This window comes from Asanoa hainanensis (assembly GCF_900188485.1).
GTDB lineage: Bacteria > Actinomycetota > Actinomycetes > Mycobacteriales > Micromonosporaceae > Asanoa > Asanoa hainanensis.
The window spans coordinates 55383-170168 of record NZ_FZPH01000001.1 but is presented as its reverse complement, the minus strand read 5'-3'; the positions used below and the strand labels follow the sequence as shown (position 1 = coordinate 170168).

The window sequence follows — 114786 nt, the reverse complement described above, 5'->3', positions numbered from 1 at the left end:
GCGGCCCGGTGCGCCGCCCCGCGCCGGCCGTCCCCTCGACCCGCTGGACCTGGCCGCCGCAGGCGCCGGACGGTCGCGGACCGTCGGCCCCGCTCGGCCAGCGGGAGTGAGGGAAGAGCGAACGACAGATCGCTTCCCGTTGTAGGACTCAACGACGGTACGCGGCGCACCGGGGTGCGTGTCAACCGTTGCGGGACACCGGATTCCGCGTTCCGGCGTGTCGCCGTCGGCGTGTTGGGTTTGCGGCTTGATCGGCGCCCGCGGATGCCCGATCAGGCCCCGCGCAGGTGCCGATCGAGGAGCGCCCGGGCGGCGTTCGGATGGTCCGCGGCGAGCAGCCCGGCGGCGGCCAGCACATAGGACCCGTCGACCACCGGGTGCGCGGCCCGCGGCACCGGCCACCCGCCGGCGTAGTCCGTCAGCACCGCGTCGAGCACCTCCTTGGCCTCGCCCGGCGCGGCGTGCCGCAGCACCCCACCGGACCCGACGAGGAGCCGCACGTCGCGCAGATCCCGGGCGATCCGGCCCGCGGGATCCCGGGCGTGTCGCCGGACCGCCACGGTGGCCGCCAGGGCCGCTATCCGACGGTCCAGAGCCCGCTCGGCGTCGCTGTCGGGCACGAACCCGGGCGCCCCGGCCCGCTTGGCGGCGGCGGCCTCGAGCCCGTCGTCGACGGGCAGGCGTTCGGCGGTGGCGGCGGCGATGACGTCCGGGGCCGTCCAGCGCATGCCGAGGTCGCCCTCGACCGTGCGGGAGCGCCACAGCGTGCCGGCGACGTCGTCGCTGCGGCCGTCGGGGGTCAGCACCGAGTAGACGTCCGTGGTCGCGCCGCCCACGTCCACCACCAGGAGGTCGCCGCCCAGGTGGTCGGCGAGGGTTTCCACACCGGTCAGCACCGCGTCCGGGGTGGCCGCGCGAACCAGGGACGGGAACCGGCGGCCCTTCGAGAGCCGCTTGCCGCCGATCACGTGCGACAGGAACACGTCACGGATCGCCGCCCGGGCCGGGGACGGCTCCAAGACGCCGATGCGGGGCAGAACGTTGCCGGTCGCGGTGACGGGTACCCCGGCGTCCGCCAACACCGCTGTCAGCTCGTCACGGGCGTCCGCGTTGCCGGCCAGCACCACCGGGATCCGCCACCGCGCCCGGGCCAGCCGCCGCGCGTTGTGCGTCAGGACGGCCGCGTCGCCGCCGTCGGTGCCGCCGACCAGCAGCACCACGTCCGGCCGGGCGGCGCGAAGCTCGGCCAGGGAATCCAGAGGCCCCGCCGACACGTGCACGACCCGGGCACCGGCGGACAGGCCGACCCGGTGGCCCGCCTGGGCCGTCACGAGGGCCTCGTAGCCGACCACGGCCAGGCGCAGGCCACCGCCGGCCGACGAGCACACGTACCAGCGATCAGCGGGAACGGTGACGCCGGTGGCGGCCGCCGCCGCGTCCAGACCGTGCAGCACGTCGGTGCCCGCGGTCGTCGGCCGGTCGGCCGCCGCGACCACCTCGCCGCCGGCCAGGTCGACCACGACGACCTTCGTGTACGTCGACCCGACGTCGGCGCACAGCGCCAGGCTCACGGCTTCGGCGGGACGACCACCGTGCCGATCGCGGTCGTCGCCACGATCGGCGGGTCGAGGACCTCGGCCGCCGACTCGCCGTGGTGCGGCTTGGCCCGGCAGACGACCCGGCACTCGAACTCGATCTGCCGGCTGCGGTTGCCGACCTCGACCACGCGCGCCTCGACGTCCAGGATGTCGCCGGCCCGCACCGGCGCCCGGAACTGGATGTCCTGGTAGGACGCGAACAGCCCCTCGTCGCCGTCCATCCGGATGCACACCTCGGTGGCGACGTCACCGAAGAGCCCGACGACGTACGCGCCGTCGACGAGGTTGCCGCCGTAGTGGGCGTGCGAGTACGGCACGTACCGCCGATGCGTCACCGTGATCATGACTGCACCAGCTCGTGCACCAGGTACGAGGCGACCTCGCCCGGTGTCGTACCCCGCCCGAAGATCCGGTCCACGCCCAACTCCCCCGCCATCGACTCGTCGAACCTCGGCCCGCCGACCACCAGCAACGGCCGCTTGTCGGCCGGCAGCGCCTCCCGGAACGCCGCCGACATCTCCCGGGTGTTGTGCAGGTGCGCGTCCCGCTGGGTGACGACCTGCGAGACCAGCACCGCGTCGGCCCGCTCCCGCTGCGCCGCCGCGACCAGCTCCGGCACGGTCACCTGGGCGCCCAGGTTCGTCACCTTCAACTCCCGGTAGTACTCCAGGCCCTTCTCGCCCGCGATGCCCTTGACGTTGAGGATCGCGTCGATGCCCACGGTGTGCGCGTCGGTCCCGATGCACGCCCCGACGACGGACAGCTTGCGCCGCAGCCGCCGCTTGACCAGGGCGTTGACCTCCTTGGCCGACAGCAGCGGGAAGTCCCGCTCGACGACCTCGACCTTGTCGGTGTCGACGAGATGGGTGACCCGCCCGTACACGACGAAGAAGGTGAACCCGTCACCCATCTGCTTGGCGTGCACCAGCATCGCCGGATCCATGCCCATCTTGGCCGCCAGCTGCAGCGCGGCGCCCTCGGCCCGCTTGTCGTGCGGGATCGGCAGCGTGAACGACAGCTGCACCATCCCGTCGCCGGTGGTGTCCCCGTAGGGGCGGACGATGCTCATGCCGCCTCCAACAGGTCCGTGGCCGGGTTGAAGTAGTCGTCGGCGTGCTTGGCCACCCCGGCCAGGCCCTTGCCGCGGTCCGGCGGGCGCTTCATGATCCCGAAGGTGCCGTCGGCGATCGCCTGCAGCAGCGTGTCGCCCTCGATCTTCTCGAGCAGGGTGATCGCCTCGCCGAGGACCTGGTTGGCGCGCTGCTGGATGAAGCCGCCCGGTGCCGGCACGAAGTCCTCGTGCAGCCCGCCGGCCGCGCCCAGCACGTAGCGGACGTTCTGCAGGGCGATGTCGCGGTCCGACAGCCACGGCGTCACGACCGCCTCGGTCATCATGCCGACCAGCAGGATGCCCTGGCCCGTCATCGTCCCCGCCAGGTTGAAGAACCCGTCGAGCAGGTTGCCGCGGAACACGTCGCCGGTCATGTGCTTCGTCGGCGGCATCCACTTCAGCGGCGCGTCCGGGAACAGCTCCCGGGCCAGCAGCGCGTGCGCGAGCTCCAGCCGGAACGACTCCGGCACCTCCGGGTTGATCTCGAACGCGTGCCCGAGCCCGAGCTGCCAGTCGGCCAGGCCGGCCTCGTGCGCGAAGAACTCGTTGAGCAGCTGCGACACCGTCACCGTGTGCGCCTCGTCGACCGCGTCCGCCGTCGTCAGGTAGTTGTCCTCACCGGTGTTGATGATGATCCCGGCGCGGGCGTGCACCTGCCGCGAGAATCGCTGGTCGACGAACGTGCGGATCGGGTTGATGTCGCGGAACAGGATCCCGTACATCGAGTCGTTGAGCATCATGTCCAGGCGCTCGAGGCCCGCCAGGGTCGCCATCTCCGGCATGCACAGCCCCGACGCGTAGTTCGTCAGCCGCACGTACCGCTTCAGCTCCCGCGACGACTCGTCCAGGGCCGCGCGCATCAGGCGGAAGTTGTCCTGCGTCGCGTACGTGCCGGCGAAGCCCTCCCGGGTCGGCCCCTCGGGCACGTAGTCCAGCAGCGACTGGCCCGTCGAGCGGATCACCGCGATCACGTCGGCGCCCGCCCGGGCCGCCGCCTGCGCCTGCGGGATGTCCTCGTAGATGTCGCCGGTCGCGACGATCAGGTAGATCCACGGCCGCTGCTTCGGGTCGCCGAACCGCTTGATCAGCCGGTCGCGTTCTGCTCTTTTGCGGTCAACGGCCCTGATGCCCACGGCGGTCGCCTTGGACGCGACCTTGCGCGCCGCGGTGGCGGCCTTTCCCGTGGGCACGCCGAACCGGACACTGCCGGCCGCCGCCTTCTGCGCGAGCAACGTCAGGTCAGTGGCCGGCAGTCCCTCTCGCGCGAGGGCGTCGAAGACCGGCAGGGCCACCCCGTGCTCCAGACCGATCTCGTCGACCACCGCGTCGACCAGCCGGTTCACCCACGGGATGCCGTCCGGGTCGGCACCGGTCACCCCGGCCAACCGCAGCACCGCCCGCTCCACCGACACCGTCGTGTGGCTGCGGGCCAGGTCCACCACCGGCTGACCGGCCCGGCGGGCCAGCTCCCGCGCCCGGGACACGAGCGCCGGGTCGAGATCCAGCTTCGCCATCCGTCTACCTCACTCCTCGAACACCGTCACACCGCGTACGACCGTGCGCAGCGCCCGGGGCAGCGGGGTCGGGTCGTCCGGACCGCGCTCCTCCGGGTTCGTGGACACCAGGTTCGGCAGGCCGCCCGTCACTCCCGCCGGGGTCTGCCACACCGCGAACGTCGCCGGCGCGCCCTTGGCGAGCACGCCCTCGCTGTCGCGGTGGATCGACCGCCACGCGCCCTTGGTGTGCGACGCGAACGCCGACCGCAGCGCCATCCGGTGCGCCGGGTTGAAATGCGACACCGCCGCCCGCACCGAACCCCACGGGTCCAGCGGCGTCACCGGCGAGTCCGAGCCGAACGCCAGCAGCACACCCACGCCGTGCATCGAGCCCATCGGGTTCGACTCCATCGAGCGGGTCACGCCCAGGCGCTGCGCGTACATCTGCCTCGGTCCGCCCCACAGCCGGTCGAAGGCCGGCTGCATGCTCGCCGTCAGGTTCAGCTCCACGAACGCCGCGATCATCGCCTTGTCGACGAGCTCCGCGTGCTCGACCCGGTGCCGGGCCTGCCGGACCGCGTCGAGGCCCAGCACCTTCGCCGCGCCCGCGAGGCCCTCGAGGACGTCGTGCAGGGCCGCGTCACCGATCGCGTGGAAACCGCCCTGGGTGCCGTGCGCGTGGCAGTCGAGGATGTGGTCGCGGGCCTGGTCCGCCGAAACGTAGGAGAAGCCACAACCGCCACCGCCCAGGAACGGCTCCCGCAGGTACGCCGTCCGCGAGCCGAGGGCGCCGTCGGCGTACAGGTCGCCGCCCGCGCCGACCGCGCCGAGCTCCTTGGCCTTCGCGGCGGCCATCAGCTCGCCCCACCAGCCGTACACCTCGGGCAGGCCGTGCTCGGGGCCCGCCAGGGCGAGCAGGCCGGTGAAGTCGGCCTCGTTCGACGTGCCGGGGCCGCCGCACTCGTGCAGGGCGCCGATGCCGAGCTGTGCGGCCCGCTTGAGCGCGGTGCGCTGCGCGTGCTCCCGCTGGGCCGTTCCGATCGAGCCGAGCGCGACCTCGCGTACCGCGTGATGGGCTTCCTCCCGGACCCAACCGGTGTCGGAGTAGCCCGGCTCGCTGGTGGCTCTTGGCGCGGCTTGGAGGAGGGCGGTCGAGGCCAGGGCGCTGTGCACCGACGCCTGCGTCAGGTAGACGCGGCGGCCTCCCGCCACCCGGTCCAGGTCGGCCGCGGTCGGGGGGACCTGCTGCGGCCACTTCGACTCGTCCCAGCCGTGACCCATGACGATCGCGTCCGCCGGCTGCGTCGTCGCGTAGAGCGCCACCGCGTCCAGCAGCTCACCCGCCGACGCCGCCGCGCTCAGGTCCAGCCCACCCAGCACCAGGCCCGTGTCGGTGGCGTGCACGTGCGCGTCGACGAACGCCGGCGTGACCAGGGCACCGCCCAGGTCCACCGTCACGTCCGCGCGCGGGGCGTCAGCGGCGGGACCCAGCCAGGCGATCCGGCCGTCCTGGACGAGCAGGGCGGTCGCCTGCGGCTCGGCCGGCGCGTAGAGGGCGCCACCCGTGTAGAGCGTCGATTCCATGGGCTCAGTCTGCCCGCAGCCGCGCGTCGAAGAGGCTCCGAACGCCCGGCTCGGAGCGCAGCAGGCTCAGGGCGAACTCGGCGTGGCCCGGCACGTACCCGTTGCCGACCAGCATCGTCACATCCGCCGCCAGGCCCTCGGCACCCAGCGCGGCGGCCGCGAAGCTCGTCGCCATCGAGAAGAAGATCACTGTGCCGCCCTCGTCGGTGGCCAGGATCGCCCCATGCTCGCAGCCGGGGACGTCGACACAGACGACCGTGACGTCGGCGGGCTTTCCCAGCGCGCGGGTGACGGCCTCGGCCAGCTTCACGGGGTCGCGGGCGTCGGCGATCGCGACGGTGTCGGCGAGCCCGGCTTTTTGGAGGCGGTGAGCCTCGTGGTCGGTCGGCACGATGCCGACCGTGCGACGCGCGCCGGCGCGCCGGGCGGCCGCGAGCGCGAGCGAACCGCTCTTGCCCGCACCGCCGAGCACCGCCACCGTGTCGCCGGCTGGATGCCGGGGGTCCTCAGCCGTCGCGAGGCTGCCGCCTCGCGACGCCTTCCGGTCGCTGACCACCCTGCTGGTCAGCGCCGGCGCGCCGCACACGTCGAGCACCGCGAGAGCGAGCTCGGCGGGCAGGTCGTCAGGAAGCTTCGCCACGATCGACCGGGCGAACAGGATCGCGTGGCCCTCGGCGGGCACCTGCTCGCTGTGGCCGTCCCAGCCCTTGAGGCCGTCCGTGATCTTCAGCGGGGTCAACGTCAGCGACACCAGCGTCGCGACACGGTCACCCGGGGTCACGTCGAGCGGGGATCGCGCGCCCTTCGCCTCGACGACCCCGATCAGCATCCCGCCCGAACCCGTTACCGGATTGTGCATTTTGCCCCGGCTGTCCACGATGCTCAGCACCTCGGCGCGCACCGCGTCACCGTCGCCACCGTGCTTCTCCCGCAACTGTCGGTAGCTGGCGGCGTCGAGATTGAGCCTTTCTACCCGAATCCGCACCTCGTTCGGCCCGATTTCGGGACGATTGTCCACACGCCACGCTGCCTGCGGCAGCACGCCCGCCGGCTCGACGACGCGGTGCAGACCGACGGGTGAGGTCACGGACGACTCCTTGATCAAATCGGTATGGCAGGAAAACTTACGGCAGAATAGTTTGTTGACAAAAGATTTTCCAGTAGCCTTCGCTCGCTGCGGTACACCCCACCGCCGGGAAAGAGGAGGAACCACGTGACCGTCGACCTCGGCTCGCGGACCCCCGAAGCGATACCCACCGAGGTGGGCGCCGGACAGCCTTACGAATACCGGAGGCGCCCGCTCGTCGAGCCCGACTGGACCCGCTTCCCCGGCTGGCGGCACGTCACCCGCGACCAGTGGGAGTCCGCGCAGTGGCAACGCGTCAACTGCGTCAAGAACGTCAAACAGCTCCAGGCCGTCCTCGGCGACCTGGTCGGCGAGACGTTCTACAAGGACCTGATCGAGGACCAGAAGGCCCTCGCCACCATGTCCATGCTCGTACCCCCGCAAATGATCAACACGATGATGCCCACCGGCCCGATGAGCACCGAGGCGTTCTACCTCGACCCGGTCCGGCGCTACATGATCCCGGTCGCCTCCGACCGGCGCACCGACTGGCCGTCGCACCCCTACGCGTCGCGGGACTCGCTCCACGAGCACGACATGTGGGTCGCCGAAGGCCTCACCCACCGCTACCCGACCAAGGTGCTCGCCGAGCTCCTGTCGACGTGCCCGCAGTACTGCGGCCACTGCACCCGGATGGACCTTGTCGGCAACTCCACGCCGGCGGTCGACAAGCTGAAGCTGACGCTGAAGCCGGTGGACCGCTACGAGGCCCACATTTCTTACCTCCGTGCGCATCCGGGGGTACGGGACGTCGTGGTCTCGGGCGGCGACGTCGCCAACGTGCCGTGGCGCAACCTCGAGTCGTACCTGATGAGCCTGCTCTCGATCGAGACCGTCCGGGACATCCGGCTGGCCACCAAGGCGCTCATGGGGTTGCCGCAACACTGGCTGCAGCCGGACGTCGTCGAGGGCCTGGAGCGGGTCGCCCGCACCGCCGCCCGCCGCGGCGTCAACCTGGCCATCCACACGCACGTCAACCACGCGCAGTCCTTGACGCCTTTGGTGGCGCGCGCGGCCCAGACCGCGTTGGAGGTCGGCGTCCGCGACGTGCGCAACCAGGGCGTGCTGATGCGGGGCGTCAACGCCACCACGTCCGACCTGCTCGACCTGTGCTTCGCGCTGCAGGGCGAAGCCGGAATTTTGCCCTATTACTTCTACATGTGCGACATGATCCCGAACGCCGAGCACTGGCGGGTGCCGGTGTGGCAGGCCCACCAGCTCCAGCACGACGTGATGGGCTACCTGCCCGGGTACGCGACCCCGCGGATCGTCTGCGACGTGCCGTTCGTGGGGAAGCGGTGGGTGCACATGCTCACGGAGTACGACCGCGAGCGCGGCATCTCGTACTGGACGAAGAACTACCGCACGTCCATCGAGGCTTCGGACGGTGAGGCGCTGACGAAGCGCTTCCCGTACTACGACCCGATCGACACGCTCCCCAAGTCCGGCCAGGACTGGTGGGCCGCGCAGGCATGAGAAAAGGGGGCCCCGTTGATCGGGGCCCCCTTTTTTGTTGCCTTCTTACTTGTCGAACGCGTTCTTGATGTCGCGCCCGGCGTCCTTGACGTGCTCGCCGGCCTGCTTGGCGTGCGCACCGGTCTGGTCGGCCCGCCCCTCGGCCTGAAGCCGCTCGTCGTCGGTAGCGTCGCCGTACTTCTCCTTGGCGCCGCCCTTCAGTTCCTCGACCTTGTTACGCACCTTGTCGGTGAAGCTCATCGTCACTCCAGTCGCCGAATTGTTTCCCTCGGGCAACTGTGAGAGTTCCCTGCCTGGTCGGCGGCGAAACCTCAGCGCTGGGCCCGCACAACCTCGGCCAGTCTCGGCAGGAAGAACTCCCACCCGTCACGATGACTGACGGCATCGTCCCGATCGATCCGGCTGGAGTGGTCGTACTCGCCGTGATTCAGCTGTAGGACCGCACCCGGCTGGACCTGGATGTCGACCTGGCGCCGGGGCAGCTCAGGCGCGTGATCCCAGGCCCAGGAAAACCCGAATCGCCCGGCATCGGGGTCGAGCTCGGTGATGACGCCACGCATGGTCTGGTCAAGGCGATCGAAATAGGCGACGTACTGCCCACCAACCTCTTCCTCGACAGTGAGCTGGGCACCACCCCACCAACGATTGACCGCAGCCGGATCGAGAAAGGCCCCAACCACCTCGGCCGGCGAGGCTCCCGGCACGTCCAAGGTGATCCGCAACCAGGAATCCGCATCACTCGGCATCGAAACCCGCACGACCGACCCTCTCCCCCGTCGTAGCCCGATCCGATTCTGTCAGCCGTCGCACACCCCGTAAGGCATCCTAGGATGGAAGATGGCGGTCTGAATGCGGCGCGGTGCCAGGTTCGCGGGATCCGGCCGTCACCGACCAGGCCCGTCCAGCCGACCGGCAAGGGCAGCGGCATGTCCCGGATCGACGTCACCAGGGTCGAGGCGCACGCCGGGCTCCGACCCCGGTGAAGGGACTCCGGGCAATCGACGAGCCCGCCCGGATCGTGCTCACACTGCGGGCCGCGCACGACCTGAGCCGTGCCACGCTCGGTCGCAACAACCGACGGGCCGGCCGCGGCCAGCCAGCGCGAGGCGGCCGCAGCGCCCGCGCCGACCTCGATGATCCGCCGACCGAGCGTCAACCTCCTCACCACTGCGGGTGCAGGGTCAAGAACGCCAGGGTGTTCTCGCAACACGTGCCGACAGTTTCCACCCCCGTCGCCGGCAGCGGAACCCAGCCGGCCCAACCGGGTTCTCGCATCACCCGGAACCGTCATGTGCGGCCGATCGAGCGGTTTCCGCCCGGCCGGAAGCTTGACCCATCCCTAAGGGGCTGACCGGGTCGGGTTCGGGCTGAGGCGCAGCGGCCATGGCTGGCTGTTCGCCTGACCGAACTCGCCGGGGGGACCTCCGGGCCGGGGCGGCTTGTTGCTGAGACGGCCGGCGGGGAACAAGGTGCTTCGGAGCCGAGGCTGAGTCATCAGCCGCAAGGCCACTCCGCACACCGTCCTAGGATGACGCCGTGGCCTTCTGGCCAAATGATTCTCGCGCTGCCGCAGGGCTTCACCCCCGGGGGCCAGAGCGCCCGTCCGCCGCTAGTGAAGGTCTTGGCAGCGGGGGGTTCTGGGCCTCTGTTCGTTCATGAGAGCGATAATCGTGAAATCGGTCACCCACGTCGGTTTGTCAGGGCTGTCATCGCAGAGGCGTTCCGCCACGATCGAGTCGCGTCGAATGGTTGTGCTCTCGCCGGTCTCCTTCACCAGAACCGTCAGATAGTCTTCCTCTCTTTGAACAACAAAAACGGTCTGCGGAGCCGCTCCGCGCAATTGCATTCTTTCAGCCGGCAGCCAGGGACTTGGAATTACGAGTAACATACCCAAAAAAATCACAGGGAAAAGTCGTACCATAGGCTGTTCCAGCGGAGCCGCCATGTCCGGTCGCAGCGCGTACGCCACGCGTCGGGTCTTACTCCAGCCACGCCGCTCAGCCTCGGCGATTCGCTCCTTCCACCTTCGCCGCTCCCGGTCGCGCACCTCATCGCTAACCGATGGTCCGCTGATTGGCTCGAGCAAGACCATCAAGAAGTTTCCGAAATAAAAGAACCCGACAATCAACACGAATGTCGCCAACAACAAAGGCGGGGAGATAAACACAGCCAGGATAATCATCGCGCCAGATACCAGGGGTGTAGCCCAGGGCGGCGCAGCCGCGCCGTCACGCCTTGCTTTCAGCCAGTAGACCCAGAGCCCAAAGCCGACCCCGAACAACAAGACCGGCGTGAGGCTGAGGTAGGTGCCGAAAAGGATCGCTGGAATGTTGGCCGTGGTCGCGAACAGTCGCAAGGTCGAACGGTCACCGTCGGCGACGACGTACAGCCGGATACCGGCGAGCACTACTGGTAGGGCAGCTACGAGGACCGCCAGATCCACTGGCGAGCCGCCCAGCGGACGGCGCTGGCTTTCCCGCTGGAGAGGTCGCGAGGCTGACGGTTGCCGGGCGCGGCCCAGTCTCGGGGTAGCGACCTGGCGAAGTCGACGAGGCATAAGCACGTCCCAACTGACAGCAAGCGTTCGAAGCTAACCGCTTATGTACCAATAAGCGCCGCCCTACGTTGGTGCGGGCAACTTCCAGGCAACGGCGCGACTACTCTGGTTCGACTTGACGTCGACGTCTGCGTTCGGCGGTCCACCAGACAAGTGCGGCCAGCACTCAACGCGTGCCGGCGACCGTACAGGGAATGGTTGATCGATTCAGCTCGACTCGCGGACGGCTGTGCCGGCAAGCCAGCTCGTTCACAATTGCTCCCGAGCGATTCCAGCATTGGCCGCAAAAGGCCCACGTGGCGTACCCCCAACGGGCTGGACCCAGGTCCCCGCCTCTACAGCGTCCTAGGAAGATGCGAGTAAGCGGCGGATCGGGGCCGCCTTGGCGGCTGCTTCCTCTACCTCCGCCACTGGGTCGCTGTCCCAGGTGATGCCTCCGCCGGCCCACAGGTGCAAGCGGTCCGCGTCCGCCGCCGCGGTGCGGATCGTCAGGCCCAGGTCCAGGTCGCCCGAGGCGTCGATCCAGCCTAGGGCTCCCATGCTCGGGCCGCGGCCGACCGGCTCCAGGGCCGCGATCTCCCCCAGCGCCGCCAGCTTCGGGGCGCCCGTGACCGAGCCGCCCGGGCATGTGGCTCGCAGTAGGTCCGCCAGGCCGATTCCGTCCGCCAGCGTGGCCGAGACCACCGACTCCGCCTGCCACAGGTCGACCCAGCGCCGCAGGGCGAAGAGCTCCTCGACCCGGACCGAGCCCGTGCGGGCCACTCGCGCCAGGTCGTTGCGCTCCAGGTCCACGATCATGATGTGCTCGGCCCGTTCCTTCGCCGACGAGAGCAGCTCGTGCCGTCCCAGCGCCGTCGCCGGGCGGGTGCCCTTGATCGGTCGGATCACCACCCGGCCGCCTGACACGGCGACTAGGGTCTCCGGCGACGCGCAGCCCACCGCCCAGCCCGCGCCCGTGAGCAGACCGCCGTAGCGGGCCCCCGGCAGGCCGCTCAGCCGCGCCAGCGACGGCAGCGGGTCGCCCACGTAGGGCGCCGAGGCGTGGCCCACGACGTTGACCTGGTAGACGTCTCCCCGGCCGATCGCCGAACGGACCGCGGACACCGCCGCCGCGTGCTCAGCGGCCGTCCAGCTCGGGGTCCACTCCCCCAGGTGCCAAGCCGTCTCACCTGGCGGACGCGAGCCAAAAGATTTCCGAGTTATCGGCGCCGAAGAGGGCAGGTGACCAGGTGTGGGGACACGATGTCTGTCCGTGTTCGCACCGGTCCCATCCGCGACCGCGTGCTCATATACCACGGCTACGACGTCCGGGACCGCCGGTGCGGGGGTGGCGCGGGCCACAGGGGCGCCCCGGAGCATGGCGGCTCCGCCCGCTGCGGAGATCAACACCGCGGCGCCGCAGAGGGTTCCGGGGTCGCTTTTCGCTACGGAGCGTGACAGGCTCGGGGTTGAGAGGGACCGCACGTCCAGTCCGTCAGCGACAAGGAAATCTTCGAGATGCTGAGCCGGATCGCCACCGTCCGTAGAGCGCCACTCCCATCTGGAGCGCTCTCTTATACGGAGCGTGCACGAATGCCCGCGACCAGCCAATCCAGCGGAGAGGGCTGGAAGCGTTCCCACTCCGACCGGCCCATGGTTACTCATACGAAGGGTGGATTCTTTCGTGTTTGGACCGGAACTTGCTCGTAGGTGCCCCCGTTGAGGGAGTAGCCTCCGTCACTGTCATGTGAACCATGACACAGCACCCCCATCGTCCGGAGAACCCGATGTGCCAGCACCAACCGCATTGCCCCACCGCTGAAGCGATGGACCGCGACGCCGCCAGGGCCGTGGCTGCCTTTCCCGAGCAGGGCTGGAGCCTGCTCTGCAACGGCGTCATCCTCTTCGAGGACACCGGCGAGCTTCTGCCCGACGGCAGCACCATCGCCCCCCACCGCGGGCCGGCCCGCCACGCCGTCCTCGCGGCCTAGATCGTAGGCCTCCGGCCTAAGAGAACCACGAGCACCGTCGCTCACCCGCACCCACGCTGTGCCGGCCCCGAAAACGCCAGGGCCGGGCACAGCGCGCCGCCAGTCAGTCTTCGAACGCCTCCGGCGACGGGCACGAGCAGACCAGGTTGCGGTCGCCGAACGCACCGTCGATCCGGCGGACCGGCGCCCAGTACTTCCCGACCCGCGACACACCGAACGGGTACGCCGCCACCGAGCGCGGGTACGCGTGCGACCACTCGTCCCCCGACACCATCGACGCTGTGTGCGGCGCGTTGACGAGCGGGTTGTCGTCGCGGGGCCACGTACCCGACGCCACGCTCTCGATCTCCTGCCGAATCGCGATCATCGCGTCGCAGAACCGGTCGAGCTCCGCCAGGTCCTCGCTCTCGGTCGGCTCCACCATCAGCGTCCCGGCGACGGGGAACGACATCGTCGGCGCGTGGAAGCCGTAGTCGATCAGCCGCTTGGCGACGTCGTCCACCGTGACGCCCGTGGCCTTGGTCAGCGGCCGCAGGTCGAGGATGCACTCGTGGGCCACCAGGCCCTTGTTGCCGCTGTAGAGCACCGGGTAGTGCTCCCGCAGCCGCGCCGCCACGTAGTTGGCCGCCAGCACCGCCGCGCCGGTCGCCCGGGTCAGGCCCTCGGCGCCCATCATCCGCAGGTACGCCCACGGGATCGGCAGGATGCCGGCCGAGCCGTGCCGGGCCGCGGACACCGCCGCACCGCCCGCCGTGCCGCCGGCGCGGGCTGAGTGCGAGGTGCGGGAGGAGGTCGCGCCCAGCGGGTCGCCGGGCAGGAATGGGGCCAGGTGACCGCGTACGCCGATCGGGCCCACACCCGGACCGCCGCCGCCGTGCGGGATGCAGAACGTCTTGTGCAGGTTCAGGTGCGACACGTCGGCGCCGAACCGGCCGGGCTTGGCGAAGCCGACCAGCGCGTTGAGGTTGGCGCCGTCGACGTAGACCTGGCCGCCCGCGTCGTGCACCTTCGCGCACAGGGACGCGATCCCGGTCTCGTAGACGCCGTGCGTCGACGGGTACGTCACCATGATCGCGGCCAGCCGGGAGGCGTGCGCGGCGATCTTCGCGTCGAGGTCGACCAGGTCGACGTTGCCGTCCTCGTCGCAGGCCACCACGACGACCCGCATGCCGGCCATCACCGCGGACGCGGCGTTGGTGCCGTGTGCCGACGACGGGATCAGGCAGACGTCGCGGTCGTGGCCGCCGCGCGAGCGGTGGTAACCACGGATCGCCAACAGACCGGCCAGCTCACCCTGCGACCCGGCGTTGGGCTGCACGGAGACGGCGTCGTACCCGGTCACCTCGGCCAGCCAGCTCTCCAGCGAGGTGATCAGCTCGCGATAACCAGAAGTCTGCGAAGCCGGCGCGTGCGGGTGGATGTTGGCGAACTCCGGCCAGGTGATCGACTCCATCTCGGTGGTCGCGTTGAGCTTCATCGTGCAGGAGCCCAACGGGATCATGCCCCGGTCCAGCGCGTAGTCGAGGTCGGAGAGCCGGCGCAGGTAGCGCAGCATCGCCGTCTCCGACCGGTGCGCGTGGAACACCGGGTGGGTCATGAACTCCGAGGTGCGCGCGAGCCCGGACGGCAGGGCCACATCGACATCACCCGTGTACGCGGGTACGCCGAACGCCTGCCAGACCAGGGCCAGGTGGGCGTCGGTGGTGGTCTCGTCGCACGCGATGCCGACCCGGTCGGCGTCGACCTGGCGCAGGTTGACCCCGTGCGCGGCGGCGGCCGCGACGACAGCGGCGGCCCGCCCCGGCACCGACACGGTCACGGTGTCGAAGAACGCGTCGGAGTCGATGGCCAGCCCACCGGCCCGCAGCCCGGCGGCGAGCTTGGCGGCCCGGGCGTGGGTGCGCCGCGCGATCTCCCGCAGCCCGTCGGGGCCGTGGTAGACGGCGTACATGCTGGCGATCACGGCGAGCAGCACCTGCGCGGTGCAGATGTTGCTGGTCGCCTTCTCGCGCCGGATGTGCTGCTCGCGGGTCTGCAGCGCGAGCCGGTAGGCCGGTGCGCCGTCGGCGTCCTTCGACACGCCGACGAGCCGGCCCGGCAGCGTCCGCTCGAGCCCCTTGCGCACGGCGAGGTAGCCGGCGTGCGGGCCACCGAAGCCCATCGGCACGCCGAACCGCTGCGTGGTGCCGGCGGCGATGTCGGCGCCGATCTCGCCGGGCGAGCGCAGCAGGGTCAGCGCCAGCAGGTCGGCCGCGACGGTGACCAGCGCGCCGACCTCGTGGGCGGCGGCGACCAGGTCGGCCTGGTCGCGGACGGCGCCGGAGGCACCCGGATATTGCAAATGGAGCCCGAAGAAGTCGGCCGGCAGCGCGGACGCGCCGGCGGACAGGTCGACGACCCGGACGATGATGCCGAGCGGCTCGGCCCGGCCCTCGATCACGGCGAGGGTCTGCGGCAGCGTGTCGGCGTCGACGACGTACACGGGTGAGGCGTTCTTGGACGACCGGCGGGCCAGCGTCATCGCCTCGGCGGCCGCGGTGCCCTCGTCGAGCATCGACGAGTTGGCCGTGGTCAGCCCGGTCAGGTCGGAGACCATCGTCTGGAAGTTGAGCAGCGCCTCGAGGCGGCCCTGGCTGATCTCCGGCTGGTACGGCGTGTAGGCCGTGTACCAGGACGGGCTCTCCAGCACGTTGCGACGGATCACGGCCGGCGTGTGCGTGCCGTAGTAGCCGAGACCGATCATCGAGACGTTGACGGTGTTGCGGTCGGCGAGGGCGCGCAACTCGGCGATCACCTCGGCCTCGGACGCGGCCGGCGGTAGGTCGAGCCCGCCGTGCCAGCGGATCACCTCGGGGATCGCGGCGTCCATCAGCTCGTCGACGGTGCCGTAGCCGACCTGGTCGAGCATCCGGCGCTCGCTGTCGCGGTCCGGCCCGATGTGGCGGTCGGCGAAGGAGGAAGCGGTCATCGGCGGGAACTCCTGGAGGGGCGAAGGACGAGGTCGACGAGCAACCTCCCCCTCTGTCGTACCCGAAACGGGTCCTCCAGAGTCGCCATGTCCGCGCGGTCCTTTTGCCTGAGAGGTTCCGGGGAGGATTTGCCCCTTCGGCGCCACCGGGCCGAGGCCCGGCGAGCTCTCCCACGCGGATGTGTTCGGCTCAAGTGAACGGTAGCAGTGTTGATGATCCAGAGGGGGATTCGCCTACGCTGACGCGCGTGACCTACCTCCCCTCCGGTGACCGTTACGACGCGATGACCTACCGCCGGGCCGGCCGCAGCGGGGTCCGGCTCCCCGCCGTCTCGCTGGGCCTCTGGCACAACTTCGGCCACGAGCGCCCCATCGAGCGCATGGCCGCCATCTGCCGCCGCGCGTTCGACCTCGGTGTGACCCACTTCGACCTGGCCAACAACTACGGCCCGCCACCCGGCTCGGCCGAGGAGAACTTCGGCCGGATCATGGCCCGCGACCTCAAGCCGTACCGCGACGAGATGATCGTCTCGACCAAGGCCGGCTACCTGATGTGGCCGGGGCCGTACGGCGAATGGGGCTCCCGCAAGTACCTGATCTCGTCGCTGGACCAGTCGCTCAAGCGGATGGGCCTCGACTACGTCGACGTGTTCTACCACCACCGGCCCGACCCGGACACGCCCCTCGAAGAGTCGATGCAGGCGCTCGACTACGCCGTCCGGTCGGGGCGCGCCCTCTACGTCGCGATCTCGAACTACTCCTCGGCACAGACCGCCGAGGCGGCCAAGATCCTGCATGACCTGGGTACGCCGTTGCTGCTACACCAGCCGTCGTACTCGATGATGAACCGGTGGATCGAGCGGGACAGCCTGCTCGACACGCTCGCCGGGGCCGGCGCCGGCTGCATCGCCTACAGCCCGCTGCAGCAGGGCCTGCTGACCGACCGCTACCTCGACGGCGTGCCCGCCGACTCGCGGGTGGCCACCGGCGGCTTCCTCAAGGAGAGCGCGCTCGACGAGCAGACCATGCGCGTCGTGCGCGAGCTGAACCTGATCGCCAAGGAGCGCGGCCAGACCCTCGCCCAGCTCGCCCTGGCCTGGGCGCTGCGGGACGAGCGGATGACCAGCCTGATCATCGGCGCCAGCAGCGTCGGGCAGCTCGAGGACAACATCGGGGCGCTGGCCAACCTGGCCCTCTCGGCCGCGGAGCTCGACGCCATCGACGGTGCGCTGACCAACCCGGCCTGAGCCGGCGCCGGGGGTGGCGGCGATGATCCACAATGAGGCGATGCCCACATCGGAGTCGCCGCCGCCCCGGAAACGGCGCCGCTGGCTGCGCGCGCTGCTGATCACTTTCGTCGTCACGGTGATCGCCGTGCCCGCCGCAGTGGTCGGCGCCGGCATGTGGCTGCGGTCGGGTGCGCGCGGCCACGTCTTTCCGCTCGCCTCGGTGCCGGCGGCCCCGGTCGTGATGGTGCTCGGCGCGCAGGTCTATCCCGACGGGACACCCTCGCCGTTCCTGGCCGCCCGGCTGGACCTGGCCCGGCAGCTCTACGACGCGGGCACCGTGCAGGCGGTGCTGGTCTCGGGCGACCATCGGGAGTTCCGCTACGACGAGCCGGGCGCGATGAGCCGGTGGCTGGTCGAGCGCGGCGTGCCGGAGCGCAAGGTCGTGCAGGACCATGCCGGGTTCGACACCTACGACTCGTGCGTACGCGCGAAGAAGATCTTCGGTGTCGACCGCATGATCGTGGTGACCCAGGGCTTCCACGTCGACCGGGCCGTGGCGCTGTGCCGCGACGCCGGGATCGACGCGGTCGGGGTCGGCGACGAGACGGTGAAGCGGTTCGAGCGGGCCTGGGACCGGGGCGCGTTCCGCGAGCAGCTCGCCGGCGTGAAGGCAGCGTGGGACGTGGCGACGGGCCGCGACCCGGTGTTCCTCGGGCCGCGCGAGACCGGCGTGCAGGACGCTCTCGCCAACTGATCTCCGCCCTGGCAGGATGCGCGGGTGCGCGCTCCCCTCCTCCCCGCCGTGGCGATCGTCGGTCTCGTGGCTCTGCTGGCCGGCTGTGGTGGTGACCCGGCTCCGTCCTTCGAACCGGCGCCCGGCTCGTCCGCCGCGAGCGCCTCCCCCGCCGGCGGCACCGACGCGCTCGGCCATGGACCCACCCCCACCGCGACGCCGACAAAGGCCGCGACCAAGAGCTGCAGCGGGGCGCTGCCGGCCGACAACGTCTGGCGGGCCGACGTGTCCAAGCTGCCCGTGCACGCCCGCTCGGCGGCCATGGTGGCGAGCATCGGCGCGTCGGCGGGGATGCATCCCGACTTCGGCTCGGGCAACTACGAGGGCGCGCCGATCGGGATTCCGGTCACCAGCGTGCCGGCCGGACAGAAGAAGATCCCGGTCGAGTTCGAGTACGCCGACGAGAGCGACCGCGGGCCGTATCCGATCCCGGCCAACGCGAAGATCGAGGGCGGGCCGCAATCGTCGGGCGACCGCCACGTGATCGCGTTCGACAAGGCGGCGTGCAAGGTCTACGAGCTGTTCTCCGCGTACCCGCAGGGCAGTGGCTGGAAGGCCGGCTCCGGCGCGGTGTTCGACCTGCGGTCCAACAAGCTGCGGCCGGCCGGCTGGACCTCGGCGGACGCCTCCGGCCTGTCGATCTTCGCCGGGCTGGTCCGCTACGAGGAGGTCGCGACCGGGCGGATCGATCACGCGATCCGGATCACGGTGCCGAAGACCCGCACCGGCTTCACCTGGCCGGCCACGCACTCCGCCTCGTCGGCCACCGACGCGAACCTCCCCCAGCTCGGCCAGCGCCTGCGGCTCAAGTCGTCGGTGAGCACGGGCTCGATGCCGAAACAGGCGCGGGTCGTGGCGGAGGCGATGAAGAAGTACGGCGTGATCGTCGCGGACCACGGGTCGGCCTGGTACATCTCCGGGGCGCCGGACTCACACTGGGACAACGACGCCCTGCGCGCCCTGAAGTCGTTGACGGGCAGCGACTTCGAGGTGGTCGACACGAGCAGCCTGATCGCCAGCAAGACCTCCGGGGCGGTGCGCTAGACACCCGTGTACGTGCCGGTGGGCGCGTCGCCCGCCGTCTCGTACTCCAGGAGCAGCACGCCGGTCGTGGTGGCCTCGTGGGACACCAGGCGCAGGCCGACCGCGGCGCCCGGATGGTCGAGCAGGCGGCGGCCCGCGCCGACCACGGTCGGGGCGACCACGAGCCGGACCGTGTCGACCAGGCCCGCGGCGAGCAGGGCGTTGCCGAGTCGGGCGCTGCCGTGGATCTGCAACTCGCGGCCGGGTCGCTCCTTGAGCGCCGCGACCTCATCGAACCGCAGCAACGTGGCCGGCTGCCAGGGCGCGTCGGTGAGGGTGTCGGTCACGACGTACTTCGGGAGCCCGTTCATCCGCTCCGTGAACGGGTCTTCTGGGTCGGTGATCTGCGGCCAGGCGGCGGCGAACTCCTCGTACGTGCGCCGCCCGAGCAGCAGGCCGTCGGCCAAGGAGAGCCAGTGCGCGGCCGCCTCGACGAACCGCCCGTCCAGGTGCGGGGTGAGCCAGCCGCCGCGGGTGAAGCCGCCCGTGGTGTCCTCGTCGGGCGAGCCGGGGCCCTGGCTGACACCGTCGAGCGAGACGAACTCGGTCAGCGCGATCCTCATTCGACCACCGCCGCGAGTTGTGCGGTGACCGTGCCCCAGCCGTCGAGGAAGCCGAGCTTCTCGTGGCGGTCCCGGGCGTCGGGGTCGCCGTGCCGGACGACCACGCGGTAGTCGGTGCCGTCCGGGTGGTCCGCGAGGGTGATCTCGGCGGTCATCGCGACCGGTTCGGGGGCGGCCGGGCGCCAGGCGCTGTCGACCGCGTTGGTGAACACGATCCGCTCCTGGTCGTCGACGACTAGGAAGGTGGCGTCCATATGCGGCACGAACGGACCACCGGCGTCGCCGATCGCGGTCACGAGCGCCCCACCCGGCCGCACGTCGAGGCGGTCGACGCGGCACACGGCCGGGGCGGGCACCCACCAGCGCGCGAACCGGGCCGGGTCGGTCCAGGCCCGCCAGACAGCGGCCCGCGACGCCCGAATCACCCGCTCCAGCGTGAGATCCAGCTCGGGATCGGTCATGACTCCTCCTCCGCGAGCAGGGTGGCCAGGCGGTCGGTGCGGCCTTCCCAGACGGCGCGCTGGTCCGCGAGCCAGTCGTCGAGCAGCGCCAGGCGCTCGCGGTTGAGCACACAGGTGCGCACCCGCCCCACCTTGACCGTGTGGATCAGGCCGCTCGTCTCCAGCGTGCGCACGTGCTTCATGAACGACGGCAGCGTCATCGGGAACTCGCGCGCCAGGTCGCCCACGCTCGTGGGTCCCCGGCCGAGCCGCCTGACGACGCCGCGCCGGGTCGGGTCGGCTAGCGCGACGAACACGCCGTCGAGCTCGGCCACATACTGTGCCATGAGGCTAAGTATTGCCACCGAAAACACTTAGCGCAAGGGCTAAGTGTTGGAGCTCAGCCGGCGCGGCGGCGGGCCCGGCGGGCCGCGAGCTCGTCGCCGCTGGGGGCGTCGTCCGCGGCTTCCTCGGCGGGGGCCGGCTCAGCCGGCTCGGCCGGCAGGTGCGACAGCGAGCCCTGGATCTCCTTGAACGCACCGCCGATCGCGATGCCGAACACGCCCTGGCCGCCCTGGAGCAGGTCGACGACCTCCTCCGGCGAACGGCACTCGTACACGGTGGTGCCGTCGGAGATCAGCGTGATCCCGGCAAGATCGTCGACGCCGTGCGAACGCAGCGTGTCGATCGCCTTGCGGATGTTCTGGAGCGAGACTCCGGCGTCCAGGAGGCGCTTGACCACCTTGAGGACAACGAGATCCCGGAACGAGTAGAGGCGCTGCGTGCCGGACCCGGACGCGTCGCGCACGCTCGGCACGACCAGCGTCGTGCGAGCCCAGTAGTCGAGCTGGCGGTAGCTGATGCCGACCGCGTGGCAGGCGGTTACGCCTCGGTAGCCGACGGAGTCGTCGTCCGTGGGGGCCTGCGCCGGGTCGGCGTTGGATCTACCCGCAGGATCAGGATCACGTGGGTCGGGCATGTGGCTACCTCCCCGCCAGCGGGGTGCCGCGTCGTGCCGGAACGCGCACCCGTCAACAGCGCCAACCCTATAGCTCAGATCGACGGTGAGGGCGCAGGCTTTGCGCCGACACGCCGCGATCTGAGGACATCACCCGAGCAACGCTCGGAGTAGCGAGCCTCAGCCCGCGAAGTCCTCCGGGCGACTCAGCCTGCAAAGTCCTCAGGACGGACCTGCTCCAGGAACTCCCGGAACTTCTCCACCTCGTCTTCCTGCTCGTCAGGGATGACGATGCCGGCCTCGGAGAGCACCTGCTCGGCGCACCGGATCGGCGCACCCACCCGCAGGGCCAGCGCGATCGAGTCGCTCGGCCGGGCGGAGATCCGCAGGTTGTTGTCGCCGATCAACAGGTCCGCGTAGAAGACGTTTTCCTTGAGCTCGACGATCTCCACGGCGTTGAGCGGCTGCTTGAGCGCGGCCAGCACGTCGCGGAGAAGATCATGGGTCAGCGGCCGGGCGGGCTTGACGCCCTGCTGCTCGTAGGCGATCGCCGTCGCCTCCACCGCACCGATCCAGATCGGCAGGTAGCGGTCGCCCTCGACCTCTCGGAGCAGCACAATCGGCTGGTTGCTGGGCAACTCGACCCGAACCCCGACCACGCTCAGCTCACGCACTGCGCCTCCGTGTCGTTGTCGTCGTCCCAGTACCGTCACCGGCCCCTTCCTTGCACGGTACACGCGCGAGCGGAGTGCGTCCCGCACGCGCCGTCGGTGCCAAGGGGGAACCAGGTTCGAGCCTACGTGATCTGGGTGACCACGCGGCAGTCCGGCCGGCGCGTCAGCGCCCCAGGGTGTCGCGCAGGCCGGCCCGCACCAGCGCGGCCCGCAGCTGCTGGGCCAGCCCCGTCAGCTCCTGGGCGGCCGCCGCGGCCCGGGCCCGGGCGGCCGGGTCCTTCTGCCGGGCCAGCGGACCCACCAGTTGGGCGAAGAGACCGACCTCACGGTCGGCCGCCGCCTTGTAGGTGCGCAGATGCCGCACCTCGAGCCCGTAGGACACCAGGCCGGCCACCGCCGCGGCGATCACCAGCGCGTCCGCGTCGTACCAGCCTGGGGTGCGCTGGGTGATCATGCCCATTTCCTCGAGCTCGGCCAGGCTGCCGGGGTCGATCCCGGTGCGCTCGACCAACTCGGCCCGCCGCACCAGGGCGTCGGCCGGAGGCACAGGCACGGCGGACGGCTCGTCCGGCACCGCGACCAGCACCGGCCGGCGCGGCGCCACGTCGTCACCCGTGTCCCGGGCTTCCAGCTCGTCCCGGATCACCCGCAGCGGCAGGTAGCGGTCCCGTTGCGCGGACAGCACGAAGCGCAACCGCTCCACGTCGCGCCAGCTGTACTTCCGGTAGCCGGCCGCCGTCCGCTGCGGCTCCACGAGACCCTCGGCCTCGAGGAAGCGCAGCTTGGAAATGGTGGTGTCGGGAAACTCCGGACGAAGCTCCGCCAGAACTTCGCCGATGCTCATGCGGGGCTCAGCGTCGGCCGCGCCGACGCGCGATGGCAGCGTGCGCGGGTCGGCGCCGGCCGCCGCGCCCGTGGCACGTTCGGTCACGCGTCGCCCCACTCCCTAGCCGCGCGCGGACTCCTCGTCGGGGCGCGGCCCCGCGATGAACACCAGCCGGAACTTGCCGATCTGCACCTCGTCGCCGTTGCTGAGGGTCGCCGCTTCGACCCGCTCGCGGTTGACGTAGGTGCCGTTGAGGCTGCCCACGTCGCGCACGGTGAACGTGCCGCCGTCGCGGTGGAACTCCGCGTGGCGACGGGAGACCGTCACGTCGTCGAGGAAGATGTCACTGTCGGGGTGCCGACCGCTCGTCGTCACGTCGTGGTCCAACAGGAACCGCGCGCCCGCGTTGGGCCCGCGCCGGACGACCAGCAAGGCCATTCCCGGCGGCAGCGAGCCCGACATGCGGCCGGGCACGACGTCAGCGTCGGGGCCCTCCAGCACTTCGTCGAGCGAGCCCAGGTTGAGCGTCGACGTGACGTCGAGTGGGGGAAACTCGTCGTCGGGGCGCGTCATCGGTCCACCTCACGGATCTTTTCGCAGCGGCGCCGGGCACCCCGGCCGCCAGTGGGCAGCAGCTTGGAACAAGTCAAAAACAACTTCGCGAGCCTAGCCAGCCCTGAAATCCAGGGTCAACCGGACGCGCGGGCACATCTGTGCTGTCGGGAAGGCTCGGTCAGCCCTCGGTGAGCTCGCGGTAGGCGTCAGCGGTCAGCAGGCCGTCGAGCGCCGCCGGGTCGCTGGGGTCGATCTCCACCAACCAGCCTTCCCCGTACGGGTCCGCGTTGATGGTCTCCGGCTCGTCGACGAGCTTCTCGTTGCGCCCGACGACGGTCCCAGAGATTGGAGCGTAGATCTCGGAGACACTCTTGGTGGACTCGACCTCACCGAACGAGTCGCCGGCCGAGACCTGGGCGCCCTGCTCGGGAAGCTGGACGTAGACGATGTCGCCCAGGGAGTCCTGCGCGAAGTGGGTGATGCCCACCCGCACCGGACCGTCGCCACTGCGGATCCACTCGTGCTCAGCGGTGTATCGCAGGTCGTCAGGGATCACGATCGTTCCTTCGTCCGTCAGCTGACCGGTTTGGCGTGCTCGAGATCGACGGGCGCGGCGATGGCCGTGACCTCGACCGTGTCGTGCTCGTCGACGATCACGTTACCGCCGTCCGCTTTGATAGACGGCACCAGCCCGTCCGGAATGTTGAGCGCCGTGCGCATCGTCGGTGGATCTCCGATGACCGTGATCGTGTACGGGCCGGTCAGCCGCTTGCCGGAGACCTCCAGCCCGCCCTCGGCGTCGATGAAATAGGTGCTCGCCACGATCCGCACCAGCGTGCCGTCCGCGCCGGCGATCTGCATGGCCTCCGCGTCGGCGCCGCGCAGCTCCTGCACCGCGTTGAGGATGTCGGACGCCGCGATCGCCTGTGGACCGGCGACGAACCGGATCGTCAACCCGGGGCCTTGGGCTTTCGCGGCGCCGGCGAGGATGGCCAGCTCGTCGGCCCTCTTGGTGGCCTCCTCCAGCGCCGCGGTGCGGCCTTGGGCGCCCGATTGAAGCTGGCGCTGGCTGTCCTGGAGGGAGGCGATCTCGCGCTGGAGGCGGTCCTCCTGCGCCTGCAGGTCGGACTGGAGCCGCACGAGGTCGTCCTCGCGCATGGCCGCCAGGTCGGAGTCGCCGGACTTCCCACCAAGCTGAATCGCCAGCGTGAACCCGAGTAGGGCCAGCAGGACCAGAATGATCACACCCGCAGTGCTGCGCTTCTTGCGTGGAGCGGCCGGTGGAGGATCGTCAAGATCAGAATCGTCATCTGATACGCGCGACGGAGCGTCCGTAACCCCGGAGGAGCGCTCGCCGCGGGGCAGAGCCACCGTCTCCTCGTCAGCGCCGGCGTCAGGCGGCTCGGGTGGGGACGACTCCCCGTTTGTGTCGTCGGTGAGCGGGGTGAGCCGCACCGTCTCCTCGTCCGGGCCTTCGTCAGGCTTCTCGGCCGGAACAGGGCTGGGCGCTGGTCGAGGCGTTGCCGAGCGACCAGGGGTCGGCCGGCGGGCCGGTGGCTGCAGGGCCCGGGTCGGCTCGTCGGAGGTCGGGTCGTCGCCGGTGGTGTCGCGTGGGGCGTCGGTCATCGTCGTCCTCCCGCGTCAGGCCCGGAACAGGTGGCGGCGGATGGCGGCCACGTTGCCGAAGATGCGCACGCCGAGCACGACCACGACGCCGGTGGAGAGCTGCCCGCCCACGCCGAGCTGGTCGCCGAGGTAGACGATCAGGGCGGCGACCAGCACGTTCGAGATGAACGAGATGACGAACTGCTGGTCGTCGAAGATGCCGTCGAGCTTGGCGCGGACGCCGCCGAAGACCGCGTCCAGGGCCGCGACCACCGCGATCGGCAGGTACGGCTCCAGCCAGCCGGGCACGGTCGGGCCGAACACCAGGCCGAGGACGACACCCACGACGAGGGCGAGTACGGGGATCATCTAGCCGCCTCCGGACGGGCTCGAGGAGGATGTCACGGGCGTCGGGGTCGCGCTGGGCGGCGCCGGAAGGGTCGCGTAGTTGAGCGTCGGCTCGGTGGCCGCCGGCAGGTTGAGGTCGTCTTCCTGGTGCGTGTCGAACCCGATGTGCTCGACGTCGGCGACCTTACGCATGAGAGCGGCCGCGGCGCTGTCCTCGAACCGGTCCTCGAGGTCGCCGGGGCCGATCACGCGGATCTCGTAGGGACTCGTCACGGGCCGGAAGTCGACCAGGATCGCGCCGCCGGCCTTGCGGATCGTCGAGGTCGCCGTCAGCCGCTGGTCGTTGACCGCGATCGCCTCGGCGCCGGACGCCCACAGCGCGTTGGTGACGAGCTGCAGGTCGCGATCGAAGATCCGGCCGAGCTCGTGCTCACCACCGTCCTCGGCCGCGTCGGCGGCGTCGGTCAGCCGCACGACGAGCCCGTCGCCGGTGACCCGGCGCAGGCCGGTGGCAGCCTCGGTCTCCCGCTGCTTCGCGGCCTGGTTGGCGCCGAGAGCGGCGTCGCGCTCGCGGGCCACCTCGTCGCGCAGCCGGTCGGCCTGGCCGCGCAGGCTGTCGGTGGTCGCCTGGCGGGCTTTGATCTGGCTGACCAGGTCGGCCCGGGCCTGACTACGACGCGGCTCGTCGGCCATGGTCTGCCGATAGGCGACCGCGAACAGCAGCCCGATCAGCCCGGCCACCAGCACCGCCGCGGTCCGCCGGGTGGTCTGCCGCCAGCCGGTAGGCGGGCCGGACTTAGCGCGACGCGCGGCCGCGTCCGCGTACCCGGGATCAAGCGGGTTGCTGAACAGCTCGGAGAGGAAGTCCGGCGACATCCAGCGCCGCTGGACCGGCCGCTCGGGCTGCTCGGGCTTCTCCACTGGGCCGCTCACGCCGGCCCCCCAACGCGTGGTGACTCGCCGTGCCCAGACTGGCCCTGCCGACGCCCTCGCCCAAGCTCGGTCATACCGGCCCCACGGTGCATGGCAACCCACTGCGCGCGGGCCGGGCCCTGCTGATGACGCCCTCGCCGAGGCTCGGCCATCCCCGCCCCACGGTGCATGGCAACCCGCCCCGCCCAGGCGGACCCTGCTGATGACGCCCTCGCCGAGGCTCGGCCCTGCCGGCGCCCGGTGGGCGGAGACCCGCCCCGCCCTGGCCGGATCAGCTGACGATGCCCTCGCCGAGGCTTGGTCATGCCGGCTCCCCGGTGCGGGCGGCGGCGCCCTCCGCGCGGCCGGCGCGGATGACCCGGGACGCCTGGCCGACGTAGAGGAAACCGGCGATCCAGTAGAGGACGATGCCCCACCAGGCCAGGCCCCAGCCGGCCGCGGCGGCTCCGGTTTCGATGGCCGGCACCGCCTTGGCCAGGAGCAGCACCGGGAACGCGGCGAGCAGGATGAAGGTGGCCGTCTTGCCCAGGTAGTGCACCTGGGGTGGGCCGAAGCCGTTGCGCCGGAGCACCGCCAGACAGACGATCATCATCAGCTCGCGGGCCACCAGGGCGGCGGTGAACTCCCAGGGGACGATCTCGCGCCAGGTGAAGGCGACCAGTACGGCCAGGATGTAGAGCCGGTCCGCGAGCGGGTCGAGCAGCTCACCGAGGCGGCTGACCTGGCCGAGCCGGCGGGCGACCCAGCCGTCGATCCAGTCGCTGCTGCCGCCGACCGCCAGCACGATCACGGCCGCTACGTCGTGGTGCGGTCCCAGCATCAGCCACAGGAAGATCGGGACTCCGACGAGCCGCAGGAAACTGATCAGATTGGGCAGAGTGAGGACACGATTCGACGCGACGGCGGGCGAACTCGACACCGCTGCCTCCTCCACCGCGACGGGCCTGTCCGGCACCGCATGGGCGGTGCCGCCCGCCATCGGCGGCCGCGAAACGGACACGGCGGGCGCGCGGGACCAACCCCCTGATCATTGGCCGTGCCACTATATCGGCCATGGCATGACACGCCGAGCCCGCCGTGGCGACGCTCACCGAGCCAGGAGATCGCCGATCTCCGCGGTGATCTGTTCCGGGCGTTCCGCCGGCAGCAGGTGGCCCGCACCGGCGAGCTCCACGAGCCGGGCGCCGGCGATGCCGTCGGCCAGGGTACGGGCGATCGCCGGGAAGTCGGGCGCGTCGGCGTCACCCACCGCGACCAGCGCCGGCGCCTGGATCAGGTCGAGCAGCGTCGATGGCCGGGCGGTGTCGTCGGGTAGCTCGTGCGACTCCGTCACCGTCTGGTTGGCCAGCGCGACCCGCATCGCCGGAGCGACCTCGTCGGCCAGCGACCGCAGGACGGGCGACCAGTCGCGCACCGGGCCGCGCACCCACATGTCGAGATTGAGGGCCAGCGCCCCGTCGAGATCGCCGGCCTCGAGCAGCTTGCCCTCGGCGGCGCCGTACTCCCGCACCTCCGGGCCCCACTCCCAGCCGGACACCGGCGCGGCGAGCAACCCGAGGTGGGTGACCCGCTCCGGCCACCGGGTGGCGAACTCCAGCGACACGTAGCCGCCGAGCGAGTTGCCCACGACCGCGGTGCGCTCGACCCCCAGCGAGTCGAGCAACGCGGCCAGGTCGTCGCGGTGCCGGAACCCGGCGGTGGGGGGCGGTGTGCCGCCGAATCCCCGCAGGTCGTAGCGGATGACGGTGTAGTTCTCCGCCAGCACCTCGGCGACCCGGTCCCAGCTGCGGTGGTCGGCGACGCCGCTGTGCACGAGCACGACAGGCGGCCCGGACCCTTCGACGACGGCACGAATGTCCGACAAACGACACTCCTCGATCGAGCGATTGATTTCGCGGGCCAGTAAACCCGGCGCCCGTGTTTCGCACGACCGGTTATTGCCCTTGTCACCGCGAAGCTGGCTCGAGCGAAGCTCGATTCCCCGGCGGGAGCAACGGTCGTGCCGCCGACGAACCCGGGACCAACGCTTCTAACGATCTTCGCTCTAGAGGTCGAAAAGCTCTCTCAGGGAGGCGGATATCTTCGCCATGCTGGCGCCGGTGAGGAGGCCGAGGCGTTCGGCGCCGATGCTGGCCGGCAGGCGGCGCATCCGGTTGAGGACGACCACGCCGGAGATCGGGTCGGTCTCGGCCAGGGCGATCGCGAAGGGCGGCAGGTCGTCGGCCGAGCCGCGTTGGCGCACGACGGGCGCGCAGAAGGGTGCGGCGCTCGGCCGGTCGTTGTGGGCCTCGGAGGAGAGGACGACTACGCGGTAGCGCAGATCGGCGCGCTGCCCGATCGTCCACACCTCGCCCTGTTTCACCGCACGCTCACCCACCAATCACGCCGATCGTACGGCTCTTCACGCCCGTTCGGTGGGCGCCGCCAGCGGTATTTCGAGCGAGACCACGCCTCGCAGGTCGAGCCACGCGCGGTCCGGGCCGCGGACCAGCCGCATGTTCACTTCCTGACAGTTCGGGCAGCGGGCGACCATGCCGGGCGCGTGGTCGTAGACGTGCAGTTGCGCCAGCATTCCCTGGTCTCCGCAGGAGGCGCAGGTGCCCTTGGCCATCGACATGTCGACCGCGAAGATCTCGGTGAGCGGGCCGGCCAGGGCGTTGCCGTCGGTGTAGAGGTCGGACATTGGTGCTCTCCCCTCGGATGCTAGGTGCCGCTCGGGCCACTCAGCTGCCACTAGGACCGAAACGCTCGGTCTTGACCTTGCGCGGGTCGTGGCCCTGGGCGACCAGGATGTCGGCCACGGTCTCCACGAAGCCGGTCGGGCCGCAGACGAAGCACGCCGGTTGCAGGTCCGGCGGCCAGCCGTGGGTCGCGACGGTCGCGAGCTTGAGCCGGCCGACCTCGCCCGGCCATTCGGGCGGGGCCTCACGCGTGTACGCGTACGCGATGTCCAGACCCATGTCGTCCCGCAGCCGGGTCCGGAGCTCGGCGGCGTAGAGCATGTCCTCGGGCGTGCGCACCGAGTAGATGAGGCGGAACGGCACCCGGCTGCGCGCCTCCGCGCGGGCGCGGACCATCGCCATCAGCGGCACGACGCCGGAGCCGCCGCCGATCAGCACGACCGGGTCGGTGTCGGTGTCGCGCCAGACGAACCAGCCGCCGATCGGCCCCCGGATCTCGATCGGGTCACCGACGTTCATGCCCTCCAGCAGATACGGGGACACCTCCCCGTCGTGCACGGCCTGGATGGTCAGCTCGACGCGGTCGCCGTCCTGCGGGTTGGCGATCGAGTACGAGCGCTCCGTGGAGTAGCCGTCCTCGGCCGTGAGCTTGACGTCGACGTGCTGCCCGGGCAGGTGGCCGGGCCAGTCGGGCACGTCGAACACCAGCGTGCTCGCTGTCGCGCTCTCGCGGCGGCGCTCGGTCAGTGTGGCGACTCGCCACAGCAGCCGGCCGCCGGTCAGTCGCCTTGGTACCGCTGCTCGCGCCATGGGTCCCCGTAATCGTGGTAGCCGGCGGTCTCCCAGAAGCCCGGTTCGTCGGCGAGCATGAGCTCGAGGCCGTTGACCCACTTGGCGGACTTCCAGAAATACAGGTGGGGTACGAGGAGCCGGGCGGGACCGCCGTGCTCGGGCGCCAGCGGCTCGCCGTCGAACTCGTAGGCCACCCACGCCTGCCCGTTGAGCAGGTCCTCCAGCGGGACGTTGGTGGTGTAGCCGCCGTACGAGTGGGCCATCACGTAGTCGGCCGCGGTCTCGACGTCATTCAGCAGCGTCTCGACCGGCACGCCCTTCCAGTGGGTGCCGAGCTTCGACCACTTGGTCACGCAGTGGATGTCGGTGGTGATGTCCTCGCTGGGCAGGCTGGTCAGCTCTTTCCAGGACCACTGCTTGCGCTGCCCGGTCTCGGTGCTGACGGTGAACTGCCACCGGTCGAGATCGATCCGCGGCGTGGGGCCGGCGGAGAGGACGGGAAAGTCGTGTGTCAGGTACTGCCCAGGCGGCAGTTTGGTGTCCCCCGACCCTCTGCGGCCGAAGAACCCCGGTGAGACGATGCCCATCCCCAAAGTCTTACCAGCCTTGCGCGGTCCGGCACATCGCCTAAGGCATCCTAGGATAATATTGGTACGGGTACGACGTAGGGGAAGGCCGCGCTTCGCGTCGCCGCCGTCTGCTCCGGGCGGATGCCGTCCTCGGCCGTGAGCTTGACGTCGACCGCGTCGAGCTGACCATCCAGGCCGTGCACGACGGGGAGGTGTCCCCGTATCTGCTGGAGGGCATGAACGTCGGTGACCCCATCGAGATCCGGGGGCCCGCCGGTCAGTCGCCTTGGTACCGCTGCTCGCGCCATGGGTCCCCGTAATCGTGGTAGCCGGCTGGTCAGCTCTTTCCAGGACCACTGCTTGCGCTGCCCGGTCTCCCACGCCGTCAACGCCTGTCGACGATCGGCGTAGAGGCTGAAGAAGCCTCCGCCTCGCCGGCGCCGTGGACCCGCAGGCCCGCCGGCAAGGGATCGGCACCCGCCTCATGCTCTGGTCCCTAACCACCGCGAAGGCGTGGGCGAAGCTGCTGGGCCCGGTCACGACCATCGCCGACGCCGCCGACACCGAGGCGGACCTGCGGACGACGCTGAAACACCTCAGGTTCCGGGAGGCCGCCACCTTCGTCGAGATGGGTCGGCCGGTCACCGCGGACAGCCTGCCGGCGGCCGTCGACGGGCTCGACCTGGTGCCCTTCACAGTGACCTGGACGCGGCGGTGCTGGCGGTCCAGACACACGTCAAGGGGCCTGACGGCGAGTCCGAGTTCCGCACCATCCTCGCCAAGCCGAGCTTCCGCCCCGACCTGTCCCGGGTCGCGCTGGACCCGGTGTCGCGTGCGGTCGTCGGCTGCCTGCTCGTCCAGAACTCGCCCGGAGACAGCCAGGGCTGGATCGACTCGATCGCCGTCCGCCGCAGCGAGCGGGGTCGTCAGGTCACCGCCGCGCTGGTCGCGTCCGCGCTGCGGGGTTTCCTCGCCGCCGGGCTGACCTCGGCCGGCCTCGGCGTGATGCTCGACGAGGCGGTGGCGCAGGACCTGTGGGTCTGCGAGGCGCTCGGGTTCACGGTGGCCTACCGCTGGACCCGGTTCGTGCGACCGGTGGACGGCACGATCGACTCCTCCGTCAAGCTCGCCGTGTCGAAGGTCGCCGACCTGCCGGACGACGAGCTCCGCGACGTCGCCGTGTGGCTGGCGGCGCGCAACCGGCTGCCGGCGTCCTACGTGGGTTACCTCGGCAGCGTCGGCGAGCAGGTGTACGTGGAGCTGAAAGCCCTGTCGCCGGGTGCGGTGCTGGCACAGCTGCACCATCGGGGCAAGCGGGTCGGCCTCATGATGGCCGAGTGGGACCCGAAGTCCAGCAGGGCCTGGCTGCACGGGCCGTGGGCGCCGCTCGACGAGGCGGCCGACGCCCTGTACGCCGCGCTGTCGCCGCACATCCCCGCCGAGAAGAACGAGCTGGAGGCGTTCTGCGACCGGGCGAACAGGATCGTCACGGACTTCGCTGCCTGCAACGGCCTCCTCCCCGACGGGGTGTTCAACAACCTGGCGTTCGCGCGCGGTGGCGAGGTCGCCGAGCCGGTCAACCCCGTGCTGCCGTACGAGGAGAGGCACTTCGCGGCGTTCGAGCGGTTGCACTACAACGCCCACCCCGACACCGAGCTGACCGCCGCGCGCATCGTCGCCGAGGGGGTCCCGCTGTGGCTCGTCTTCCGCGACGGCGCGATGCGGGGCTACTTCACCTACCGCTACGCCGCCGGTGAGTCCATCGCCCGGATCGAGCACATGTCGACCGACCCGTCGCTGCCGGAGGACATCCGGACCGAGGTCTGGGTGGATCTGCTCAGGGCCGCGTTGCGGACGATCTTCGAGAACCCGCGGATCGGCCAGGTGGAGATGGTCACGAGGTCGGTCCAGAGCGATCCCGGGGCCAGCGCGGTGGGTTTCGAGCTGGTGCGCTCGATGCGGATCTTCCGGACGGTGCCGAGGCTGACGACCCACGTGTCGACGATCTGAGCCGCGGGGCGGGGCGTCCGGTCGGACGCCCCGCCCCGCGCCCGATCAGTGCAGGCGGGACAGGTGGCGCATCTTGTTCATCGCGTCGAGGGCCGCGACCTTGTAGGCCTCGGCCAACGTCGGGTAGTTGAAGACCGCGTCGACCAGGTAGTCGACCGTGCCGTCGCAGCCCATGACGGCCTGGCCGATGTGGACCAGCTCCGTGGCGCCCGTGCCGAAGATGTGGACGCCGAGTAGGCGGCCGTCTTCCGGGGCCACCAGGAGCTTGAGCATGCCGTACGAGTCGCCGATGATCTGGCCTCGGGCCAGCTCGCGGTAGCGGGCCAGGCCCACCTCGAACGGGATCCGGGCCTCGGTCAGCTCGTCTTCCGTGCGGCCGATGAAGCTGATCTCGGGGATCGTGTAGATGCCGATCGGTTGGAGGGCGGGCATCGCCCGCGCCGGCTCGTCGCAGGCGTGGTGCGCGGCCAGGCGGCCCTGTTCCATCGAGGTGGAGGCCAGCGCCGGGAAGCCGATCACGTCGCCGACCGCGTAGATGTGCGGGACCGCCGTGCGGAAGTGCTCGTCGACCGAGAGGCGGCCGCGCGCGTCGGCGGACAGGCCGGCGGCGGCCAGCTCGAGGTCGGAGGCGGTGCCCTGGCGGCCGGCGGAGTACATGACCGTGTCGGCGGCGATCTTCTTGCCGCTCTCGAGCACCGCGACGGCGCCCTGGGCGTAGCGCTCGACCGACGCGACCGACTCGCCGAAGCGGAACGTCACGGCCAGGTCGCGCAGGTGGTATTTCAGCGCCTCGATCACCTCGAGGTCGCAGAACTCGAGCATGCGGTCGCGCCGCTCGACGACCGTGACCTTGGTGCCGAGGGCCGCGAACATCGACGCGTACTCGATGCCGATCACGCCCGCGCCGACCACCACCATGGACCGCGGCACGCGTTCGAGGTTGATGATGCCGTCGGAGTCGATGATCGTGCGGTCGTCGAAGTCGACCGACGTCGGCCGCGCGGGCCGGGTGCCGGAGGCGATGACCACCTTGGCCGCGCTCGCGTGTGACTCGCGGCCCCGGGCGTCGGTGACGGTCAGGGTGTTGGGGTCGGCGAACTTGCCGAACCCGCTGAGCAGCGCGACCCGGTTGCGGTTGAGCTGGTTGCGGATCACGTCGATCTCACGGCCGATGACGTGTTGCGTGCGCGCCGCGAGATCCGCGACCGTGATGTCGTCCTTGACCCGGTAGCTCTGCCCGTACATCTCCCGTTGGCTCAGGCCCGTCAGATAGAGCACCGCCTCGCGCAACGTCTTCGACGGGATGGTGCCCGTGTTGATGCACACGCCGCCGATCATGTTGTCGCGCTCAACCACCCCGACCCGCCGGCCCAACTTCGCCGCCGCGATCGCCGCCTTCTGTCCGCCAGGCCCCGACCCCAGCACAAGCACGTCGAAGTCGTACATGCGGTCAGTCTGACAGCCGTACGTTACGTTTTGGGATCTTGGATCGGGTCTGTGGACAACCGACCGGCCACCGTATCGTCGTGCACGGGCGCGGACGAAGGGCCGTTTGTGGAGTTCCGGATACTGGGGCCGCTCGAGGTGTGGGACGCGGATCGCCGGTTGGACATCGGCGGCCCGAAGTGCCGACGCGTGCTGGCCGCGCTGGCGTGCGCGCCCGGCCAGGTGATGAGCGTCGACAACCTGGTCGACGCGGCGTGGGAAGACCGGCCTCCCGGCACGGCGCGCAAGCAGCTGCAGAACACGGTTTCCCTGCTGCGCCAGAACATCGGTGGCAAGCGGCTGCAGGCGCGCAGCTCGGGGTACGTGCTCGCGGTGCCGCGCGATCGGGTCGACGCCTGCCGGTTCGAGGACCACCTCGTGCAGGCCGAGATGGCCACCGCCGCCGGCGACGCCGCGTTGGCCAGGCAGTCCTTGGAGACCGCGCTGGCGTTGTGGCGGGGACCGGCGCTGGCGGGAGTGGGCGGCCGGGCCGCGGAGCTGGCGGCGACGCGCCTGACCGAGCGGCGGTTGTCGGCGCTGACCCGCTGGGCCGAGGTCCTGCTGGAGTTCGGCCAACCGGCGGTCGTCGTCGACGAGCTCGTGGCGGAGGTCGACCGGCATCCGCTCCGGGAACCGCTGACGACCGTGTTGATGCTGGCGCTGTGCCAGGCCGGGCGCGGCGCCGAGGCGCTGGCCCGCTACCACCAGATCCGGCGGGCACTGGCGTCCGAGCTCGGGGTCGAGCCAGGGCGGGAGCTGCGCCGGCTGTTCGAGCGGATCCTCGCGGACGACCCGGCGTTGACGGCGGTCGGCACCCGCGCCGTCCCTGGCCGTCCGGTGCCGGCTCAGCTCCCCGCCGAGGTGTTCGGCTTCACCGGTCGGGCAGCCGCGCTGGCCACCCTCGACGCGCTCCTGCGCACCGACGGGCCGCCGAGCGCGGTGGTGATCTCCGCGGTGTCGGGCACGGCCGGCGTCGGCAAGACGGCACTGGCGGTGCACTGGGCACATCGGGTGCGAGCGACCTTCCCGGACGGCCAGTTGTACGTGAACCTGCGTGGCTTCGACGCGTCCGGGACGGTGGTGACCCCGGCCGAGGCTGTCCGCCGTTTCCTGGATGCGCTCGTCGTGCCGCCCGCCCGGGTCCCCGCCGACCCGGAGGCGCAGGTCGACCTCTATCGGACGCTGCTGGCCGGCAAGCGGATGCTCGTCGTGCTCGACAACGCCCGGGATCCCGACCAGGTCAGGCCGCTGCTGCCGGGCTCCCCCGGCTGCCTGGTGCTGGTCACCAGCCGGAACCGGCTCGCCGGTCTGGTCGCGGCCGTCGGTGCGCGGCCGGTCGCGCTGGACCTGCTTACCGTTCCGGAGGCGCTCGACCTGCTCGCCACCCGCCTCGGTCGGGACCGGGTCGACTCCGAGCCCGGCGCCGTCGACGAGATCGTGACGCTGTGCGCCCGGCTTCCGATCGCGCTGGCCGTGGTCGCCGCCAACGCCGCCACCAACCCGTCGCTGTCGTTGGGCACGCTGGCCTCCCAGTTGCGTACCAGCCGGCTCGACGCACTGTCCACAAGTGACTCGTCGGACGGCGACCTGCGGGCCGTGTTCTCGTGGTCGTATCGGGCGCTCAGCCCGGCCGGGGCGCGGCTGTTCCGGCTGCTCGGCCTGCATCCCGGGCCCGACATCTCCGCGGCCGCGGCCGCCAGCCTCGCCGGGCTGCCCGCCGAGGACCTGAGTCCGTTGCTGCACGAGCTGACCACGGCGCACCTGCTCGTCGAGCACAGTCCTGGGCGGTACACCTTCCACGACCTGCTGCGGGCCTATGCCGGGGACCTCGCTGAGGCTGTCGAGCCGTCCTTGCAGCGGCGTGCCGCCACGGGCCGCCTGCTCGACCACTATGTGCACACGGCGTACCCGGCCGCCCTGCTGTTGGATCCTGGGCGTGATCCTCTCAGCCTTGCGCCGCCGTCGGCCGGGGTGTCTCCGGAACCTGCCGGCGACCCGCAGTGGGCGCGCGACTGGTTCGCCGTCGAGCACGGGGTGCTGCTGGCCGCGGTCGACCATGCCGCGGCGGCGGGGTTCGACAGTCACACGTGGCAGCTCGCCTGGACCCTGCGCAACTTCCTCGACCGGCAGGGCAACTGGCAACGCTGGGTCGAGACACAGCGGATGGCGCTGGCGGCCACGGAGCGGTTGGGTGATCTCGCGATCCAGCCCGCCGCGCACCGCCACCTCGCCAACGCGTACACCCGGCTCCGGCAGTTCGACGAAGCGCACGCCCACCTGCAGGTCGCCGTCTCGCTGAGTGCTGAGGCTGGTGACCGGCTCGAAGAGGCACACTCGCAACAGAATTTGTCGCATGTCTGGGACAGGCAGGGCCGCAACGAGGAGGCGCTGCACCACATCCGGTTGGCGATGGACCTGTACCGGATGGTGGGCAACCACCGTGGCCAGGCGCGGTGCCTCAACGGCATCGGGTGGTACCTGACGCTGCGCGGCGACCACGAACAGGCCATCGCGACCTGCCGGGCCGCGCTGCCGCTGCTGCAGAACCTTGACGACCGGCCGGCCGAGGCGGCGACCTGGGACAGCATCGGGTACGCGCACCACCAGCTCGGCCAGCACGACGAGGCGGTGGCCTGCTACGGGCATGCGCTGGCGCTGGTGCGGGAGATCGGTGACCGCTACTACGAGGCGGTCGCGCTCACCCACATCGGCGACGCCCAGGTGGCCGCAGGCGCGTCGGGTTTGGCGGGCGATGCCTGGGAACGAGCCTTGGCGATCCTCGACGAGCTGCGGCATCCGGAGGCGGACCAGGTGCGGGCCAAGCTCGCCGGGTTGTAGCCCTTTCACGCTCCCGGGACAGTTTCGGGACGAATCCGGGACGCGGTGTCCTAGCGTCGCGCCATCGGGGGCCACGGTGTGCTCCGAACCACTGGGGCACACGTGGATCGATTGTCCTGAAGCGGGCGATGACCTTCATCGCCCGGGCCCAAAGGGGGAAACATGAAGAAGCGCTTCCTGTCCACGAAGGTACGCCCCATCCTGGTGACGGCCGCGGCAGTGGCAACGCTGGCGGTGGCGGTCGCACCCGCGGCGGTCGTGAGCAACCTGGCCGCCGAGTGCGACAAGCACGCCTGCTCCGTCGGCCTGCGCTGACCGTGCCGGCGGGCCTGGCCGCCACGCCGGGCCCGCCAACGGCACAGCCCGGCGTCACGCGCCTGTTAGACCGATGGTTCGGCAAGCCCGTCGACGGGTCATGCCCGAACGGCAGTCATGCCAACACGTGCCGGGCGACAGCGCCGGTCAGCAGCGGCCGCGGTTGGCCAAATCCACCGCGCCTCGACGTCACGGCGGCAGTCGGTCGGCATCGCGGCGCTGACCGGCATGGCTGTCTGTCGCGGCACTCGCGCGCCCGGCTCCGCTGGCGCCGCAACCAGCGCGAGGGCGAACCGCGGCGCCAGCCAGTCCGACTCCCACGCCACAAGCCAACGCGCCGCCGAGTCGCGACACTAACCGGACCCACTCCCTACCGAACCACACCAACGCGACCCCGCGTCGCCGCGATAGCCACACGCGACGCCGCACCGCTGCACGACACAGCACGACCGCGCGTCGCCGCGCTAACCGCACGCAACGCCGCATCGCTGCACGACACAGCACCACCGCGCATCACCGCGCAAGCCAACGCAACGCCACATCGCGGCACAACACAGCGCCACCCCGCATCACCGCGCGAGCCCGCATCGCGGACTAGCCAACGCAACGCCACATCGCGACACAACACAGCGCCACCCGCATCGCCGCGCGAGCCTGCGTCGCGGCACTAGCCAACGCGACGCCACATCGCGGCAGGACACAGCGCAAGTCCGCCTGCTCCCGACGGCACGTCAACGACCTCGTCGACGCCGCACGCGCGGCGCCGATCTGGGCATGTATCTCGCATCGGCACGTTAACCAGCGCGACTCCAACGCCAAGCCGCAACCAGCGCGACTCCGAATCGCGGTGCTAACCGGCCCGACCCCCGAAACACAAACCAAGGCGACGGCGCATCGCGGCACTAGCCCGCGCGACTCCCCGCCAAACCACAAACCAGCGCAACCCGCGTCGCCGCGCCGGGCGGCGCAACCCCCTCCCGCACGCCGAGAGTCGGTGCGACTCCCTATCGCGCCGCCGGTCGGCGGGTGAACCGACGGTGCACGTGCCGCGGGGCGTGCACCGTCGGCGCCCTGACCTGGGCGATACGGCAGGTCAGACGTATAGGCGGCTGACCGTTTCGGCGACACAGACCGGCTTCTCGCTCGCGTTGTTCTCGACCGTGACCTTGGCGACCAGCTGGACGCCGCCCTGGACCGGGTCGACCGCGGCGATCTCCGCGTGGACCCGGACGGACGTGCCGACCCGGACCGGGGCCGGGAAGCGGACCCGGTTGAGGCCGTAGTTGACGCCCATCCGCGTGCCCTTGACCGTGTAGAGGGCACCGACCAGCGACGGCAGCAGCGACAGGGTCAGGAAGCCGTGCGCCACCGGGCCGCCGAACGGGCCGGCCGCGGCCCGGTCCGGGTCGACGTGGATCCACTGGTGGTCGTCGGTCGCGTCGGCGAACAGGTTGACGCGGGACTGGTCGACCTCGAACCACTCGCCGGGGCCGAGCGTCTCGCCGACGGCGGCCGCCAGCTCGTCGACGGACGCGAACTCGCGCTTCATGCCAGGTGTCCTCCGATTTCGGTGTAGCCGCGGAGCAGGTCGCGGGAGATGATCAGGCGCTGCATCTCGTCAGTGCCCTCGAAGATGCGGAGCAAGCGCATCTGCCGGTACCAGCGTTCGATCGGCAGCTCGCGGGTGTAGCCCATCCCGCCGTGGATCTGGAGCACCCGGTCAACGACGTCGTTGACCATGCGGGCGCCGTACAGCTTGGACATCGACGAGGCGTGCCGGGCGTCGGCGCCCTGGTCGACCGTCCACGCCGCGCGCAGGATCAACCAGCGCGCGGCCTCGAGCTCGGTCTCGGAGTCGGCGATCATCCACTGGATGGCCTGGTTGGTGGCCAGCGGCTTGCCGAACGTCTCGCGGGTGTTGGCGTGGTCGATCGCCATCCGCAGTGCCCGCTCGGCCACACCGACCGCGTGCGACGGGATGATGTAGCGCCCCTTGCCGATCCACTGCATGCCGAGCGCGAAGCCCTGGCCGACCTCACCGAGCACGTTGCGCCCCGGGACGCGCACGGAGTCGAAGACCAGCGACGCCGGCCCGCCCTCGCCCATCGTCGGGATGAACTCGGAACGCCAGCCCATCGAGCGGTCGACGAGGAAGGCGGTGCTGCCGCCCGCGCGTACGTCCTGGTCGCGATCGGACACCGCCACCACGATCGCGAAGTCGGCGTCGTTGCCGTTGGTGATGAAGGTCTTCTCGCCGTCGAGGATCCAGTCATCGCCGTCGCGGCGCGCGGTCATCCGGATGTTGGCGGCGTCGGAACCGGCACCGGGCTCGGTGATCGCGAAGCAGGAGATCCGGTCGCCCTCGATGGTCGGGCGGAGGAACTCGGCCTTCTGCTCGTCGTTGGCGAAGAACAGGATGTTGTCGGCCTCGCCACCGAACCGGAACGGCACCCAGGACCGGCCGATCTCCGTCCAGATCAGCGACTGCATGACGGCGGGCAGATCCATGCCGCCGTATTCCTCGGGCGTAGCCAGCCCCCAGAAGCCGAACGCCCGCGCCTTGGTCTGCAGCTCGCGCAACTCGTCGAGGCGCAGCCCGGGCTCGTGGGCACGCTCGCGACGCAGCACCTCCTGCTCGAGCGGCATCACTTCCTTGCGGATGAAGGTCCGGGCGGTCTCCCGGATCGCCTTCTCCTCGTCGCTCAGCGAAAAGTCCACGATGGTCCTCCCCAGAACCGGCCGGTGGTACGCGCTAATCCGGGCAGCTCACGTCCGGATTGTGGCCCGGCGCCACGTGGGGCGGCGCCGGACCATTGTTGGAAGGGTGATTCGTGCGTGTCTTCGAGGTCAGGGCACTGCCGCCGCGACGTCCGGACGGCGTCCGGGGACGCGTGGCAGGCGATGGTGTGCTTCCGCCCGGCCTCCGCCCGCGGCCGGACACCCGCCGCCGCGTCCGGCGGGCCTCCACCCGCGACTCGCGCGCCGCCGTGATCCATGAGACACCGCCTAACGCGCGCCGCCGTTGATGTAGAGGGTCTGGCCGCTCACGTAGGACGCGTCGTCGCTGGCCAGGAAGGCGATGACGGCGGCGACCTCTTCCGGCTGGCCGACCCGACGTAGCGGGGTGACCTCGGCCGCCATCTTCTGGTGGTCTTCGGGCGCGGCGCCGACGCGGGTCGCGGTCGCGGCCGTCATCGCGGTGGCGATGTAGCCGGGTGCCACGGCGTTGACGTTGATGTTGAACGGGCCCAGCTCGATCGCGAGCGTGGCGGTCAGGCCCTGGACGCCCGCCTTCGCGGCCGCGTAGTTGACCTGGCCCCGGTTGCCCAGCGCCGACCGGCTGCTCAAGTTGACGATCTTGCCGTAGCGGGCCGCCACCATGTGCTTCTGCGCTGCCTGGCAGCAGTAGAACATGCTGCTCAGGTTGGTGGTCAGCACGGACTCCCACTCAGCCGCCGGCATCTTGAACAGCATGTTGTCGCGGGTGATGCCGGCGTTGTTGACCAGGATGTCGAGCCGGCCGTGCTCGGCGACCACCGCGTCGACCATCGCGGCCACCGCCTCCGGGTCGGTCACGTCGCAGCCGTAGCCGATGGCCGCACCGCCCGCGCCCTTGATCTCGTCGGCCGTGGCCGCGCTGCGGTCGGCGTCGAGGTCGACCACCGCCACCCGGGCACCTTCGCCGGCCAGCCGGCGGGCCGTCGCGGCACCGATCCCCTGCGCCGCGCCGGTCACGATCGCGACCCGATCGGCGAACCTGTCGCTCATCTCTGAATCTCCCTGCTCAGGTTGGTTGTCTCAGCGCTCAACGAGCACGGCCGTGCCCTGGCCGACGCCGATGCACATGGTGGCCAGGCCGCGCCGGGCGCCGGTGCGGCGCATGCGGTGCAGCAGCGTGGTGAGGATGCGGGCGCCGGAGCAGCCCAGCGGGTGACCGATGGCGATGGCGCCACCGGACGGGTTGACCAGCTTCTCGTCGATGCCGAGCTCGTCGACGACCGCGAGCGCCTGGGCCGCGAAGGCCTCGTTGAGCTCGGCGGTCTCGATGTCGTCGAGCGTCCAACCACGCCGGTCGAGCACGCGCCGGGTCGCCGGGACCGGACCGATGCCCATCACATCCGGGTGTACGCCGGCGCTCGCCCCACCGACCCAGCGCCCGAGGGGTTCGACACCCAGCGAGCCGAGCGCCTCTTCGCTGACCAGCACGAGGGCCGCCGCGCCGTCGTTGAGCGGCGACGAGTTGCCCGCCGTGACCGTGCCGGCCTTGTCGAACACCGGCTTGAGCCGGCCCAGCTTCTCCAGCGACGTGTCGGCGCGGATGCCCTCGTCAGTCTCGAAGACCGCGCCGTCGGGCAGGCTCACCGGTAGGAGCTCGGCGGCGAAGTCGCCGGCGGCTGTCGCCGCCGCGGCGGCCTGGTGGCTGCGCAGCGCGAACGCGTCCTGCCGGTCGCGCCCGATGCCGTAGCGGCGGGCCACCTCTTCGGCGGTCTCGCCCATGCTCAGCACGCCGTGCAGCTCGCGCATCCGGGGGTTGACCAGCCGCCAGCCCAGCCGGGTATCGAAGATCTCCATGCCGCGCGGCAACCCCTCCTCGGGACGCGGCAGCACGAACGGCGCGCGGCTCATCGACTCGGACCCGCCGGCCACCACGACGTCGGCGTCACCGGCGGCGATCGCCCGGGCCGCGCTGGTGACGGCCTCCAGGCCGGACGCGCACAGCCGGTTGACGGTCGCACCGGGCACCGTCTCGGGCAGGCCGGCCAGCAGCACCGCCATCCGGGCGACGTTGCGGTTGTCCTCGCCCGCCTGGTTGGCGGCGCCCCAGTAGACGTCGTCGACCTTCGCCGGGTCGAGCGCCGGTAGGTCGGCGAGGACCCCCGACAGCGCCCGCGCGGCGAGGTCGTCGGCGCGAACCGCCGACAACGCGCCGCGCAGGCGTCCGATGGGGGTACGCCGTGCCGCGGCGAAGTAGACCGGTCGCATCGCTTGCCTGACCTTTCTCAGAAGGCGGTGACGCCGGTGAGCGCCCGCCCGATGAGTAGTTGCTGGATCTCGCTGGTGCCCTCGTAGAGCGTGGTGACCCGGGCGTCGCGCAGGTATTTGCCGACCGGGTATTCGTCGATGTAGCCGTAGCCGCCGAACACCTGTAGCGCACGGTCGGCGGCGCGGACGGCGGCCTCGCTGGCGAACAGCTTGGCCATCGACGCCTCGGTGCCGAACGGCTGGCCGCGGTCGACGAGGTCGGCTACCCGCCAGACGAGTAGTCGGGCGGCGGCCACGTCGACGGCGATCTGGGCCAGGTGGCGCTGGACCAGCTGGTGGCCGGCGATGGGCTTGCCGAACTGCGTGCGCTCGCCGGCGTAGCGAACCGCCGCGTCCAGGCAGGCCTGGGCCAGCCCGACACAGCCGGCGGCGAGCGACATGCGGCCCTTGTCGAGTGTGGACATCGCGATCTTGAAGCCGTGCCCCTCGGGGCCGACGCGCGCGGTGTCGCCGACACGTACGCCGTCGAAGGTCAGCTCTGCCGTTGCCTGCCCGCGGAGGCCGAGCTTGCCGTGGACCTCGCGGCGGGTCAGGCCCGGCGTGTCGGTCTCGACGAGGAACGCGGTGACGCCGCGCGGGCCCGGACCGCCGGTGCGGGCGAAGACGAGCGCGACGTCGGCCCAGGTGCCGTTGGTGATGAACAGCTTCGTGCCCGTGAGCAGCCAGTGGTCGCCGTCACGGACGGCCCGCGTCTCGAGGTTGGCGGCGTCGGAGCCGGTGCCCGGCTCGGTCAGCGCGAAACAGCCCAGCGCCGTGCCGTCGCACAGTCGGGGCAGCCACGACGCCCGCTGAGTGTCGGACCCGTGTGCTGCGATGGTCTTCGCGACCAGGCCGAGGGAGACCGAGACGATGCCGCGCACCGACGAGTCGCCCCGACCGAGCTCTTCGAGCACCAGGCAGTACGTCAGGTGGTCGCCGCCCGAGCCGCCCAGCTCCTCGGGGATGGTCAGGCCGAGAAAGCCCAGGTCACCGAGGCGCTTGATGATCGACTGGTCGACCGCCTCGCGCCTGTCCCACTCGGCGGCGTGGGGCGTGACCTCGCGGGCGACGAACTCGGCGGCGAGGGAACGGCTCGCTTCGTGCTCGGGTGACAGGATGAGGTCCACACGAATAAACTAACGGTGGTAGTTTTCTTCTGTCCACCCCGCAACACGAGTTGTGCACAACCCGAGAGAGGAGTGCCGAGATGCCCCGACCGCGTCAGGCGCTGCTCACCCGGCAGCGCATCGTCGACACGGCCGCCGAGCTGATCGACGCCGAAGGGCTCGAGGCGGTGTCGACCCGGCGGCTGGCCGCGCAGCTCGGGGTCCGCGGCCCGTCGCTCTACAACCACTTCCCCAACAAGGACGCGATCCTCGACGCGGTCGCCGACGAGATCACCGCCGACGTCGACATCGACTGCTTCGCGACCCACGAGTGGCCCGAGGCTCTGCTGATCTGGGGCCGGTCCTACCGGGCCGCCCTGGCCGCGCACCCGCACATCGTTCCCCACCTAGCCAGGGGCCCCGGCCGCCGGCCGCGGGCCCTGGCAATGGCAGACGCCGTCTACGGCGGGCTGGTCCGGGCCGGCTGGCCGCCGGCGCGGGCGACCCACATCGGTGCCCTGATGCGCTATCTGGTGGCCGGCTCGGCGCTCGGGTCGTTCGCGCGCGGCTTCGCCTCCGACCCGGCGATCTACGTGTCCTCCGACTATCCCCACCTGGGGCAGGCCCATCGGTTGGCGGCACACCAGCGCGAGGTCGACGAGGGCGCGTTCGAGCTTGGGCTCGAAGCGGTCATCAAGGGCCTCCGGATCACGTATGAAGAGGTGGTCGTCGCCGCCGACCACACATTCCACGGCTCGACCCGCTCCACCGGGAGGTAACCGCATGGACCAGACCGAGGCCCGCGCCGCCGCCAAGCTGGCCGACCGCGACCGGCTCTACATCGACGGCGAGTGGCTGACCCCGCTGGACGCCCTGCCGATGCCCGTGCAGGACCCGGCCACCGAAGACGTCGTCGCCCACGTGCCGGCCGCCGGCAGCGCCGACGTCGACCGCGCGGTGGCGGCCGCCCGGGCGGCGTTCGGCCCCTGGGCCGCCCTGTCGCCCGGCGCCCGCGCCGACCACCTCGACCGGCTGCTCGTGGCACTGAGCGCGCGGGCCGAGCAGATCGCCGCGACGATCGCCATCGAGGTCGGCACGCCGATCAAGGTGGCACAGCGGGTGCAGACCGGCCTGCCGCTGCTGGTGCTGCGCGACTACGCGGCCCGGGCGCGGGCCGGGTTCGAGCCCGAGACGATCGGCAACTCCCTGGTCGTGCGCGAGCCCGCCGGTGTCGTCGGTGCGATCACGCCGTGGAACTACCCGCTGCACCAGGTGGTCGCCAAGGTCGGCGCCGCGCTCGCGGCGGGTTGCACGGTCGTGCTCAAGCCGGCCGAGTTGACGCCGCTCACCGCGTACCTGCTCTTCGACGCGGTGCACGAGGCGGGCCTGCCCCATGGGGTGGTCAACCTGGTCACCGGCTCCGGCCCGGTCGCGGGCTCGGCCCTGGCCGCGCACTCCGACGTCGACATCGTGTCGTTCACCGGCTCCGGCGCGACCGGCGCGGCGATCAGCCGGCTGGCCGCCGACCGCATCGCCCGGGTCACCCTCGAGCTGGGCGGCAAGTCGGCCAACGTGATCCTGCCCGACGCCGACCTGGCCAAGGCGGTCAAGGTCGGGGTCGGCAACGCGTTCCTCAACGCCGGCCAGACGTGCACCGCGTGGACCCGGATGCTGGTGCACCGCTCCGTCTACGAAGACGCGGTCGAGCTGGCCGCGACGGCATCGGCCGGCTACGTGACCGGCGACCCGTTCGACCCGGCGACCCGGCTCGGCCCGCTGGTCTCCGAGCGCCAACGCGATCGCGTACGCACGTACGTCGACAAAGGCCTGGCCGACGGAGCCCGGCTGGTCTCGGGCGGCCCCGACGCACCCGTGCCGGCCCGCGGCTGGTTCGTCGCGCCGACCGTGTTCGCCGACGTCGACCCCGACGACACGATCGCCCAGGAAGAGATCTTCGGCCCCGTCCTGTCGATCATCCCCTTCTCCGACGACGACCAGGCGGTCGAGATCGCCAACAACAGCCGCTATGGTCTGGCCGGAGCCGTCTGGTCCGGCGACGAAGACCGCGCGCTGGCGGTCGCCCGCCGCATGCGCACCGGTGCCGTCGACATCAACGGCGGCGCGTTCAACCCGCTGGCGCCCTTCGGCGGCTACAAGCAGTCGGGCGTGGGCCGCGAGCTCGGCGAGCACGGCCTGTCCGAGTTCCTCGAGACCAAGTCGATCCAACGATGAGGACCCCTTCATGAAGGCACTGGTCGTCACGGGCAAGGGCGAGGTCCCATCGGTCGCCGACGTGGTGCTGCCACCCGTGGGTCCGGGCGACGTGCGGGTCAGGGTGCGCGCGGCCGGGGTCTGCCACTCCGACCTGTCGATGGTCAACGGCACCCTGGCGCCGTCCTATCCCTTGGTCCTCGGGCACGAGGCGGCCGGGATGGTGACTGAGGTGGGCGCCGGCGCCCGGGTCAGCGTCGGCGACGAGGTGGTGCTCAACTGGGCACCGCCGTGCCGGGAGTGCTGGCACTGCGTCCAGGGCGAGCCGTGGCTGTGCGCCGACGGCGGCCGACCGTCGGCACCCCGTGGCCACCTGGTCTCCGGCGAGGCGACCCACGTGACCCTGGGCCTGGGCGCGCTGGCCGAGGAGGTCGTCGTGCCGAGCCACGCGGTGGTCCCGGTCCCGGCCGGCCTACCCGCCGACGTCTCCGCCCTGCTCGGCTGTGCGGTGCTGACCGCCGCCGGCGCGGTCAACCGCACCGCCGAGGTGCGGCCCGGCCAGTCGGTGGTCGTCATCGGCCTCGGCGGCGTCGGCCTGGCCGCCCTGATCGCCGCACGGGCCGCGGGCGCCGACCCGGTGATCGGCGTCGACCTGGGCAAGGCGAAACGCGACCTGGCGCTGGCGGCCGGCGCCACCGACTTCGTCGTCTCCGACGACACGATGCCCAAGGCGGTCCGTGCCCTGACCGGCGGCCGCGGCGCCGACCACGCCATCGAGTGCGTAGGCCGATCGGCGACGATCAGCGCCGCCTGGCGCGCCACCCGGCGCGGCGGCCAGGTAACGGTCGTCGGCATGGGCGCCCGCGACGACCTGGTCAGCCTGAGCGCCCTGGACATCTTCCACTCGGCGCGCACGCTGCGCTCATCGGTCTACGGCTCGTCAGACCCGGACCGCGACCTACCGGCCCTAGCCACCGCGGTGGCGGCCGGCTCACTCCACCTGGAGCCACTGATCACCGACCGCATCCCCCTGGAGGCCGCACCCGACGCCTTCGCCCGCATGTCCCGAGGCGAAGGCGCCCGCTCGGTCGTCCTCTTCGACTAACGCGGCGGCGTCCGGATCGCGCTCTCACGACCGCTAGAGCCGGCGCCGACTGCGTCCGACCACGTCGGTGGCGGTCGCGCAGGACGATCTTCCCGGCGCCACGCCGATGTTGGCGGAGCTAGGCGACCCTGCGGTCGCGTTCTTCCGTCGGCGATCCGACGGTTACCCGGGTCTGGGTGGCGACTCGTGCCCGGCGGGAGGGGCGGGACGTGCGGGCGCCGGCGTCCGGGAAGACCCACTTGCGGTAGGCCCACAGGCGGAAGACCATCGCCAGCAGGGTGCCCAGGATCATGCCCCACAGGAAGTCCGAGACTTCCTGGGCGGCGCGGGAGATGTGGGGGGTCTGGAGGGCGAACGCGTAGCGGGCCAGGTACAGCGGCGCCGAGTTGAGGGCGATGCCGATCGCGTTGATCACGATGTACAGCGCCAACTCGTGGTGGGCTCGGCGGCCGCCGCGGGTGCGGAAGGTCCATTCGCGGTTGAGGGCGTACGAGACGAACGCGGCGATGATCGTGGCTGCCGTCAGGGCCGTGACCGGCTTGGTTTCGAACCACGTCACCTTGAGTGCATAGTTGATCACAGCGGTGAGCACCCAGCAGAAGCCGCCGACGGCGATGAACTTGACCGCCTCCCGCCGCCGGAACACGTGCTTGCGCAGCGGTGTAGGCAGGATCTGAAGCAGTCGGCTCGTCATGCGCACTGGCGCACTCTAGCGGCAAAGCCTGGGTCCGCCAGGTAACCCGATGTCACCCGCCGGGGTCTTCCGGCGCCTGGGGTGAGGCACTGGGGCGGCGGCCACCCGGGAGCAACGGCCGGCCGGCTTAGGTCGGCCCAGGTCAGGGGTGCAGGCGCCACCCGGGGTCAGGGCGGGGTGCGACCGTCACGCCAGGTCGGACGGAAGGCACGGGCGCAAGGCACGGGCGCAAGGCACGGGCGCAAGGCGCGGGCGCAAGGCGCGGGCGCAAGGCGCGGGCGCAAGGCGCGGGCGCAAGGCGCGGGCGCAAGCCGCGCGGGCGCGGGCGCAAGCCGCGCGGGCGCGGGCGCAAGCCGCGGGCGCGGGCGCAAGCCGCGCGGGCGAGGGCGCAAGCCGCGCGGGCGAGGGCGCAAGCCGCGGGCGCGGGCGCAAGCCGCGGGCGCGGGCGCAAGCCGCGGGCGCGGGCGCAAGCCGCGGGCGCCATCCCAGATCAAAGCGCACGATGCAGGCCGCCACCCCAGGTCAAGGCGCAGGGCGCGGGACGTAGGTAGGCCGCACGGCGCGCGGCGCCAGCAGCTAGCCCGGGGCGCAGGGCGAAGGTCAAGCACGGGGCCTAGGTCAAGGCGCAGCGCGCCAACCCAGGGCGAGAAAGGGCGGACCAGGCGGCCAAGATGCCCAGCGGCGCTGCCTGCCGCGCGGCGCTGCGGCGCTGCCGCCACGCGCGACACATTTGCCTTGGTTAGCCGCTGAAGGAGTCCCAGACGAAGCCTGGGGTTCGGTATGGGCGCAGGGCTGCTCGGTGGCGGCTCCCGATGTAGACCTCCACGTCACCGTCGCCCGGGTCGCAGAGCATCACGACGACGCCTGGGCCGACGTAGTGGTGGGTTGGGTCCGTGGGCCAGCGCATCGGTGGTAGCGGCACCTGTCGGAGTTGCCCGAGCAGCTCCCCCACCGATGCGGACGGGACCGACGCGTAGCCGCCGTACGGGCCGAACGCCGCTTCGCACAGCAGGAAACGCACCAGGAACGCGCTCAGTCGCATCCGCTCCGCGAGGGCCGGCATGCCGTCAGATACAGTCGCGCTCATGATCACCGAGTACTTGAGCGGTTACGTCCGCCTGAGCAAGGAGCACGGCGACACCAACGTCAGCCTTGCGGGCATGGTTGCCGACGTGGTGGCCATGGCAGAGCGCTACGGCTATGCGCTCGCTCCCCACCCTGGCCCTGACTGCCCGGAATCGTGCCAGGGGCAGCCTGTACACGTTGACGACGGCATCAGCGGTGCCGTCCGCAACCGGCCGGCATTCTTAGCGTGGCTTGCGGACGGGCGGACCGGCGCCGCGTCTGCCCTCGGCACCTGGCACACCGACCGCCTGACGCGTGAGGGCGTCAACGCTGGCGCACTGGTCCTCGACGTTGTGGAAGGCAAGGACCCGCTAACGGGACGCGTCGTTTTCCCGCCTGTTCGGTTCCTGGGGAGCGACGGCACCGACTCCCGCGATGAGTCGGCGTTCCGGTTCCGGTTCGTGATCGATGCCGAGGTGGGCCGGGCCGAGCGCGCCCGAATCTCCGCACGGAACCGCGCGAAGGATGCCCGGCTGCGCGCCGCCGGCCGGTTCGCAGGTGGGGGCGCTCCGTACGGCTACCGCGTGGTTCCGGCGCCGGACGGCAAGGGCAAGGTGTTGGACATTGAGCCCGTAGAGGCCGCCGCAATCCAGCAAGCGGCGTCCATGATCCTCGCCGAGGATGGCACCACCCTTGGGGATGTCACCCGATGGATGACCGCCAATGCGCCAGCCCGCCGGACGTCCGGCTGGTCCCGCTCGACGCTCAAGCAGTGTTTGACCAACTACGCGCTTACCGGGGCCGTCATGGTCCGTCTCCGCGACGCGGCCGGGAACCGGTCGACCAGCCATCGCGACACGCAACCACTGCTAGACGAGGCGGGCAACGTCCTTCGCCCCTGGCCGCAGATCCTCTCGCCCGCGACCGTGGAGGCCGTACGCACCGCCCTGTCTGGCCGTCGCGGTGGCGCCCGACGTGGCGCTGGCCGAGCCCCGGCCCACCTGCTGACCAACCTCATGAGCTGTTCGGGCTGCGGTCGACCGATGAACATCTGGTACGCCCGCCGGCAGCGGCAGTACTTTTGCCCGTCGGACCGCCTCAGCCTGTTCTGCCCGCGCCGCGTGAGCATCAAGGCCGACATCGCCGAGGCGTACTTGGTCGGCCTCTACCTCGGCGCGGTGGGTGACAACGAGATGCTTGCCCCTGTGGTCACCGTTGCCGGTGGAGGCGAGCGCGAACGCGTCGAGTCGGACCTAGCCGACGCCATGCGTGCGCTGTCTCGGCAGGCCACGCCCGAGCTGTTCGCGAGGATCACTGATCTTCAAATCGAGCGAGACACCCTGGCCGCCATGCCGGTGCAGCGGCACACCGAGTGGCGCCCTACCGGCCGCACGTTTCGCGACGAGTGGGAGCGGCGCGCCGATGACGTGCTGTGGCGCCGGTCGCTGCTGGCCGAGGCATTCGCCGAGCTGACTGTGTTGCCCGGCCGCATGCCGGTTGCCCAGCGCATCCGATACCGCTGGTCGGACATCGAGCCGTTCGCCACGCTCGCCGAACTCAAACGCGATCTGGACTGGTACGGCGGCTGACCGCCGCCCCAAGTAAGCGCCCGAGCGCCAGGGTTCCCGCCCCGACGCCCGGACTGGATCACCCGCCAGACTCAACCTGGAGGCAACCCAATGAACGACGCTACCGGCTCCACCCCGATGCACCCCGACCAGCACGTCCCGCCCACCGCGCCGGCCGCCGAGCTGGCAGCGACCGCCGCCGCCATCCTGGCCGCCTGGCAGGCGGAAGGCCTGCCGGCCGCCGAGCGCCGGCCCCTGCACGCCGTCCGCGTCCGCGTCGTGAGCGCGACCGTTCTGGAGGCGAGCGGCACCGACGACTTCTGGCCGCGCGAGCTGCTGCTGACCGCTGCCGAACAGCACGACCTGCCCGGCCTGCCGTGGCGCGTCGCGGACGCCCCGAACGTCTACCGCTTCGATGCCTGGCCGGTGGCGCTGTGAACGGCCGCCGCATCGCTTCGATCCTCGGCACCGTGGCCGTGACCACCATCGCCGCCGTGGCCAGCTACGACCACATGCACGAGCTTGCGCTGTCCGCCGGCCAGTCGCCCGCGCTGGCCGCCATGCTGCCGCTGTCCGTTGACGGCCTGGTCCTCGTGGCCACGGTCGCACTCGGCGACGGCCGCCGGCATCGCGGGTCCGCATGGGTCGCCTTGGCCGTCGGCGTGGCCGCGTCGCTGGCCGCGAACGTCATGGCGGCCGATGCCTCGCCCGTCTCGCGCGTCGTTTCCGCCTGGCCCGCCGTGGCGCTGCTGCTGACCGTTGAAGTGCTGGCGCGCTCTGGCCGCACGCCGGCCACGGCCACGCCGGCCACGGCCACGCCGGCCACGGCTGGTCAGTCTGCCGCCGGCCTCGTGACCAGCCTGCCGCCGGCCCGGCCGCCCGTCATGCCCGCTGGCGCCCGCGCGCTGCCGATCGTGGCCCGCCACGCTGTTCGCGGGACCTCGCCGCGCCCGTCTGCCCGGCCGACCGGCACGGCCGCACGCGTGGCCGCTCTCGTGGCCGACCGTCCGACCGCTACGGCCGCCGAGGTGATGGCCGCGCTGAACGTGTCCGCGCGTACGGCGCGCCGGCACTTGGCCAGCGCTCGCATGGCCACTGCCTGACGGCCTGAGCGACCGCACAGCGCCACAGACGCCCGGCCTCTACACCCGCGTAGGGCGCCGGGCGTTTTGCTGTCTATGGGGCCGCACACCTTGGCGCCGCGAGGCCCCCTAACTACATGAAGCGGAAACCGGCTGCCACACGACCCTGACCGCACACTTTGTGCCGCTGAGGCGCAGTAACTACATGAAGCAAAAGTCCGCGGGCCGCTCAACACTCCGAGGAGGATGCCTTGCCCAACTGCGCCAACTGCCCTGCGCCGCTACCCGCCCAGCGCACCGGCCGCCCTCGCCGCTGGTGCTCGCGAGCCTGCGAGCAGCGAGCCAACCGCCGCCGCCGAGCCGCCGAGCTGGCCACGCTCCGCGCGTTGCGTGACGCCGTACGCGCCGCCGCCTGACACAACTTCACACCGCGCGAGGCACACCGCTCCCGGGGCATGGGAGCGCGCGCCCGCCCACAATCAAGCGCCCCGAGTTGCTGCTGAGCCAATGCCCCAGGCTCGCAGCGACCGGGGCGCTTTTGTATCGAGGAGCACCCATGTCTACGAACCACGACCAGCCACGACCGCGCCGCCGAGGCGGTCGGCGTGCGCAACGGACCACGCACGCCGCTGAGCGGCACGCAGCCGCCCGCGCCACCGCCAGCACGTTCGCCACCATCGCCGCCGCAGCGCTCCGCGCGCAGGCAATCCAGGAGCCCCCACGTGTGGACCGCACCCCGTAACCTGCCGTCGGACTGGGCAGCCCGCCGCGCAACCGTCGCCCGCCTGCACGCCTACCGATGCGCCATCTGCTCGCGCGACACCACCGAAGAGCACGTGCCCGACGGCGAAACTGACCACGTCGGCGACAGGGACGACCATCGAATCCGTTCGCTGCGATGGCTCTGCGCCGGCTGCCACGCCAAGCGCACCACGGCGCAGGCCGCCGCCGGCCGCTTCGATCGCGTCTGCCAGCAGTGCGCCGCCGAGATGCCACAGCAACCGGGCAAGCGCGGTCGCCCGCCGCGATGGTGCACGCCCGCCTGCCGTCGCGCCGACCGCACCGCATGTGAACGCGCCAGCCACGCCGCCCGCGCTGAATGGGCAACCGCTACGCAGGCAGCCGCCCTCGCCGGCCCCGCCGCCGTCGCCGCCATCCATGAGATTGAGGCCGAGCACGCCCATGTGATGGACCGCGCCTACGTCGCCCGCCGCCTGCTCACGAGCCGCTACCCGGCCGCCTGGCTGGCCGCCGAGGCGTACGCCATGCACGACGCCGCCGCGCGCCACGCCGCCGCGAACCTCGCCCGAGCAGACGCCTTCTGGTCGCGCCGTCGCGGCTGAGCTCAACCGTCCCGCCCGACAGTCCCGTCTGTCACTTATTACCGGCCGAACGCGCCCCGCCCTGCACGCAACCGCAGCTCACATGGTGTGCAAGGTGCACTTCTGTGCACGCGGCCGAGAGCAGGCCAGTACGCGTCTGTCACTTAATCGCGCTGCGCCGGGCCGCGCTGTTCGCGCCCGCCCCACCGCCCGCCCGCGCTCGCGCGGAGATCAGACACCGCCCGTCCGATCTCCCCGGGAGCACGCATGATCGACCTGGACGCCTACGCCGCCCGCTGGGCCGCTGAATACGAGGCCGCCCTACTCATCGAGCTGGACGCAGACGCCACGCACCCCTACGCCAGCGCCTACGTGACCGCCTGCGATGAGTGCCCGCCGCCGCTCGCCTTCGACCCGCGCGACCGCGAGACCGCCCGCCGGACCGCCCGCGCGGACGTTCATCGCCGCCTGGGCGTGACCGCCCACCGCGACCGCGCGTACTGAGCGCTGCGCGCCTGCCCGACCCAAACCACCCGACGCCGCCTGGCGCTCGGACCATGCCGGAAACGCGGAGACGCCCGGCAACGAAAGCGACCCACCATGACCCTCGAAAAGCACGAGATCGACCAGATCCTTGCCGACGTCGCCGATGGCAAGTCAACCGACTACGACCCGGACGGCATGGCCGGCATCCTGCGCGGCATCGAGCAGGACCGTATCCGCCGGGCCATCGCCGCCGAGCACGCCGCCGCCGCCGAGCGCGAGCACGCCGAGCGCATCGAAGCGCTGCGCAGGCGCCTGGACGAGGGCGACGACATGACTTTCAAGGAACTCCACGAGATCGACCGCTTCGATTCTTTGGCTGAGCGCCAGGCCGCCGACGAGTACTCCCGTCGCAGGAGCGCCGAGGCCAAGACCCTGCGTGGGCAGAACGCACCAGGCAGCGACAACATCAGCCTTGAGGCGGACGACTTCGATTCGGCCGCGTTCGTGGAGGATCTGAGCAAGCCGCAGTGGGAGCGTCGCAAGTGAACGGCGCCTACGAGATCGCCGAGGAACACCCCGGCCTGATCGCTCAGCCCTCCGTGCAGCCAGCTCAGACGCCCGCTAAGCCCCCGGCAAAGCGTGCCCGTTCTGCCGCCAAGCCCAAGGCCGCGCCCGTCCCGCCGCCGACCCCTGAGGAGATCAAGCGCGCTGCCCGCCTCGCGCGTCAGGCGGAAGCGTTGCGCGAGCGCCGCGAGCGCGTCGAGCGCGCCGTCGCTGCGGTAGACGAGTACCTGTCGGCCGCCCGAGCGATGTTGGTACTGGACGCCAAGGACGGAGAGACCTGGTACCGATACGCGGTCGCGAAGACGGATCTCGCGTACCGGCTGCCCTTTGCTGATTCCGAGGTCACGCAATACTTCGCCGCTCTGCCGAACAGTGCGAGCGAATGACCGCCCGCCCGAGCCATCGACCGCGCCGTACGGGTCCCCTCGACCGTCCGGCGCCGCCCAAGCGCGGGGCAGCCAAGCGCTCTCGTCTGGCAGAGCGGCGCCGCCAGATGGCCGCCGAGGCCGAGGCGCTCGACGCGCTCTCGTACGGGTGCACGCCCGCCCCGGCGGCTGAGCCGACGCCGGCCCCGACGCCTGAGCACGAGCCGCAGCCAACGCCTTCGACCGCCAAGGCCGAGGCCGACCGGATCGCCGAGCGCAACGCCCGCGACCTCGTCGACCTGGTGACCCGCATCGACCGTGATGGCGGAGACCACGAGTTTCAGGGGCACCTGCGTCGGTCGCTCAGGCGTGAGCTGATCGCGCGTGGCTATCTGGTGCTGACCAACGCCACGCTGACCCGCATCCGCCGGCCCGCGTAGGACGCACTGACCGACCACTCGGGACTGAGGGGAGGTGAAACACCATGGCACTGACCAACTCCGTCACCGCTGCCGCCACGGCATTCCAGGCCGCCGCCGCTGCGCTGGAGGCTCTGACCAACGGCCAGGACGACAGCGGCGCTGCCGCCGCGAACGCCGCCCTAGGGCAGGCGCGCGCCGCGCTCGGCTCGGCGATCGACAGCGTCGAATACGAGGCGCGGCAGAAGTACAGCGCGAAGCGCAAGCCGACCGTCTAGGAGCAACCGCGCCGGGCCGGGCCGGGCCGGGCGATCATCATGGCGTCGCCCGCCCGGCCGCCCCTCGCTCCGCTCGGCGCTACGCGGGCGGCACCGCACCGCCCGCGCGGCTAGATGTGGTTCGCCACAACGGTTTGCGGAGGAGTCGGCCCCGCCAGCAGCACGCGCAGCGCGCCCGCGAACTGCTCGCACAACTCCCGTGAATCCTCCGGGCAGTCGACGCACCAACGCTCGCCGATTAGCTTTGGCGGCCCGGCCCACCCGAGATGGACGCCGACGGTTTGGCTGGCCTGAAGCTGAGCCCAGCCCCACGCGAAACGATCGACGTCCGTGCGCGCGTCTCCCATGAGGCCTGGCCCTCTCGCTAGCGGCATGACCGGCCAGGCCCACTGACACCGACCGGCCACGCCCGTCCTGGCGGGCCGCAAGGGACCATCCTGCGGATGTAGGGGCACCCTGCCACGGATAACTCACGCCCCTTGCGACCCGGCATCGACAGTAGTGCCACTAGTGCCACTAGTGCAATGGGTGCAAGTGGCCCCTACGGTGGGTAGGCGCAGCCTGTGGGCGTGCCGATTCCTCACACCGCCCGAGAGATCGAAGACGATCTCTTGCGACGGATCGGCGCTGGCGAGTTCCGGCCGGGGGAGCGTCTCCCGACGTACGACGAACTGGCCGCCGAGTACGGCTCGGCCCGGCGCACCGTGGCCCGCGCCGTAGACGCGCTCAAGGCTCGCGGGATCGTGGTGGGCGTCCAGGGGTCCGGCACGTACGTCGCCGAGTAGCTCGACCCGCTCGCGGCCCCGCTAACCCGAGCAATGGCCACACCCGGCCATCCGCGGGTCACCACGCATGTGGGGCGAGTAACGAACGACGGCAACGAATGCCCGCAGGTCAACGAGTTCTCGCAACCCGATCGCGAGGAACAGGGCGGCACGCCTACGCCGAGTGCCCTGCTCGGGACTCTGCGCGGCGCCGGACCCGAAACCGTTGCGGCGCCGGAATCACTACGGGGTTGCCGGCAGTCGGTCTAGTCCGCTGGACATACAATGCCAAGTAACTTGTCAACCTGTTCTAGTCAACACAGGACTAGAACAGGTCGCACGTGGCTAGGTTTGTCGCGTGACAAGTGGGCGAAGACGCCCCCGCCTGACTTGCTAGGGCCTGACGGGGGACGCCTTCTCGGATGGTGGCTTCGTCTGAGCCGGCAAGCTCAGACGGGGCCGCTCCCGTCCACCAGCGTCAAGAGCTGGAAGACGAGATACGCAACCTGGATCAGGCTGCGAACCCACCCTCCTCGCGGACAAGTACAGCAACGGTGCCTGCCGCGATACCGGAGGTTGTGCAGGGCCATTCAAGGCCTCCCACGTGGGATTCCACTTCACGGCGAGCGTTCGTGCTCACCGCTGCTTACGGCCTCCCTCGGGTGTGGACTCCACGTGGAACTTCACGCACGTAACTTCCGTGCCCATAGCGTAAACACACCCCAGCACAAACGGTTCCTGACACCACGACGCCGTCATTGTGTCTTGCGGTGACGTCACAACTGTGGCGTAGTGACGTCACGGCGAGCCGCAATGCACGCAATACATACCTTCGCGCCCGTCTGTCGGTCGGACGCCGAGGTCATCGTGCCGCCGCGTGACGTCGTGCGCGCCTCCCAAACCTGCGTCACTGCGCCTCAGGGTGACCGGTACAGAAGGATCGACCTAGAGGTGCTTACCCCGTCGGTTGCATGCACGACGTCTCCGTGACGTCGCGATGTGCGAGGCTCGAACCATGCCGACCTCGTCCCAATCGAGATTTTGTTACGGCCTACTCCGGTGTCTGGAGTTTTCCGGGCACGGGGCCGGCACGGCCTCAGCGGGGTGTCTCGCCTAGAACACGCGTTCGATACGCTGGCCGGGTGGTGGAACGCCGGGGTGTCGCGCAGACGCGGGCGTCGGCCTGGCTCATGACCACCGACCGGCCGCCGACCGCGCTTGCCCTCGTGCAGCTCCAAGAGCACATCAGCCGCCCGTGGGGATGGGACCTAACCGTCTACCGCTGCGCCGACTACACGGGCGCCCCGGCCGAGCAGACGCAGCACGCCGCCTACCCGCCGGAAGATGAAGCGGACGCCTGGGCGGACTACTACTCACTGATTGACGATGGTCGATCACTGGGCCGCTGGCGCCACAACCGCCAATATCTTGAGCCGCCATTCATCGCGCCACCGGACGACTAGGGCAGCCCGCTCGCCGAGGTGACCCGCTGGCCCTGCGAACGCCAGCCCCCGTTCGCTGACTGGCCCAGGCCTCATGGCCCGCACCCGCCCCGGCGTTAGCATCGGTGCCGGTCGTCGGTGCGCGGTGCGCCTCACCGCTGACGCGAAGCGCAAGCGCCGAGCATCACGCGCAGTGCCGTCGATGCTTGTCACGCTGTGCAACATCACGAGCCGCGACGTCGCTTGATGCGGCGTGACAGAGAGTCACATCAACCATGTCACGCTTCGTCACGAAGACAAAGATCGATCGCATATTATGCAGCAATGACGAAGGTTGATGTCTTGCGTAGCGTGAGATCGACAGCGATGTTTGGCTATATCCGCAGGTCAGATGGGTGGGGGATGACCCCATGGTCACCTGCGGTTGCCGACCACGGGGTGGGCAGCTCGGATCTTGTACGGGCAGCCACATTTTTATGCAGTGTACGGGCGTCACAATGCGTGATCGCCTTACATTCCGCTACCGCGCACCGTCACTTAACGTTGCGTAACGCCGATCGCATCGAACAATCTCAACGGAAGGCAACCCACCGTGACCTCGAACCCTATCGATCCCGGGGCCAACCTGGACGTGTCGGTAACCATCAGCGCCGATCTCGACCTTGACGTTACGGCCGACCTCGACGTGGCTCGCCGCCAGGCCGCCCGCGCCGCCGCTCGGCGTGCAATGGAGCGCGGAGGCCGCGCCGCGACCGCCACCGGGCAGGACTCTGCCGAGCACTAGAGTCCGGCCGGCGCCGCCGCCGTTTGCGCCACAGGAGCGGCTGTCCGCCAGGGCGCGCCTGGGTCGGCGAACGTGTCGAGCACCAGTTGGCACCAAACGTGGGCCGCGCCGACAGCGAGAACGGCATGGCGACGGTGCAGCCCAATTCGCGGACCTGCCGGCGCGTGGCCCGTGCCGTATCCCTCGTTCCGCAGCTCGACAAGGCCCATCGCGATTCCTGACAGTCCGCCAAGGATGCGCTTCACGGCCAGGCTCCCATCCGGTCCCGGCGCGAGCGTCTGCGGGTGCAGGTGCAGCTCTCTCTGCGTCGTATCCACGAGCCACGGCAGCTTGACGTTCCGGTCGTCAAAAGGCACGCCACGCTCTTGGAGCACAGTCTTCGCGGTGGCCTCGACTAGCTCCTTGGCCGACCCGATCGCCTGCGCCGGGTCGTCGGGCAGTGCCCGCGCGATCCGGCCGAACGAGTCCAGGATCATCGACGGATCGCGAAGAGCGCTCAGCGACGCCGGAGGCTGAGGCACTGACTTTCGCAGCCTTGCCGCGTACAAGCGCTGCGAATCGATCATCCCGTTTGGATACATGACGAAGTCGTGTCGGCGCAGCGCCGCGCGCGCCGCCTTCAGCTCATCCTTCGTGAGCTGTCCTTCGTCGAGCAGGTGCTCGTAGACCTTCAGCACGCGGCGCGCGTCCGCCGGGTCCGTCCAATCAACGCCGTCCTCATAGCGACGCCAGCGCGACCGCCGCTCACCGGACTCGTCGTTCGGCACGTCCGACAGCGTGAACCCATGGTCCCGCCACATGCCGTCGATCTTTCCCAACGTCGAATGCGAGGCGGAAAGGTCCCTGAAGTACCGCCGTACTGGCAGCGGGATCAGATCGGCGTTGGTCACGGATACAAAGGGTAGCCAGCCGGCGCGTCCGCGCCGACACCATTAAGAGTGGACCTTCACGCCGGCCAACGTAACGATCCATGCATCATTTGACGGGATGCCACCTGGCGGTGGGTCGAAGAGGTCCAGGTACCACACCTGTGGGTCGGCCTCCGCCGGGTCGATGCGGAGGCGGAAGACGCCCTGGTTCTCGCTGCCGATCACGATGCCTGGGCCGTCGTCCGACGGGTAGATCTCCTCCGGCGGGAAGATCCGGTTGTTCCAGCAGAGCACCTCGTGCCGGCCGCGGGCCGCGCGGTAGAGCTCCAGCAGCGGGCGCGGTAGCGGCGCGTCGACAATGCCGTCGGAGGTTGGCGGGAGGTCCGCGTACCACGAGGCGACGAAACCGTGCATCGCCGAGATCGGAGAGTCCGGCAGGTGCGACAGCCAGCTCAGGTCGGAGGGCGGCGCCGGCGGGGTCGGGCGCACCACGTCCAGCACGTCGAACGGGAGCGGGTCGTCCAGGGTCAACGCGCACTCGACCAGCCACTCCGGCTCCCACGGCACGTCCGCCCCGTTCCACGTGAACGGCACGGACCCCGTCGGCCGCGAGCCCGTCATCGTCACCCGCAGCAGGCCCAACGGGACCCAACCCGATGGGGTACGGACGAAGCCGTGGATGGGGCGATCCTGGCGCGACCCACCTAGCCGTTCTGCCGCCGCCCGCGGGAACGGAGAACGAAGCGAAAGCCTGTCGCGCGTGGACAGGCCGCTGCCGCCCGGCCGGTCGCCCGCGTCGACGGCGACCACGGTCGCCGTCGGCCCGACAGCGTAGGTCACTGACGATGAATGGACCACGGTAGCGTCCGGGCCGGCGTACGCTAACGCTTCGTTCTCCGAGATCAACCGCACGGGCACGAGGGTACGGAATGGTGATCGTCGTCGGGGCCGGGGTCAGCGGGCTGACCACCGCGATCGTGCTGGCCGAAAGTGGCGTCAAGACCCGCGTGCTCGCGGCCGAACGGCCACAACACACCACCTCCGTCGCCGCCGGTGCGCTCTGGGGGCCCTCCTTCCAGCAGCCGCACGACAAGACGCTCGCATGGACCGCTCAGTCCCTCGTGGACTTCCAGGACCTGGCAGCCGAGCCGGGCACCGGCGTGCGGATCAGCGACGTGCTCACCGTCGGCGGTGGCGAACTGCCCGACGACCTGCCGAAGCAGGTCGCGCTCATCCCCGGTCTGCGCCGGGCCACCCCCGACGAGCTGCCACCCGGGTACGACGCCGGTTCCTGGGGCCGCATGCCCGTCGTCGACATGCCGACGTACCTCGACTACCTGACGAGACGGCTCGCCGCGGCCGGCACCCAGGTCGAGCTGCGCGAAAAAGAAGACCTCCAAAGCGCGGGCGAGCGGGTCGTCAACTGCACCGGCGTCGCCGCCAGGGAACTCGCCGGCGACGACACCGTCCGGCCCGTCTTCGGTCAGCACGTCGTCCTCGACAACCCCGGGCTGACCCACGCCTTCATGGAGCTCGGCCGCGACCGCGAGTGGACGAGCTTCATGCCGCACCCAACGCGGGTGGTGTGCGGCGGCGTCCGGATCGAGGACCGCTGGGACCGCACCCCCGACGAGATCACCGCCGCGATCCTGGAACGCTGCCGCGCGCTCGAGCCCAGGCTCGCGAACGCGAAGATCCAGGGCGTCGCGACCGGCCTGCGGCCCGAGCGTCCGGCCGTGCGCGTCGAGAGAGAGCAGCGCGGCCGGACCACGGTCGTACACAACTACGGGCACGGCGGCACCGGGGTCAGCCTCTCCTGGGGCTGTGCCCGCGAGGCCGCCCGGCTAGTCGTCGGCGGTTAGCAGCAGGGCGGTGATCGTCCGGGTCATCACGGCCTCCGCCTCCGTCGGCGTCAGGGCCAGGCCCTCGCGGAGCATCGACCAGGCCGGCCACATCGACGCGGCGATCACCGCGTCGCGCAGGGTCGCTCCGCCGGGTGTGGCGAACTCGGCGGCGAAGAGGACGTCGACCTCCTCGCGCAGGCGTTCGATGTGCTTCTGCCGGTTGCGGCGCAGCTGCGGCGAGAACGGCTCGCGCATCGCGGCCGCTCGGGCCGGCGCCGAGATCAGCTGGAGCAGCCGCGCCCGCTGCCGGCAGTAGCGCGCCACCCGGTCAGCGCGCGGCAGGTCCGGCGGCACCGGTGCGAAGGCCGCGTCGTACTCCGCGAGCACCCGCGCACCGCTGGCCTCGAACAGCGTCTCCATGTCCTTGAAGTTCGTCCACAGTGCCCGCAGCGACACCCCGGCCCGCTCCGCGATCCGCTCACCCGTCGGGCGCAGGTCACCCTCGCCGATCAGCGCGAGGTGGGCATCGACGATCGCAGCCCGGGTCCGTTCAGCGCGCGCCGTACGCCCGTCAACCCTTTCCTCCGCGGTCATGCCGCCGCCTCCCTTCGGTCGGCGGAGCAAGACCGCCCGGCGCAGAGCTGGCCGCGCTCGCTTCGCTCGCTCACGCGCCCCGTCCCGTCAGCGTGACCCCGCCGTCGATGACGAGCGTCTGGCCGGTGATCCAGGCCGCCTCGTCCGAGGCCAGGAAGGCGACCGCGGCCGCCACGTCGTCCGGAATTCCCAACCGGGCAAGCGGGTACGTGGACGCGACCTCTTCCTCGCGGCCCTCGTACAGCAGCGTCGCGAACTTGGTCTTCACCACCGCGGGCGCGACCGCGTTGACGCGGACATGTGGCGCGAGCTCGACCGCCAGGCAGCGGGTCAGGTGCTCCAGCGCCGCCTTGGTCACCCCGTAGAACGAGATGCCCGGCGGTGGCACCCGGCCGCCCACCGATGACACGTTGACGACGACGCCGGGGCGGGGGCCACCGGCGTACACCGCCTGGACCCAGCCCAGCGCGGCCAGCAGGTTGACCTCGAAGATCTTCCGCGCGGCGCCGAGGTCCATGTCGATCAACGGCCCGAAGACCGGGTTGATCCCCGTGTTGTTGACCAGGATGTCGACCGGCCCGAACGCCTCGACCGCCGCCGCGACCGCCTCCGCCTGGTGTGCGGGGTCGTCGGCTCGGCCGGCCACCCCGATAGCGACGGACGGCCCGCCCAGCAACGACACGGCCTCGGCCAGCGGCTCCGGTTTGCGCGCCGTCACGCAGACGCGGGCGCCGGCACCGGCCAGCCGGGTCGCGACCGCCAGGCCGATGCCCCGGCTGGCGCCGGTGACCAGGGCCACCCGGCCGGACAGGGATGCGGTCACGACGCCTCCAGGGGCAGGTCGACGAGGGTGGCCAGGCGCGCGCGGTGCCGGTCGGGGGAACCGTACGCGACCGAGGTCGCCTTGGCCCGCTTGAGGTAGAGGTGTGCGGGGTGTTCCCAGGTGAAGCCGATGCCGCCGTGCATCTGCACGCACTCCTCGGCCGCCCGCACCGCGACCTCCGAGCCCACGATCTTGGCCAACGAGGCCGCCACCGAAGCGTCGTCGCCGCCGGCGGCGAGGTCGGCCACGGCGTACGCGACGACCGCGCGGGCCTGGGTCAGCTCGACCCACAGGTCCGCGAGCCGGTGCTTGAGCGCCTGGAACGACCCGACCGGGCGGCCGAACTGGTAGCGCTCCTTGAGGTACGCGACCGTCGTGTCGAGGCACCACGACGCCACGCCGACCTGCTCGGCCGCGACCATGACGGCCGCGACCCGCAGCGCGCGTGGCACCGCCGCGAGCGGTGCGACCAGCCGGGCCGGTGCTTCGCTGAGCTCGAGGTCGCACAGCGGGCGCGTCTCGTCCAGCGACGGGATCCGGGTGCGCCGGGCGGCGGCGCTCTCGACGGCGTAGAGGCCGTCGTCAGCCGGCACCAGGAGCACGTCGGCGCCGAGGGCGTCGGCGACGCCGCGCACGCTGCCGGTCACCGCGCCGTACTGGGCGGACAGCAGCGGCGGCGCCGACCAGAGCCCGTACGGCACCGCCAACGAAGCGGTCAGCTCGCCCGAGGCCAACCGCCCGAGCAGCTCGTGCGACGCCGACGAGCCCAGGGCCGTCGTCGCGACGACCGCGCTCGATAGGAACGGCACGGGTGCGACCGCCCGGCCCAACTCCTCGGCGACGACCGCCGCCGCGCGGTACTGCGCGCCCGCGCCGCCCTGCGCCTCGGGCACGAGCAGCGCGGCGAGCCCCATCCCGGTCGCCACGGTCCGCCACAGCTTCGCGTCATACGCGTCCGCACCCGACGAGACGAACGCCAGCACCGACTGCCCGGTGCACTCGGCCGCGAGCATGTCCCGCACACCGGACCGCAGGTCCTGTTCGTCAGCCGACGACACCAAGACGAGGTCGCTCATCGCGGCAGATCCTTCCACGCGACACGGGTGTCGACCCGTGGCTCGGCGGGCAGGCCGAGCACCCGCTCGGCGATGATGTTGCGGAGCACCTCGGACGTGCCACCCTCGATCGAGTTGCCCTTGGCGCGCAGGTAGCGGTAGCCCGCGTCGCGTCCGGTGAAGTCGACCTCCTCGGGTCGGCCCATCGCCCACGAGTCGCGGCGCAGCCCCTCGTCGCCGAGCAGGTCGAGCTCGGCCGCGGAGATCTGCTGGCTGAGCGTGGCGAAGGAGAGCTTCACCGCGGAGCCGTCCGGCCCCGGTGCGCCCGCGGCGAGCTGCTGGCGGACCCGCAGGCCGGTCAGCCGCGCCGCCTCCGCCCGCACCCAGAGCCGCATGACGGTGTCGTGCATCCCCGGGGTGCGCACGCCCGGGTTGTCGCGCCAGGCCGCGGCCAGCACGCCGATCATGCCGCCCTCGCGGGGCATCGCCCCGCCGCCGATCGAGACCCGCTCGTTCATCAGCGTGGTCTGCGCGACCTTCCAACCGTCGCCGACATCGCCGAGCCGGTGCGCGTCGGGGATCCGGGCGCCGGTCAGGTAGACCTCGTTGAACTCGGCCTCGCCGGTGAGCTGGCGCAGCGGCCGCACCTCGACGCCAGGCGCGGTCATGTCGAGCACGAAGTAGCTGAGGCCGGCGTGCTTGGGGACGTCCGGGTCGGTGCGGGCGAGCAGAATCGCCCAGCGGGCGACGTGGGCCATCGAGGTCCACACCTTCTGGCCGTCGAGCACCCAGTCGTCACCGTCGCGCCGGGCGCGGGTGCCGAGCCCGGCGAGGTCGGAGCCGGCACCGGGCTCACTGAACAGCTGGCACCAGACCTCTTCGCCGGTCCACAGCGGACGCAGGAAACGCGAGCGCTGCGCGTCAGTGCCGTGTACGAGGATCGTCGGCGCCGCCATGCCCAGGCCGATGCCGATGCGGCCGGGCCGGTTGTCGGGCGCGCCGGCCTCGGCGAACGCGTCGTCGGCGACCGGTTGCAGCGACCGCCCGGCGCCAAGCCCGCCGAGCCCGGCGGGAAAGTGGACCCAGGCGAGGCCCGCGTCGAACCGGGCGCGCAGGAACGCCAGCCGGTCCGCGTCGCCACCGCCGGCCGCCGCGGCCGGATCGTGCTCGGCCAGGAAAGCCGAGATCCGCGCCCGCAGGTCGGCCTCGGTCATCACCGACGCCATCGCGTCCCCCCCTCAGTCAGGAACGTGCCAGAAGAATTTGCACTCGGACTGCAATCTACTGGTCCGACCGGCGCCGACGCCATCCGCAGGGCGGCCGAGCCGCGTGTCGCACGGTTCGGGTTCCGAGACCGGGGGCAGGATGGTTGGGGACAAACGCGTACCAAATGATCGCGATTGGACGGCCCATGCGACTCAGCATCCGCAACCAACTCGACGCCACGATCCTGTCGGTGTCCCGTGGCGACGCGATGGCCGCCGTGAAGGCCCAGCTCGCCAGCGGCCAGGAGGTGACCGCGGCGATCACCCGCGAGAGCGCCGACGAGCTCGAGCTGATCGCCGGTCTGCCCGTGACGATGCTGGTCAAGGCGACCGACGTCGCGCTGGCCACCGGCGCCGTCGGCGACCTGAGCATCCGCAACCAGCTCCCCGGCCGGATCACGTCGCTGACCGGCGGCGCCGCGATGACCACGCTGAAGGTGGCGGTCGACGGCGGCGGCGCGCTCACCGCGGTGGTCACCAACGACGCCGTCAACGACCTCGACCTGAGCGAAGGTGACGAGGTTCTCGCCCTGGTCAAGTCCACCGAGGTCAGCGTCGCGATCAACTAGAGACTAGGGTCGGCCGCATGCACAGCGCGGCTTATCTCGACGCGGCGGCGATCGCCGTCGACCTGCTCGCCGACCCGGCCGTCGCCGACCGCTGGGCCGAGCCGAGCGCCCTGGCCGAGTTCAGCGTCGGCGGCCTCGCCGGTCACCTCGGGCGGCAGGTGCACATGATGGTGGAGCTGCTCGACGCGCCCAAGACCGAACAGCGCCCGCGCGACCTGATGGCCCACTACGGCGCCTCGGCCTGGCTCGGCAAGGACGTCGACACGCCGGCCAACGTGGCGATCCGGGCGCAGAGCGACGAGTTCGCCGCCGCCGGCCACGCCGGGGTGGTCGAGACGCTGCGCGCGGACCTCGTCGCGATCCGGGGCACCCTGCCCGCCGTGCCGGGCGACACCAGCGTGCTGCTGCCGTGGACGGGCTGGGCGCTGAGCCTCGACGACCTGCTGCTCACCCGGATGATGGAGATCACCGTCCACTGTGACGACCTGGCGGTCAGCGTCGAACTGCCGACGCCGGACTTCCCGCCGCCGGTGCTGCGGCCGGTGCTCGGGCTGCTGACCGACCTGGCGGTCGCCCGGCACGGCCAGGTCGCCATCGTGCGGGCGCTGAGCCGCCGGGAGCGCGCCCCGGAGACGATCTCGGCACTCTGAGGTTACGGCTCCATCGGGTGCGATGACCGACCGGAAAGCCTTCCCCCGACCGGGGTACGAGCGCCCGCGGCGCGGCTCCGCCCGTGGTTATGGTCGGCCCGTGACCGCGAGGGAAGACGACTGGGTCGGGCCGCCGCGCTACCACACAGCGACCGCCGCACCACCGGCGCCACCACGGCAGCCCGAGCCCACCGTCTGGGCCAGGGCCACCGCCGGGCGAGAACAAGCCCCGGAGAACGGCCGCGACCGCTGGTTCGACTTCCTGCGCGCCGCCGCGATCCTGCGGGTCGTGCTCTACCACATGTTCCCGGTCGCCTGGCTCGGCCTGGGCTTCCCCGCGATGGGTGTGATGTTCGCGCTGGGCGGCTCCCTGATGGCCCGGTCCGTCGACCGCTCGGCCACCCGAGCGGTCCGCGGCCGCGTGAGGCGGCTGCTCCCCGCACTGTGGCTGCTCGCCGCGGTGCTCGTACCCGCGATGCTCCTGCTCGGTTGGGACGACCGCCCACGTTGGCCGGAGTTGCTGCTCTGGCTGCTGCCGATCGCCGAGCCACCGGCCAGCGCCTGGGCCGAGCCCGTCAGCGGCGTGCTCTGGTACCTGGTCACGTACCTCTGGCTGGTCCTGCTCTCGCCCCTGCTCCTGAGGTTCTACCGCAAAGCCCGGCTGCTGACCGTGCTGGCCCCGCTGGCGATCCTGCCGCTCTACCAGCTCGCGCCGTGGCCGTTCGGCGACCGGTCCGCCTCCGTCGTCGAGGACGTGCTGACGTTCGCGGCCTGCTGGCTGCTCGGTTTCGCGCACCGCGACGGTGACCTGCGCCGCCTGCGCCTCCCGACCGTCCTCGCGATCTCGGTGGTGGCCACCTTCGGCGCGGTCGGCTGGGTGCTCACCCACCACGGCGCCGGCGGCGTCGACCTGGGCGAGAGCCCGGTGGCGTACGCGGTCTACTCGATCGGCTTCGTCCTCGTGCTGCTGCGGCTGGCGCCCAGGATGGACTGGCTCACCAGGCGCCGACGCGCCGACGCCGCGGTCACCCTGCTCAACTCGCGCGCCGTGACCATCTACTTGTGGCACAACGCCGCGATCACGGCCGCCTTCCCGCTCGGCGACCTGCTGCGCGTCTGGGTGTTCGGCGACACGATCGCGGAGGTCGGCTACACCGCGATCGGCCTCTGGCTGCTCGTCATGGTGGTCATGCACGTCGGCTGGGTGGAGGACCTCGCCGCCCGCCGCCGCCCACGCCTGTTGCCGACCTAGCGCTCGTCGACGATCCGGCGCATCTTGCCCATCGAGCGCTCGACACCGTCCGGCTCCAGCACCTCGACCTCGATGGTGACGCCGATCCGGTCCTTCACCATCGCCGCCAGCGCGAGAGCGGCCGCCGAAGCGTCGACACCGGGCCGGCGCTCGACCCGGACGGTCAGCGAGTCCAGCCGGCCCGACCGGCGCAGCACGCACTGGAAATGCGGCGAGAGCTCGGCGGTGCCGAGGATCAGCTCCTCGATCTGGGTTGGGAACACGTTGACCCCGCGCACGATCATCATGTCGTCGGTGCGCCCGGTGATCTTCGCCATCCGGCGCATCGGGCGCGCGGTGCCGGGCAGCAGCCGGGTCAGGTCGCGGGTGCGGTAGCGGACCACCGGCATCGCCTGCTTGGTCAGCGAGGTGAAGACGAGCTCGCCGAACGAGCCGTCGGGCAGCACCGCGCCGGTCACCGGGTCGATGATCTCCGGATAGAAGTGGTCCTCCCAGATGTGCGGGCCGTCCTTGGTCTCCACGCACTCGTTGGCCACGCCCGGGCCCATCACCTCCGACAGGCCGTAGATGTCGACCGCGTCGATGCCGAGCCGGTCCTCGATCTCGCGGCGCATGTCCTCGGTCCACGGCTCCGCGCCGAGGATCGCCGTCCGCAGCGAGGTGCCGCGCGGGTCGACGCCCTGCTTCTCCATCTCGTCGACGATCGCGAGCAGGTAGCTGGGCGTCACCATGATGATCGACGGCTGGAAGTCCTGGATGAGCATGACCTGCCGGGAGGTCATCCCACCGGACACCGGCACGACGGTGCAGCCGAGCTCCTCGGCGCCGTAGTGGGCGCCGAGGCCGCCGGTGAACAGGCCGTAGCCGTACGCCACGTGCACGACGTCACCCGGGCTCCCGCCGGAGGCCCGGATGGACCGTGCCATCAGGCGGGCCCAGGTGGTGATGTCGTCCTTCGTGTAGCCGACCACCGTCGGCCGGCCCGTGGTGCCCGACGAGGCGTGCACCCGGACCACCCGCTCGCGCGGCACGGCGAACATCCCGAACGGGTAGTTGGCCCGCAGGTCGTCCTTGCTGGTCGTCGGGAACGCCGCCAGGTCGTCCAGGGACTTCAGGTCGTCCGGGTGTACGCCGGCCGCGTCGAACGCCGACCGGTAGTGCGGGACGTTGTCGTAGGCGTGCCGCAGGGACCAGCGGAGCCGGTCCAGCTGGACGGCGCGCAGCTCGTCGACCGAGGCCCGCTCGATGGGTTCAAGCGACATGCCGCGACTATGCCGGCCGGTTCGCCTTCCCGTCCAGCCAGAGCAGGTCGGAGGCGTCGCCGTGCGAGCCGGCGCGGCCGACGTGCTTCGACGAGATCTGCGGCCCCTTCTTGATGACGTGGACCAGGGCCATCGCGTGCCCACGGCCGAGGCCGTAGTCGTCGCGCAGCCACTCCACGATGGTGGTCGCCTTGACCGCGGGAGCGTCGAAGCCCCGGGCGCGGGCCTCGTCGACCAGCTCGCGCGGGGTCCTACCGGTCTTGTCCTCCGCCGCGTCGAGGTAGGCCTGGAACGACATGTCGGTCTCCTTGCGTCGACGCCACCCGCACGTCGCGGGCGGTCCTCACCGGTGCAGCGAACGGGCGGGCCCGGTTTCGACATCCGACCTCAAGATTTCTCCTAGCCCCGCCGAGTCGATTGACCTTGGGAAATGTCAGGTCCTACGCTCGTTTTGCCTTTCACTCCACCTTTCTTGGAAGGGAAGCGGGTTAAATGCGACTACCAAACCGCGCGAAACGGCTGGCGGGTGCGGCGACAGCGCTGCTCCTCGCCGGCACGCTGCCGCTGCTCAACGGCGTCCCCGCGGCCGCCACCAACCATGGTCCGACCTGTGACCCGAACCCAGCGGCCCACCTCGCCGGCGTTCCGAGCCCGGAGGCCTTCCTCGGCTTCCCGCTCGGCGTCGGACAGCAGCGGGTCGTCACCAACGACGAGATCCGCAACTACGTCGCGGCCGTCGACCAGGCCTCCGACCGCGTGGTCACCGGCACGATGACCACCAGCGTCACCGGCCAGCCGCTGCCGTACGCGATCGTCTCGGACTCCAAGCACGTCACGAGGTCGCGGCTCGCGCAGATCGCCGAGAACGTCCGCGACCTGCGCGACCCGCGCACGATGTCGCGCTCCAAGGCGGCCAAGATCGCGCGCGAGGACCCGGCCATCGTCTACATCGCCGGCAACGTCCACGGTGGTGAGACCAGCGGCGCCGACGCCGCGCTGAAGTCCCTCTACGAGCTCGCCGCCGGCCTGTCCTGCGACGTGCGCGAGCGCAACGACAACCTGCTCACGGTCATCATCCCGACCCAGAACCCGGACGGCCGCGCCGCCAGCCGCCGGCAGAACGAGTACGGCTTCGACCTCAACCGCGACTGGTTCGCCCGCACCCAGCCCGAGACCGACAGCAAGATCGAGCTGCTGCGGAGGTACCCGCCGCAGGTCTTCGTCGACGCGCACGAGATGGGCAGCCGGCGCTACTTCTTCCCGCCGAACGCCGACCCGATCCACCACGAGATCGCCAGCGAGCCGGTCGACTGGATCAACCGGATCGGCGAGGCCAACAAGGCCGGCTTCGGCTACAACGGCGCCTGCACCGACACCGTCACCACCGAGTGCTACTTCAACTACGACGTCTACGACCTCTTCTACATGGGGTACGGCGACACCGTGCCGGCCGCGGGCTTCGGGGCCGCCGGCATGACGTACGAGAAGGGCAGCGCGTCGGCCGTCCAGGACCGGGTGCAGCAGCAGTTCAACACCCAGTGGTCGACGATCGGCTGGGCCTCCGACAACAAGCGGGAGGTCCTGAGCGGCTACTTCAAGATCTGGGAAGACGCGCTGGCCGAGGGCAAGGCCGGGGCGCTCGAGCCCAACGAGGTCGTGCAGCCCGACAACACGGTGCAGTTCCCGGTGCCGGACATCAAGATCAAGTCGTACTTCCTGCTTCCCGACCGCCAGCAGGCCGACGTGCGCCGGCTGGTCGAGCGGCTGCGGGCGATGGACGTCGAGGTCTACCAGCTCAAGGACTCGATCACGGTACGGAACGCGAACGTGTTCGGCGGGCGCACGGCGAAGAACCTGCGGGTGCCGAAGGGCGCCTACTGGATCCCGATGGCCCAGCCGCAGAAGCACTGGATCCAGGCGACGCTGGGCGAGGACCCGTACGTTCCCTTCCCGTACTTCTACGACGTGTCGTCCTGGAGCAACCCGCTCCTGATGGGCATCGACACCGTCTACACCGGCGACGACCTGAAGCCCAAGGCGCAGCGCGTGACGCGGCCGGCCGGCGGCAAGGACGACACGGCGCGTCGGGGCGGCTCCTACCAGTTCCGGCTCGACTCGGCCGGCGCCGCGGAGCTCACCTTCGCGCTGCTCGGGGCCGGCGTCGCCGTCAGCCGCGACGACGCGAACGTGGCCTCGTTCCCGGAGGCGGGGCTGACCCGCGCGCTCGACGACCGCGCCGTCGGGCTCGGCGTGACGCTCACCGCGAACCGCAAGAAGCCTTCCGGCACCGCGGTCACCCTGCCCGACGTCGGCCTGTTCCGGGGCACGGGCATCTCCACCACCTCCGGCTCCTACGGCGAGGCGCGCTACGTGCTCGGCAGCCGCTGGGGCCTCGACCTCAAGCCGGTCACCACGGCCGACATCAACGAGAACACCGCGGCGTTCACCGACCGCACGGTGGTGCTCGTGCCGGACGGCAGCAGCGCGACCGGTGGCCTGACCGCGGCCGGGCAACAGAACCTGCGCAACTGGGTGGCCGCCGGCAACACGTACATCGGGTTGCGCAACGAAGGCACCCGGGTCGCCCGGGCGGCCGGGCTCACCTCGACCACCGAGAAGGCCCAGACCCCCGACTACACCGTGATCGGCTCGCACTTCCGGGTCGACGTCGACGGCAGCAGCCCGGTGGGCGCCGGCCGGCCGGCGGAGGACTTCGAGTTCAACAACGAGGACCCGATCCTCAACCCGAGCACCACCGGCACCAACGTCGTCACCTACCCCACGGACGACACCTTCTGGCACAACGGCTTCACGGTCGACGAGCACCTGCTCGCCGGCACGGCGGCCGTGGTCGACGAGCCCACCGGGGCCGGCCGGGCGGTGCTGTTCGCCTTCAACCCGCTGTTCCGGGCGTACAACGAGAGCGGCATCCAGATGCTCGCCAACTCGGTGCTCTACCCGGCGGGACAGCCGCTGGCCCGCACCGCCGGCCCCGCAGGGACCGACCCGGCCCGCGCCGCCGCGGCGGCCGCGCCGGCACCGGAGAACCTGGGCGGCGAGTGGCGCCCGATCACCATCAAGGTCGCTTCGGGCGATCTGGCCCGCGCCGAGCGGGTGGTCGACGGCTACACCGGCACCGCCCGCGTCAGCCAGGCCGGCGGCGACGCCTGGGTGGTCATCCCCAACCCCGAGGGCCTGCAGGCCGACGAGCACCCGTACCTGCGCGATCTGGTCAGTGACCTCCGCGCGGCCGGTATCCCGCTCAAGTCGGTCGTAGGGTGAGCAACGGCACCCGGTGGTTCCCGCCCCTCGGGGACCACCGGGTGCCAACCGCCCCAGAACACGGTATGACCAGGGCCACTGCACCCTGAAGACGAGCAGGCCTCACCACTACAATCGGTGGTTGTCCGACCACGCATTCGTGTGGGGGGTGAGGGTCCTGACCAGCAACCGCGCCTACCGCGGCGTCGGCACCGGCAACGGCACCGACACGCGTGTGGCCGCCGAGAAGGCGGTCAACGAGGCATTGCGCCCGCTAGAGGGCCGCCAGCCCGATCTGGTCCTGGTGTACGCCTCTGTCCGGTACGACCTACAGACGGTGCTGAAGACCGTCAACGCGGCCGCCGGCCCGGCCGTGATCGCCGGTGCCACGAGCTCCGGCCAGCTACACAACGGCAAGCTCACCGAGCCCGGCGACGGCATCGCCGTGCTGGCGCTGGCCGGTGGCGGCTACCGCTTCGGCCTCGGGCACGCCACCGGCGTGCAGGCCGACGCCACCCGCGCCGGGCGTTCGCTGGCCCGCGCCGCGCTCGACGCCGTGGGGCCGGAGCGCTCGCCGCACGAGGCCGTGCTGATCTTCTCCGACGGCCTGGCCGGCGACCAGCAGGAGCTGCTCAACGGCATCCACAAGGTCACGGGGTTCCAGATCCCGGTGGTCGGCGGCGCCGCCGCCGACGACCGCAACCTCGCCGAGACGTTCGTGTTCGCCGGCGACAAGGTGCTGCGCGACGCCGCCGTGGCCATCTGGATCGGCTCGGACCGGCCGCTGCGGGTGATCGGCGGGCACGGCTGGCAGCCGACCAGCCTGCCGCTGATGCTCAGCGGGGTCGACGGGCAGATAGTGCGTGAGCTCGGCGGCCGGCCCGCGCTGGAGGTCTACAAGGAGAACTTCCGGCCGCGCGTGACCGACCACAAGCTCTATCCCCGGGCCGGCGGATACCACTCGGAGCACGCCTTCGGGCTCATCCAGCCCGACGGCTCCCTGCTGATCCGCGGCGCGTTCATCGACAGCGACGGCGACCTGCGCACGTTCTCGCCGCTGCCGCCCTTCTCCGCCGTCCAGGTGGTCTCCTGCGACGCCGAGGACCTCCTCGAGGTCGGCGAGCGGGTGGTGGCCGGCGTCGTCGAGGCGGAGGAGCCGGCCGTCGTGCTGGTGTTCGACTGCGTCGCCCGGCTCGACATCCTGGGCGAGCGCGGCCACGAGGAGGCGCGCCGGCTCCAACGGGCGGCGGGCAACGCGCCCACGTTCGGCTACTACACGTACGGCGAGTTCGCGCGCACCACCGGCGTGGCGGGCTACCACAACGCCACCATCGCCGCGATGGCACTCTGACCGGCCGATGGTGGCCTACGGGGACCCGCAGACACCCCGCTTCGAGTCCGAGGCGGAGACCCTGCGCGCCGCCCTCTCCCGCGCGGAGGGCGCGGCTGCGGCCGCCTACCGCGACACCGCCCGGCTGATCCGGCTGTTGACCGTCATCGGCACGCCGTCGTCCCCGGGCCGGCTGATCGACCGCACCCTGACCGTGCTGTCCGAGGTGTTCGCCGCCGACGTGGTGTGCATCGCCGAGGCGATCGACGACCGGCTGTTCGTCACCGCGTCCTGCGGCCTGCCCGAGGACGACCCGGCGTTCACCGACGGCTGGCCGGTCGGCCCGACGGCCCGCCGGGTGATCACCTCCGGCAGCGCCGCGGCCCGGCACGCCGTGCCGCCCGCCGACCGCCCGCCGCCGCTGCGCGACGTCGAGGGCACGTCGGCGGCGTGGATCCCGCTCTCCGGCATGGGCACCGAGTTCGCCGGCGACGTGCTCGCCCTCTACCGCAGCGGTGGCGACCTGTTCACGCCGGCCGACCTCCAGGTGCTGCTCTCGATGGCCTACCGGATGTACTCGGCCGTCGAGTCGCGGGAGCGCGGCGCCGCCATCGAGCGGCTGGCCCAGGCCGGCCCCGGGTTGGCCCGCCACCTCGACGTCGGGTCGCTGCTCGACGAGGCCGTGGTGCTGCTGCGCGAGCTCACCGGCACCGACGCCGCCTGGGTCCTGACGGTGCGCGACGACCTCGCCGAGGTGGCCGCGGTGGCCGACGCCGCCGGCGACACGGGAAAGCGGTGGCCGAGACCCGCCACCGACCTGCCCGGCTGGTCGCGGCTGGCGGCCGGCGAGGCGTACGTCGGTCCGAACCCGACCAGCGACGACCCGATCCTGCTGGTCCCGGTGATGCGCGACGGCACGGTGATCGCGGTGCTGGCGGCCCGGGGCCGGCGCGTCCGGTCGTTCGGCAAGTCGTCGGTCGAGATCGCCCAGGTGCTGGCCAGCTACCTGAGCGTGGCCATGGCCAACGGCGAGCACTACCGCCGGCTGAAGGCCCGCGAGCAGGAGCTGCACCGGCGGGCCTCGCGGGATCCGCTGACCGGCCTGGCCAACCGGATGACCGCCGCGCAGCGGATCGACGAGGCGCTGGCCAACTCGCCGACCGGCGTCGCCGGGCTGCTCTTCTTCGACCTCGACAAGTTCAAGGCGGTCAACGACCGGCTCGGCCACGAGGCCGGCGACGAGCTGATCCAGCAGGTGGCGCAGCGGCTGCGCAAGGTGGTGCGGCCGGGCGACATGCTGGCCCGGTTCGGCGGCGACGAGTTCGTGCTGCTGATCAACGGCGCCTCCGACCTGACGGACCTCACTGACATGGGCCGGCGCATCCAGGTCGCGCTGGCCGACGAGTTCCCGCTGCGCGGCGAGCGCGTCGAGGTCACCGCCAGCATCGGCGCCGTGCTCGGCCGGCGCGGCACCGCCTCGGCCAGCGCGATGCTGCGCGACGCCGACGCCGCGATGTACGCGGCCAAGGCACGCGGCACCGGCCGGCTGGAGGTCTTCGACGACGAGGCCTCGCACCGCTCGATAGACCGGCTCGACCTGCGCTCCGACCTGTCCGAGGCGCTCGACCAGGGTCAGCTCTCGGTGGTGTACCAGCCGATGGTCGAGCTGAAGAGCAACACGATCCGCTCGTTCGAGGCGCTGGCCCGCTGGCGCCATCCGGAGCGCGGCAACGTGCCTCCTGACGTGTTCATCCCGCTCGCCGAGGAGACCGGCGCGATAGTCCCGATCGGCGCCTGGGTGCTCGACCAGGCGTGCCGGCAGCTCGCGATGTGGCAGCGCGAGTTCCCGGAGGAGCACCTGACGATGAGCGTCAACATCTCCGCGGTGCAGCTCGAGCGCGGCCACGGCGAGCTGCTCGACGTGATCCGGGCGGCCGGTGTCGACCCGACCGACGTCTGGCTCGAGGTCACCGAGCACATGGACACCGCCGAGGACATCTCCAGCCAGGTGTCGTCGCTGCGCGACGCGGGCGTGCACTTCGCGCTCGACGACTTCGGGATGTCGTACTCCAGCCTGGCCTATCTCCAGCGGTTCCCGGTCGAAGGGCTGAAGATCGACCGCTCGTTCGTGGCGGCGATGCCGGAGGCGGGCAACGGCGGCCGCGGCATCGTCCGGGCCATCATGGCGGTGGCCGACTCCCTGTCGATGAAGGCGTTCGCCGAGGGCATCGAGACCCAGGCCCAGCTCGACGCGCTGCTCGACCTCGGCTGCGGCTACGGCCAGGGCCACCTGCTCTCGCCGCCGCTGTCCGTCGAGCGGTCGACGGCGGCGCTGCGCGCCCAGCGCGACCGGGCCTAGCCGGCGGGCAGGGCACTACGGTCGATCGCGCCGTCCGGGGTCCGTGGGAAGCGGTCGAGCACCAGCAACCGGCGCGGCACCCGGGGCGCGGCGACCCGGTTCGCCAGGTAGTCGCGCAGCACCTCAGGCTCGGCGTGCCAGCCGGGCAGCAACGTCAGGTATCCGATCAGGACGGACTCGCGGACGACCACGGCGCACTCGTCGACCTCGTCCGCCGCCGCCAACGCGGCCTCGGCCACCTCGGGGTCGGACCGGCCCCCGCGGATGCGGACGCTCGGTCGACGCCGCTCCGGCGCGGGCGCGAGGCGCGGCAGCCGCGCCTCCGTCGCGAGCCGCAGGGCCACGGACGGCGGAAGCCACAACGTGGTGTCGTGCGGCGGCGGCGCCAGGACCCGCGTCGGGACCAATCGCGGGTAGGTGGCGCGCAACAGGGCGCGGATCGCCCGCGGGTCGGCGTCGACGGCCACGGGAATGTCCCGATCCGCGGCCCATCGCCAGCTGGCGGGCACCAGGTGCCCCCACTCCCGCAGCAGGTGCGGCCGCCCGTCCGAGGGCAGCGCGACATGCGACGATCCCATTCCCCGTGACTCCCCTGTTGTGGCAAACGCCGGTAACTTTAGGTCACCGGTCAACTACGTTGGGGTACCGACTCCCCCGGCGTGTCTGACTGAGTTCGACGGACGTCACTGCGCGCGCGGTACGATCCGGCCACAGCAGGACACCGAACCGAGGAGGTCCCGGGTGGCGTTTCGCGGCGACCGGCCGCGGATCGGCCAGGTCGCGCAGCTCGCCGGGGTCAGCGCGACCACGGTCTCGCACGCCCTCAACGGGCGCCGGCCGGTGTCGGCGCAGACCCGGCAGCGGATCATGGACGCGATCGAGGAGCTCGGCTACCGGCCCAACGTGGTCGCCCGGGGCCTGCGCGCCGGCCGCAGCCTGACGATCGGCCTGGTGATCCCAGACATCACGAACCCGTTCTACCCGGTGCTCGCCCGCGGCGTGCAGGACGTGCTCGGGCCGGCCGGCTACGACGAGATCATCACCAACACCAACGGCGTGCGCGACCTGGAGCGGGCCGCCCTCGACAAGATGATCTCGCGGCAGGTCGACGGCGTCGCCTTCGCCGTCTTCAACACCAACCCCGACGACCTCCAGCCGGTGATCGACGCGCAGATCCCGGTGGTCCGGCTCGGCGGACGGCAGACGCAGCCCGGCGTCGACCTCGTGCACAGCGACGACGAGGGCGGCGCCCGCGACGCGGTCCGCTACCTGATCCACAATGGATACCGGCGGATCGCCTTCATCTGCGGGCCGGCGGCCGAGGGGCCGGCCGCCGAGCGGGTCGCCGGCTACCGCGCCGCCCTCGCGGAGGCCGGCGTCGGTCCACAGCAGAACCTCGTGGTGCACACCGACTTCAGCCGCGCCGGCGGCGCGCACGGCGTGGAGAAGCTGATCCGCCAACGGAAACGGCCCGACGCGGTGCTGTGCGCCAACGACATGATGGCGATCGGGGCGCTCGACGCGGCCCGGGAGCGCGGGCTGCGGGTGCCCGACGACCTCGCGGTGATGGGCTTCGACGACATCGACGCGGCCAGCCTGGTCACCCCGCAGCTCACCACGATCGCCAACCCGGCCCGGGAGATCGGGGTGGCCTGCGCGCGGCTGCTGCTCGACCGGATCGACGGGGTGGCCGGCCCGCCACGGGAGATCGTCATCCCGACCCAGTTGATCCGTCGCCAGTCGACCTGACTGACGCCCGTACATATAGAGCCTCTTGACTTCCGCCGGGTTGCGGGTAGATTGCCGGTCAGTCTTAACGATTTGCTAGCCCGATAGATCCCCTTCGTCCAGCGGGAGGGCCAGACCATGATCGGAAACAGACGCTTCCTCGCGGCGGTGGCCGCCGTCGCCCTGAGCCTGTCCGTCGCCGCGTGCGGCGGCGACGACGAGAGCGGCGACGGCGGCAAGAGCCTCACGATGTGGACGTTCAAGCGCACCCACGTCGAGGCCCTGCAACAGGCCGCCGCCGCGTTCAAGACCAAGAGTGGCATCGACGTGAAGATCGAGGCGTTCACGCCCGACGACGTCTTCACCGCGAAGATCCAGAGTGCGGCACAGACCAAGGACCTGCCCGACGTGCTCGAGCTGCACTCCGGCGGCGAGGACCTGCGGGTCGGCGGCGGCGGGCTGCTCGCCGACCTCAAGGGCGACTTCGACGGCAAGCTCGACCGGTTCCTGGCGCCCACGCGCGAGTCCGGCCGGGTCACCCAGCAGCGCAAGGACAGCGTCGAGGAGCTGTCCGGCGCGACCGTCGGCAGCCTCTACAGTGTCCCGTTCACCGCCGGCACGTTCGGCATCGTCTACGCCAACAAGGAGAAGCTGGCCAAGGCCGGCCTCGACCCCGCCAAGCCGCCGGCCACCTGGGAGGAGTTCCTGAGTGCGCTGAAGGCGACCACCACCGCCGACAAGGAGCAGGGCGGGCTCTCGCTCGGGCTCAAGGTCACCCAGACCGGCTTCAACTGGGTGTACGAGCAGCTCGCGTTCGCGTACCTCGGTCAGCAGAAGTTCGAAGCCCTGTTCGGCAAGGGCACGACGGCCGGCTTCGGCTCGCCGGACGGGCTGAAGACGCTCGACCTGTACGCGCAGCTCAAGCCCTACTGGATCCCCGGCGTCAGCGCGCTCGGCATCGACGAGGCCGACATCGCGTTCGCGCAGGGCAAGTCGGCGTTCAACGTCGGCGGCACGTTCACCCTGGCCTTCCTCGCCCAGAACGGCATGAAGCCCGAGAACGTGCTGGCCTTCCCGATCCCGCCCGCGACCGGGGGCGCCGTAAGCGACCTGCGGCTGGCACCGCTGGCGCTGACCGGCCTGTCGGTCACCTCGACCAGCGGCAACGCCGCCGCAGCAAGCCAGTGGGTCGACTTCCTCACCTCGCCCGAGGGCGCCGGCATCTTCGCCAAGGGCTCGCTCGACCTGCCCGCCACCGACCTCGGCACGCAGGCCGAGACGCTGATCGGGCCGGAGCTAGCGGCGCTGCAACAGTTCTTCACCGGACCGGCCGACAGCACCTACGACGCCGGCAACCGGGGCTTCCGCCCGCCGGACTACGACGAGGTCGAGATGGGCAACCCGCTGCTGAAGCTCGCTCCCCTCGGCGAGGCCGACGCGGCCACCACCGGCCGCACGCTCGACACCGTCATCAAGGCGATGTGGGACGCGAAGTAAGTGGCCGTCACCACCGACAGCAGTGTGGCGGCGCGGCTCGTACGCGAGCCGCGCCGCACCACCAGGTCCCGGCAGCGGGGGCGCCGGGCCCTGGTCGGCTACGCGTTCATCGCCCCCGCGGTCGTGCTCTTCCTGGTGATGGGGCTCTACACGCTGGTCTACAGCTTCGGGCTCAGCTTCGCCAAGTGGAACGGCTTCTCCCCGAGCTGGGACTGGGTCGGCCTGGACAACTACCGCGACCTGCTCTACGCCGACCCACGGCTGGCGCCGGAGATCCGCGGTGCCGCCCTGAACACCGGGATCGCGATGGTCGCCGTCTCGTTCGGCACCGTCCTGATCGCCCTGCCGCTGGCCACCCTGCTCAACAGCATCACCCGGCTGCGCGGCACGTTGCGGTCGATCTTCTTCCTGCCGTACGTGACGGCCGGCATCGCGGTCTACTATGCCTGGCGCTACGTGCTCGAACCCGACGGCGCCGTCAACCTGGCGTTGCGGGCGGTCGGGCTCGGCAGCCTGGCCCGGCCGCAGGGCTTCCTCGCCGACCCGGACACGGCACTGGCGACCCTGATCGTCATCATGATCTGGGGCAGCGTCCCGGTCGCGATGCTGCTCTACCTGGCCGGCCTGCAGGCGATCGATCCCGCCGTGATCGAGGCCGCCGCGCTCGACGGCGCGGGCGCGGTCCGGCGGCTCCGGCACATCACCTGGCCGCTGCTCGTGCCGATCACGGTCGCGATCGTGCTGCTCGGCCTGCGCGACACCATGCAGGGCTTCCAGATCTTCCTCATCATGACCAACGGCGGTCCGGCCGGGCACACCGACGTGCTCGGGCTCAAGGCGTACCAGCAGGCGTTCTTCCAGAGCCTGTCCCCCACGCTCGGTGTCGCCAGCGCCCTGGGCTGGCTCATCTTCCTGGCCGCGCTGCTGCTCGCCGTGGTCAACGCCCGGCTGCTGCGGGGGCAACGATGAGACGGATCGTCCCGCTGCTCGCGCTCATCGTCTACGCCGCCGTCAGCCTCTACCCGTTCGTCTGGATGGTCTCCGGCGCGTTCAAGGACCGCCTGGAGATCCTCGAAGGCGGCCACCTGATCCCCCGCCGGCCGACCCTCGACACGCTCGCCGACACCTGGAGCCGGCTGCACTTCTTCGACTACTTCCTCAACAGCCTCCAGGTCACCGGCCTCACGGTGCTGGGCGTGCTGGTCGTCTACAGCCTCGCCGGGTACGCGTTCGCGATGATCGAGTTCCCGGGCCGGCGCGTCGTGTTCTGGTTCTTCGTCGCCCTCCTGTTCGTCCCGAGCATCACGGTGCTGCTCCCGCTGACCATCCTGGAGAACAAACTGGGCATCCTGGGTACGCACGCCGGCCTGATCCTGCCGTTCGTCAACGGCACCGCGCCCCTCGCCGTGCTGATGCTGACCAACGCGTTCCGCGCGATACCCCTCGACCTGCACGACGCCGCGACCGCCGACGGCGCCGGCGAGTGGCGGATCTTCTGGCGCGTCTACCTGCCGCTGGCCCGGCCCACGCTGATCACCATCGGCGTGCTGACCGCGGTGCCGACCTGGAACGAGTACGTGCTCACCCGGGTGTCGCTCAACGACGAGTCCCGCTACACGCTTCCGCTCGCGCTGGAGCGGCTCGCGTCGGGCACCGTGCCCTCGTACAACGAGATCATGGCCGGCTCGCTGATCCTCGTCGTCCCGGTGATCGTGCTGTTCCTCGCCCTCCAGCGGTACTTCGTCAACGGGCTGTCCGGTGCGGTCAAGAACTGACCGGGTGCTGGTCACCGGCGCGGCGGGCCTGCTCGGCCGGGCCGTGCTCGACGCGCTGACCGGTGTCCAGGTGACCGCGCTGGACCGGGTCGACCCCGGCGACCTGCGAGCCGACCGGGTCGTGGTGGGCGACGCCGGCGACCCCGCCGTGGTGAAGCGGGCGCTCGCCGACGTCGACGCGGTGATCCACCTCGCCGCGATCCCCGCGCCGACGCTGGACACGCCGCTGGCGGTGTTCGGCGGCAACACCCGGGCCACCTTCGTCGTGCTGCACTCCGCGGCGCTGGCCGGCATCCGCCGCGTCGTGCTGGCCAGCAGCATGTCCGTGCTGGGACTGGCCTGGGCGCAGGTCCCGCTCGAGCCCGTCTACCTGCCGGTCGACATCCGGCATCCGCTGCAGGTCTCCGACCCGTACGCGCTGTCGAAGCAGGCCGACGAGGCGACGGCGGCGATGGTCGCCCGACGGCACGGGATGGCGGTGACGGCGCTGCGCTTCCCTTTTCTGGGCGGCAACGACCGGCTGCTCCGGCGGTCGGAGGAGTTCCACGCCGACCCGGCGTCGGGCGCCCTGGAGCTGTGGTCCTACCTGCACGTCGCCGACGCGGCCGCGGCCTGCCTGCTCGGGCTGAGCGCGGCACCGGTCGGCGCCCACGTGCTGTTCGTCGCCGCGCCGGAGACGCTCGCGCCGTATCCCACCGAGGACCTGCTGGCCGCGTTCCTGCCGGGCGTGCCGACGCGGGCGCGGTTCCCCGGGCGGACGCTGCCGGTCGACCTGGAGCCGGCCCGGCGGCTGCTGGGCTTCACGGCCGCGCGGTCACTGCCGTTGGGGCCCCGGCCGTTAGGCTCACGCACGTTGATCGAGGAGGAGCCGGCATGACGATGGAGGAGGCCCAGCCGCCCTGGGCGGCGCGCGACGGGCTGCGGATCACCCGGGTGCGGGCGATCGTCACCGCGCCCGAGGCGACGCTCGTCGTGGTGCGGGTCGACACCTCCGAGGACGGGTTGTACGGCCTGGGTTGCGCGACCTTCACCCAGCGCGCGGGTGCGGTGGCAGCGGTCGTCGAGCACCTCGCCGAGCTGGTCGTCGGCCGGCACCCCGCCGACATCGAGGACATCACCAGGATGGTGCACCTGTCGTCGTACTGGCGGAACGGTCCGGTCCTCAACAACGCCCTGTCCGGTCTGGACATGGCGCTGTGGGACATCGCCGGCAAGCGGGCCGGGATGCCCGTCTACGAGCTGCTCGGTGGCCGGGTGCGGGCGGCGGTACCGATCTACCTGCATGCCAGCGGCGCGACGATCGCCGACACGGTGGACCACGCCCGCGAGCTGATCGCTTCCGGTTTGAGCCACGTCCGGTTGCAGACCGGCGGCCCGGGCGTCGGCACGTACGGCGCCCCGGGCATCCCGGGTGCGTACCCCTCGGCGCCCAACCCGGACGGCTGGGACGTCGAACGGTACCTGGCGGTCACCCCGCGGTTGTTCGCGGCCGCCCGGGACGCGCTCGGCGACGAGGTCTCGCTGCTGCACGACGTGCACAGCCGACTCACGGTCAAGCAGGCGCTGGTGCTGTGCCGGGCCCTGGAGCCCTACCGCCTGTTCTTCGTCGAGGACCCGATCGCGCCGGAGCACTACGACCGGCTGCCGGAGCTGCGGGCGGCGGCACCGGTGCCGATCGCGGCCGGCGAGCAGGTGGGCTCGGTGCCCGACGCGGCCCGGCTCGTCACGGCCGGCGGCGTCGACCTGCTGCGCCTGCACATCTCGGCCATCGGCGGGCTGACCCCCGCCCGCAAGCTGACCGCGCTGTGCGAGCTGGCGGGCGTGCGCACCGCGTGGCACTCGCCGGCCGACGTGTCACCGGTCGGGATGGCCGCGAACCTGGCGCTCGACGTGTCCAGCCACGCGTTCGGCATCCAGGAGGGCCACGTGTACGCCGAGGAGGTGCACGAGGTCTTCCCCGGCACGCTGCGACACACGAACGGCTACCTGACCCCGTCGCCGGCGCCCGGCTGGGGCATCGACCTCGACGAGAAGGCGGCGGCGAAGTATCCGCCACGGCACTACGGCCACGAGCGTTGGTCGACCCGGATCCGCCGTCCCGACGGAGGCATCGAGCCTCCGTAAGCCGGTAGCGTCGCTCCTGATGGAGCTGCTCGAGCGTGCCGCGGTGCTGGACGCACTGGCCGAGGCGCTGACCGCCGCGCGCGGCAGCGTCGTCCTCGTCACGGGCGAGGCCGGCATCGGGAAGTCGGCGCTCGTGCGGCACTTCGCGCGGCGCCACGCGACCGAAGCCCGGTTCCTGGTCGGTGCCTGCGACCCGCTGCTCACCCCGCGCGCGCTGGGTCCGCTGCACGACCTCGGTCGCCAGACGGGTGGCCGGCTCGCCGCGCTGCTGGCCGCGGGCGGCTCCCGCGAGCAGCTCTTCACGGCGCTGCTCGACGAGCTCGACGGTGGCGGTCACCAGCGGGTCGTGGTCGTCGAGGACGCCCACTGGGCCGACGAGGCGACGCTGGACCTGCTGGTCTTCCTCGGCCGGCGGATCGCGACCACCTCGGCGCTGCTGGTCGTCACCTACCGCGACGACGAGCTCGCGGCCGACCATCCCCTGCGGACCGTCGTCGGTCGCCTCCCCGCCGAGTCGGTGCGGCGGCTGCCGCTCGACGGCCTGTCGTCCGCTGCCGTCGCCGAGCTCGCGCACCGGGCCGGGCGGCCGGCGACCGGGCTGCGGGCGCTGACCGGCGGCAACCCGCTGCTGGTCACCGAGGTGCTGGCCACCGCCGACGCCGGCGTGCCGATGACCATTCGCGACCTGGTGCTGGCCCGCGTCGGCGGTCTGCCCGAGGAGGTGCGCGAGGTCCTCCGGCTCGTCGCCGTGATCCCGACCTCGGCCGAGCTCTGGCTGCTGGAGCGCCTCGCGACCGTGCCGGCCTCCGGGGTCGAGACGGCCGGGCTGCTCGTCGTCCGCGACGACGCGGTCGCGTACCGGCACGAGCTGCTCCGGCGGGCGGTCGAGGGATCGCTGTCGGTGCTGCACCGCCGCGAGCTCAACCGGCGGATCCTCGCGGCCCTCTCCGGCGGCCCGGTCGACGTGGCCAGGCTGATGCACCACGCTCGCGAGGCCGGCGACGACGGCGCGGTGCTGCGGTACGGGCCCGAAGCGGCGCGGCAGGCGGCCGCGGTCGCCGCGCACCGCGAGGCCGTCGGGCACTACCGCGCGGTGCTCACCCACTCCGAGCGGCTCGGCGCGCCGGTGCCCGCCGAGGTGCTGGAGGGCTACTCGGTCGAGTGCTACCTGTCGGGGCTCTCCGCCGAGGCGGTCACCGCCCGCCGGAACGCGCTGGCGCTGCGGGAGGCGGCCGGCGACCGGGAGAAGGTCGGCGACGGCCTGCGGTGGCTGTCGCGCCTGCACTGGTGGGACGGCAACCGGACGGCGGCCGAGGAGACGGCGGCCCAGGCGATCGCGGTGCTGCGCGAGCTGCCGCCCGGCCCGCGGCTCGCGATGGCCTACAGCAACCAGGCCCAGCTCGACATGCTCGCGTACCGCCTGTCGGCCGCGGCGCGGTGGGCCGCGCCGGCCATCGAGCTGGCCCGGCAGTTCGGCGACCAGGAGATCCTCACCCACGCGCTGACCAACATCGGCACGGCCCGGCTCCAGGGCGGTGACGCGGGCGGCCGGGCCGCCCTCGACGAGGCGTTCCAGGTCGCGGTCGCGTCCGGGCTGGACGACCATGCCGCCCGCGCCCTGTGCAACCTGGCCACCACCGCCAGCGAGCTGCGCGACTACCGCCACGCCGGCGCCGACCTCGACCGGGCGCTGGCCTTCACCCGGCCCCGCGAGCTGGCCGGCTACACGCAGCACCTGCTCGGTCATCGGGCCCGGCTGCGGCTCGACCGGGGCGACTGGCCGGGCGCCGAGCGGGACGCGCGCGAGGCCCTGGCCGAGCTCGTGCACGGTGGCGCCCGGGTGGTCGACGCGCTGGTGCCCCTGGGCCTGCTCCAGGCCCGGCGCGGCGACCCGGCCGCCGACGCCACCCTCGCCGAGGCCGCCGACCTCGCGTTCGCGACCGGCGACCTGCAGTGGATCGCCCCGGCGGTCGCGGCGCGGGCCGAGCACCGGTGGCTGCACGGGGGCGCCGACCCCGCCTTGGAGGAGACGTTCGCGCTCGCCGTCGAGGCCGGTCAACCGTGGTTCGCGGGCGAGCTGGGCTACTGGCTGCTGCTGGCGGGCACGCCGGTGCCGGCCGACCTGGTGGCCGCCGAGCCGTACCGGCTCCTGTTCGGGGGCGACTGGCGCGGTGCGGCCGCGGCGTGGGAGGCGCTCGGCTGCCCGTACCACCGGGCTCTGGCGTTGGCACACTCCACGGACGACGCGGCGGTGCTGGAGGCGCTGGCCGGGCTCGACGCGCTGGGCGCCCGGCAGACGGCCGAGCGGCTGCGCCGCGATCTGCGCACCCGTGGCGTACGCGTCCCCCGAGGGCCGACCCGGTCCACCTCCGTCAACCCGGCCGGCCTCACCGCGCGGCAGGTCGAGGTGCTCGTGCTGGTCGCCGACGGGCTGCGCGACGCCGAGATCGCCACCCGGTTGTCGCTGTCGACCAAGACGGTGGGCCACCACGTCTCCGCCGTCCTCGCCAAGCTCGCCGTGGCGTCGCGGCACGAGGCCGCCGCGCGCGCCGCCGAGCTAGGGATCGCCCCGGCGAAAGATGGGGAGCCGGCCGACGGGAGTTGGGGACGCGTCCCCGATTCGTCCAGGGCCGAGAGTCCATAGCGTTCCTCCTGACCCGACAAGGAGGAACACAATGGACACCACCGTCATCAAGCAGAAGCAGCAGGCCGCCTGGGCCTCGGGCGACTACTCGGCCGTGGGCACCCGCCTGCTGCTCACCGCGGAGCTCTTGTGCGAGGCCGTCGACCTGCGCGCCGGCGAACGGGTGCTGGACGTGGCCTGCGGCAACGGAAACGCCAGCCTCGCCGCGGCCCGCCGGTTCTGCCAGGTCACCGGCGTCGACTACGTCCCCTCGCTGCTGGAGCGCGCCCGCGGCCGCGCCCGGGCCGAAGGCCTGGAGGCGACGTTCCAGGAGGCCGACGCCGAGGCGCTGCCGTTCGCCGACGACTCGTTCGACGCGGTCCTGTCGACCTGCGGCGCCATGTTCGCCCCCGACCAGGAGAAGACGGCGGCCGAGCTGCTGCGGGTGTGCCGGCCCGGCGGCCGGATCGGCATGGTCAACTGGACCCCGGACAGCTATGTCGGCCAGCTCTTCCAGGCCCTCGGCCGCTACGTGCCGCCCCCGCCCGGGCTCCGGCCGCCGGCGCAGTGGGGCAGCGCCGAGCGGTTGCGGGAGCTGTTCGGCCCGGAGGTCACCATCGAGGCACCGGCCCGCGAGTTCCTGTGGCGGTTCCCGTCGCCCGAGCACCAGGCCGAGTTCTTCGGCAGCTTCTACGGCCCGACCCACAAGGCCCTCGGCGCCCTCGAGCCCGACCGCGCGGCGGACCTGCGGGCCGAGATGGTCGAGACGGTCAAGCGCTTCAACGTCTCCGACGACGCCACCCTGGTCCTGCGGATGGACTACCTCCAGGCCGTGATCACCAAGCGTTGACAGTTCTCGATTTCTCCTCCGTACGGACCATGGTCACGGCATCGACGAACTGAATACGGTGTCGGTGCGTCTGCCCGTCGAAGGAGATGAGCCCGATGGCCGTGACCCGTCCTGTCCACAATCGAGACTCGGGCCATGGGAGGCGAAGGCTCGCCGCCGTCGTGGTCGCCCTGCTCGTGGCGGCACTGCTGCCGATGGTCGCGTCAGCCCCTGCCGCCGCCGCTCCCGCCGACCCGAAGGCGCCGTGGACCAGGGTCAGCGGAAAGCCGGCGGCGGCCAAGGGCGCCCACCGGGCCGACATCAAGGCCAAACGGCTCGCCGCGCACACCCTCGACCGGGCCGCACTGACGTCGCAGCTGTCCAAGGCGCACGCCCGCGCAGCGGGACCGTTGGTGATCTCGCTACCCACCCCGGCCGGCGGGTTCCAGCGCTTCACACTCGTCGACTCACCGGTGATGGAAGCCGGGCTCGCCGCCAAGCATCCGGAGATCACGACGTACGCCGGCAAGGGCATCGACGACCCGACCGCGACGATCCGGGCGGACCTGACGCCGTTGGGGTTCCACGCGTCGGTCCGCTCGCCGCACGGTGCCTGGTACATCGACCCCTACTACAACCAGGACCAGAGCCTGTACGCGAGCTACTACGGCCGCGACCTGACCGACGACCATGGCGAGTTCGTCGAGCGGGAGGACGTCACGGAGGCCGCGGACGCGCTCTCCGACGAGGTCGCCGCGGTGGCCGGGGCGCCCGTGTCCCTGCGCACCTATCGGGTCGCGTTGGTCACCGACCCGTCGTACGCCACCTTCTTCGGCGCGGCGAACGTGACCGCGGCCAAGGTCACCCTGATGAACCGGGTGACGCAGGTGTACGAGGACGAGACGGCCATCCGGCTCGTGCTGATCAACGACACCGACAAGACCAACCTGAACACGGCGGCGCTGGCCACCGAGCCCAACGGGCCCTGCGGCGCGTCGGCGTGCTTCACGCCGGCCCAGCTCACCGGGTGCACCGGCGGCACGTTGAACCGCAACCGGATCGTGCTCGGCCAACTCGTCGGCGCCAGCAACTACGATGTCGGGCACCTCGGTCTCGGCGTCGCGGGCGGCGGCGTGGCCGGTCTCGGCGTCGTGGGTGGTGACGGCAAGGCGCGCGGCTGCACGGGCCTGCCGACGCCGGTCGGCGACTTCTATGCCGTCGACTACGTGGCCCACGAGATGGGCCACCAGTTCGCCGGCAACCACACGTTCAACGGCACCCAGCTCAACTGCTCGGGCGGCAACCGGAGCGCCGCGAACTCGGTCGAGCCGGGCAGCGGGTCGTCCATCATGGCGTACGCGGGGATCTGCCGGCAGGACGACCTCCAGCCGCACAGCGATCCCTACTGGTCGCAGCGCAGCTTCACCGAGATCACGACGTACGTCACCTCTGCGCGGCCGGCGATCAACGAGGTGCAGACGGTCTCGCTGCGCGACTTCGACACCGACGGCGACTCGTTCACGCTCGACTTCGGTGGGGTCTCCTCCGCGCCGATCGTGCGGGGTACGTCGTACACGCTCACGGACATCGACGCGGCCGTCGAGGCCGTGGTCGGCGCGCCCGTCACCGTGGCGGCGTTCGGCGGCACGGGTGCGTTGACGGACGTCGGGTTCCAGGTCACCTTCGGCGGTGCGGCCAACGTGGCCGCGCTCGGGCTGACGTTCGCCGGCGCGTCCGGGTTCGTCGGCGAGACGGCCAAGGGCGGGCCGATCGACAACGGCGGCAACGTGGTCGAGCTGACCGGCAACCACGCCCCGGTGGTCACCGTCCCCGCCGCCGTGACGATCCCGGTGCGCACGCCGTTCGCCCTGACCGGCAGCGCCACCGACGCCGAGGGCGACACCCTCACCTACCTGTGGGAGCAGAACGACCGCGGTGGCAGCTCCGGCGGCAGCACGGTCGGGACGGCGCTGGTCAACAACGTGAAGACGAACGGCCCGCTGTTCCGCCAGTTCGGCACCGCGGCGATCGTGAGCCCGACCGACACGCTGGAGTACTACTCCCCAGGCGAGAACGCGGTGTCGACGGATCCGACCCGGGTCTTCCCCGACCTGGCCCAGATCGCCGCGGGCAACACGAACGCGGTGACCGGCACCTGTCCCCCGGCCCCGCCACCGCCGACGTCCGGCGGCTCGAACGTGCCGGCCGACGTGCGCGACTGCTACTCGGAGTTCCTGCCCACCGCGGACTGGGTCGGCTTCGACAACGACCGCACGATGCACTTCCGCCTGACCGCCCGCGACGGCCACTCGGGTGGCGGCGGTGTGGCCAACGCGGACGTCGCGGTTACCCTGGCGCCTGCTGCCGGGCCGTTCCTGGTCACGTCGCAGTCCGCGGCGACCACGCTGGAGGGTGGCACGCCAGTCGCCCTGAGCTGGGACGTGGCGGGGACCGACGCGGCGCCGGTCAACGCGGCGGACGTGCGCATCTCGCTGTCCGTCGACGGCGGGGCGACCTTCCCGCACGTCCTGGCCGCCAGCACCGCGAACGACGGCACCGAGTCGGTGACGCTGCCGAACGTCGGCACGACGCGCGGCCGCATCAAGATCGAGGCGGTCGGCAACATCTTCTTCGACCTGAACGACGCCGACCTGACCATCAACGCTGCGCCGGTCGTGTCGTCGGACGCTCCGGGCGGTGTCGCGCAGGTGCAGTACAGCGACGCCCTGTCGCCCCGGGTGACGGTGCGGGCGACCGACGCCGACACGGCGGGCTCGGCCTTGACGGCGACGGCCGTGGGCCTGCCGGCGGGCATGTCACTGGCGGTCGCGTCGACGTCGGGTGACTCCGTCCGGCCGGGCGCCCGGACCTGGACGGTCGCCGGAGCGGCGACGGCGGCCCCGGGCAGCTATCCCGTCACGGTCACCGTCAGCGACTCCACCGGGGTCGCGGGCACCACGTCCTTCACGATCGTGGTGGTCCGGGAGGACGCCGAGGTGACGTACACGGGTGACACGCTCGCCTCTGCCGGCACCGTCGTGCTGCGGGCGACGGTCCGGGACGGCGCGGCGCTGGCGGCCCCGACGGACCGCGCGCCGGGCGACGTCCGCAACGCCACGGTGACGTTCACGGAAGGCGGGACGACGCTGTGCACGGCCCCGGTCGGCCTGGTAGGCACCGCTTTCACGGTGGGGTCCGCGTCGTGCGCCGCGCCGTTGTCGCTGGGCTCGCACACGATCACCGTCTCGGTTGGTGGCTACTACGTGGGCAGCGACACCGGGTTGGTCACGGTGGCCAGGTCTGCCGGCTCGATCACGGGCAGCGGCACCATCCGGCCGCTGAAGTCCGCCGGGGTGTATCCGGCCAGGCTCGGCTCACAGGTCGACTTGACACCGAAGAGCCCGACAACGGTCCGCTTCCAGAGCGGCAGCCGCACGTACGAGATCCGGACGACGGCGATCGAGTCGCTGGGCTCGAGCGCGGCCGGCGGTGTCACCCGGGCTGACCTTCGCGCGAAGGCCAACCTGAACGACGTCACCACCTCGACCCCGACGCTGGTGGCCAGCGGGCTGACCCTGCAGGTGACGGTGAGCGACCGGGGTTCGCCAGGATCGGCGGACTCGTTCGCGGTCACCCTCTGGAACGGAAGCACGCTGCTCTTCTCGTCGGAATGGACCGGCGCGAAGAGCCAGGAGCTGAGGCTGACCGGCGGCAACCTCGTCGTCCGCTGAGCTGACCAGGGTGCCCCGGCGACCTGCCGGGGCACCCCGTGCTGCCCGCCGGCGGCATCCGGTCTGCGATCACCCCGCGTGAGCAGAGGTAACGGCGAGATAACTGCAGGATACAGAATCGCGAATGATCATTAGCATCGAGGCGAACCAATCGGCCTCGGCTGGACGTGTCCATTCCGGAACGTTGCAGGCTGCCGTTGTCGTCCACGATGGACCGACCGGGGAGATCGCGCAGATGCGGAAGAAGCCTCTCGCTCTGACACTTGCCATGTCATTGCTCCTGTCCACGGGTGTGCCGGCCAGCGCGGCCGCGACCGGCTCCGGCAAGAAGCGCTTCGAGCCGAGCGTCACCTACGACCTGTCGGTGACCGACGCCGAGCGCGACGCGATCCACGCGGAAGTCGAGGCGCTGGCCGGACGCGTCAACAGCGCGCGGGCGGGAGACGGCAGCTACGACCCGCTCACGCTGATCGGGGCGATGCTGGACGGGTCGAGCTACGACTCCATCTCCCGGGGCGGCACGGCCGCGACGGCGTACCCCTTCCCGGTCAGCAACACCGAAGCCAACCAGAACGAGTACGACCGCAAGGTCGCCAAGCTGGCCTGGGTGGTCAAGCTGGCCACCGACCTGGGATTCCCGGTGGTCGTCCAACGCCAACCCGACAAGTACGTCTACGCGGAGATCGGTGACCCGGACGCCCCGGAGATGGTCATGGCGTTGAGCCACCTCGACTCGCCGACGGCCTCCGTCACCGCGGCCCAGCTCGCACGCTGGCGGGACGCCGACGGCAACCTCGGCACTCCCGGCGCCTACCACTCGCCCTACATCCAGGACGGCTGGGTCTACGGGGCGGGCATCCAGGACGACAGCGGCCCGACGCTGGCGACGCTGCTCGCGGCCAAGGCGCTGCTCGAGGCGGGGTTGCCCATCGACCGACGCATCCGCATCGTCATGGGGATCTACGAGGACGGCGGTCCCGGCACGCCATCGACGACGAACACCGCCACCTTCCAGTCCATCCCGTACAACTCGAACCCGACCTTCTACGACAACTGGGCGTACAAGAACCTCAACCGGGAAGAGATGCCGATCGCGGCCTACACCTCGGACTCGCGGTTCCCGGTCATCGTCGGCAACTCCGGTGCGGTGACCCCGGCGGTGTCGATGAGCCTGGCCGCGGACAGCGCCAAGGCCTTCCGGCTCACGGGTGCCACGGCCGGCGTCACGCTGCGCGAATGCGACCCGACCCTCAAGGACATCGCGTACGGCAGCACCACGCAGGTCGCCTCGCGGGCCATCTTCACCCTCGACGTGGCCGGAGCGAGCTCCGCCGAGCGCCGCCGGTTCGTGTCGGCGATCACCGACGCCGCGAAGTCGAAGCGTTGGCTCCCGGCCGCTCGCCACACCACGCCCAAGGTGCAGACCACGATCACCGGCGACTCGCTCACGCTGGAGGTCAACACCGATGTGGCGATGGAGATGCCGACACCGCAGTACGGCAAGAACGCCGTCGTGTGGGGGATGTACCTGCTCTCCAAGGGGCTCGGCGCGGTGCGCGCCTCCGACATGCAGTTGAAGAAGGCCGCCGACGGCATCGCGGACCTGTTCTTCCGTGACGGTGTCGAGGGCGAGGCCTACATCGGCAAGTACATGGGCATCCCGGCGAACCTGTTGCGCAACCCGAGCAACGGCACGCCGAACCTGACCTTCGCCCTCATGGGCGGCATCAACTCGGAGACCCCGACGAGCTTCTACACCGACGCCACCGGCACGCTCAGCATGCCGATGTTCGTGCGCAGCATGCACGTCACGGCGGCTGACTCCAGCCAGGCGACGGCGGCGGTCACCGCCGCCTTCCAGGCGAAGGGGTTCACCATCGGCGACCTCGGCTCGCCCGTCGGCGCCGGCTTGTACGTCGACCACGACAACCCGCTGACTGCTCTGCAGTTCGGGAGCTACCGGGCCTCGGTCGAGGGCAACCCGAAGGAGTTCGCGGATCCGAACGCCCTCAAGGACGTGGTCTATCCGCAGGGCACGACCGGCGGCACCCTGGCCAGCAGCTTCCGCAACAAGATGACCGCCTTCGGCGCCGTCATCCCGGGGAACGAGCGCTGGTGGCACACCGCCAACGAGCGGATGAAGGTCGACTCGGCGGTCCAGATGACCAAGATCATGGCCGACGGCATGCTGGAGATGGCCCGCTACTCCGGGCCAGCCGGCGCCAAGTTCATGTGGGCGGACATGCCGGGGTTGAACGCCGACCGGTCGGACCTCGACCTGCTCGACGTCACGATCGGCACCTTCAAGGACGCGACGGCCGCCGTCGACAAGCGCCAGTTGGACGGCCAGGCCCTGCTCGCCGCCACCTCGTTCAACGTGCCCATGTGGAACGTGCGCGGCAACTCGGCCCCGACGGCGGCGGCCTTCGCGCTGGGGCACGCCCCGGGCGGTGTCTACCTGCCCCTCACCGACGCCGAATACCTGAACAGCACGTACGTGGCACCGATGCGGCTGGAGTTCAAGGTGGAGCGCCCCGGCTACCTGTCGGACGCTGCCTGGGCGACGTTCCGCGCCGGTGGCTACGGCGACTTCCAGTTCAACATCCGCGTCGGCGACCAGGTCGTGCCGCTGGCCGTGCCGGCGGGGCAGAGTGCGGACAAGTACTTCTCCTCGCGCGTCTCGGCCACCAACCCCGACGCCATCTACCTGTCGGTGAACCTCGCGATCACCGATGCGCCGTACACCGGGGTGCAGCCGGTCCTCGCGGATTCCAAGACGGACCTCTACACGGTCAACCCGACGTACCTGGCCGCGAACCCGGATCCGTTCCCCGGGCGTGGTGCCGTCGAGCAGCGGGGCTTCTTCCAGTTCGGTGACGGGCAGAAGAACGCGGAGTTCTCCTCCCCCGACGCCGTCTACGTGACGGTCGCCAACGCGGTCGTCGGTGCGAAGCCGTCGGCCGTGGTCAAGAAGCTGCGGGGCAACACGAACGAGTTGACCATCACGGTGAAGCGGACCCACGTCGACGGCAGCACGTCTCCTGTCGCGGCCACATTCACCATTCGCAACAACGCTGCCGGCACCTACCAGGTCGGCGACTACCGGGTCTACGTCGACACCAAGGGCAACCAGGTGCGGTCGATCCACCTCGGGTGAGAAGCGGCCGTCGAAGATATCTACCCCTCGGGAAGGAGCCGGAATGAGCATGGGGTTCACGAGTCGGCGACAGTTCCTACGGCAGGTGGGGGGCGCGGTCGCTGCCGGAGCGGGCATCGCGTTCCTTCCGGCCGGGTTCGCCTCGGCAGCGCCCAAGACCGGTCCGACGCCTGGCCTTTCTGGCGGCGTGCCGCCGACGTACCCGGGAGACCCTGGCTTCGTCGCCACGCGTCCAGAGGAGTTCGCTGCCGCCAAGGCCAGTTGGGAAACGCCGGAATACGGTTATTACACCGGTCACAATCCCGCTAACCCCGGCACAGCGGTCGATGCCCCGTGGCAGCTCGTCGCGGTGAACGCGTCTACCGCGTACGCCCTGGGCTACTTCGGGCAGGGTGTCGCGTTGGGCATGATGGACTCGGGCTACCGGACCACGCACGAAGCGTTTCAGACGGCGCTGATCGTTCCGGTGCGGGCGGAGGGCGTCTACGGCACGTCCGGCTTCGGCTACCGGAACACGGCGACCCCGGCCAACCCGTTCACCGCGGGCGAGTCGTTCACGGTGGCCGGCGACCAGGCGAGAACGACCGACTACAGCCACGGGACCGGAATGCTCGGGGTTACCTCCGGCATCCGCGACGGCAAGGAACAGCACGGCATCGCCATCGGACCGACGATGTACGTGGCCAAGACCGGCGGTTCCGACACCCAGTCGCACGGCCCCTTCCACGACTACGTCTACTGGCACACGGCCAACAAGGCGCTGGTCGCGGCCGGCGCCCAGGTCATCAACAGCAGTTGGGGCTCGTTCGTCCAGACGATCGACCGGGCCCGCTTCGACGGTCTCGGAACCGACCTCGGAGTCGGTGGCAACCTCGCCAACGGCTACCAGTTGGTCGGCAAGGACAGCGTCAGCCCCACGGCGATGGCGACCATCGTCCCCAACGAGTTTCTGAAGGACCTGGAGTACCAGTACTTCTTCTTCCTGAAGAGCTATTCGGCAGGCGGCATCCAGTTCAATCCGGACCACCCCGGACAGTCCTTCATGGACGCCATCTGGGACGCCATCAAGGACAGCGGCACCGTCAACGTGCGATCGTCCGGCAACAACGACTGGAGCAATCCGTACTTCCGCCCGGCGTACCCCCTGTTCAATCCCATGGCCGAACGGCAGTGGGTGGCCGTCGGCGGGGTGCAACCGCCCACCGCGGCCAATCCCGAATACACGAAGCAGTTCGGGTTCAACGAGGCCGGGCTCGCCAGGTGGTGGACCGTGTCGACCCCGTCTAACAGCGTGCGGACCACGAGCAGCGCCGGTGACACCAACTATTCGAACTCGAGCGGCACGTCACCGGCGACGCCCGTCGCGACAGCGGTGATGGGGGTTCTGCTCTCCCGCTACCCGAACATGGACGCCATGCAGGTGCGCGAGCTGATGTTCACCACGGCGAACAACAAGATGTCCGACGGCGTGCGCTTCCTCGGCACCGGGCAGACCTCACCGTCCGGGGCATCCATCGCCTGGACCGCTCCCGACGGTGTTCCGGACGAGCGCTGGGGCTGGGGAATTCCCGACCTGGCCAAGGGCATGTACGGCCCCGGCCAGTTCCTGAGCCCGATGACGTACGACATGGACAAGGCGCCCCTGGACGTCTGGTCGAACGACATCAGCCAGACCGCGATCAAGGAGCGGGAAAAGGAAGATCTGCGGTGGCTGGCGGGCTACAGGAAGCACGGCACCGCGTACGCCGGCGAGTTCAGCCCCAATGTGCTGCACCGCGACGGCACGGTTGACGCACAGGCCTTCGTGCTGCAGGGCCTGCTGGCCGACCCGGCCGTGCAAGCCGCGACCGACGGCCATCCCGAGTTGTACGACAAGATCCCCTACGCGGATGCCCTCAAGTGGCGCAAGCGCTGGATGGACGCCCGCGCGGCCCACATCCAGCACAAGATCCACAAAGACCTCTACACGGCTTCCCTGGTCAAGAAAGGCCGCGGGACGCTGGTCATGACGGGCGACAACACGTACCAGGGCGGCACGACGGTCTTAGGCGGCAAGCTCGCGATCAACGGCTCACACGCGAGCTCGATCGACGTCAAGGGCGGCACCCTCGGCGGCACGGGCTTCGTGGCCCGCAACATCGATGTCCGCGACGGCGTGCTGGAGCCGGGCCTGTCGGCCGAGGAAGCGGCGGCCGCGGCGTCCCTCACCTTCACCGACGTCACACCCGGCAACGTGCTGCGGGTCGGCCGCGAGGTGACGCTGGGCCGCGGGGCCCGGCTCGCGATCACCATCTCCGGCGACCAGGACTACACGAGCGTACGGGCCGGAGGTGACCTGGAGCTGAAGGGCGAACTCGACCTGGACGTCCGCGCCCGCCTCACGCCAGGCACGGTCCTGACAATCATGAGCGGCGACTCGATCAAGGGCACCTTCCATTCCCTCCCGGAACGCCGAATCCTGACCGCGGGCCGCCACCAGTTCAGGGTCTCCTACCGCCACGGCAACGTAACCCTGACCGTCGTACGGGCACTCCCCGGCGCAGGCTCCCACGGCGCCTAGCCCGACACGGCCCGGCCAGCCGGGCTCAGGTTCGCCTGAGCCGGGCTGGCCGGGCCTTCGCCTGTGGGGGGAGTTGTCCCCGGATCCATCCCCTGTCACCTCACGGCGGCGGCTCACCGTCGAGGAACGCCACCGGTGATGCCGGGGTGAAGCCGTGGTGAAACCGGGTGGTTTCACTCTTCTCTCAGGCGTGGCCGGTCGGGCCGCGGTTTTGGGAGGACGGGCATGACAGGCGTGCCAGCAGGGGCGGCGATCGAGGTCGTCGGGCTGCGTAAGGCGTTCGGGGACAAGGTCGTGTTGGACGGGGTTGATCTTCAGGTTGCGGGCGGCACCATTTTCGCCCTGCTCGGGCCCAACGGGGCCGGGAAAACCACAGCCGTTCGGATTTTGTCGACCTTGATTCGGGCTGATGGTGGGCAGGCGAAGGTGGCCGGGTACGACGTCGGCAAGGAGGCCGACGACGTGCGGGGTGCGATCGGGGTCACCGGGCAGTTCTCCGCGGTCGACGATCTGCTGACCGGCGAGGAGAACCTCGAGCTCATGGCCGACCTGAACCACCTCGGTCGCGCCGAGGGGCGGCGGCGGACCGCTGAGCTGCTCGAGCGGTTCGACCTCGTCGAGGCCGGCAAGAAGCCGGCTTCCACCTACTCGGGCGGGATGAGGCGGCGGCTCGACCTGGCGATGACGCTCGTCGGCGACCCGCGGGTGATCTTCCTCGACGAGCCGACCACCGGGCTTGATCCGCGTAGTCGGCGGATGATGTGGGAGACCATTCGCAGGCTGGTGGCCGGTGGGGTGACGATCTTCCTGACCACCCAGTACCTGGACGAGGCCGACGAGCTCGCCGACCGGATCGCGGTGCTCGACCACGGAAAGATCGTCGCGGCAGGGACCGCCGAGGAGCTCAAGCGGGGGCTGCCCGGCGGGCATGTGCGGCTGCGGTTCGCCGACCTGACCCAGCTGAGTGCCGCGACCGGGGTCTTCCACGAGGCGACCAGGGACGACGACGCGCTCACCCTCGAGGTGCCCAGCGACGGCGGTGTCCGTGCGCTGCGCGACATCCTCGATCAACTGGACCGCGCCGGCGTCGAAGTGGACGACCTCTCCGTACACACGCCGGATCTCGATGATGTGTTCTTCGCCCTCACCGGGCACCCGACGGCGGAGCAGGAGGCCGTGCGATGAGTGACGCGATGACCATGGTGCGCCGCAACGTGCGGCACACCCGGCGGAACCCCGTCGTGGTGGTGATGACCATCGCCCTGCCGGTGTTCATGTTGCTGCTGTTCGTCGGGATCTTCGGCGGCGCGCTCAACATCGGGCTGGGGGCGGCCGTTCAGGGCGACGACTACATCGACTACCTGGTGCCCGGCATTCTGCTGATGGCCGTCGGCTACGGGGCCAGCCAGACCGCCATGGCGGTCAACCAGGACGTAACGTCCGGCATCATCTCCCGGTTCCGCACGATGCGGATCTCCCGCACGTCGGTGCTCACCGGGCACGTGATCGTGTCCACCGCCCGTACGCTGCTCAGCTCCGTCCTGGTCGTGGGTGTCGCGGTGCTCCTGGGTTACCGGCCCCACGCCGACGCGGCGAACTGGCTGGCCGCCGCCGGGCTCGTCGCCCTGTTCACGCTCGCCCTGACCTGGCTCGCCGTCGCGGTCGGCCTGGCCGCCAAGTCGCCCGAGGGCACGACACCGTTCTTGTTCGCCGCCCAGCTCCTGCCGTTCGTCAGCAGTGCGTTCGTGCCACCGGAGTCGATGTCCGGGGTCGTGCGGTGGTTCGCCACCCACCAGCCGTTCACGCCGATCATCGACACGATGCGCGGTCTGTTGCTCGGCACGCCCGTCGACAACCACGGCATCGTCGCCATCGTGTGGTGCGTCGGGCTGACGCTGGCCGGCTACGGCTGGGCGCGGCTGCTGTTCCGGCGCGATCCGGTGACCTGAGCCAACGTCTCCGTTTTCAAGTCCGAAATGGACAGGCCGGCGTACGACGAGACCGCCTCGGCGTACGCCGGCGCGTCTGCCTGTCGCCCGAGCGATTCGACCAGTTCCGGCGTCAGGTCCGGCTGCGTCCCGCGGAACACGCCGAAGCGGGACGCCAGCGCGACCAGCCGCGCCGCGCGAGGACCGGACGTCGACACCGCCATGGCCAGAAGCAGCGTGCCGCACACCGGGAACATCGTCGGTGGTGCGGTGGGCAGCAGCCCGGACAGCATCTCCGGCAGCGCGTCCACAATGTCCTGGACCTCGTCCAGCCGGCCGTGGCGGGCGTGTAGCAGCACCGCGGCCGCCTCGACCTCGAAGGGCCACAAACCGAACTCGGTGCCGAGAGTGGCGGGGTCGACCGGCCTCGCCGCCTGCCGCCACAGGCGCAGTCCGCCGTCGACGTCGCCGCGGCCGAGTTGGATCTGCGCCCGGGCGCACAGCTCGAAGCGCGCGGCGTCCACCGGGTCGTCGCCGCGGTCCTCGCGAGCCTCGAGGAGCCCGCGTTCGGCCTTGTCCCACGCGCCGCGCTGGAGGTTGGCCTGAACCAGCGCCCACCGGCCGCGGGTCTTGGTGGACCAGCCCAGTCGCTCGGCCGTCTCCAACGCGGTCGCGATGTGCTCGTAGGCCGCCTCGCCCGGCTCCACCATCAGGCACAGCTCACCGACCCGGCTGTGCGCCAGCGCCCGGATCAGCTCCATGTCGTCGGCCTGTAGGCACGCGAGCATCCGCCGGGCCGCGGCAACTGCCAGCGCGGGCTCGTTGACCTGCTCCCACCGGTAGCTGAGCACATAGTTGGCCATCGCCGCCAGGAGAGGCGAGTCGCTCGAAGCCAGCGCGTCCAGAGCCGCGTTGTCCCGGGCCCGCAGCGCCACGTCGATGGCCCGGATCAGGTTGTCCGGCGGCGCGATCGGCAGCCGCCGCAGCACCGCCAGAGCGCGCAACGGGCTCGCGTCCGGCATCACGAAGCCGATCATCGCGTTCAGCACGGCCGCCATCCGGGTCGCCTCGACGAGGTCGGGCCCCGGCCGGAAGTGGGACAGCAACCACGACGTGTCGCGGGCCAGCGCGATGAGGCGGGTGAAGTTGGACTCCGTGACCCACAGGCCGCCGAGCCACGCCGCGGTCGCCGTGACCGCGGCGCCGTCCTGGCGGTCGAGCCCGTACCGCAGCGCCTGGAGCAGGTTGTCCTGTTCGCCCCGCACATTGTCCACATCGGGCAGACCGAGCGCGCCGGGCGCCCACCACACGTCGGCGTCGCCGGCCCAGCGTAGGAATCGGCCGATGGCCGCCGCGCTTTCGCCCGCCTCGTCCCGGCGGGCGGCGCTGAACTCCCGCACCGTCTCCAGCATCCGGAAACGGGTGCCCGTCGCGCCCTCGGTCAGCCGCAGCAACGACTGGTCGACGAGCTGTTCGAGGACGGCGTCCGAGCCCAGCACGTGCCGGGCCGCGGCGGCGGTGAAGCCACCCGGGAACACCGACAGCGTGCGCATCGCGGCCTGGGCTTCGGGCGCCAGCAGGTGCCAGCTCCAGTCGATGACCGCGTGCAGCGTGCGGTGCCGGTCCGGGGTGTCCCGGGTGCCGCCGCGCAACAGCTCGAAGCGGTCGTCCAACCGCCGGGCGATCTCGGTCACGGACATCACGCGTACGCGGGCCGCGGCGAGCTCGACGGCCAGCGGGAGCCCGTCGAGGCGGGTGCACAGCTCGGCCACCACCGCCGGCGGCAGGTCGGCGTCGGGCCGGGTCGCCCGGGCCCGCTGGCCGAACAGCTCGACCATCGTGGGGAGGTCGAGCGACGGCAGCGGGTAGACCGACTCGGCCGCCAACCGCAGCGGAGCCCGGCTGGTGGTCAACACCCGCACGTCCCGGCTCGTCGACACCAGCGCGCGCACCAGCTCGGCGACGCCGTCGACCACGTGCTCGCAGTTGTCCAGCACCAGCAGGGCGGCGCCGGGGCCGAGGGCGTCGAGAATGGCATGCGCCGGCCGCGCCCCGACGGCCGAGCCCACCTCGGCGGCCACGTCCGCGTCCGTCGCCACACCCGCGAGCCCGACGACGTGCACCGTCCGCTGCTCCGCCTGCCGGGCGACGGCGTTGGCGAGCCGGGTCTTGCCGAGCCCGCCGGGGCCGACAATCGAGACGACCCGCGACCTCCGCAGCAGGTCGGCCACCGCGGCGATGTCCTTGTCCCGGCCGAGCATCGGGTTCGGCTCCTCCGACACCCCGTGCCGGACGGCCGGCGCGTCGCTGGCCAGCAGGCCCTGGTAGACCTCTCGCAGCGCCGGCCCCGGATCGGTGCCCAGCTCGTCGCGCAGGGCGCGCCGATAGCTGTCGTACCGGGCCAGGGCCTCCGGGACCGCCTCGCACCGCAGCAGCTCGGCCAGCACCTCCTCGTCGCGCGGGTGGGCGGCGGCCACCTCGCGGAGGGGCTCGACGGCCTCGGCGGGCCGGCCCAGCCGGGCCAGGGCCAGGGCGCGCGCCCGCACCAGCGCGTCCAGCACCGGCACCCGCGCGGCGCGCAGCGCGGCCAACGGGTCCTCGCCCGGGTCGGCGGTCACGCCGGCGCACAGCGCGATGCCGGCTTCAGCGGAGGCGAGCGCGGACGCGTGGTCGCCGGCCCGCGCGGAACGCCCGCTCGACTCCGCGAACAGCCGCACCGCCGAGGCGTCGACCTGGTCCGGCCCCAGCGTGAGGCGGTAGCCCGTGGCCGTCGACGCGATCAGCTCAGGGCCGAGCCGCGCCCGCAGCCGCGACACCAGCACCTGCAGGGCCTTGGCCGGGTGGTCGGGGCGCTTCTCGGGCCACAGGTCCGCGACGAGCCGGTTGGTGCTGGCGCCCGTGCTCGGCGCGTCGGCCAGGAGCGCGAGCAGGCCACCCGGCCCGGAGCCGGTGATCTCCTGGCCCCGGTAGGCCACCCGCGGCAGCAGGACCAGCTCGACGGTCACTCACGAGAGTCTAGCCAGGAGCGCTGGTGCGGCTCAGGCCGCGAAGGCGTCGATGGCCGGGCCCAGGTCGTCGCCGGTCAGGGGGTGCTGCAGGTCGCTGAGCAGGCGGGCCAGCCCGGGCAGCACCCGCTCGTCGGCGGCCAGCGCGACGGCCACGAAACCCTGGTCCGGGACCAGCAGCAGCGCCGCCCGGTGACCCGGCAGGCGACCGTTGAGGAACAGCTGGCCCGAGGGGCCGAGCGCCCAGCCGAGGCCGTACGCCATGGGGTCGTCCGGCTCCGTCCGCGGCCGGCGGGTCTCGGCCAGCAGGGTCGCGTCGCCGATCAGGCGTTCGCCGAGCGTCAGCAGGTCCGGGACGCCAGAGCACAGGCCTCCGCTCGGGCGCCGGCCGCGCGGGTAGTCGGCCGTCGGGATGAAGCCGGTGCCGTCGAGGCCCCAGGGCCGCAGGACGGTCTCGCCCACGGCCAGCTCGTACGCCGTTCCGGTCACGGCCGCGAGGAGGGCGCCGGCCACGAAATAGTTGCCGTTGTAATAGGACCAGCGGCTGCCGGGCGGGCGCGCGTTGCCGGCCCGCACCACGAGCCGGGCGGCCTCCTGGATCGCGAAGGTCCCGTCGCCCAGCGCGGCCACCGCCGCGCCGTCGACGTCCTCGCGCAGCCCGGCCACCTGGCCGAGAAGCTGCGCGACGGTGATGGTGCGGTCGGCGCGCCAGTCGGGTTCCAGCCCCGGAAGCAGGGTGACGGCGGGCGTGTCCAGCGGGATGCTCCGTTCGGCCAGGGCGAGCACGACCGCGGCCGAGGTGACCGTCTTGGTCAGCGAGGCGATCCGGAAACGGGCCTGGCCCCGCGACGCCACGGTTCGCGTCCCGGCGGTGGAGATCCCGACGGCGACGGCCGGTGCGTCGCGGAGGTCAGCGCGCCGCTCGAGCTCGTCCTGGAGAACCATGAAGACGATCTTGCCGTACGCCGCGGGCCGGAATCGACACGAGCCCCGCAAGCACGCCACCGATCACGAGCAGGCCGCCGAGTACGTCGGTCGGGCGCACCCGTTCGTCCAGGAACAGGGCGGCGCTCGCGATGCCGAACAGCGGCACCAGCATCGCGAACGGCGCGATCGTGGAGGCACCGTACCGGCTGATCAGGTGTCCCCACGCGGCGAAGCCGCCGAGGGTGGCCGCGCCGGCCACGAACAGGACGGCCAGCACTCCGCTCAGGGGCACGGAACGCAGCGCCTCGAGGTCGGTGGTCGGCCCGTCGACCAGCAGGGAGAGCAGGATCAGCCACGGTGACGCGAGCGCGCTGACCCAGACCATGAAACGCAGCATGTCCGTGGCGCCGGCCTTTCTCGTGGCCACATTGGACACACCCCAGGCGGCCGCGGCGGCGATCACCAGGGCGAAAGCACCACCGGGGACGTCGGTGCCCACGCCGACGGCCACCACGACGACGCCGACCGCCGCGACGGCCAGGCCGGCGACCCTGCGGCGACCGGGTCGCTCCTTGAGCAGGAACACGGCCAGCAGGACCGTGAAGATCGCCTGGCTCTGCAGGACGAGCGACGAGAGGCCAGCCGGCATGCCTGCCGCCATTCCGGCGAACAGCAGGGAGAACTTAGTGACGCCGAGAGCCAGGGCGACGGCCAGGATCCAGCGCCAGGGCACCCGGGGTCGCCCGACGAAGAAGACCGCCGGCACCGCGGCGAGGGTGAACCGCAGGGCGTTGAACAGCAGCGGCGGGAAGTGGTCGAGGCCGACCCGGATGACGACGAAGTTGACGCCCCAGAGGGCGGCCACCCCGACGGCCAGGGCGATGTCGCGTGGTTTCACCCGGTCATCGTCTGGGCGCGGCATCGTTTAGCACCAGCGACAGTTTCTACACCGTCCCGGTAGCCTCGCTACATGATCGAGGTGGGTCGGCTCCGCGCGCTCGACGCCGTGGCCAGCTACGGGACGGTTCTCGCGGCCAGTGCGGCACTGCATTGCACGCCGTCGGCGGTGTCCCAGCAGCTCGGCAAGCTCGAGCGGGAGACCGGCGCCACACTCGTCGAGAAGGACGGCCGGCGGATCCGGCTGACCGAGGCCGGCCGGGTCCTGGCCGCCCACGCCGCCAAGGTGCTGGCCGCCCTCGACGAGGCCGAGGCGGCGCTGGCCGCGCAACGGGACACCGTGACCGGCCGGGTGACGATCGCGGCGTTCGCGACCGCCTGCCGCGGGCTGCTGCCGCACGCGCTGCACCGGCTCGCGGCCGACCACCCGGACCTGCGTACGGGCCTGCTGGAGGGCGACCCGCACCACGCGCTGGACCTGCTCCAGCGCGGCCACGTCGACCTGGCCGTGCTCGACGACTGGCCCGAGGCCGCGCTGACCTGGCCCGCCGGGATCGCCACGGCGGAGCTCGGCCTCGACGTCGCCGACCTGGTGGTGCCGACCGGCCACCGGCTGGCGTCGGCCGCCGGCCCGGTGCGCCGTGACCAGCTGATCGGCGAGCGGTGGATCGCGGCCCCGCCGGGCGCGATCTGCTACGAGTGGCTGATGCGGGTGCTGCCGGGCGTCGAGCCGGACTTCCTGGTCGGCGAGTTCGAGACCCAGTTGACACTGGTCGCGGCGGGGCTCGGCGTGGCGATGCTCCCCCGGCTGGCCCGGCCGACGCTGCCCGCCGGCGTGGCCACCGTCGCGGTCGCGCCCCGGCCGACCCGGCGGGTCACGGTCGCGTGGCGGGCCGCGTCGGCCGCGCGCCCGGCCCTGCGGGAGACGGTCGCGGCGCTGCGCGAGTCATGGGCACGATCGTACGGGTAGGCTCGTACCATGACGACGATGCCGCAGCCCAGCCGGGAGCAACTCGACATCTCGCGCGTCCTCGAGGCGCTGTCGAACCCGATCCGGCAGCGCGTCGTGGCCCAACTCGCGGCGACGACAGACTTCCGGTTCACCTGCGGCGAGCTCCTGCCGGACCTGCCCAAGTCCACGGCGACCCACCACTGGCGGATGCTGCGCGACAGCGGCGTGGTCGGCGTGCAGCGCAACGGCCGGGAGTTCCGGGCGGCCCTGCGCCGGGACGACCTCGACGCCCGCTTCCCCGGCCTGCTCGACGCGGTCCTCACCGCGGTTGTTCCTGCTCACACTGAGTTGAGCTGAGTTCGAAGGTACGCGTACGTTCGTACCGTGGCTCCTCCTGAAAAGCGTTTGATCCTTCCCGTGCTCCTCCTGAGCGTCCTGTCGTACGCGCTCATCCAGTCCCTCATCGCCCCGGTCCTCCCGGTGATCCAGCAGGATCTCGGCACCTCGCAGAGCACGGTCACCTGGGTGCTCACCGCCAACCTGCTCTCGGCCGCGATCTTCACGCCGATCCTCGGCCGTCTGGGCGACCGGGCCGGCAAGGACAAGGTGCTGCTCGTCGCGCTGATCGCCCTGGCCGCCGGCGCGCTGCTCTCGGCCGTCGCACCGAACATCGCCGTCATGCTCGTGGGCCGCGCCCTGTCCGGCGTCGGCGGAGGCGTGCTGCCGCTGGCGTTCGGCATCGTCCGCGACGAGCTGCCGCGCGAACGCGTCGCTCCCGCCGTCGGCCTCATCGCCGCGCTGCTCGCCATCGGGGCCGGCCTCGGCATCGTCCTGGCGGGCCCGATCGTCGACCTCCTGGACTACCGCGCGCTGTTCTGGCTGCCCGCGATCGCGGTCGTGGTGGCCGCCGTCGCCACCCACTTCCGGATCCCGGCGTCGCGGTCACACGCACCGGGCCGGTTCAGCTGGGTCGCGTCCGGCCTGCTGGCCCTCTGGCTGGTCGCGCTGCTCGTCGCGCTGACGGAGGCCGCTTCGTGGGGCTGGGGCTCGGTGCGGGTCCTGGGTCTGCTCGCGGTCGCGGTCGTGGTCCTCGTCGCCTGGATCGTCGTGGAGACCCGCTCGGCGAGCCCGCTCATCGACATGCGGATGATGCGCGCGCCGGCGGTCTGGACCACCAACCTGGTGGCGCTGCTGTTCGGCATCGGCATGTACGGCCTGATGGGCTTCCTGCCGGCGTTCATGCAGACGGCTCCGGTTCTTGGCTACGGCTTCGGCGCCAGCGTGACCCGGGCGGGCCTGCTGATGCTGCCGCTGAGCGTGGCGATGTTCGTCTCGGGCCTGGCCGCGCCGCGCCTGACCTATCGTTTCGGCGCCAAGGGCGTGCTGGTCGGCGGCACCGTCTTCGCGGTCGGCTCGTTCGCCCTGCTCACCCTGGCCCACGGGCGGCAATGGGAGATCCTGGTCTCGATGTCCCTGCTCGGCATCGGCTTCGGCGCGGCCTTCGCGACGATGTCCAACGTGATCGTGGCAGCCGTGCCGGCACACCAGACGGGCGCGGCGAACGGCATGAACGCGAACATCCGCAGCATCGGCGGCGCGATGGGCGCGGCCGTCATGGCCAGCATCGTCGGGGCGCACGTGCTGCCGAGCGGCCTGCCCACGGAGCGGGGCTACAGCATCGGGTTCGCGGTGCTGGGGCTCGCCTGCGTCGGGGCGGCGCTGGCCGCGCTGCTGGTGCCGCGCAACCACCAGCACACGGCCGAGCCGACCATCGCGGACGAGTCGTACGCGGAGGCGGCGGTCGCCGGCGCACCGGCCCGCTGAGCTACCCGGCTAGCCCACCGTGCCGCGGGTGCGATGGCCGGCCGTCGCACGGCGCTGGGTCGGGGTGGTCCTCGCGAGCGGCGGCCTTTGCCGGCCCAGCCGGAAGGCCTTCAGCGACTCCCACCGTCGCGCCTCGTCGACCTCACGGTAGGCGATCAGGCGGACGCCGACACAACTCGGCCGGCCGCCCCGGTCCCGGGCCGACAGGTGGCGGAACCGCTGCCCGGTCACACCGTGCGGAGGGCTGAGATAGGAGCCGCCGGCGAGGCGGAACGCCCCCTCGAAGCGCCGGTCGGTGTCGAAGGTGTCGTGCTTCTGCTCGCGGACGATCTCGTGGACGCCGCCGCAACAGTCGTAGACGCCCGCTGCGGTGCGGCCCGCCATGTAGGTGCGCACCGGGCTCAACCGGCTGCCCCGATCGAACTTGAGGTTGGCGTGCAGGGGCGTCGGGAGGTCGTGCCCCCACGGGTAGGGCTGGTCGACGCAACCGGCGAGCCTGACCCATTCCGCGACCGTCGGGATGTCCCACCGCCACTCGTCGCTGCCGTTGGCGCCGGCGCTGGCGCTGGCGCTGGTCCGCAACAAGGAGCCGAGGATGTCGGTCAGCTCCCGGCAGAGCCCGCCGAACGCGGTGCCGTCGGTGCTGCCCTGGCTGAGCACGTGGGGCATGGCGGCATCGGCACCGCTGGCGCGGCGGAGGATGGCGTCGACGTCACCGACCGTGAGCGGCACCTCCATGGCCCGGAACGGGTAGGGACATATCGCATCGGGCGCGAAGTCCACGAGCACGGGCCGGAACGGCGTCGGTCCGACCGCCGCGCCGAGCCGTCCGAGCAGCACCTGGACCCGCTTCAACAGCGCCGGGCTGCTGCCGCGCTCGCGGAGCACTTCGTCGTGCCGGGTCAGCGCGTCGCGGATGAGCCGCAGGGTGGCCGGGTCGTCGCGGGCGATCCGGATGAAGAGGTCGATGATCGGGTAGAGCCGTTTGTGGTCGTCGCCGGACTGGCGGATCGCCTCGGTCACGAACGTCGCCATCAGCCCGTCGGCCGGTTCGTCGGCGGTCGCGGCGAGGTGGGTGACGAAGAACCACTCCCAGAACTCGGTGAGCCGCGGAACATGGTGGCGCTCCGCGGACAGGATCAGGTCGGTCGCGCGCAGCAACCACCGCTGGAGACCGATGCTTCCGTCGTGGAGGATCGAGTCGACGAGCATGACGGTCCAGAACTGGTCGACGGATCCAACCTGGACGGTACGCGGCCGGTACGCGGTGCGGATCTCTACGCGGAGGTGCGGCAGCGAGTGGGCGAGGAGGTCGTCGAGCGGGGCGAGGTCGGCCGAGATCTCGCGCATCGCCGCGCCACGGAGCAGGCCCTCGGAGACGCCGGGACGCTCCAGCTGAGCTGTCCACGCGCTGGCCGACACGACCAGGTGCGCGTCCGCTGCGGCCTGTGGTGGCGCCGCCGGGGAGGATGGGGAGGAGATGATCTCCGGCGGGGCGGCCTCGGGTGCGGGCGCCTGGGTCGGGATCGCGGCCGGGGAGCTGGCATCGGTCGAGGAGGTCGTGTCGCCGGGCTGCGCGGCCGGCGGGCCCCCGCGGGTTGAGGTCAACGTGGCGACCGTCGCCGCCAAACTGCCGATGCCCGCCAGCCAACTGGCGAACTCCACGCTCTGGGCGCCGAAGGCCGCAGCCGCGACGGCCAGGCCGCCCGCGGCGACGCCGCCGATCGCGAAGATCACCGTTCGTCGCGTGAGCTTCACCGATCCATCGTCCTCACGGCTCGCAACCACGTCCTGGTCGTGCCCTCGGGAGTGACTCGAACACCCGACCACGGCTCCGAGGGCCGCTGCTCTATCCCCTGAGCTACGAGGGCTTGCAGAGCCCGGATCGGCTCTGCCACCGATCGTAGCGTGGCCGGTCCACATCAGAATCCGCCACAAGGTCAGACCGGGGACCTGGTCGATCTCTATCGGGTTCGCCCGCTCGGGCGCCCGGCAGCGCCGTACACCCGATTTCCGTGTTGTTGGTGTTATGAGCCGTTTTCACCCTGTTGCATGGCGTTCGCGGTCGGGCGCTCGGCCGCTTCGATTCCGAACATGGAGCCCCGCCATGTCCTATCAGAAACCCCGCTCGAAAGCGCCGTGGATCGTCGGCGGCCTGGCCTTTCTCCTGCTCTGTTGCGGCGGAGTGGCGGTCGCCGCGCTCGACATCGGCGGCGACGCCCCGAAGACCGGCGCCGCTGTCCGCTCCGACGCCGTGGACCAGGTGCCGGCGAAGCGGACGCTGCCGGGGTTGAACGAGCCCGCCCGTGACGGCAGGTTCGAGTTCACGATCTTCAAGGTCGCCTGTGGTACGACGCGGGTCGGCGGTGAGGACGCCCTGGGTGTGTACTGCCTCGTCGACCTGTCCGTGCGCAACATCGGCAGCAGGGCGCAGCTGTTCGACGGCTCGTCCCAGAAGGCGTTCGACCGCGACGGCACCGAGTTCTCGCACGACGGCGCGGCCGGCCAGTACGCCAACGGCGGCACGGACGTCTTCCTGCGGGACATCGATCCCGGCAGCGAGCTGCGGGGGAAGCTGGTGTTCGACGTGCCGAAGGGTACGAAGCTCGCCACGGTCGAGCTGCACGGCTCCGCGTTCTCGGGCGGGGTGACAGTAGCCCTGAGGTGAGGCCGGCTGTCATCGTGAGGCGATGACAGCGATCGTCGGGTTGGTGCAGTCGGGATCCGTCTACATCGGAGGCGACAGCGCGGGCGTCTCGGGCATGAGCCTGACCGTGCGCGCCGACGCGAAGGTGTTCCGCAAGAAGCGCTACCTGTTCGGCTTCACGACCTCGTTCCGGATGGGCCAGCTCATCCGCTACTCGCTGACCCTGCCCAAGCCGACCGGCGACCTGGACGCGTTCATGTCGACGACCTTCATCGACGCGCTACGGGAGTGCCTCAAGACCGGCGGTTGGGCGGCGAAGGAGAACGAGCGCGAGGAAGGCGGCACGTTCCTGGTCGGCGTACGAGGTGAGCTGTTCGCGATCCACGACGACTACCAGGTGGCCAAGGCGGCCGACGGGTTCGCCGCGGTCGGCTGCGGGGACCAGATCGCCCTGGGCGCGCTGTACGCCACCGCCGACGCGGGCCTCACGCCACGACGGCGGGTGCTCAGCGCGCTGGCCGCGGCGGAGCGTTACAGCGCCGGCGTACGCGGACCCTTCATCTGCCTCAAGAGCCGCTGACCCGGAGGGCGCGAACGACGCCGTGCCGTTTCAGGGCCCAGGCCAGCCGGCGGGCGGTCCGGTGGCGCAGGAGCAGGAGCGCGACCTGTCCGGCCAGCGTGAGCCGGCGGCCGCGGAACTCGTCCTCGGCCACCTTCCACAGCAGCGCCCGGATCTTCGGCGACTCCAGGACGTCGCGGATCTCGGCGCGGACGGCGGGATCGTCGACCGCGGACCGGATCGAGGACGCGAGAGCAGGCCGGTCGGTGAGGTTGTCGGAGACCGCCGCGGTCAGGCTGTGCCGGATGTCGTCGGTCTCGATCAGCAGCAGCACGGCCCGGCGGATCTCGGCGGTCTCCAGCGCGGACCGCAGCAACTCCATCGCCCGGCGCCGCACCTCGTCGTCGCGTTCGTCGTCGACCGCCAGCGCGGCGAGCAGCGAGGTCACCTCGTCGAGGTCGATCAGGTGCTGCAGCCCGGCCCGAAAGTCAGGCCGTTCCCACGCGCCCAACAGCACCTTGACCACGTTGCGATCCATGCCCACCGGTACCCGATCGGTCGGTGGGCCGAAACTGACCTCCTAGGAGCGCGCCGCGGCGGCCGGCGGCGCTTGCTTCGGCCGGGCCGGCGCCCCGGTCGGGAAGCCGTTGTCGACGGTGGGGTCGGGCCGGCGGGCATCGTGCAGCCAGGCCTGGAAGAACGAGGTGAGGTCCTGGCCGCTCAGGCTGCTGGCGTGCGTGACGAAGTCGGCGCTGTCGGCGTTGTCGTGCCGGTGCCGGGCCGCCCACGTGCGCATGATCTGGTAGAAGTCCGCGTCGCCGACCCGGTTGCGCAGCGCCTGCAGCAGCATGGCGCCGCGCTGGTAGGCGGACCGGTCCAGCGGGTACGGCGGCGCGTTCAACGGGCTTGCCCACATCGGGTCGCCGGCCGGAGCGGTCGCGTAGTAGTAGTCGAAGAGCTCCTGCGCGGTGCCGGTGCCCTGGTCCTGCGACCACTCCCACTCCGAGTAGGTGGCGAAGCCCTCGGCCAGCCACAGGTCGCTCCAGGTCCGCGCGGTGACGCTGTCGCCGTACCACTGGTGGGCGTTCTCGTGGACGACCACCCACACGTTGTCGACGGAGTTGCGCCAACGGCCGCCCTGGTAGACGGGCCGGGTCTGGATCTCCAAGGCGCTGCCGTACGGCTCGCCGGTCACCACGGCACCGGCGGCGGTGAAGGGGTACTTCCCCCACTTGCGCTGCAGGAACGCGAGCACCTCCGGCGTACGCGAGATGTCGCGCCTGGCCCGGTCGTTGATGATGCCGTTGCTCGTCTCGTAGGCGTAGTAGGCCGGCACAGACCCCAGGACAGTGCCGGTCTCGACCGTGTACGAGCCGATGGCCAGCATGGTCAGATAGGTCGCCATCGGGTCGTCGCTGCGCCAGTGGGCGGTCGCGAGGTCACCATCGACCACCCGGGAGAGCAGGCGGCCGTTGGTGATGGCCGTCAACCCGGCCGGCGCGGTCACCCGCACGTCGTAGGTCGCCTTGTCGCTGGGATGGGCGTTGGCCGGGAACCACCATTCGGACACCGGATCCGGCTCGTTCCAGACGATGGAGCCGGTCGGCGTCGAGCGCCACCCGGAGTCGTAGAACTCGATCATCACGTCGGCAGGCCGGCCGGCGTAGGTGACGACGACGCTCATCCCGGTGCCCTTGGGCAGTCCCCGCGCGGGCGTGATCTCGAGCTCGCGGTGGTTGACGTAGTCGCCCCAGTCGCGCTGGGTGAACGTCGCGGCCTCGCCGTTGACCGTCACCGCGGTGACCGGCAGCGCGAAGTCGAGGTTGAACCGGGACAGGTTGCGGGTCGCGGTCGCGGTGACCGTGGTCTTCCCGTTGAGCCGGCCGGTGTCCGGCGCCCACCGCAGCCGGATGTCGTAGTTGCCGACGTCGTAGCCGCCGTTGCCCAGACCGGGCATGAGCACGTCGTTCAGACTGGCCGCCCCCGGGCGGAAGACGGGATCGGCCGCGGAAGCCGGCGGACCGACCGGCACGGCGCCGACCACCAGGACCAACCCGAGAACCGTGCCGACCTTGACGCGTGAAACCCAGGACCTGCCCATGCTGACGCTCCCCGTTGTCGTCGCGCGAACGAGCCCATTCTCGCGCAGAACATCGACGACCGCTGACCCGTCCTGGGGCCTACTCCGCGAGGAAGTCGAGGACGACCGCCGCGAACAAGGGTGAGTTGAAGATCGAGTAGTGGGTGACGCCCGGGAGGATGGCCAGGGCGTGTCCGCCCGCTGGGCGGCCTTCGCCGGTCCAGCCTCCGTCGCGCTGGCCGCCGTCGAGGAGCGCGAAGATCTCCATGAAGGCCGTCGGTGGGACCTGGTCCGCGTCCGCGCCGACCACCATCGTCGGTACGGTCAGCGAGCGCACCTGGGCCGTGAAGTCGATCTCCTGCTGCATGAACGCGCCGATCTTGTCCAGCAGGCGACCGAAGTCCTCCGGGCGTGGGGCGACCTTCTGGTAGAGCTGGTACATCGGGGTGTCGACCATGAACTCGGCCGCCGCCGCGTTCACCTGGCCCTGCATCGCCCGCAGCTCCGGGTAGATCGCGTCCGTGCGCAGCCAGGCCGACGCCATCACCAGCTTGCCGACCACGGCCGGGTGGTTGGCGGCCACGTGCATCGCCACGCCGCCGCCCAGGGAGTAGCCGACCACGTCCGCCCGCGGCAGGCCGAGGTGGGAGATCAGGGCTGCCACGTCGGCGGCCATCGTGTCCAGGGACAGCGGGCGGTCCACGTCCGCGGTGCGGCCGTGGCCCTGCAGGTCGACGGTGATCACCTCGTGCTCGGCGGCCAGCAGCGGGAGCACCGGGCCGAACATCTCGCCCGAGCCGAGCCCGCCGTGCAGCAGGACCAACGGACGGCCGGCGCCGTACCGCTCGTAGTACAGGTTGATGCCGTTGACGTCGGCGTATCCGCCCGTGCCAGTGAGATCCGCGCTCCAGTCGGTCATCCGGACCATGCTACGGGTTACGCCAGGTGGAAGACCTCGTCGAGAACGACGAAGCCGCGGTCCGGGCGGCCGTCCGGCAGGTCCACGAAGAACGGTGCCATGTCGGCCTGCCAGCGGGCGTTGACGTCCGTCGCCTCCATCGCGGCCAGCGACGCGTCCAGGTCTGACGTCAGGAAATAGCCCACCAGCAGGCCGTCGTCTCGCAGGAACAGCGAATAGTCGTGCCAGCCGGCCGCACTCAACGCGGCCAGCATCTCCGGCCAGACGGCGGCGTGGCGGCGCCGGTACTCCTCCAGCAGCTCAGGGCGAACCTGGAGTGTGAAACAGATCCGGCGCACGCCACCCTCCACGATAGACAGACTAGAAGTCGAACTGGTCGATGTTGGATGCCTCGAAGGTGAAGGGGTCGCCCAGGACGATCTCTCCCCCGGCGCCGACCTTGTACTCACCGAGCTTGCCAGCCTTGAAGGTGTCACCCTCCTTGCCGGTGATGATTCCGGATGCCAGCGCGGCACCGGCATAGGCGGCCAGGTAGCCCAGGTCCGCCGGGTTCCACAGCGCGAACGCCTTGCACGTGCCGTCCTTCACGAACGCGCGCATCTGGTTCGGGGTGCCCAGACCGGTCAACTGCACCTTGCCCTTGTACGAGGACCCGGACAGGTAACGCGCGGCCGCCGCCACACCCACCGTCGTCGGCGAGATGATGCCCTTCAGGTTCGGGTGCTTGGCCAACAGGCCCTGCGCCTCCTGGAACGACTTCTCGTCCTGGTCGTCGCCATAGACCGTGTCGACGAGCTTGAGCTTCGCGTACTCCGGCTTGGCCAGTTCCGTCTTCATCATCTCGATCCAGGCGTTCTGGTTCGTCGCGTTCGCCGTCGCCGAGAGGATCGCGATCTCGCCTCCGTCCGGGCCCACCGCGTCCGAGATCAGCTTGATCTGGGACTTGGCGATGCCGTCCGCGGTCGCCTGGTTGACGAACACGTCGCGGCACTCGGGCTTGGTGTCCGAGTCGTACGTGACGATCTTCGCGCCGGCCGTCTTGGCCTCGGTCAGGGCGCCGCAGATGGCGTCCTTGTCGTTGGCCGACACCACGATCACGTCGGTCTGCTGCTGGGACAGCGTGTTGATGTACGACACCTGCGCCGACGGGCTCGCCTCGGACGGGCCGGTCTGCGAGTACGCGCCCTTGAACTCCTCGACCGCCGACTTGCCGCCCTTGTTGTCGGACGTCTCGAAGTACGGGTTGTTCACCTGCTTCGGCAGGAAGGCGATCTTCAAGCCCTCCTTGATGGTGCCGGGCGCGGCGCCGGCATCGGAAGAGCCCGTATCAGTGCCCGAGCCGTCCTCCGCGCAGGCGCCCATCGCGAGCGTCAACGCCGCGAGGACGGTCGCCGCGACGACGCGTACACCTGTGGTCCTCATGGTTGGGTCCTTTCTGCAGGGGGTGGTCGTCGGCGTAGCCGCCCACGGGCCATGCGCACCACGTTGGGCCCGACGACGGAAGCGATGAGCAGCGTTCCGGTGACGATCGTCAACGCGTTGGCCGGGACGTCGGCCAGTTGCAACGCGTTGCGTAAAGTGCCGAGGAGCGCGACCGCGGCGACCACACCGAGCAGGCCGCCGCGACCGCCGAAGATGGACACGCCGCCCAGCAACACCGCCGCCACCACCGACAGCTCGAGGCCGTTGGCGTTGTCGGCCCGGGCAGACGCGAACCGGAACGTCCAGAAGACGCCCGCCAGAGCGGCGACCACACCCGTCGCCACGAACAACCAGAACTTCGTCTTCAGGACCGCGATCCCGGAGTACGCGGACGCCTCCGCGTTGTTCCCGATCGCGTAGAGCCCCCGGCCGATCGGGGTCGCGTGCAGCAGCACCCCGAACAGCACCGCGAGCACGGCAACCACCAGCACGAACCACGGCACGACCGTCCCGGGGATCGGCGCGATCATGTTGGTCGTCCAGGAGATCGGATAGTCCGCGACGGCGCGGTCGCCGAGCACCACGTAGGCCAGCCCCCGATACAGCGCGAGGGTGCCGATGGTGACCGCGAGCGACGGCAGACCGAAGACCGTGACGAAGACGCCGTTGACCGCGCCCAGCACCGCGCCGAGCGCCAGCGAGATCGCGATCAGCAACGGCAGCGAGGTCACGCCCGCCTGCCACAGCCAGCCCATCACACTGCAGGTCAGGCCGACCGTCGAGGCCACGCTCAGGTCGATCTCGCCGGTGATCACGATCAGCGTCATCGGCAGGGCGATCAACGCGATCGGGATCGCCTCGAGGATCACGAAGCGGTAGAAGCGCGGGTTGCCGACCCCGTCGATGGTCAGGCTGCCGACGATGATCACCGCGATCAGGGCGACGACGACGAGCAGGTCCCAGGAGCCGAGCACACCGCGGGCACGGGTACGGGACGGCGGGGTGACCGGCTCGCGGACCGGCGTGTCAACGACCACGGTCGCTGCCTCCTCGAAGTCGCCGGGCCAGCCGCACGGCCAGCGAGCGGTCCAGGCCGATGGCGGCGAGGATCAGCACGCCGACCGCGGCCCGTTGCCAGAACGGGTTGATGCCCAGCACGGGCAGCGCGCTGCCGATCGTGGTCAGCAGCACCGCACCGAGCGCGGCGCCGTAGACCGAGCCGCTGCCGCCGAAGATCGCCACCCCGCCGACGACGACCGCCGCGACGACGTTGAGCTCGCTGCCCAGGCCGGCGTTGGCGTCGATGGTGCCGAACCGGGCCGCGTGCAGGACTCCCGCGAGGCCCGCCAGGGCGCCGCTGGCGACGAAGGCCCAGAAGACGCGGCGGCCGACCGGGATGCCGTAGAGCCGGGCGGCGTCCGGGTCCGAGCCGATGGCGTAGAGCTCGCGACCGCTGCGGTACGACTTCAGGAACACGCCGGCGACGATCAGCACCACGACCGCGAACAGGGCCAGGACCGGCACGCCGAGGACGGTGCGGGTGCCGAGCGCGAGGAAGTCGTGCGGCATGTCCGCCGCGTTGATCTGGCGACCCGTCGCCCAGGTGTAGTCGATGCCCCGGAAGACGTACAGCGTGCCCAGGGTGACCACCAGCGCCGGCACCCGCGCCGCGGCGATCAGCCCGCCGTTGACCGCGCCGCACAGTGCGCCCAGCCCGATGCCGGCCAGCAGGGCGACCGGGATCGGCAGGCCCGGGTTGCCGACGAACAGGTTGCCGGTGGCGAACGCGGCCAGGCCCAGGATCGAGCCGACCGACAGGTCGACGTTGCGGGTGATGATGACGATGGCCTGGCCGACCGCGAGGATGGCCAGGATCGTGGAGCCGAGCAGCAGGTCCTTGATGTTCTGCGCCGACAGGAACCGGGTGTTGACCGCGAAGGTCACGCCGACCAGCAACACCAGCGCCAGGGCGATGCCGAGCTCGCGCACCACGAAGACGCGGTGGACGGCGGCGGTCGGGGCCGTCACGGCCGGGCCCCGGTCGCGGCGACCATCACGGACTCCTCGTCGGCGCCGGCCCGCGGGATATCGGCGACGAGCCGGCCCTCCCGCATGACCAGGACCCGGTCGGCCATTCCCAGCACCTCCGGCAGTTCGCTGGAGACCATCAACACCGCCACCCCGTCGGCCGCCAGCTCCGAGAGCAGGCGGTGCACCTCGGCCTTCGTACCCACGTCGATCCCCCGGGTGGGCTCGTCGACGATCAGCACCCGTGGCTCGGTCGAGAGCCACTTCGCGAGCACGACCTTCTGCTGGTTGCCGCCGGACAGCGTGGCGACCGGGTCGGTCGGGCGGCCGGCCTTGACCTGGAGGCGCTGGGTCCAGGTCGCGGCGGACCGGCGCTCCGCGCCGCCGAACAGCAGCCCGGCGCGGGACAGGGCCCAGCGGCGCGGCAGCGTGGCGTTGCGTTCGACCGACAGCTCCATCACCAGGCCCTGCTGGCGGCGGTCCTCGGGGACGAGCGCGAGCCCGGCGGCGATCGCGGCCGGCGTGTCGCCGGGCGGCAGCGGCTTGTCGTCGACGCGGACCTCACCGGCGTCCGGCTTGTCGACGCCGAAGACGGCCCGCACGACCTCGCTGCGGCCGGCGCCGACGAGGCCGGCCAGCGCGACGATCTCGCCGGCCCGCACCGTGAAGCTGACGTCCTCGAAGAACCCGTGACGGGTCAGGCCGCGCACGTCGAGCCGGACGTCGCCCGGCGTCGTGTCGACCTTCGGGAACAGCGTGGCGACGTCGCGGCCGACCATCTTGCGGACCAGCGCGTCGACGGTGAGCTCGGCCGCGGGAGCGGTGTCGACCCGACGGCCGTCGCGCATCACCGTGATCCGCTCGCACAGGTCGAACACCTCGTCGAAGCGGTGCGAGATGAACAGCACCGCGGCGCCGTCGTCGCGCAGCGAGCGGGCGACCGCGAACAGCCGCTCGACCTCCACACCGGACAGTGCCGCCGTCGGCTCGTCCATCACGAGCACCCGGGCGTTGGTGGACAGCGCCTTGGCGATCTCGACGAGCTGCTGGTCGGCGATCGACAGCCCACGCGCGGGGCGGTCGGGGTCGAGCCGCACGCCGAGCCGGTCGAACAGCTCGCGGGACCGGGCGCGCATCGCGGCGGTGTCGATCCGGCGGAGGCTGCGGCGCGGCTGCCGGCCCATGAAGATGTTCTCCGCGACCGACAGGTCCGGGAACAGTGTCGGCTCCTGGTAGATCACCGCGATGCCGGCCGCCCGGGCGTCGGCCGGGCCCCCGAAGGTGACCGGTTCGCCGTCGAGCAGCACCGTGCCGGTGTCCGGCGGGTGCACTCCGGCCAGGATCCGGACCAACGTGGACTTGCCGGCGCCGTTCTCGCCGACCAGCGCGTGTGCCTCGCCGGCGACCAGCTCGAGGTCGACGTCGCGCAGCGCCGCGACAGCGCCGAAGGACTTGCTCACCCGCTGCAGCGCCAGCATCGCACCTCCCGGCCGTGAAACGTTTCATAGACCGCTGTGGTGAAGACACTAGGGATGTCGATCCGTCAGCGCAAGAGGTTCGTCAACCGCCGGTGTGGCCCTC

At 71.4% G+C, this 114786-nt stretch carries 107 protein-coding genes, 1 tRNA gene and 1 riboswitch (1 of these 109 cut by a window edge); of the genes, 49 read left to right on the top strand and 59 right to left on the bottom strand.

Annotation, left to right across the window (positions count from 1 at the left end; all coding sequences use genetic code 11):
- Window positions 1–272: 272 nt before the first annotated feature.
- The 6 genes from CHC05_RS00795 to kdd are packed head-to-tail and all read right to left on the bottom strand — an operon-like array spanning window position 273 to window position 6876.
- Window positions 273–1571 (bottom strand): glutamate mutase L, encoded by a 1299-nt coding sequence (locus tag CHC05_RS00795; RefSeq protein WP_089243565.1) that lies wholly within the window; start codon window positions 1569–1571, stop codon window positions 273–275.
- On the bottom strand, window positions 1568–1942 hold the full coding sequence (gene kal / locus CHC05_RS00790; protein WP_089243563.1) for a 3-aminobutyryl-CoA ammonia lyase: 375 nt from the start codon (window positions 1940–1942) through the stop codon (window positions 1568–1570). The genes CHC05_RS00795 and kal overlap by 4 nt, the downstream gene beginning before the upstream one ends.
- Window positions 1939–2667 (bottom strand): lysine 5,6-aminomutase subunit beta, encoded by a 729-nt coding sequence (gene kamE, locus CHC05_RS00785; protein ID WP_089243561.1) that lies wholly within the window; start codon window positions 2665–2667, stop codon window positions 1939–1941. The genes kal and kamE overlap by 4 nt, the downstream gene beginning before the upstream one ends.
- A complete protein-coding gene (gene kamD / locus CHC05_RS00780) occupies window positions 2664–4223 on the bottom strand; it encodes a lysine 5,6-aminomutase subunit alpha (RefSeq protein ID WP_089243559.1) in 1560 nt (519 codons plus the stop codon). Before kamD ends, kamE begins: the two co-directional genes overlap by 4 nt.
- Window positions 4224–4232: 9 nt before the next feature.
- Window positions 4233–5789 (bottom strand): amidohydrolase, encoded by a 1557-nt coding sequence (locus CHC05_RS00775; protein ID WP_089243557.1) that lies wholly within the window; start codon window positions 5787–5789, stop codon window positions 4233–4235.
- A 4-nt stretch (window positions 5790–5793) separates the two neighbouring features.
- A complete protein-coding gene (gene kdd, locus CHC05_RS00770) occupies window positions 5794–6876 on the bottom strand; it encodes an L-erythro-3,5-diaminohexanoate dehydrogenase (RefSeq protein WP_089244632.1) in 1083 nt (360 codons plus the stop codon).
- A gap of 126 nt (window positions 6877–7002) precedes the next feature.
- Between kdd and CHC05_RS00765 the strand changes: the two genes are divergently transcribed.
- Window positions 7003–8391 (top strand): KamA family radical SAM protein, encoded by a 1389-nt coding sequence (locus CHC05_RS00765; protein WP_089243555.1) that lies wholly within the window; start codon window positions 7003–7005, stop codon window positions 8389–8391.
- Window positions 8392–8436: 45 nt separating this feature from the next.
- Here the strand turns inward: CHC05_RS00765 and CHC05_RS00760 are convergent, their stop codons facing one another.
- The 4 genes from CHC05_RS00760 to CHC05_RS00745 form a co-directional block, all read right to left on the bottom strand.
- Window positions 8437–8631 carry a CsbD family protein gene (locus tag CHC05_RS00760; protein ID WP_089244630.1) on the bottom strand — a complete coding sequence of 65 codons (195 nt, stop codon included), beginning with the start codon at window positions 8629–8631 and terminating at the stop codon, window positions 8437–8439.
- 71 nt (window positions 8632–8702) lie between these two features.
- The gene (locus CHC05_RS00755; RefSeq protein ID WP_144022434.1) at window positions 8703–9149 is read right to left on the bottom strand and encodes an SRPBCC domain-containing protein; all 447 of its coding nucleotides are present in this window, start codon (window positions 9147–9149) and stop codon (window positions 8703–8705) included.
- A gap of 851 nt (window positions 9150–10000) precedes the next feature.
- Window positions 10001–10798, bottom strand: coding sequence for a hypothetical protein (locus tag CHC05_RS00750; RefSeq protein WP_089243551.1), 798 nt, complete (start codon window positions 10796–10798; stop codon window positions 10001–10003).
- 495 nt (window positions 10799–11293) lie between these two features.
- Window positions 11294–12592, bottom strand: a complete 1299-nt coding sequence (locus CHC05_RS00745; RefSeq protein ID WP_089243549.1) for a chorismate-binding protein — start codon at window positions 12590–12592, stop codon at window positions 11294–11296.
- Window positions 12593–12714: 122 nt separating this feature from the next.
- Here CHC05_RS00745 and CHC05_RS00740 point away from each other — a divergent pair, with 122 nt between their 5' ends.
- Window positions 12715–12918 (top strand): DUF5999 family protein, encoded by a 204-nt coding sequence (locus tag CHC05_RS00740; protein ID WP_089243547.1) that lies wholly within the window; start codon window positions 12715–12717, stop codon window positions 12916–12918.
- A gap of 103 nt (window positions 12919–13021) precedes the next feature.
- On the opposite strand, the gene gcvP is transcribed toward CHC05_RS00740, so the two are convergent.
- A complete protein-coding gene (gene gcvP, locus CHC05_RS00735; protein ID WP_089243545.1) occupies window positions 13022–15886 on the bottom strand; it encodes an aminomethyl-transferring glycine dehydrogenase in 2865 nt (954 codons plus the stop codon).
- A gap of 86 nt (window positions 15887–15972) precedes the next feature.
- Window positions 15973–16070, bottom strand: a riboswitch (glycine riboswitch).
- Between the two features lie 64 nt (window positions 16071–16134).
- On the opposite strand from gcvP, the gene mgrA reads away from it, so the two are divergent.
- The 3 genes from mgrA to CHC05_RS00720 are packed head-to-tail and all read left to right on the top strand — an operon-like array spanning window position 16135 to window position 18952.
- Complete coding sequence (gene mgrA / locus CHC05_RS00730) at window positions 16135–17133, top strand: L-glyceraldehyde 3-phosphate reductase (protein WP_089243543.1); 999 nt, start codon at window positions 16135–16137, stop codon at window positions 17131–17133.
- A 40-nt stretch (window positions 17134–17173) separates the two neighbouring features.
- Window positions 17174–17869 carry a SanA/YdcF family protein gene (locus CHC05_RS00725; protein WP_089244628.1) on the top strand — a complete coding sequence of 232 codons (696 nt, stop codon included), beginning with the start codon at window positions 17174–17176 and terminating at the stop codon, window positions 17867–17869.
- A gap of 24 nt (window positions 17870–17893) precedes the next feature.
- Window positions 17894–18952, top strand: coding sequence for a hypothetical protein (locus CHC05_RS00720; protein WP_089243541.1), 1059 nt, complete (start codon window positions 17894–17896; stop codon window positions 18950–18952).
- Here the strand turns inward: CHC05_RS00720 and CHC05_RS00715 are convergent.
- The 17 genes from CHC05_RS00715 to CHC05_RS00635 all read right to left on the bottom strand — a co-directional run bounded on the left by CHC05_RS00715 (window position 18949) and on the right by CHC05_RS00635 (window position 29953).
- Window positions 18949–19554, bottom strand: coding sequence for a dihydrofolate reductase family protein (locus CHC05_RS00715; protein ID WP_089243539.1), 606 nt, complete (start codon window positions 19552–19554; stop codon window positions 18949–18951). The two genes, CHC05_RS00720 and CHC05_RS00715, sit on opposite strands and share 4 nt — an antisense overlap.
- Window positions 19551–20015 carry an SRPBCC domain-containing protein gene (locus CHC05_RS00710; protein WP_089243537.1) on the bottom strand — a complete coding sequence of 155 codons (465 nt, stop codon included), beginning with the start codon at window positions 20013–20015 and terminating at the stop codon, window positions 19551–19553. The genes CHC05_RS00715 and CHC05_RS00710 overlap by 4 nt, the downstream gene beginning before the upstream one ends.
- Complete coding sequence (locus CHC05_RS00705; protein WP_089243535.1) at window positions 20012–20341, bottom strand: ArsR/SmtB family transcription factor; 330 nt, start codon at window positions 20339–20341, stop codon at window positions 20012–20014. Before CHC05_RS00705 ends, CHC05_RS00710 begins: the two co-directional genes overlap by 4 nt.
- 53 nt (window positions 20342–20394) lie before the next feature.
- On the bottom strand, window positions 20395–20973 hold the full coding sequence (locus tag CHC05_RS00700; protein ID WP_089243533.1) for a MerR family transcriptional regulator: 579 nt from the start codon (window positions 20971–20973) through the stop codon (window positions 20395–20397).
- Between the two features lie 185 nt (window positions 20974–21158).
- Window positions 21159–21626: a bifunctional nuclease family protein gene (locus tag CHC05_RS00695; protein WP_089243531.1), complete on the bottom strand. Its 468-nt coding sequence runs from the start codon at window positions 21624–21626 to the stop codon at window positions 21159–21161.
- A gap of 163 nt (window positions 21627–21789) precedes the next feature.
- Window positions 21790–22470 (bottom strand): transcriptional regulator FtsR, encoded by a 681-nt coding sequence (gene ftsR / locus CHC05_RS00690; protein ID WP_089244626.1) that lies wholly within the window; start codon window positions 22468–22470, stop codon window positions 21790–21792.
- 102 nt (window positions 22471–22572) lie between these two features.
- Window positions 22573–23025, bottom strand: coding sequence for an oxoglutarate dehydrogenase inhibitor Odhl (gene odhI, locus CHC05_RS00685; RefSeq protein ID WP_089243529.1), 453 nt, complete (start codon window positions 23023–23025; stop codon window positions 22573–22575).
- A gap of 160 nt (window positions 23026–23185) precedes the next feature.
- Window positions 23186–23563, bottom strand: coding sequence for a glycine cleavage system protein GcvH (gene gcvH / locus CHC05_RS00680; RefSeq protein WP_089243527.1), 378 nt, complete (start codon window positions 23561–23563; stop codon window positions 23186–23188).
- Between the two features lie 17 nt (window positions 23564–23580).
- A complete protein-coding gene (locus tag CHC05_RS00675) occupies window positions 23581–24633 on the bottom strand; it encodes a DUF881 domain-containing protein (RefSeq protein ID WP_089243524.1) in 1053 nt (350 codons plus the stop codon).
- 15 nt (window positions 24634–24648) lie between these two features.
- Window positions 24649–24981 (bottom strand): small basic family protein, encoded by a 333-nt coding sequence (locus tag CHC05_RS00670; protein ID WP_089243522.1) that lies wholly within the window; start codon window positions 24979–24981, stop codon window positions 24649–24651.
- A complete protein-coding gene (locus CHC05_RS00665; protein WP_089244624.1) occupies window positions 24982–25836 on the bottom strand; it encodes a DUF881 domain-containing protein in 855 nt (284 codons plus the stop codon).
- Between the two features lie 358 nt (window positions 25837–26194).
- Entirely contained in the window at window positions 26195–26872 is a 678-nt protein-coding gene (gene clsA, locus CHC05_RS00660) for a cardiolipin synthase ClsA (protein WP_089243520.1), read from the bottom strand.
- A 108-nt stretch (window positions 26873–26980) separates the two neighbouring features.
- On the bottom strand, window positions 26981–27757 hold the full coding sequence (locus CHC05_RS00655) for an alpha/beta fold hydrolase (RefSeq protein ID WP_218824376.1): 777 nt from the start codon (window positions 27755–27757) through the stop codon (window positions 26981–26983).
- Window positions 27758–27937: 180 nt separating this feature from the next.
- Entirely contained in the window at window positions 27938–28270 is a 333-nt protein-coding gene (locus CHC05_RS00650; protein ID WP_245870595.1) for a type II toxin-antitoxin system PemK/MazF family toxin, read from the bottom strand.
- Between the two features lie 24 nt (window positions 28271–28294).
- Window positions 28295–28576 carry a DUF6510 family protein gene (locus CHC05_RS00645; protein ID WP_089243514.1) on the bottom strand — a complete coding sequence of 94 codons (282 nt, stop codon included), beginning with the start codon at window positions 28574–28576 and terminating at the stop codon, window positions 28295–28297.
- 40 nt (window positions 28577–28616) lie between these two features.
- On the bottom strand, window positions 28617–29384 hold the full coding sequence (locus tag CHC05_RS00640; protein WP_089243512.1) for a ferredoxin reductase: 768 nt from the start codon (window positions 29382–29384) through the stop codon (window positions 28617–28619).
- The gene (locus CHC05_RS00635; RefSeq protein WP_089243510.1) at window positions 29354–29953 is read right to left on the bottom strand and encodes a sulfite oxidase-like oxidoreductase; all 600 of its coding nucleotides are present in this window, start codon (window positions 29951–29953) and stop codon (window positions 29354–29356) included. Before CHC05_RS00635 ends, CHC05_RS00640 begins: the two co-directional genes overlap by 31 nt.
- Window positions 29954–30063: 110 nt before the next feature.
- Here CHC05_RS00635 and CHC05_RS00630 point away from each other — a divergent pair, with 110 nt between their 5' ends.
- Together CHC05_RS00630 and CHC05_RS00625 are read left to right on the top strand one after the other, a co-directional pair.
- Window positions 30064–30255 carry an FAD-binding oxidoreductase gene (locus CHC05_RS00630; protein ID WP_089243508.1) on the top strand — a complete coding sequence of 64 codons (192 nt, stop codon included), beginning with the start codon at window positions 30064–30066 and terminating at the stop codon, window positions 30253–30255.
- 394 nt (window positions 30256–30649) lie between these two features.
- Window positions 30650–31945: a GNAT family N-acetyltransferase gene (locus CHC05_RS00625; RefSeq protein ID WP_089243506.1), complete on the top strand. Its 1296-nt coding sequence runs from the start codon at window positions 30650–30652 to the stop codon at window positions 31943–31945.
- Between the two features lie 45 nt (window positions 31946–31990).
- Here CHC05_RS00625 and sthA read toward each other — a convergent pair whose 3' ends face one another.
- Entirely contained in the window at window positions 31991–33391 is a 1401-nt protein-coding gene (gene sthA / locus CHC05_RS00620) for a Si-specific NAD(P)(+) transhydrogenase (protein ID WP_089243504.1), read from the bottom strand.
- Window positions 33392–33499: 108 nt separating this feature from the next.
- On the opposite strand from sthA, the gene CHC05_RS00615 reads away from it, so the two are divergent.
- Both CHC05_RS00615 and CHC05_RS41240 read left to right on the top strand, forming a co-directional pair.
- The gene (locus CHC05_RS00615) at window positions 33500–36268 is read left to right on the top strand and encodes an AfsR/SARP family transcriptional regulator (RefSeq protein WP_089243502.1); all 2769 of its coding nucleotides are present in this window, start codon (window positions 33500–33502) and stop codon (window positions 36266–36268) included.
- 162 nt (window positions 36269–36430) lie between these two features.
- Window positions 36431–36583, top strand: coding sequence for a hypothetical protein (locus CHC05_RS41240; protein WP_179265998.1), 153 nt, complete (start codon window positions 36431–36433; stop codon window positions 36581–36583).
- Window positions 36584–37676: 1093 nt separating this feature from the next.
- Here the strand turns inward: CHC05_RS41240 and CHC05_RS00610 are convergent.
- The 5 genes from CHC05_RS00610 to CHC05_RS00590 all read right to left on the bottom strand — a co-directional run bounded on the left by CHC05_RS00610 (window position 37677) and on the right by CHC05_RS00590 (window position 42732).
- Window positions 37677–38132, bottom strand: coding sequence for a MaoC family dehydratase (locus tag CHC05_RS00610; RefSeq protein ID WP_089243500.1), 456 nt, complete (start codon window positions 38130–38132; stop codon window positions 37677–37679).
- Window positions 38129–39301: an acyl-CoA dehydrogenase family protein gene (locus CHC05_RS00605; protein WP_089243498.1), complete on the bottom strand. Its 1173-nt coding sequence runs from the start codon at window positions 39299–39301 to the stop codon at window positions 38129–38131. Before CHC05_RS00605 ends, CHC05_RS00610 begins: the two co-directional genes overlap by 4 nt.
- Before the next feature lie 288 nt (window positions 39302–39589).
- Window positions 39590–40351, bottom strand: coding sequence for a 3-oxoacyl-ACP reductase FabG (fabG, locus tag CHC05_RS00600; RefSeq protein WP_089243496.1), 762 nt, complete (start codon window positions 40349–40351; stop codon window positions 39590–39592).
- Between the two features lie 30 nt (window positions 40352–40381).
- Window positions 40382–41566, bottom strand: a complete 1185-nt coding sequence (locus CHC05_RS00595; protein ID WP_089243494.1) for a thiolase family protein — start codon at window positions 41564–41566, stop codon at window positions 40382–40384.
- Between the two features lie 17 nt (window positions 41567–41583).
- The gene (locus CHC05_RS00590; RefSeq protein WP_089243492.1) at window positions 41584–42732 is read right to left on the bottom strand and encodes an acyl-CoA dehydrogenase family protein; all 1149 of its coding nucleotides are present in this window, start codon (window positions 42730–42732) and stop codon (window positions 41584–41586) included.
- An 80-nt stretch (window positions 42733–42812) separates the two neighbouring features.
- Here CHC05_RS00590 and CHC05_RS00585 point away from each other — a divergent pair, with 80 nt between their 5' ends.
- From CHC05_RS00585 to CHC05_RS00575, 3 genes are read left to right on the top strand one after another with little or no spacing between them, the layout of a single operon-like run.
- On the top strand, window positions 42813–43490 hold the full coding sequence (locus CHC05_RS00585; RefSeq protein ID WP_089243490.1) for a TetR/AcrR family transcriptional regulator: 678 nt from the start codon (window positions 42813–42815) through the stop codon (window positions 43488–43490).
- A gap of 4 nt (window positions 43491–43494) precedes the next feature.
- On the top strand, window positions 43495–44943 hold the full coding sequence (locus CHC05_RS00580) for an aldehyde dehydrogenase family protein (RefSeq protein WP_089243488.1): 1449 nt from the start codon (window positions 43495–43497) through the stop codon (window positions 44941–44943).
- A 10-nt stretch (window positions 44944–44953) separates the two neighbouring features.
- Window positions 44954–46027 (top strand): alcohol dehydrogenase catalytic domain-containing protein, encoded by a 1074-nt coding sequence (locus CHC05_RS00575; RefSeq protein ID WP_089243486.1) that lies wholly within the window; start codon window positions 44954–44956, stop codon window positions 46025–46027.
- Between the two features lie 118 nt (window positions 46028–46145).
- Here CHC05_RS00575 and CHC05_RS00570 read toward each other — a convergent pair whose 3' ends face one another.
- Window positions 46146–46721 carry a GtrA family protein gene (locus CHC05_RS00570; RefSeq protein WP_089243484.1) on the bottom strand — a complete coding sequence of 192 codons (576 nt, stop codon included), beginning with the start codon at window positions 46719–46721 and terminating at the stop codon, window positions 46146–46148.
- Between the two features lie 739 nt (window positions 46722–47460).
- Window positions 47461–47808, bottom strand: a complete 348-nt coding sequence (locus CHC05_RS00565; RefSeq protein ID WP_144022432.1) for a hypothetical protein — start codon at window positions 47806–47808, stop codon at window positions 47461–47463.
- Between CHC05_RS00565 and CHC05_RS00560 the strand changes: the two genes are divergently transcribed.
- From CHC05_RS00560 to CHC05_RS00500, 12 genes are all read left to right on the top strand, one after another.
- Window positions 47807–49375: a recombinase family protein gene (locus tag CHC05_RS00560; RefSeq protein ID WP_179265997.1), complete on the top strand. Its 1569-nt coding sequence runs from the start codon at window positions 47807–47809 to the stop codon at window positions 49373–49375. The genes CHC05_RS00565 and CHC05_RS00560 overlap by 2 nt on opposite strands.
- 90 nt (window positions 49376–49465) lie before the next feature.
- Window positions 49466–49792, top strand: a complete 327-nt coding sequence (locus CHC05_RS00555) for a hypothetical protein (RefSeq protein WP_089243478.1) — start codon at window positions 49466–49468, stop codon at window positions 49790–49792.
- Entirely contained in the window at window positions 49732–50457 is a 726-nt protein-coding gene (locus tag CHC05_RS41235) for a DUF2637 domain-containing protein (protein WP_089243476.1), read from the top strand. Before CHC05_RS00555 ends, CHC05_RS41235 begins: the two co-directional genes overlap by 61 nt.
- Window positions 50458–51158: 701 nt before the next feature.
- Window positions 51159–51779 carry a hypothetical protein gene (locus CHC05_RS00545; RefSeq protein WP_089243474.1) on the top strand — a complete coding sequence of 207 codons (621 nt, stop codon included), beginning with the start codon at window positions 51159–51161 and terminating at the stop codon, window positions 51777–51779.
- 246 nt (window positions 51780–52025) lie between these two features.
- Window positions 52026–52262 carry a hypothetical protein gene (locus tag CHC05_RS00540; protein WP_089243472.1) on the top strand — a complete coding sequence of 79 codons (237 nt, stop codon included), beginning with the start codon at window positions 52026–52028 and terminating at the stop codon, window positions 52260–52262.
- Between the two features lie 96 nt (window positions 52263–52358).
- Window positions 52359–52790, top strand: a complete 432-nt coding sequence (locus CHC05_RS00535) for a hypothetical protein (RefSeq protein ID WP_089243470.1) — start codon at window positions 52359–52361, stop codon at window positions 52788–52790.
- Window positions 52787–53194 carry a hypothetical protein gene (locus tag CHC05_RS00530; RefSeq protein WP_089243468.1) on the top strand — a complete coding sequence of 136 codons (408 nt, stop codon included), beginning with the start codon at window positions 52787–52789 and terminating at the stop codon, window positions 53192–53194. Before CHC05_RS00535 ends, CHC05_RS00530 begins: the two co-directional genes overlap by 4 nt.
- 107 nt (window positions 53195–53301) lie before the next feature.
- Window positions 53302–53613 carry a hypothetical protein gene (locus CHC05_RS00525; protein ID WP_089243466.1) on the top strand — a complete coding sequence of 104 codons (312 nt, stop codon included), beginning with the start codon at window positions 53302–53304 and terminating at the stop codon, window positions 53611–53613.
- A 44-nt stretch (window positions 53614–53657) separates the two neighbouring features.
- On the top strand, window positions 53658–53870 hold the full coding sequence (locus CHC05_RS00520; protein WP_089243464.1) for a hypothetical protein: 213 nt from the start codon (window positions 53658–53660) through the stop codon (window positions 53868–53870).
- A 569-nt stretch (window positions 53871–54439) separates the two neighbouring features.
- A complete protein-coding gene (locus CHC05_RS00510; RefSeq protein ID WP_245870594.1) occupies window positions 54440–54655 on the top strand; it encodes a winged helix-turn-helix domain-containing protein in 216 nt (71 codons plus the stop codon).
- Window positions 54656–55776: 1121 nt separating this feature from the next.
- A complete protein-coding gene (locus CHC05_RS00505) occupies window positions 55777–56097 on the top strand; it encodes a hypothetical protein (RefSeq protein WP_089243458.1) in 321 nt (106 codons plus the stop codon).
- A 571-nt stretch (window positions 56098–56668) separates the two neighbouring features.
- Window positions 56669–56860: a hypothetical protein gene (locus CHC05_RS00500; RefSeq protein WP_089243456.1), complete on the top strand. Its 192-nt coding sequence runs from the start codon at window positions 56669–56671 to the stop codon at window positions 56858–56860.
- Here the strand turns inward: CHC05_RS00500 and CHC05_RS00495 are convergent.
- Window positions 56857–57750 (bottom strand): abortive infection family protein, encoded by an 894-nt coding sequence (locus CHC05_RS00495; RefSeq protein ID WP_218824374.1) that lies wholly within the window; start codon window positions 57748–57750, stop codon window positions 56857–56859. The genes CHC05_RS00500 and CHC05_RS00495 overlap by 4 nt on opposite strands.
- A gap of 42 nt (window positions 57751–57792) precedes the next feature.
- Window positions 57793–58569: a hypothetical protein gene (locus tag CHC05_RS00490; RefSeq protein WP_144022431.1), complete on the bottom strand. Its 777-nt coding sequence runs from the start codon at window positions 58567–58569 to the stop codon at window positions 57793–57795.
- Between the two features lie 89 nt (window positions 58570–58658).
- Here CHC05_RS00490 and CHC05_RS00485 point away from each other — a divergent pair, with 89 nt between their 5' ends.
- On the top strand, window positions 58659–59591 hold the full coding sequence (locus CHC05_RS00485) for an FAD-dependent oxidoreductase (protein WP_089243450.1): 933 nt from the start codon (window positions 58659–58661) through the stop codon (window positions 59589–59591).
- Here CHC05_RS00485 and CHC05_RS00480 read toward each other — a convergent pair.
- The 4 genes from CHC05_RS00480 to CHC05_RS00465 form a co-directional block, all read right to left on the bottom strand.
- Complete coding sequence (locus CHC05_RS00480; protein WP_089243448.1) at window positions 59574–60167, bottom strand: TetR/AcrR family transcriptional regulator; 594 nt, start codon at window positions 60165–60167, stop codon at window positions 59574–59576. The genes CHC05_RS00485 and CHC05_RS00480 overlap by 18 nt on opposite strands.
- Window positions 60168–60237: 70 nt before the next feature.
- Window positions 60238–60990 carry an SDR family oxidoreductase gene (locus tag CHC05_RS00475; protein ID WP_089243446.1) on the bottom strand — a complete coding sequence of 251 codons (753 nt, stop codon included), beginning with the start codon at window positions 60988–60990 and terminating at the stop codon, window positions 60238–60240.
- A complete protein-coding gene (locus CHC05_RS00470) occupies window positions 60987–62066 on the bottom strand; it encodes an acyl-CoA dehydrogenase family protein (RefSeq protein WP_089243443.1) in 1080 nt (359 codons plus the stop codon). Before CHC05_RS00470 ends, CHC05_RS00475 begins: the two co-directional genes overlap by 4 nt.
- The gene (locus CHC05_RS00465; RefSeq protein ID WP_245870593.1) at window positions 62063–63271 is read right to left on the bottom strand and encodes an acyl-CoA dehydrogenase family protein; all 1209 of its coding nucleotides are present in this window, start codon (window positions 63269–63271) and stop codon (window positions 62063–62065) included. The genes CHC05_RS00470 and CHC05_RS00465 overlap by 4 nt, the downstream gene beginning before the upstream one ends.
- A gap of 185 nt (window positions 63272–63456) precedes the next feature.
- Between CHC05_RS00465 and CHC05_RS00460 the strand changes: the two genes are divergently transcribed.
- The 3 genes from CHC05_RS00460 to CHC05_RS00450 all read left to right on the top strand — a co-directional run bounded on the left by CHC05_RS00460 (window position 63457) and on the right by CHC05_RS00450 (window position 65781).
- Window positions 63457–63879 (top strand): TOBE domain-containing protein, encoded by a 423-nt coding sequence (locus CHC05_RS00460; RefSeq protein ID WP_089243441.1) that lies wholly within the window; start codon window positions 63457–63459, stop codon window positions 63877–63879.
- Window positions 63880–63896: 17 nt separating this feature from the next.
- Complete coding sequence (locus CHC05_RS00455; protein ID WP_089243439.1) at window positions 63897–64529, top strand: maleylpyruvate isomerase N-terminal domain-containing protein; 633 nt, start codon at window positions 63897–63899, stop codon at window positions 64527–64529.
- A gap of 100 nt (window positions 64530–64629) precedes the next feature.
- Window positions 64630–65781 (top strand): acyltransferase family protein, encoded by a 1152-nt coding sequence (locus CHC05_RS00450; RefSeq protein ID WP_218824373.1) that lies wholly within the window; start codon window positions 64630–64632, stop codon window positions 65779–65781.
- On the opposite strand, the gene paaK is transcribed toward CHC05_RS00450, so the two are convergent.
- A complete protein-coding gene (gene paaK, locus CHC05_RS00445) occupies window positions 65778–67043 on the bottom strand; it encodes a phenylacetate--CoA ligase PaaK (protein ID WP_089243435.1) in 1266 nt (421 codons plus the stop codon). The genes CHC05_RS00450 and paaK overlap by 4 nt on opposite strands.
- Window positions 67044–67050: 7 nt before the next feature.
- Entirely contained in the window at window positions 67051–67341 is a 291-nt protein-coding gene (locus tag CHC05_RS00440) for a DUF4287 domain-containing protein (RefSeq protein ID WP_089243433.1), read from the bottom strand.
- 194 nt (window positions 67342–67535) lie between these two features.
- On the opposite strand from CHC05_RS00440, the gene CHC05_RS00435 reads away from it, so the two are divergent.
- The 3 genes from CHC05_RS00435 (at window position 67536) to CHC05_RS00425 (ending at window position 73993) form a co-directional block, all read left to right on the top strand.
- A complete protein-coding gene (locus CHC05_RS00435; protein WP_089243431.1) occupies window positions 67536–70325 on the top strand; it encodes a M14 family zinc carboxypeptidase in 2790 nt (929 codons plus the stop codon).
- 121 nt (window positions 70326–70446) lie between these two features.
- Complete coding sequence (locus tag CHC05_RS00430) at window positions 70447–71655, top strand: FIST signal transduction protein (protein WP_179265996.1); 1209 nt, start codon at window positions 70447–70449, stop codon at window positions 71653–71655.
- A 7-nt stretch (window positions 71656–71662) separates the two neighbouring features.
- Window positions 71663–73993: a putative bifunctional diguanylate cyclase/phosphodiesterase gene (locus CHC05_RS00425; RefSeq protein ID WP_089243427.1), complete on the top strand. Its 2331-nt coding sequence runs from the start codon at window positions 71663–71665 to the stop codon at window positions 73991–73993.
- Here the strand turns inward: CHC05_RS00425 and CHC05_RS00420 are convergent.
- Window positions 73990–74571, bottom strand: a complete 582-nt coding sequence (locus tag CHC05_RS00420; RefSeq protein WP_089243425.1) for an AMP-binding enzyme — start codon at window positions 74569–74571, stop codon at window positions 73990–73992. The genes CHC05_RS00425 and CHC05_RS00420 overlap by 4 nt on opposite strands.
- A gap of 163 nt (window positions 74572–74734) precedes the next feature.
- Here CHC05_RS00420 and CHC05_RS00415 point away from each other — a divergent pair, with 163 nt between their 5' ends.
- The 13 genes from CHC05_RS00415 (at window position 74735) to CHC05_RS00355 (ending at window position 95966) form a co-directional block, all read left to right on the top strand.
- On the top strand, window positions 74735–75742 hold the full coding sequence (locus CHC05_RS00415) for a LacI family DNA-binding transcriptional regulator (RefSeq protein ID WP_179265995.1): 1008 nt from the start codon (window positions 74735–74737) through the stop codon (window positions 75740–75742).
- A gap of 117 nt (window positions 75743–75859) precedes the next feature.
- Window positions 75860–77218: an extracellular solute-binding protein gene (locus CHC05_RS00410; protein ID WP_089243421.1), complete on the top strand. Its 1359-nt coding sequence runs from the start codon at window positions 75860–75862 to the stop codon at window positions 77216–77218.
- Window positions 77219–78187 carry a carbohydrate ABC transporter permease gene (locus tag CHC05_RS00405; RefSeq protein WP_089243419.1) on the top strand — a complete coding sequence of 323 codons (969 nt, stop codon included), beginning with the start codon at window positions 77219–77221 and terminating at the stop codon, window positions 78185–78187.
- Window positions 78184–78993, top strand: a complete 810-nt coding sequence (locus CHC05_RS00400; protein WP_089243417.1) for a carbohydrate ABC transporter permease — start codon at window positions 78184–78186, stop codon at window positions 78991–78993. Before CHC05_RS00405 ends, CHC05_RS00400 begins: the two co-directional genes overlap by 4 nt.
- Window positions 78977–79870, top strand: coding sequence for an NAD-dependent epimerase/dehydratase family protein (locus CHC05_RS00395; protein WP_218824372.1), 894 nt, complete (start codon window positions 78977–78979; stop codon window positions 79868–79870). Before CHC05_RS00400 ends, CHC05_RS00395 begins: the two co-directional genes overlap by 17 nt.
- The gene (locus tag CHC05_RS00390; RefSeq protein WP_089243415.1) at window positions 79867–81117 is read left to right on the top strand and encodes an enolase C-terminal domain-like protein; all 1251 of its coding nucleotides are present in this window, start codon (window positions 79867–79869) and stop codon (window positions 81115–81117) included. Before CHC05_RS00395 ends, CHC05_RS00390 begins: the two co-directional genes overlap by 4 nt.
- Window positions 81118–81136: 19 nt before the next feature.
- The gene (locus tag CHC05_RS00385; protein WP_089243413.1) at window positions 81137–83761 is read left to right on the top strand and encodes an ATP-binding protein; all 2625 of its coding nucleotides are present in this window, start codon (window positions 81137–81139) and stop codon (window positions 83759–83761) included.
- Window positions 83762–83792: 31 nt separating this feature from the next.
- Complete coding sequence (locus tag CHC05_RS00380) at window positions 83793–84590, top strand: class I SAM-dependent methyltransferase (protein ID WP_089243411.1); 798 nt, start codon at window positions 83793–83795, stop codon at window positions 84588–84590.
- A 95-nt stretch (window positions 84591–84685) separates the two neighbouring features.
- Window positions 84686–88300, top strand: coding sequence for a reprolysin-like metallopeptidase (locus CHC05_RS00375; protein WP_245870592.1), 3615 nt, complete (start codon window positions 84686–84688; stop codon window positions 88298–88300).
- A 268-nt stretch (window positions 88301–88568) separates the two neighbouring features.
- Complete coding sequence (locus CHC05_RS00370) at window positions 88569–91457, top strand: M20/M25/M40 family metallo-hydrolase (protein WP_179265994.1); 2889 nt, start codon at window positions 88569–88571, stop codon at window positions 91455–91457.
- 43 nt (window positions 91458–91500) lie between these two features.
- On the top strand, window positions 91501–94017 hold the full coding sequence (locus tag CHC05_RS42965; RefSeq protein WP_089243407.1) for a S8 family serine peptidase: 2517 nt from the start codon (window positions 91501–91503) through the stop codon (window positions 94015–94017).
- Window positions 94018–94242: 225 nt separating this feature from the next.
- The gene (locus CHC05_RS00360; RefSeq protein WP_089243405.1) at window positions 94243–95202 is read left to right on the top strand and encodes an ATP-binding cassette domain-containing protein; all 960 of its coding nucleotides are present in this window, start codon (window positions 94243–94245) and stop codon (window positions 95200–95202) included.
- A complete protein-coding gene (locus CHC05_RS00355; protein WP_089243403.1) occupies window positions 95199–95966 on the top strand; it encodes an ABC transporter permease in 768 nt (255 codons plus the stop codon). Before CHC05_RS00360 ends, CHC05_RS00355 begins: the two co-directional genes overlap by 4 nt.
- Here the strand turns inward: CHC05_RS00355 and CHC05_RS00350 are convergent.
- From CHC05_RS00350 to CHC05_RS00340, 3 genes are read right to left on the bottom strand one after another with little or no spacing between them, the layout of a single operon-like run.
- A complete protein-coding gene (locus tag CHC05_RS00350; protein ID WP_089243401.1) occupies window positions 95921–98950 on the bottom strand; it encodes an ATP-binding protein in 3030 nt (1009 codons plus the stop codon). The genes CHC05_RS00355 and CHC05_RS00350 overlap by 46 nt on opposite strands.
- A gap of 33 nt (window positions 98951–98983) precedes the next feature.
- Complete coding sequence (locus CHC05_RS00345) at window positions 98984–99895, bottom strand: serine hydrolase domain-containing protein (RefSeq protein WP_089243399.1); 912 nt, start codon at window positions 99893–99895, stop codon at window positions 98984–98986.
- On the bottom strand, window positions 99861–100775 hold the full coding sequence (locus CHC05_RS00340) for an EamA family transporter (protein ID WP_089243397.1): 915 nt from the start codon (window positions 100773–100775) through the stop codon (window positions 99861–99863). Before CHC05_RS00340 ends, CHC05_RS00345 begins: the two co-directional genes overlap by 35 nt.
- Window positions 100776–100847: 72 nt before the next feature.
- On the opposite strand from CHC05_RS00340, the gene CHC05_RS00335 reads away from it, so the two are divergent.
- The 3 genes from CHC05_RS00335 to CHC05_RS00325 are packed head-to-tail and all read left to right on the top strand — an operon-like array spanning window position 100848 to window position 103550.
- Window positions 100848–101744 (top strand): LysR family transcriptional regulator, encoded by an 897-nt coding sequence (locus tag CHC05_RS00335; RefSeq protein ID WP_089243395.1) that lies wholly within the window; start codon window positions 100848–100850, stop codon window positions 101742–101744.
- A 9-nt stretch (window positions 101745–101753) separates the two neighbouring features.
- Window positions 101754–102083 (top strand): ArsR/SmtB family transcription factor, encoded by a 330-nt coding sequence (locus tag CHC05_RS00330; RefSeq protein ID WP_218824371.1) that lies wholly within the window; start codon window positions 101754–101756, stop codon window positions 102081–102083.
- A gap of 60 nt (window positions 102084–102143) precedes the next feature.
- Complete coding sequence (locus CHC05_RS00325; protein WP_179265993.1) at window positions 102144–103550, top strand: MFS transporter; 1407 nt, start codon at window positions 102144–102146, stop codon at window positions 103548–103550.
- Between the two features lie 9 nt (window positions 103551–103559).
- On the opposite strand, the gene CHC05_RS00320 is transcribed toward CHC05_RS00325, so the two are convergent.
- Both CHC05_RS00320 and CHC05_RS00315 read right to left on the bottom strand, forming a co-directional pair.
- Entirely contained in the window at window positions 103560–105308 is a 1749-nt protein-coding gene (locus CHC05_RS00320) for a hypothetical protein (protein ID WP_089243391.1), read from the bottom strand.
- A gap of 40 nt (window positions 105309–105348) precedes the next feature.
- Window positions 105349–105421, bottom strand: a tRNA-Arg gene (locus CHC05_RS00315).
- Window positions 105422–105657: 236 nt separating this feature from the next.
- Between CHC05_RS00315 and CHC05_RS00310 the strand changes: the two genes are divergently transcribed.
- Both CHC05_RS00310 and CHC05_RS00305 read left to right on the top strand, forming a co-directional pair.
- Complete coding sequence (locus CHC05_RS00310; protein ID WP_089243389.1) at window positions 105658–106218, top strand: DUF4352 domain-containing protein; 561 nt, start codon at window positions 105658–105660, stop codon at window positions 106216–106218.
- 22 nt (window positions 106219–106240) lie between these two features.
- Complete coding sequence (locus tag CHC05_RS00305; protein WP_089243387.1) at window positions 106241–106777, top strand: hypothetical protein; 537 nt, start codon at window positions 106241–106243, stop codon at window positions 106775–106777.
- Here CHC05_RS00305 and CHC05_RS00300 read toward each other — a convergent pair.
- The 9 genes from CHC05_RS00300 to CHC05_RS41230 form a co-directional block, all read right to left on the bottom strand.
- Window positions 106764–107294: an SDR family oxidoreductase gene (locus tag CHC05_RS00300; protein WP_089243385.1), complete on the bottom strand. Its 531-nt coding sequence runs from the start codon at window positions 107292–107294 to the stop codon at window positions 106764–106766. The genes CHC05_RS00305 and CHC05_RS00300 overlap by 14 nt on opposite strands.
- A 42-nt stretch (window positions 107295–107336) precedes the next feature.
- Entirely contained in the window at window positions 107337–108857 is a 1521-nt protein-coding gene (locus tag CHC05_RS00295; RefSeq protein WP_089243383.1) for a M1 family metallopeptidase, read from the bottom strand.
- Between the two features lie 79 nt (window positions 108858–108936).
- A complete protein-coding gene (locus CHC05_RS00290; protein ID WP_089243381.1) occupies window positions 108937–109755 on the bottom strand; it encodes an alpha/beta fold hydrolase in 819 nt (272 codons plus the stop codon).
- A gap of 17 nt (window positions 109756–109772) precedes the next feature.
- Window positions 109773–110105: an L-rhamnose mutarotase gene (locus tag CHC05_RS00285; protein ID WP_245870591.1), complete on the bottom strand. Its 333-nt coding sequence runs from the start codon at window positions 110103–110105 to the stop codon at window positions 109773–109775.
- 10 nt (window positions 110106–110115) lie between these two features.
- A complete protein-coding gene (gene rhaS, locus CHC05_RS00280; RefSeq protein ID WP_089243377.1) occupies window positions 110116–111177 on the bottom strand; it encodes a rhamnose ABC transporter substrate-binding protein in 1062 nt (353 codons plus the stop codon).
- Window positions 111174–112214 carry an ABC transporter permease gene (locus CHC05_RS00275; protein ID WP_089243375.1) on the bottom strand — a complete coding sequence of 347 codons (1041 nt, stop codon included), beginning with the start codon at window positions 112212–112214 and terminating at the stop codon, window positions 111174–111176. The genes rhaS and CHC05_RS00275 overlap by 4 nt, the downstream gene beginning before the upstream one ends.
- Window positions 112204–113205 (bottom strand): ABC transporter permease, encoded by a 1002-nt coding sequence (locus CHC05_RS00270; protein ID WP_089243373.1) that lies wholly within the window; start codon window positions 113203–113205, stop codon window positions 112204–112206. Before CHC05_RS00270 ends, CHC05_RS00275 begins: the two co-directional genes overlap by 11 nt.
- On the bottom strand, window positions 113202–114683 hold the full coding sequence (locus tag CHC05_RS00265; protein WP_089243371.1) for a sugar ABC transporter ATP-binding protein: 1482 nt from the start codon (window positions 114681–114683) through the stop codon (window positions 113202–113204). Before CHC05_RS00265 ends, CHC05_RS00270 begins: the two co-directional genes overlap by 4 nt.
- A gap of 82 nt (window positions 114684–114765) precedes the next feature.
- Window positions 114766–114786, bottom strand: partial view of a hypothetical protein gene (locus CHC05_RS41230; RefSeq protein WP_179265992.1) — the final stretch only. The gene runs 654 nt beyond the window's last position; only the last 21 of its 675 coding nucleotides appear in the window; its start codon lies beyond the right edge, outside the window; the stop codon is at window positions 114766–114768.

What these genes read in the sequence shown, in the direction of transcription:
- kal (WP_089243563.1), bottom strand. Translation starts at nt 1,942, where the DNA reads ATGATCACGGTGACGCATCGGCGGTACGTGCCGTACTCGCACGCCCAC.
- kamE (WP_089243561.1), bottom strand. Translation starts at nt 2,667, where the DNA reads ATGAGCATCGTCCGCCCCTACGGGGACACCACCGGCGACGGGATGGTG.
- kamD (WP_089243559.1), bottom strand. Translation starts at nt 4,223, where the DNA reads ATGGCGAAGCTGGATCTCGACCCGGCGCTCGTGTCCCGGGCGCGGGAG.
- CHC05_RS00775 (WP_089243557.1), bottom strand. Translation starts at nt 5,789, where the DNA reads ATGGAATCGACGCTCTACACGGGTGGCGCCCTCTACGCGCCGGCCGAG.
- CHC05_RS00760 (WP_089244630.1), bottom strand. Translation starts at nt 8,631, where the DNA reads ATGAGCTTCACCGACAAGGTGCGTAACAAGGTCGAGGAACTGAAGGGC.
- CHC05_RS00745 (WP_089243549.1), bottom strand. Translation starts at nt 12,592, where the DNA reads ATGAGTAACCATGGGCCGGTCGGAGTGGGAACGCTTCCAGCCCTCTCC.
- CHC05_RS00740 (WP_089243547.1), top strand. Translation starts at nt 12,715, where the DNA reads ATGTGCCAGCACCAACCGCATTGCCCCACCGCTGAAGCGATGGACCGC.
- gcvP (WP_089243545.1), bottom strand. Translation starts at nt 15,886, where the DNA reads ATGACCGCTTCCTCCTTCGCCGACCGCCACATCGGGCCGGACCGCGAC.
- CHC05_RS00725 (WP_089244628.1), top strand. Translation starts at nt 17,174, where the DNA reads ATGCCCACATCGGAGTCGCCGCCGCCCCGGAAACGGCGCCGCTGGCTG.
- CHC05_RS00715 (WP_089243539.1), bottom strand. Translation starts at nt 19,554, where the DNA reads ATGAGGATCGCGCTGACCGAGTTCGTCTCGCTCGACGGTGTCAGCCAG.
- CHC05_RS00710 (WP_089243537.1), bottom strand. Translation starts at nt 20,015, where the DNA reads ATGACCGATCCCGAGCTGGATCTCACGCTGGAGCGGGTGATTCGGGCG.
- CHC05_RS00705 (WP_089243535.1), bottom strand. Translation starts at nt 20,341, where the DNA reads ATGGCACAGTATGTGGCCGAGCTCGACGGCGTGTTCGTCGCGCTAGCC.
- CHC05_RS00700 (WP_089243533.1), bottom strand. Translation starts at nt 20,973, where the DNA reads ATGCCCGACCCACGTGATCCTGATCCTGCGGGTAGATCCAACGCCGAC.
- ftsR (WP_089244626.1), bottom strand. Translation starts at nt 22,470, where the DNA reads ATGAGCATCGGCGAAGTTCTGGCGGAGCTTCGTCCGGAGTTTCCCGAC.
- odhI (WP_089243529.1), bottom strand. Translation starts at nt 23,025, where the DNA reads ATGACGCGCCCCGACGACGAGTTTCCCCCACTCGACGTCACGTCGACG.
- CHC05_RS00675 (WP_089243524.1), bottom strand. Translation starts at nt 24,633, where the DNA reads ATGACCGACGCCCCACGCGACACCACCGGCGACGACCCGACCTCCGAC.
- CHC05_RS00670 (WP_089243522.1), bottom strand. Translation starts at nt 24,981, where the DNA reads ATGATCCCCGTACTCGCCCTCGTCGTGGGTGTCGTCCTCGGCCTGGTG.
- CHC05_RS00665 (WP_089244624.1), bottom strand. Translation starts at nt 25,836, where the DNA reads ATGTCGCCGGACTTCCTCTCCGAGCTGTTCAGCAACCCGCTTGATCCC.
- clsA (WP_089243520.1), bottom strand. Translation starts at nt 26,872, where the DNA reads ATGGCGGGCGGCACCGCCCATGCGGTGCCGGACAGGCCCGTCGCGGTG.
- CHC05_RS00645 (WP_089243514.1), bottom strand. Translation starts at nt 28,576, where the DNA reads ATGTCCGACCTCTACACCGACGGCAACGCCCTGGCCGGCCCGCTCACC.
- CHC05_RS00640 (WP_089243512.1), bottom strand. Translation starts at nt 29,384, where the DNA reads ATGGCGCGAGCAGCGGTACCAAGGCGACTGACCGGCGGCCGGCTGCTG.
- CHC05_RS00635 (WP_089243510.1), bottom strand. Translation starts at nt 29,953, where the DNA reads ATGGGCATCGTCTCACCGGGGTTCTTCGGCCGCAGAGGGTCGGGGGAC.
- sthA (WP_089243504.1), bottom strand. Translation starts at nt 33,391, where the DNA reads ATGTACGACTTCGACGTGCTTGTGCTGGGGTCGGGGCCTGGCGGACAG.
- CHC05_RS41240 (WP_179265998.1), top strand. Translation starts at nt 36,431, where the DNA reads ATGAAGAAGCGCTTCCTGTCCACGAAGGTACGCCCCATCCTGGTGACG.
- CHC05_RS00610 (WP_089243500.1), bottom strand. Translation starts at nt 38,132, where the DNA reads ATGAAGCGCGAGTTCGCGTCCGTCGACGAGCTGGCGGCCGCCGTCGGC.
- fabG (WP_089243496.1), bottom strand. Translation starts at nt 40,351, where the DNA reads ATGAGCGACAGGTTCGCCGATCGGGTCGCGATCGTGACCGGCGCGGCG.
- CHC05_RS00595 (WP_089243494.1), bottom strand. Translation starts at nt 41,566, where the DNA reads ATGCGACCGGTCTACTTCGCCGCGGCACGGCGTACCCCCATCGGACGC.
- CHC05_RS00585 (WP_089243490.1), top strand. Translation starts at nt 42,813, where the DNA reads ATGCCCCGACCGCGTCAGGCGCTGCTCACCCGGCAGCGCATCGTCGAC.
- CHC05_RS00580 (WP_089243488.1), top strand. Translation starts at nt 43,495, where the DNA reads ATGGACCAGACCGAGGCCCGCGCCGCCGCCAAGCTGGCCGACCGCGAC.
- CHC05_RS00575 (WP_089243486.1), top strand. Translation starts at nt 44,954, where the DNA reads ATGAAGGCACTGGTCGTCACGGGCAAGGGCGAGGTCCCATCGGTCGCC.
- CHC05_RS00570 (WP_089243484.1), bottom strand. Translation starts at nt 46,721, where the DNA reads ATGACGAGCCGACTGCTTCAGATCCTGCCTACACCGCTGCGCAAGCAC.
- CHC05_RS00560 (WP_179265997.1), top strand. Translation starts at nt 47,807, where the DNA reads ATGATCACCGAGTACTTGAGCGGTTACGTCCGCCTGAGCAAGGAGCAC.
- CHC05_RS00565 (WP_144022432.1), bottom strand. Translation starts at nt 47,808, where the DNA reads ATGAGCGCGACTGTATCTGACGGCATGCCGGCCCTCGCGGAGCGGATG.
- CHC05_RS00555 (WP_089243478.1), top strand. Translation starts at nt 49,466, where the DNA reads ATGAACGACGCTACCGGCTCCACCCCGATGCACCCCGACCAGCACGTC.
- CHC05_RS00540 (WP_089243472.1), top strand. Translation starts at nt 52,026, where the DNA reads ATGATCGACCTGGACGCCTACGCCGCCCGCTGGGCCGCTGAATACGAG.
- CHC05_RS00535 (WP_089243470.1), top strand. Translation starts at nt 52,359, where the DNA reads ATGACCCTCGAAAAGCACGAGATCGACCAGATCCTTGCCGACGTCGCC.
- CHC05_RS00525 (WP_089243466.1), top strand. Translation starts at nt 53,302, where the DNA reads ATGGCCGCCGAGGCCGAGGCGCTCGACGCGCTCTCGTACGGGTGCACG.
- CHC05_RS00520 (WP_089243464.1), top strand. Translation starts at nt 53,658, where the DNA reads ATGGCACTGACCAACTCCGTCACCGCTGCCGCCACGGCATTCCAGGCC.
- CHC05_RS00485 (WP_089243450.1), top strand. Translation starts at nt 58,659, where the DNA reads ATGGTGATCGTCGTCGGGGCCGGGGTCAGCGGGCTGACCACCGCGATC.
- CHC05_RS00480 (WP_089243448.1), bottom strand. Translation starts at nt 60,167, where the DNA reads ATGACCGCGGAGGAAAGGGTTGACGGGCGTACGGCGCGCGCTGAACGG.
- CHC05_RS00470 (WP_089243443.1), bottom strand. Translation starts at nt 62,066, where the DNA reads ATGAGCGACCTCGTCTTGGTGTCGTCGGCTGACGAACAGGACCTGCGG.
- CHC05_RS00465 (WP_245870593.1), bottom strand. Translation starts at nt 63,271, where the DNA reads ATGGCGTCGGTGATGACCGAGGCCGACCTGCGGGCGCGGATCTCGGCT.
- CHC05_RS00460 (WP_089243441.1), top strand. Translation starts at nt 63,457, where the DNA reads ATGCGACTCAGCATCCGCAACCAACTCGACGCCACGATCCTGTCGGTG.
- CHC05_RS00455 (WP_089243439.1), top strand. Translation starts at nt 63,897, where the DNA reads ATGCACAGCGCGGCTTATCTCGACGCGGCGGCGATCGCCGTCGACCTG.
- paaK (WP_089243435.1), bottom strand. Translation starts at nt 67,043, where the DNA reads ATGTCGCTTGAACCCATCGAGCGGGCCTCGGTCGACGAGCTGCGCGCC.
- CHC05_RS00440 (WP_089243433.1), bottom strand. Translation starts at nt 67,341, where the DNA reads ATGTCGTTCCAGGCCTACCTCGACGCGGCGGAGGACAAGACCGGTAGG.
- CHC05_RS00435 (WP_089243431.1), top strand. Translation starts at nt 67,536, where the DNA reads ATGCGACTACCAAACCGCGCGAAACGGCTGGCGGGTGCGGCGACAGCG.
- CHC05_RS00425 (WP_089243427.1), top strand. Translation starts at nt 71,663, where the DNA reads ATGGTGGCCTACGGGGACCCGCAGACACCCCGCTTCGAGTCCGAGGCG.
- CHC05_RS00420 (WP_089243425.1), bottom strand. Translation starts at nt 74,571, where the DNA reads ATGGGATCGTCGCATGTCGCGCTGCCCTCGGACGGGCGGCCGCACCTG.
- CHC05_RS00410 (WP_089243421.1), top strand. Translation starts at nt 75,860, where the DNA reads ATGATCGGAAACAGACGCTTCCTCGCGGCGGTGGCCGCCGTCGCCCTG.
- CHC05_RS00400 (WP_089243417.1), top strand. Translation starts at nt 78,184, where the DNA reads ATGAGACGGATCGTCCCGCTGCTCGCGCTCATCGTCTACGCCGCCGTC.
- CHC05_RS00390 (WP_089243415.1), top strand. Translation starts at nt 79,867, where the DNA reads ATGACGATGGAGGAGGCCCAGCCGCCCTGGGCGGCGCGCGACGGGCTG.
- CHC05_RS00385 (WP_089243413.1), top strand. Translation starts at nt 81,137, where the DNA reads ATGGAGCTGCTCGAGCGTGCCGCGGTGCTGGACGCACTGGCCGAGGCG.
- CHC05_RS00380 (WP_089243411.1), top strand. Translation starts at nt 83,793, where the DNA reads ATGGACACCACCGTCATCAAGCAGAAGCAGCAGGCCGCCTGGGCCTCG.
- CHC05_RS00375 (WP_245870592.1), top strand. Translation starts at nt 84,686, where the DNA reads ATGGCCGTGACCCGTCCTGTCCACAATCGAGACTCGGGCCATGGGAGG.
- CHC05_RS00370 (WP_179265994.1), top strand. Translation starts at nt 88,569, where the DNA reads ATGTCATTGCTCCTGTCCACGGGTGTGCCGGCCAGCGCGGCCGCGACC.
- CHC05_RS42965 (WP_089243407.1), top strand. Translation starts at nt 91,501, where the DNA reads ATGAGCATGGGGTTCACGAGTCGGCGACAGTTCCTACGGCAGGTGGGG.
- CHC05_RS00360 (WP_089243405.1), top strand. Translation starts at nt 94,243, where the DNA reads ATGACAGGCGTGCCAGCAGGGGCGGCGATCGAGGTCGTCGGGCTGCGT.
- CHC05_RS00355 (WP_089243403.1), top strand. Translation starts at nt 95,199, where the DNA reads ATGAGTGACGCGATGACCATGGTGCGCCGCAACGTGCGGCACACCCGG.
- CHC05_RS00345 (WP_089243399.1), bottom strand. Translation starts at nt 99,895, where the DNA reads ATGGTTCTCCAGGACGAGCTCGAGCGGCGCGCTGACCTCCGCGACGCA.
- CHC05_RS00335 (WP_089243395.1), top strand. Translation starts at nt 100,848, where the DNA reads ATGATCGAGGTGGGTCGGCTCCGCGCGCTCGACGCCGTGGCCAGCTAC.
- CHC05_RS00330 (WP_218824371.1), top strand. Translation starts at nt 101,754, where the DNA reads ATGACGACGATGCCGCAGCCCAGCCGGGAGCAACTCGACATCTCGCGC.
- CHC05_RS00310 (WP_089243389.1), top strand. Translation starts at nt 105,658, where the DNA reads ATGTCCTATCAGAAACCCCGCTCGAAAGCGCCGTGGATCGTCGGCGGC.
- CHC05_RS00305 (WP_089243387.1), top strand. Translation starts at nt 106,241, where the DNA reads ATGACAGCGATCGTCGGGTTGGTGCAGTCGGGATCCGTCTACATCGGA.
- CHC05_RS00300 (WP_089243385.1), bottom strand. Translation starts at nt 107,294, where the DNA reads ATGGATCGCAACGTGGTCAAGGTGCTGTTGGGCGCGTGGGAACGGCCT.
- CHC05_RS00295 (WP_089243383.1), bottom strand. Translation starts at nt 108,857, where the DNA reads ATGGGCAGGTCCTGGGTTTCACGCGTCAAGGTCGGCACGGTTCTCGGG.
- CHC05_RS00290 (WP_089243381.1), bottom strand. Translation starts at nt 109,755, where the DNA reads ATGACCGACTGGAGCGCGGATCTCACTGGCACGGGCGGATACGCCGAC.
- rhaS (WP_089243377.1), bottom strand. Translation starts at nt 111,177, where the DNA reads ATGAGGACCACAGGTGTACGCGTCGTCGCGGCGACCGTCCTCGCGGCG.
- CHC05_RS00265 (WP_089243371.1), bottom strand. Translation starts at nt 114,683, where the DNA reads ATGCTGGCGCTGCAGCGGGTGAGCAAGTCCTTCGGCGCTGTCGCGGCG.